The organism is Paractinoplanes polyasparticus (assembly GCF_019710575.1).
In the GTDB taxonomy this organism is placed as follows: domain Bacteria; phylum Actinomycetota; class Actinomycetes; order Mycobacteriales; family Micromonosporaceae; genus Actinoplanes; species Actinoplanes polyasparticus.
The window spans coordinates 1-113,051 of record NZ_JAHWFK010000015.1; the positions used below are offsets into that span (position 1 = coordinate 1).

A 113,051-nucleotide genomic window follows, 5' to 3' on the forward strand; every position below is an offset into this window, starting at 1 on the left:
GTCACCGCCCGGCATTGGTCCGGTTGCGGGCCGTACGCGGTCATCGGGATGTTCGTCACCGCCCGGCATTGGTCCGGTTGCGGGCCGTACGCGGTCATCGGGATGTTCGTCACCGCCCGGCATTGGTCCGGCTGCGCGCCGCACGCGGTCGCCGGGATGTTCGCCACCATCCGGCACCGGACTGCCGGTCAGCCGTACGCGATCACCGGGGTTTACGCCGTCGGGTACCGGGTTGGTCGTGGGATGTGCGCGTTCGGGGTCGTTTACGCCCCCGCCAGGCATCGAGCCGGTCGTGGGACGTGCGCGTTCATGGTGGTCCAGGCTGCCGCCGGTCATCGGGTCGTTCGCTGGGCGTGCGCGTTCGTGGCGGTTTCCGTCGCTGCCGGGTGCCGGGTCGGCTGTTCGTCCGAGGGCGGTCGCCGACAAGGAAGCCGGCACGCCGAGCTGGGTGTGACCGCCCAGGATCGGGATTCCGTAGGCCTCGGCGGCGCGCTTGAGGCCACCGATGATCCGGGCGGCGTGGGCGGCGTCGCGGGCCCCGATCGCGTTGAGCAGGCCGACCGGCGTCGCGCCCATGGCCGCCAGGTCGTTCACGTTGACCAGCACGGCACACCAGCCCGCCCAGTCCGGGTCGCGCTCCACCATGGACGGCAGAATCGCGTCGCACGCCGCGATCAGATCGGTTCCCGGTACGGGGGCTCCGTCGTCCCCGACAAACCCGCCGCCGCCCGGGTTGAGCCCGTCCAGCAGTCCGCCCAGCGGATTCTTGGTCGCCGCGGCCAGGGCAGCGATCCGCCCGATCGGCCAGCGCATCAGGTGGTGCGGCTGCCCCGCGACGGTCAGGGACCGCACGGATTCCCAGCCGAGCCGTTCGAACATGCGCCGGAACCGGGCCTGCACGCTCGCGTCGAAACGCAGCGCACCGGCTTCCTCGGCCGCAGCACACGCGGCCCGCACGAGCGCGGGCCCGATCCCCTGAGCGCCGCGCACAGCCGGGTCGACGACCAACCGACCGCCCTGCCACCAGCCGATGTCCGGACCGTCCGTGGCCGGCCCCAACCGCACGCCACCGAGCAGCGCACCGCTCGGATCGCGCGCCTCCAGCACGATCGTGCGCGGATCGTCGTCCCGGTCGTCCAAATCGCTCGCCGCGAACAGTTTTTGTTCGTCGACGAACACCCGCCGCCGCAACCGGTAGTAGTCGGTGCGCGTTCGCGCAGGCTCGATCAGAAAGCGCGGCGATCCGAGCAGCGCGGGAACCAAATCCGTCATTCAGCACCTCCACCGGTCGATCGCAATCGCTCGGACGAACAGGATCCGCCGACCCACGCGCGATCGCTCCTCCACGCGCGATCGGTCAACCCCGTGCGATCGCTCAACCGCGTGCGCCCGGTCAACCGCCTGTCATCGCTCATCCGCGCGTGGTCGCTCATCCGCGCGTGGTCGCTCATCCGCGCGTGGTCGCTCATCCGCGCGTGCTCGCTCATCCGCGCGTGCTCGCTCATCCATGTGCGATCGGTAGTCCACGTGCGATCGGTCGTCCGCGCGTGATCGGTCAATTGCGTGCGAGCCTTCATCCACGTGCGAGCGCTCAACCAAGTTTGATCAATCAACCGCGCGTGATCGGTTAACTGCGTGCGATCGGTCAACCGTGCGGGCTTACTCATCCACGCCGGATCGGTCAGCCACGCGTGATCGCTCAGCCACGTGCGGTTGGTCGTCCGCGCGTGATCGGTCGACTGCCTGCGATCAGTCGACCGCGCGTGATCGGTCATCCGCGCGTGATCGGTCATCCGCGCGTGATCGGTCATCCGCGCGCGATCGGTCGTCCGCGTGCGAGCGTTCATCCACCTGCGATCGCTCATCCGCGCGTGATCGCTCATCCGCGCGTGATCGGTCAATTGCCTGCGAGCGTTCATCCACGGGCGAGCGCTCAACCACGTTTGATCGATCAACCGCGCGTGATCGGTTAACTGCGTGCGATCGGTCAACCGTGCGGGCTCACTCATCCACGCCGAATCGGTCAGGCAAGCGTGATCGGTCAATTGCGTGCGAGCGTTCATCCACGTGCGATCGGTCATCCGCGCGTGATCGGTTGTCCGCGTGTGATGGCTCATCCATGCGTGATCGGTCGTCCGCGGGCGATCGCTGTCTTGCGCGCAATCGCTCATCCACGTGAGGCCGGTTCCCCACAGGTGACCGCTTAGTTGTGTGGGGCCGGTCATCCGCCGGCCGCCTGGAGCACTCCGCAGGCGCCGCACGCGGCGCAGCCTGCCTTCTGGTCGCCGCCCAGCATTCCTGCTTCGCGCAGCAGTGCGGCTACGCGAGACGAGACGTCCCGTACCAATGAGGGCGGTGGGCCGGCGATGCCGTCGCGGCGGGCCAGCGTGCCGGTCATCGGGCGGAACGGGACGACGAACGGGTAGACGCCGCGCGCGATCAGTCTTCGGCAGCCCTCGACAAGCTCGTCGGGGTTCTCGCCGAGGCCGATCAGCAGGTAGGTCGAGACCTGATTGCGGCCGAACACCTCGACGGCGTGGTCCCAGGCGGCCTCGTAGTCGGCCATCGGCACCGAACCCTTGCCGGGCATCCACTTCAGACGGATCTCGTCGTCCAGTGCCTCGGCGTGGATGCCGATCGATACCGCGCCCGCGTCGTGCAGGTCGTTGATGGCGGTCAGGTCGCCGGGTGGCTCGATCTGCACCTGGATCGGCAGACCGGGCACAGCGTCCAGGACCGCGCGGACCGACCGCACCAGGTTGCGCGCGCCGCGGTCGGGGCCGGTCGTGGTGCCGGTGGTCATGACCATCTGGGTCACGCCGTCGAGTCGTACGGCCGCCTCGGCGACCTCAGCCAGTTGGGCCGGGGTCTTGGCGGCTACGGTCGCTCCCGCGCGCAGCGACTCCTCGATCGTGCAGAAACGGCAGCGCTGCTCCTCGGCGTACCGGATGCAGGTCTGCACCACGGTTGTTGCGAGCACGTCCTTGCCGTGCAGGCGCGCGATCTTCTCGTACGGGATGCCTTCGGCCGTCTGCAGGTCGTAGAACTTCGGGCGGTGCACGACCGACAGCGACAGGCCCGTGTCGGATTCGCCCAGCCAGAGCTTGTTGTCCCGTACCTCGTACGGGCTCTGGGGGTTGATCGGCAGTGCGGCGTTGCCCCCGTCGATCACCAGGTGGCCGTCGTCGCTGGGACCGGCCCCCGCCGGGCGGCGCACGGGTGTGGGCACCCGCACGCCGCGCACGGCGAGGTCGGCTCGAACGTCGATAGACACGAGGATCAGAGCTGGTAGGTCGAGTTGATGATCGCGCCCTTGCGGGCGTAGTGGATCAGCGCGTCCTGCACGTCGAGCGGGTGGGTCGGGATGACGCCCTCGATCAGGTCCTCCTCGCGGGCGCCGTGCAGCGAGAGGCCGAACCGGCAGCAGTAGACCTTGCCGCCCTCGGCCATGAACGTCTTGAGCGAATTGTTGATGTTGTGTTCGCCCGGGAACGCGCTCGTGCCGGTGGTCGGGAAGCCGCGGGTGGCCAGGCAGTTGAGCGAGCCCGGGCCGTAGAAGTAGATGGCCGCCTCGAAGCCTTTGCGCAGCGCTCGGGTGGCCTGCAGGACGGCGACGAAGCTGACCGACGACTCGTGCGCGATGCCGTGCACGAGCGTGAAGTAGCTCTGGCCCTCCTCGGCCTTGTAGTCGGGGAAGACCTTGGTGCCGCCGTAGATGCTGGAACCCTCGGCCAGGGCCGGGTGGGGGATCTCGTTGAGGCTCTTCTGCTCGAGGTCGGTCAGGTCGGTCACGGTGATCTCCTTCTGGGCGGAATCGACGAGCTGGGCGGAATCGACGAGCTGGGCGGAATCGACGAGCTGGGCGGAATCGACGAGCTGGGCGGAATCGACGAACTGGGCGGAATCGACGAACTGGGCGTACAAGGCGAACTAGGCGTACAAGTTGTTGAAGTTGGTCCGGAAGACGGCGTCGCTGAGCTCGCGCCCGGCCGCCGCTGCTTGGAGGCGGGCCAGTTCGCCCGCGTGGTCGCCCCAGGGCTCGTCGCTGGCGAACAGCACGCGGTCGGCGCCCAGGCCGCGATGGTCGATCTCCTGGGCCAGCCAGCGCGGGGCGAAACCGATCGCCCACGACAGGTCGGTGTAGACCTGCTTGCCGGCGGCGATCCAGTCGAAGAAGCGGCCGCCGATCAGCTTGATGTGGCCGCTCATCCCGCCGCCGAAGTGGACGAGGTGGATCTTCACGTCGTCGCCGTGACGGTCGACCAGCTGTCCGACCCGGTCGATGTCGGACGCGGCGCCGGGGGAGGTGTGCACGTGGACGACCAGGTCGTGCTCGCGGGCGGCGGCGAAGATCGGCTCGAGTCCGGGGTCGTCGATGCTGCCGCCGAGCAGGAAGCTGATCTTCAGGGCCCGGACGCCGGGCTCACCCGCGAGTTTCAGGGCCTTCGTCGTACGGGCCCGGTCGTCGGCCTTCGCGCTGACCCACAGGCCGCACCGGATCCGGTCGTCCCGGGCGGCGGCCTCGACCACCAGGTCGTTGAAGCCGAACGCGACGTCGGGATCGGGCACGCCGTAGTTCGGCAGGATCAGCGCGCGCTCGGTCTTCTCGCGGTCGAGATCCCGGATCAGTTCGTCGATCGTGCCCCGGGCGGTGACGTCCGGGCTGACCGGGGGCCCGCCGTAGAACGGGAACGCCGGCAGTACGCCGAGATGGCGGTGGGCGTCGTTGGTCATGCCGCCCACTCCAGGTCCGGGTAGGTCTCCGTCGGGGTGCCGGCCAGCCAGCTGACGTCCTCGGTCACGCGCCGGCGTCGCGCGCGGGCGATCTGACCGGCCAGGTGCTCGGCGTCGCGGGCCACCCCGGCGAACCGGCCCGAACCCCAGGTGTGCTGCCACGGCAGGCCCAGGAAGTACAGCCCGGGGCAACTGGTGACGCCGCGGTCGTGGGTCGGATAGCCGCGGCCGTCGAAGACCGGCACCTCGATCCACCGGTGGTCGCGGTGGAAACCGGTCGCCCAGACGACGCCGGCCACGTCGGCCAGATCGAGTGCGGGCGACGGCACGCCGGGCGTCCACACCGGCTCGTACCGCGTCTCCGCCGGCGCGTCGAGGCCCGCTCGTTCGACGTACGCGTCAATGGCGTCCTTGATGCCCTCGGCCACCGCGTCTGCGTTGTCCAGGTTGCGGGCCAGGTCGTCGCCGAACGTCGCCGTTGTGTCGTCGACGCTCAGCAAACGGCCGTGAAGCTGCATTCCTTGCTGAGCGAACAGGCGCAGGTCGATGTCGCGCCCGCCGTCCCGCCCGGTCATGTAGTGGTTGGCGCGCAGCCGCACCTCGTCGGCGTCGCCGAACTCGTGCACGCTCTTGTCGTAGTGACCCATCTCCTCGAGCCAGGCGAGGGTGTCCCGCCCGCGGTAGCGCCGGGCGGCCCGGGGCGCGCTGCCCACCGCCAGATGGACGCGCCGCCCGGCCAGATGCAGGTCCTCGGCGATCTGACAGCCGGACTGTCCGGTGCCGACGACCAGCACATCCCCGTCGGGCAACTGCTCCGGGTTCCGATACTGCGACGAATGCAGCTGCACCACACCGGACGGGAACTTCTCGGCCAGCCGCGGCATCGCCGGCCGGTGGTAGCCGCCGGTGGCGATCACCACTTGGTCCGCGGTGACCCGGCCGTCGCTCGTGAGCAGTTCAAAGGCGTTCCCCGTACGGCGGAGCCGGCTCACCCGGACGCCCTCGCGCAGCGGCGGATCGAAACTGGCCGCGTACTTCTCCAGGAAGGTGACCACCTCGGAGCCGGCCATGAACCCGTCCGGGTCGTCCCCGCTGTAGGCATAGCCGGGCAGCCGGCACTGCCAGTTCGGCGTGACCAGGCAGAACGAGTCCCACCGGCGGTCGCGCCACTCGTGCCCGATCCGGTCCCGCTCGAACACCACGTGGTCGGCGCCGCTCTGCCGCAGGTGCCAGCTCATGGCCAGACCGGCCTGCCCGCCGCCGATCACGGCGACGCTGACGTGCCCGTCGCTCACGGCTCGATCCCTTCGACGAGGACGTCACCGGCGGGCTGAGCGGCGGCCCGAGCCTCCACCGAGGCCAGGCTGCGGGCCGCGTTGCCGCACGGGAAGCCGTACGCCCGGCGCACCCGCTCGCTGGCCTCGGTCAGCGCGGCCCGGCTCGTCGCGACGAAGTCGCCGACCGCCATCCGTTGCCCCGCGGAGAAGAAGTCCTCGACCACCGTCGAGGGCGAGTAGATCCTCTGCGCTTCGCCGTCCGGCCAGCGCACCAACACATAGCGTTCCGGCATCGTGAACCCCTAACCGGCCCGTCCGCCCAGGTAGAGCGGCTGGTGATGGGTCACAGTCAAGGAATCGGGGGTTTCGCCGAGGTTTCCTCCGGAACAATCCGCCGTTAGAAACGCCTCACTTCGACCGCGGATGACGACGCTGTTTCGGGCGTGCTGCGCCCACTACATTGACCGGATGAAGGAAGCCTCCTCGTTCGGCACGGCGGCTTCGGCGTACGCCGAGCACCGCCCCGACTACGCGCAGGCCGCAGTCCGCTGGGCCCTCGACCCCGCACCCGGTCCGCGGGTGCTCGACCTCGGCGCCGGCACCGGGAAGCTCTCGGCCACCCTGATCACCCTGGGCGCCGAAGTGACCGCGGTCGAGCCCGACCCGGCCATGCTGAGCGAGCTGCGCCGCACCGTGCCCGCCGTCCAGGCCCGGTCCGGCAACGCCGAGGCCATCCCGCTGCCCGACGCGTCGGTCGACGCCGTGGTGGCCGGCAACGCGATGCACTGGTTCGACATGACGGTCGCCGGTCCCGAGATCGCCCGGGTGCTGACCCCTGGCGGCGTCCTGGCCGGCCTGTGGAACGTCCTGGACGACAGCGTCGATTGGGTCGCCGGCCTGGCCCGGGTCGCGGGCAGCGCCGTCATCGGCCCCCGCGACACCCCCGCGGCCTGGCGCGCCGCCACATCCGGCCTTCCCGGGCAACCGGCCGAGTTCCCCCACGTCCAGACCCGCACCGCCGACTCCCTGGTGGCCACGCTGGCGACCCGGGCCGGCCTGCTGGTCATGCCCGAGCGGGAACGGGAGGCCACGCTCGACCGCATCCGCGCCTACCTCGCCGCCCGCCCCGAAACCGCCGACGGCGAGTTCCCGCTGCCCATGCTGACCTGCGTCCGGCGCTCCCGCCCGGCCTAGGGTCTGTTTCGCAGCGGGGCCGGGGCTGCGGCGAGGCCCAGATCCCGCCTGGCGGCGCCCCGCGAAAACCCGGTTCCAACACCGGGAGCCGGGCTTCCGCGAGCCACCACCAGACGAAATCTGGACCGCGCCTCGCTCCCACCCCCACTACGAAACAGCTAGGTGCGGTCCGGTGTGACCAGTCCCGACTCGTAGGCGAAGATCACGAGCTGGGCCCGGTCGCGGGCGTGCAGTTTGGTCATGGCCCGGTTGAGGTGGGTCTTCGCGGTCACCGGGCTGATCACCATGCGGGCCGCTATCTCGGTGTTGGACAGGCCCCGCGCGGCCAGTGCCACTGCCTCGCGTTCGCGGTTGGTGAGGTTGCGCAGGGCGGCGCCGGGTTTGCGGGGTGGGTCGGCGACGTAGCGGTCGATCAGGCGGCGGGTGATCGAGGGGGCCAGCAGGGCGTCGCCGCGGGCGGCCACGCGGACGGCGTGCAGGAAGTCCTCCGGCTCGATGTCCTTGACCAGGAAGCCCGCGGCGCCGGCCCGGAGCGCGTGGAACACGTACTCGTCGAGACCGTAGTTCGTCAGGATCACCACGTGGACGCCGGCCAGGCTCTCGTCGGCGGCGATGCGCCGGGTCGCCTCGATGCCGTCGGTGACCGGCATCCGGATGTCGACCAGCGCGATGTCGGGGTGATGCTGCCGGGCCAGCGCCACTCCGTCGTCGCCGTTGCCGGCCTCGGCCACCACCTCGACGTCGGGCTCGGCGTCGAGCAGGGCCCGGAATCCGCTGCGGATCAGCGGCTGGTCGTCGACGAGCAGGACCCGGATCATGGCGTACGGTCCACCGGCAGCTCGGCGTGGACGGTGAACCCGCCCTCCGCGCGGGGCTCGGCGCGCAGCCGGCCACCGAGGGCGGTCACCCGCTCCCGCATGCCCAGCAGCCCGGTCCCCGGAACCGGCTTGTCGCCCGGAGCGGCCCGGCCGTCGTCGTCGACCTGAATGGACACGGCGCCCGGCCGGTAGCCGATCCGGACCGTCGCGGCGGCCGCCGCCGCGTGCCGGGTGACGTTGGTCAACGATTCCTGGACGATCCGGTACGCGGTGCGGTCCACCGCTTCCGGCAGATCGGGGCGGTGGCCGTCGACCGTCAGCGTCGCCTCGAGGCCGGTTGACCGCGCCTGCCGTACGAGGTCCGGAACGTCCCCGAGACCGCGCGGCACGGCACTGTCGTCGTCGCGCAACGCCTCCAGGGTCGCCCGCAGCTCGCGCGACGCCTCCCGCCCGGCCTCGCGGATGGCCGCCAGCGCCTCGGGCACCTGCTCGCCGCGCCGCTGGGCCAGGTGGACGGCCGCCTCGGCCTGCACCTTGATGACCGAGATCTGGTGGGTGAGCGAGTCGTGCAGTTCCCGCGCCAGGTGCAGTCGCTCCTCGCCGGCGCGGCGCAGGGCGATCTCCTCACGGGTGCGTTCGGCCTCGTCGGCCCGGCGCTCGGCCTGCCGCAACGCCTCGCCGGCCGCGCCTGCGGCGATCAGCCAGGCCAGCTCGAGAACACCGCGCGCCTGGTCGACTGCCGCACCGGCACCGTCCGAACCGGACAACACGGCCGCGAAGGGCAGGGCGACCAGCACCGCGACGCTGATGACCACCGTGGCGAGCCGCCGCCCGGCCCGTACGGCCGAATACACCGCGACCAGATAGGCGACCGCGAAGACCTCGAATCCGGCCGCCCGGTAGGCCACCGCGCACAACCCCGTGACCACAAGAACGGCGACGGGCCAATTGCGCCGTACGACCAGCGCCAGACCGCCCGCCGCCAGTAGCACCCAGCCGACCACGGCGGAACCCGGCCGCGACCCCGGCAAGCCGTCGAACAGCAGGATCGCCGCCACCCCGACGGCGACGGCCGCGTCCCGCAGGTCGATGCGCATCCCGCCCATGCGGGCACCATAACCGGACAACCGCCCGGTGCGAATCATCCGAGCGAAGCAGACGACTACTGCGCCGGCAGCAGCCCAAGTGTCCACAGCTGCACGACGCGCCCACCCGGTGCCGGCCGCCACCATCGGACCCATGACCGATTACTCCCTGACCAGCGGCCGCCTGTTCGCGACGGCCGCCGCGCTGATCGCGCTCGCCGCGGTCCTCCTCGGTTGGTACGCCTTGGTCCGCCCCGGCCCCCGAGGCCGTCCCCTCGCCGCCGTGATCGTGGGCGCGGCCGGCCTGCTGGCCGGCGGCTTTGTGATCGCCGTGGCCGACGGCGGCCCGGGCAGCGGAAGCGGCGTCGTCGGCGGCTACGTCGCCGTGGCGTTCGGGCTCATCGGCGGCGGGCTGGGCCGGCTGGCCCTCGGCCGCGCGGGCCGGACGACACGAACGCCACGCTGACCCGGCGCACCGACGGCCCGGCACCGCTTCCCGGGTCAGGTGTCCCGGTTCGGTCGGAGACGGTCGGCGTGGCGACGCTGATCGGCCAGGGCGACGCCCAGGAACCGCTCGATCACACCGAGCTGGGCCGGGGTGAATCCCGCCAGTTCGGTGTGCGCGTCGGCCACGATGGGAACCCAGATCTGTTCGCTGAGCCGTTCCGCCTGCTGAGTGCCTGCGGCGTCTCATGCTGGACTATCGTGCAGCCGTGGACCTGTCGAGCCCCGCTTCTCGCCGGGAGGCGCTCCGGATGGTGGACGTCGGCGACCCTCGTCCCCACCACGCGATGCTGCGGGAGATCTTCGACCTCGAGCGGGTTTGGCGCGAGGGTCCGGACAATGGCGAGAGCGACGAGTTCGAGCAGATCTACGTGACGGCGTTCCTGCTGTTTCTGATCGGTGACCCGGCGGACTCGTGCCGCCTGTACGACGCGAAATTCCGTACGGGTGACATGGACCTGGGTATCGGCTTCGACGCTCAGGCGATCTTCGGCGCCGGCCGGCACGAGACGTTGCGGTGGCTCTCGGAAAACGGGTACACCGAAGAGCACGCGGCTCTCTCCGAGTGGTTGTCGCATGCGGGAGCCGGGACGGTCGAGGATTGGGCTCGCGACGTGCGCGACTACTTCTACTCGCCGGACGGCGTCCTGCTGATGGACGAGCTCTGATCCGGCGCCGACGGCCGCCGACAGTGGTCAGACGCGGGTTCGATCGGTGCTGCGCGGGTCGTTGACCCGGTGAGCGGTGTAGATGTGACCGGCGCGGGCGGTTTCCCGCCAGGGCCGGGCCTTGTTCAGTGCGACGTCCAGCACGGGATCGCCCCGGTCGAGGTCGACGCAGATCACCTCGGAGCCGTCCGGCCGAGCCCGCTGCAGGACATACCCGTGCGGGCCGACCACAGCCGACGGCATGGCCGGCGCGCACGGGGTGGGCACCGCGATGCTGACCCAGAAGCCGTTCGTGGCGGCGTGGCCGCGGGCGATGACTTCGAAGATCGGATCTTCGGAGTAGGTGGAGAAGAGCACGCAGTCCACGCCGAGTGCTTGCTGCTCCATCCACAACTCGGGAAAGTTCACCTCGATGCAGAGCAGGCAGCCGAATCGGAAACCGTCCACCTCGAAGGCGCAGACGTGGTCGCCGGGTGTGTAGAAGCCGGTGATCTCGGAGTGCGATACCCACCGTTTGTCGTAGCGGTCGGCGAGCCGGCCACGATCGTCGATCACCCAGAGCGAGTTGTGGGGCCGATGCTCGCCGGACAACCGGTGATTGCCACCCACGACCACCCAGACGCCGAGCTCCGCGGCCAGGGCCATCGTGGCGTGCAATTCTTCGGTGACCGGCGCCCAGTCGATGCGCCAACCGGAGTAGTACGCCTTCGCGGGACCGACGTAGCCCGACAGTGCGCCCTCGCCGAAATGAACGAGGCGTGCTCCCTGCTCGGCGGCTCGGCGCAGGGCCGCACGGATCGCCGTACCGTTCACGCCGGGATCCGTAGTGACCTCAGTCTGCGCGACGGCAATCCGAATCTTCCCCGCTCGTGCCACCACAGCACCGTACCGAAAGCGTCGCGGCTGACGCCTGCTCAGCGAAGCGGCAGGCAAGGACCGAAACGAATCGCGCCCGGCCGCGTGGCTCATGCTCGCCCGCGCTAGGGCGGGCGGAACCGCGCACCCCGACAGTGCCGAAGGTGATCGACCCTGACGCGGGTGCGTCGCCGCGCGCACCAATGCCTGTTCGTTCGACGACACACCCGCTTACCTCGACGGGGCCGCCCGGGCCGGCATCGCCACGATCTACTACCGCGACAACAATCAACTCCTCGCCGAGCTGGCTGTGCGGGGTGTGCTCCCGCCCCGGGTGGGGTAGCGGATGACGGCGGATGCTGGCCGGTGGAGGGTGAGACAGTGATCTGCGTCGCTGGGGGTGGGGCGTGATCTTGGTCGCAATGTGGGTGTTTTCTGGGTATTGATGGCGAGCCGTCGGGCGAGCGCACCTAATCGGGGGATCCTGCTCGGGCTTTTGTCGGTCGAGACTGCTCCCCTATGACTGGGGAGGGGTGGGCGACAGCGGGCGTCACGCGGCTGGGCATCAGTGTCGGCAGCGTCAACACGGTCGCCATCCTGGATGAGCCGGGCCGAGGGGCGCGGCCGCTGTTGTTCGACGGGTCGCCTCTGCTGCCCTCGGCGGCGCTGGGCTCGGACGGGCTGGTTGCCGTCTTCGACGGCGTTGCGGCCGAAATGCGCCGGATGGGTGGGATCTCGGCCGTTGAGACTGTGGTCAGCTGTCCGTTGGGCTGGGACCCGGCTGAGCGGGACGCGCTCGCGTCGGCGGCGATGCTGGCGGGGCTGGGCCGCGTCGACGTTGTCGAGGAGCCGTTGGCCGCAGCCTCGTTGGTGACGGACACCGACTGCGTGCTGGTTGTCGACGTGGGCGCGGTCACGGCGGACGTGACCCTGGTGCGGCGGACTGCGGGCGGGCTCGCGGTGGCGGCGGCCGAGACGCTGGCCGACGCGGCGGGGGACGCGCTCGATGCGGGCCTCACCGAGCTGATCCGGTCGTGGGTGGCCGCGTCGGGCGGGCTGCCGGCCTGGGAGCGGCTGGACCGGGCGGAGACTCCGGACGACGAGGACGCGAGCAGCAAGCTCATGCTGCAGATCGTCGGCGCCAAGGAGGCGTTGTCGCGGCAGCCGAGCGCCGCGTTGCTCGTGCCGCTGGCCGAGGTGGGCGTCACCGTGCCGCGCGTGCAGTTCGAGGCGGTGGCCACGCGGGTGCTCGAACCGGTGGTGCGTACGGTCGGGGCCGCGCTCGCCGGGGCAGCGGAGCCGGTTACCGTACTGCTGATCGGCGGCACCAGCCGCGTTCCGGTGTTCACTCAGCTCGTCGCCGCCGTAGCCGGGCCGTACGCCGTCATTCCGCCCGTGCCTGATCCGGAGCTCGTGATCGCGCAGGGTTGCGCGGCCTGGCCCGGTCGGGCCGCACCGGAGTTCAGCGCCGGGCCGAGTCTCGAACCGGGACGCGGCGACGGCGGCGTCGCCCATCGCGAGCCGGACTGGGCCGGGCGGCACAGCGCGCCGATGCCGCAGATCGAGCCGGCCGTCGGCAGCAGCGGCCGGCACACCCGGCCCGACGAGGGATCGCCGAGTGGCGGGCCGAACACGAGCGTCGGCCGACGCCGCCGTGACGAGTTGGAGGACTCCGGCGTCTTCCGGCCGGGCGCCGGGGTGGGGCGCCGTCGTGCGGAGCCTGACGACCTGGACGATTCCGGCGTGTCCCGGTCGGGTGCCGTGGGCGGCCGCCGTCGTGCGGAGCCGGCGGGCATTGAGGATTCCGGCGTGTTCCGCCCGGGAACCGGGGGTGGACGCCGCAGGGCTGATGGCCTGGAAGACTCCGGTGTGTTCCGCTCGGGGGCCGTCAACGGGCATCGCGGTGCTGAGCCGGCGCGGGTCGACGATTCTGGTGTGTTCCGCTCGGGGGCCGTGGGTGGGCATCGCGGTCCTGAGCCGGTGCGGGTGGAAGACTCCGGTGTATTCCGGTCGGCGGCGGCCGGCGGGCATCGCGGCGCGGAGCCGGAGAGGGTCGAAGACTCCGGCGTTTTCCGGTCTGGGGCGGTGGGTGGCTACCGCAGTGCCGGCCCGGAGGCGGCTGGTGAATATCAGCCTGAGCCCGCTGGCCGGCCGCGCAACGCTGAGCCCGCGAACGATCTGGAACTCTCCGGCGGGTTCCGGGCGTTCTCGCGGCCCGTCTCCCGGCGTGCCGAGAACCGGACCGGGCCGGTGGGGGAGACCGGCGAAGCTGTTCCCGAGGAGGAGAACCGGCTGATGGTGGCCGGGTTGGGACTCCTGTTGGCGGGCTTGGCGTGGTTCCCCGTGCTCGTCGTGGCCGGCGGGGTCGGGCTCGCCCGGTTCGTGCCGGGAGTGGTCGCCGCGCTGGTCGGCCTCGTGCTGCTCATCGCCGGGTCGGGCCGTTCGAAACGCTGAGCGTGGTTCGGCCCGTCACGGTGGTTGCCTACCACCGTGACGGGCGAACGACCCTAGGGGAGCAGGGGCTGGAACCGCTGGGGCGCCGACCTGTTCGCGGAGGGGGCTGTCGACACCGACGGCGTCGTGGCGGACGGAGCCGGGAGCCGGCCGACGAGCGGCAGCTGCAGCGAACTGCCACGCAGGTCGAGGCGGATCGTGGCCCCGGTGGACTGCGGCGTCGAGTACTCGTTGTCGCTGGCCTGGAGGATCAGGCCCAGCACGTGACCGGCGGCGATGCGCTGGTCGGTGGCCTGCATCGGGACGGTCACCGTGTACCAGCGGCCGGGCTGCAGCGGCGTGACGAAGCGCAGCGAGACGCGGTGGGCGGCGTCCTGCCAGCCGCGGGCGAGGATGGCGTGGTCGCTGGTGACCACGTTCTCGGCCGTGTCGCGGTAGCAGGCGTCGTCGGCCGTGGTCGAGGCGCCCCAGCACGACTCGGTGGTCAGCGTGGTGATGCCCTCGCCCCGGGCCTGGTAGTTGACCCTCGTCGCGGTGCCGTAGTCGACGAGCCGGGCGGTCAGTTCGGTGGTCGGTCGATCGACCTGCACGCGCAGCGACACGGACGGGGTGCCGGAGATCCGTACGCCCTGAGCCAGCGGCCCGGACAGGAAGGCCACCCGGCCGGGAACGGCGCCGGCCGGATTCGCGACGGCGGCCGCCTCGCTGAGATCGGGGGCGTCGGTCCACGTACGGAAACCGCTGCCCGGCCGGCCACCCAGCGTGCCCGTCGTCCCGTTGCCGTTGCCGAGCGCCACCTTCGTCGTTCGCGCGGCCGCGGCGGGCCAGGTCCGCTCGTTCACCCACGTGCCCGGCGCCGTTTCGATGGTCGCCTGCGGTTCCCGCTCGATGCCGTTGCGCAGGCCCTGGAGCCAGCGGTCGAACCACTTGTGCAGCGTCTCCACCCACTCGGCGCGGCGGATGTCGAACGGGTCGACGTGGCCCTGCTGGGGCAGCCAGATCTTCTTGGGGACGTTCAGCCTGTCCCACCATTCGGCGAACTGGGTGGTCGTCACGTTGGTGTCGTTGAGCCCGTGGGCGACCAGCACGCTGGCGTGGACCTTGTGGGCGTCCCGGCGGAAATCGCGTTCGGCCCAGTAGCCGTTGTAGTTGCCGGTGGCGTCGTCGCTGCCCTCGTCGAGCTCCTTCAGCGTCGCGGCGCACACGCCCTCGGGGCGCCCGTTGACCACCTCGTGCAGGTATCCGGGGTAGTCCTCGGCACGCAGCACACCGTTGTAGCGCTGGTAGTCGTACCAGCTGGAGATGGCCGAGATCGGCACGATCGTCTCCAGACCCTCGACGCCGGTCGCTGCCACCCCGTTGGCCACCGAGCCGTCCCACGACTTGCCGATCATCCCGGTTCGGCCGTTGGTCCAGCCGGTGGCGACGGCGGGGGTTCCGTCCGCGTACGTGGCCCGGCCGCGCCCGTTCAACCAGTCGACGACGGCCTTGGCGCTCAGCACCTCCTCGCGCCCGCCGACGTCCATGCAACCGGTGGAGCGGCCCGTGCCGGCCAGGTCGGCCGCGACGAACGCGTACCCGCGGGGCACGAAGAAGTTGTCGTAGAACAGCGGCTGCTTGGTGATCGTGCCGTTGGCGTCGTACTCCTTGAGCTCGCTCTCGTTGCCGCGACCGCAGCACGAGTAGTACGGCGACGCCTCGAGGACGACCGGCACCTTGATCCGCCGGTCGGCCGCCTCCCGGGGCCGCACGATGTCGACCGCGACCCGGTCGGGCACGCCGTCGAGGTCGTTGTCCAGAGTGGTCTGCACCCAGACGCTTTCCCGCACGGCGTTCTCGTAGGAATAGACCGGCACTGTCTCCCCGGCCCGGATGTGTGGTGTCCCGGCGGCCGCGGCCGGCGTCACCGCGATGGTCAGTGTGGCCCCGACCCCCGCGGCGACGGCGACGGCAAGCGCGCGCATTCGTAGCCCTGACATCGACGCATCGTATTACGTCGATGGCGAGAACCGCGCCACGAGCCCCGGGTCGAAGAACACTGTGACGGCGGCGATGCCGTCGAGCCGGCAGTCGAGCACAGCCACCCCCATCGGCTCGCCCTTGAGATGCACCACGGCCGCCGGCTGCCCGTTCACGACGACCGGTTCCATCCGCCAGTCGCCGGGTTCGCCGACCGCGCCGGCGAAGACGGGCAGGCAGTTCTCGACGCCGTCGAACCACTCGCGGCCCGGGACCAGCTCGAGCCGGGCGTCCCGGCGCAGCATCGCCGTCAGCCCGGTGATGTCGGCCGTACGAAAGGCAGTCATGTACGCGTCGAGCTGGCGCCGGGCGGCCGGGCTGGTCGGCTCGGCCACGTCGTCGGGACGGTGGGCGGCGTCGCCGAGCCGGGCCCGGGCCCGTTGCAGGGCGCTCTTCACCGCGGCCGGGGTGAGGCCGAGCATCTGCCCGACCTCGGCCGCCGGGAACGCCAGCACGTCCCGCAGCAGCAGGACCGCGCGCTGGCCGGGCGTCAGCGTCTGCAGCCCGGCGATCAGCGCCAGCCGCAGGTCGTCCCGGTCGTCGGCGTAGGGCTGGATCCACAACTCGTCGTCCTCGACGTTCGACGGCAGGGCACGCCGGCCGCGACCCTCCAGCGCCGTCAGCGTGACGTTCGTGGCGATCCGGTAGAGCCACGTCCGTACGGAGGAACGGTGCTGGAACTGCTCCCAGGACCGCCAGGCCCGCAGGTACGTCTCCTGGACGGCGTCCTCGGCCTCGTCCCACGAGCCCAGCATCCGGTAGCAGTGCGCGGCCAGCCCCCGCCGCAGTCCGCCGGTCTCCGCCTCGAAGCTCGGTGCGGTCATCAGGCCATTGTGCGGCTCAGCCACGATCCCGCCTTCGCGATGGCGCCGGTGGCGACCGCCGAGTTCCCGGCGGCCATCTGAAAGGTGTGCAGCTGCCCCGGGAACACGTCCAGTTCGACCGCCGCCGACTTCGAGGCCAGCAACCGCGCGTCGTCGAGCAACGCCTCGTCCCCGCCCACCTGCACGTACGTCGGAGGCAGCCCGCCGAGGTCGAGCTCGGCCGGCTCGGCACCCGCCAGGTAGGCCTTGGCGAGCCCGCGCACCAGCTCCGGCGTGAAGAACGGGTCGCTCCCGCTGTCGTAGCCCGCCCCTTCCGCCGCGAGGTCGACCCACGGCGAAAAGAGCACGAGCGCTTCCGGTACGGCTTCCCGCCCTGCCACCTCGAGGGCCAGAGTTCCGCCGCACGAGTCCCCGGCCAGCGCCACCCGCCGGCCCGCCAACCGCCGGTAGATCGCGGCGACCTGCTCGATCTGCGCCGGACAGACATGGTCGGGCACGAGCCCGTAGTCCACCACGAGCGTCGTCAGTCCCGAGGCCAGTGCCAGGTGCCCGAACATCCGCCGGTGCGTGGCGATCGACCCGCTCACGAACCCGCCACCGTGAATGGCCAGCACCACACGGTCGTCCCCGGCCCCGGGTGGCCGCAGCCACAGTCCGTCGTCGCCGGCTTCCTCCCGCAGACCCACCGGCTCGGCGGTCAGCGACTCCCAGGCCCGGCTGTCGTCGCCCGCGGCCCGCTCCTCCCAGAGCAGCCGATTGAGATCAGTTGTCGTCGTCATACCGATACAGACCGCACCGGCCCGCCAAAGGAATCGGCCTCCGAGGCCTTGATGACGTAGTAGGCGGCAACGATCCCGAAGCTGGGCGCGCGCGACCGCGCCCAGTTCGTCGTCGCCTACCGCACCGGGCTCGTCAGGCCGGAGGGCAGCCGGCGCCGGGCGGGGGCACCACCAGGTCGATCAGGTAGCGGTCGACGGCCGCGGTGGTGCACGGCGTGGTGCCGTACGCGCCGTGGCCCGAGCCCTCGTAGGTGACCAGCCGCCCGTGCCGGCCGAGCTGGCGGGCCACGTCGGTCGCCCACGCGTAGCCGGTGCGGACGTCGTGCCGCGAGTTGAGCAGCAGCAACGGGCGTTCGGTGGTCACGTGCAGGCGAGACGGCGGGTTGGCGACCGGCGACGGCCAGCCGAGGCAGGCTCGCACGGCCAGCAGCCCGCCGCCGTACCGCACATCGGGCGCCACGGCCCGGGCGGCGCGCACCAGCCCGGCGTACGCGGGGAAATCGCGGACCTCGGCCGGCCAGTCGGCGCAGAAGACGGAGGAGACCAGCGGCGGGAGTTTGATCGTCGGCACCTTGCCGTCGCGCAGGTCGGCGATGTCGCGCGACAGGCCGGCGCGGTCGGGGGAGGCCAGCCGGGCGATCGGCAGGGTCGAGATGTCGAACGCCGTGACGCCCTGGTACTCGCCGCGGTCGGCCCGGTCGAGCACCTCCCGCCACTCCGCCCGCACGTCGGAGCCGCGCAGCGCGCACTCCACCCGGGTGGGGGAGCACCAGGTCACGAACTCGTCGAAAGCGTCCTGCGCCGCCAACGCCTGGGTCCGGACGAACGCGCGTACGCCGAGGCTGTGGTTGAAGACGCTCTCGAGCACGATCGCCCGCACCCGGTCCGGGTAGCGCTCGGCGTACTGCTGGCCGAGCAACGTGCCGTAGGAGCTGCCGTGGAACGTGAGCCGCCGTTCCCCGAGGGCCGATCGCAGCGCGTCGAGGTCGCGGACGGCGCTGAGCGTGTCGGCGTGGTTCCACACCGGGCTGGTCGCCCGGCAGGCCGTCCACGCGGCTCGGTTGCCGTCGACCGCTTGGTCGAAATCGGCCTGGCTGGTGAGCAATCCGGGCGGTGCGACGGCGAGCGAGCACGACGGGCCGCCGCTGCGGGCGACCCCGCGCGGGTCGAAGCTGACCGTGTCGAACTTGTCGAGAATCTCGGGGCTGAACCGGTTGCCGCGGCGGATGCGCTCGACGCCGGAGTCACCCGGCCCGCCCGGGCCGAACACCAGCGTCCCGACCCGCTGATCCTGCTTGAGCGCGGGCCGCCACGCGATCGACAGCTCGAACGTCGCTCCGTGCGGCCGCGCCCAGTCGACCGGTAATCGCAGCTTGCCGCAGCGCACGACGTCGTCGACGGGCAGTTTGGGGATGTCGTCGGCGCACTGCGTCCAGACGATGCGCGGTTGGGGTCGGTCGGCGCCCGAGGCCGGCGGCGTGGCGGCCAGCGCCAGGCCGGTCACGATGGCGGTCACGGACGCGACGATGCTGCGGCGACGGATCATGCCGTCCATCCTCGACAGTGCGCGCACCGAGACAACATCAGGTGATGCCCTGAGGCCACCCTGGTCTTGCGGCGGGCTGGCACTGTGGGCTGATGCGTCTCCTGCTGGTGTCGCTGCTGGTCGTCCTCACGGCAGCCGGCTGCTGGGTTCCGGTCGAGGCCGACCCGCCCACGCTGGCCGACGAGCCGCTGGTCGAGGTGTACCGGATTCCCTCGCCGGTGCCCGCGCCGGGTGAGGGGCGGCGGCAGTGGGCCTTCGTCGACCCCGGGAGCGGCGTCATCGCCGAGGGGACCGGGCTGGCCGCCGTCGACTTCGAGACCGGCCTGGTGCGCTGGACGCAGACCCTGCCCGGCACGTACGCGGCGAGCAGCGCGAACCGGCCGATGGTGCTCGACGACTATCTCGTCGTGCCGGGCCGGGGCGGGGCCGTCAGGGTGCTCTCGCGATGGTCGGGTGACCTGCTGTGGGAAAGGAAGTCGCCCGGCGGTCGCATGGTGGTCGCGGGCAGTGGCCTCGAGGCGGCCGTCGTCCTCAACCACTGCGATGCCCGGGGCTGCGACCTCACCGCCCTGCTGCTCGAGACGGGCAAGCGGGCCTGGAAGGTTCGTACCGCGGAACGGGTGACGCTCACCGACGGCCTCCACACAGTGGGCCGCACGACGATCTCGGCCCTGTCGCCCCTCGACGGCCGCCGCCTCTGGACCGTGCCGACGCCGCCCGGCCCGCTGCCCGTGCTCAAGCCGAGTCTCTACCGCCTGGCCGTGATCACGCCGCCCACCCGCCCCGGCTGCCGCATCGTTCTGCGAGGAATCGACTTCGGTAAGCAGGTGTGGAAACGGGAGGCCCGCACGTGCGACTTCGACGTCACGCTGGACGGCCTCCTCCTGCCCGAGCCGGGCCGGGTGACCGTTCTCGACGACTATCACGGGACCGCCCGCACCGTGCCCATCCGGCCCGGTGAGCAGCTGGTCACCGGCGAGCTGGCCTGGTCGGAGGCCGGCGGCTACCGGATCTGGCGCGAGTTCCCAGCCGCGCTGGGTGTCCCCGATCCGGATTCGGGCCGCCCGTGGGGCGTGCGGGCCGGGGCGGGCTGGCTGCTCGCGTCGGGTCCCGGGGTGGTCTTCTACGACCAGTCGCGGGGGCTGCGCCGCAGCTTCCCCGCCGCCACCGCGTTCGTCGTCCACGGCAGCAACCGCCTGATCTATCAGGTCGGCGACCAGTTGGTCGGGCTGGGCTCGACCAGGCAGCCTTAGCGGCGGCGGACGACCGCTGCGTCAGCGGCGGTGGACGACCGCCAGGCCGCCCTTGGCGGGGGCCACGGCGATGCCCCGGCTGTGCGGGCGCTCGGACGGCTCGGCGGTCGGTTCCAGGGTGAAGTCGCGCAGGACGGTGCGCAGCACGACGTTCATCTCGAGGGTGGCGAAGGCAGCGCCGATGCAGCGGCGGACGCCGCCGCCGAACGGGATCCAGGCCGAGGTGTCGGCCCGCGCGCCGGCGAAGCGCCCGGGGTCGAAGACGTACGGGTTCTCGAAGAGGGCCGGGTCGTCGTGCAGCAGGGCGATGCAGGCCGTGACGACTGTGCCCCGCGGCAGCGTCCAGCGGCCCAGCGTCAGCTCGTCGCAGCGCACCTGCCGTGAGGTGATCTCGACGACCGGGCGCACCCGTTGCACCTCGGTCAGGGTGGCCGCACGGAACTCGTCGTCGTCGAGTCGTTCGAGCACGGCCGGGTGCCGGCGCAGACGTTCGACCGCCCAGGCCAGGGTGGTCGCCGTCGTCTCGTGCCCGGCGGCCAGCAGGGTCAGCAGCTGGTCGGCGATCTCGCCGCGGCTCATCGGGGCGCCGTCGTCGTAGCGGGACTGCACCAGCATGGCCAGCACGTCGTCGCGTTCGTCGAGGGCCGGGTCGGTGCGCCCGCGGTCGATCAGCCGGTCGATGATCGCGTCGTACTGCCGCCGGTAGCGGGTGAAGCGGGCGCCCGGACCGTAGCCGCCGAGGTCGCGCCGGACCACGGGCAGCACGGCCAGGATCGAGCCGAGCCGGACCATCCGCGGGAGCAGCGCGCGCAACTCGTCGAGCTCGGCGCCCTCGGCCCCGAAGACCGCGCCGAGGATCACGTTGAGGGTGATGCGCATGGTCGACGGCATCACCGGGAACGGCGTTCCCTGCGGCCAGGCGGCTGTCTCACGCCGCGTCTCGCGTTCGATCAGGCCCTCGTACGCCCGGAGCCTGCGCCCGTGGAAGGGCGGGGTGAGCAGCTTGCGTTGCCGCCGGTGCTCGTCGCCCTTGATGGCGAAGAAGGAGCCCGGCCCGAGCACGGAGCCGAGGTTGGCGTCCGGGGTGTCGGCCTCGTCGGGGCTCGCCTGGAACATCTCGCGCACCTCGCCCGGGTCGGCGAGCATCACCATCCGGCCCAGGTTGAGCGACTGCACGGTGAACGCGGACCCGTAGCGGGCGCGCAGCCGTTCCATGGTGCGCCGCCGCGAGAGCGCGAAGCTCAGCGACTGGACCAGACGCGGGCTGGTGGGACCGTCCGGCAGCAGCACTGTCATAGCGACCTCCTCGCGCGGTACGCCGACGTACCGGGCCGACGGTACGCCGACGTACCGGTGCCGGGCAAGGGGTAGCGTGTGCCAGGTGACGACCCTCGACGCGCCGGCCGGCGCCGACACCGGGCACCGCCGCCGCCTGCTCGACGGTCTCGCCGCCGGCATCCGCGAGCGCGGCTATCGGGACACGACGGTGGCCGACATCGTCCGGGCCGCGCGCACCTCGAGGCGCACGTTCTACGCGCAGTTCGCCGACCGCCAGGAGTGCCTGGTAGCGCTGCTGCACGAGAGCAACCAGCGCACCATCGCGCGCATCACGTCCGCCGTCGACCCGGCGGCGCCGTGGGAGGCTCAGGTGCGCCAGGCCATCGAGGGCTGGATCGCCGCCGTGCAGGCCGACCCGCCGATCACGCTGAGCTGGATCCGTGACGTCCCTGCCCTGGGCGAAGATCGAGCCCGGCAGCTGCAGCGCGAGACGATGAGCAACTTCGTGGCCCTGATCCGCCGCCTCACCGACACGCCGCAACTGGCCGCCGCCGGCGTGCGCCCGGCCTCCGACCAGACCGCGACGATCCTGCTCGGCGGCCTGCGCGAGCTGATCGCCGTGACGGTCGAGGAGGGCCGCGACGTCGCCACGATCACCGGCGTCGCCGTCGACGCTACGGCGCGCCTGCTCGGCCCGCGCTGACAGCCGATCCCGGACCGCTTGCCGCTGTCGCGGTCCGGACGGCGTAGCGGTGCATGGTGGCGCCCTGCTGGAACGAACGCTGCTCCAGCAGGTCGAGCTCGACCGGCACGTCGTGGTCGTCGAACAACGGCCGTCCGGAGCCCAGGATCGCCGGGTGGGTGAAGAGCAGCAGCTCGTCCAGGAGCCCGGCCCGCAGCAGCTGCGTGGCGAGGGTCGCGCCGCCCACGCCGATGGTGCCGTCGGTCTCGGACCGCAGGGCGGCGAGCTGCTCGACAGCGTCGTCGCCGCCGATGACCCGGGTGTGGTGACCGGCGCTGTCGCGGGTGCGCGAGACGAGCACCTTGGGGGCGGCGGTCCAGATCTCGCCGTACTCGCGCATGTAGTCCGGCAAGGAGGCGTCGGCCCGCGCGCCGGGCCAGAAACCCTCCATCGTCTCGTACATGACCCGGCCCTGGACCAGGGCCGCGAGCGCCCGCGCCCGCTCGTTGAACTCGCGGTGCACTTCCTCGTCGATGCGCATCCAGTCGCCCCCTCCGTCGTCGCCGGGGGCCTGTTCGATCCGCAGGTCGAGAGACACGTTCATCCAGTACGAGAAGCGGCCCATCGGTCCCTCTTCCAGAAGTGGTTGCGATTTGCAACCACTATAGGGACGTGGCCCAGACGGCGGTGTCCCCGGACAGGGTCAGGCGGCCACCCGAGGGACCCGGCTGGTCCGGCGCCGACGCCAGCAGCACGTGGCCGGCCGGGACCGTGACCGGGGCCGCGCCCATGTTGATCCAGCACGTGATCGGGCCGGGGTCGCCGGTGCGGGCGACCAGGTCGACGCGGATCACGTTGCCGTCGAGGGTGACCGCGGCCAGGCCGGAGCCGAGCGCCGGGTGCAGCTTCCGCAGCATGATCGCCTGCCGGTAGAGGGTGAGGGTGGCGGTGAGGTCGGATTCCTGCTGGTCGACGGCGTACGCCGGCCAGTCGGCGGGCTGCGGCAGCCACGGGGTGGCGGTCGAGAAGCCGGCGTTCGGGTCGGTGGCCTCCCACGGCATCGGGATGCGGCAGCCGTCCCGGCCGGGACGCCGGCCGTGGGAGCGGAAGAAGATCGGGTCGCGGCGGGCGGCGTCGGGGACGTCGGCCTCGGGCAGGCCCAGCTCCTCGCCGGCGTACAGGTAGGCCGAGCCCGGCAGGGCCAGCATGAGCAGGGCGGCGGCGCGGGCGCGGCGCTCGCTGCCGTAGCGGGTGACCTGGCGGGCCTTGTCGTGGTTGCCCAGCACCCACGGGGCGGGGGCGCCGACCGTCTCGAACGCGGTCAGCGCCTCGGCGATGGTGTCGGCGAACGACGAGGCGTCCCAGTCGCTCTTGAGCAGGCGGAACTGGAAGGCGTGGTGCAGCTCGTCGGGACGGGCGTACCGGCCCACCTCGTCCAGGTCGGCCAGGGAGACCTCGCCGACCAGCATCTTCGGCTCGTCGTAGGAGTCGCACAGGGCCCGCCAGCGGCGCCAGATCTCGTGCACCTGCGGCTGGTTGGTGGTCATGGCCTGCTCGGGCCCGTGCCCGAACAGGGTGGGCGAGTAGATGCCCGGGTTGTCGCGGTACGAAGGGTCCTTGAACAGGCCGTACGCGACGTCCACGCGGAAGCCGTCGACGCCCAGATCGAACCAGAACCGCAGCGTACGGTCGAAATCCGCGACCACCGAGGCATCGTCCCAGTTCAGGTCGGGCTGCTGCGGCGTGAACAGGTGCAGGTACCAGCGGCCGTCCGGGGTGCGCGACCAGGCCGGCCCGCCGAACATGCTCTGCCAGTTGTTCGGCGGCTCCTCGCTCGCCGGCCGGAAGTGGTAGCGGGCCGCCTCGGGGCTGTCCGGGTCGGCCAGGGCGGCCTGGAACCACGGGTGCTGGTCGCTGGTGTGGTTGGGCACGATGTCCAGCAGCACCCGCAGGCCGAGGGCGTGGGCGTCCTCGATCAGGCCCCGCACGTCCTCGACGGTGCCGTACTCGGGGTCGACCGCCGTGTAGTCGATGACGTCGTAGCCGCCGTCGGCGCCGCCCGACACGTAGTGCGGGGTCACCCAGACCGCGTCCACGCCCAGCTCAGCCAGGTAGGGCAGCCGCGCCCGCAACCCGGCGAAGTCGCCCACGCCGTCGCCGTTGCCGTCCGCGAACGAGCGCAGATACACCTGGTAGACGACGGCGTCGCGCCACCACGGGGCGCGGGCGACGTGCTCGACGGGGCGCGTGTCCTGCATCGGCTCTGCTGACATGCCGCACCGATCGGCGGGTCGAACGGCGCCTCGCGCGAACGCAACGAACGGCAACCCGTGTGCGCCCGTGTCACTCTGGAGAGGTCGACACCGCTGGGAGGAACAAATGTCCGGAACGCGGCCACGAGGTGAGACCTTCGAGTACGCCGGGGCGACCGTCGAGCTGATCGACGCGCCGACCGTGCTGGCCGCGGCCAGGGTCAACCCGGTCGAACTGCTGCGCCGGGCGGATTGGCCGTCACCGGTGCAGCGCGTTGACCTGACCGTGGCGAGCGCCGACCGCCCGGACGGCCCGGTGCACACGTTCGCGGCGGCGATCAGCACCGCGGAGGAGCCGCTCTCCAAGGAACGCATCCGCAAGCTGGTGCTCGGCACCGACCCGGTCGGGCTGCTGCTGGCCAAGCGCATCGAAGCCGGCGACCCGATCGCCACCCGGATCGTCGACAACATCGGGGCGGCGGCCGCGGCGGCGTACAAGAAACTCGGTCTTGACCGCCCGAACGCGCCGGTCGCCCAGCGCGAGCCGGGCACCCTGGCCGACGCCGTGGTCGGGCTGCAGGCCGAACTGACCTACGACCCGACCGGCACGGTGGTGCGGCTGCACGCCGAGGTGCCGCGCGACGAAGTCACCCCGGCCCACCTGCAGGCCTTCGTGGGGCTGACGCTGCAGGCCGTCATCGAGCTGGCTGGGCCCGAGTCGCTGGCCGGCCGGCGGTACTCGGTGAGTCGCGAGGCGGTGTCCAAGGTGCCGGCCACGACGCAGACCGTCACGCTCGACATGGTGGGCGGGCTGGCCGAGGTGGTCGCCGAGCTGCGCGAGATCGCGGTGTCGTTCCGCCACCCCGAGGCGATGGCCCGGTGGGGCGCCCGCCGCCCGCAGGGCCTTCTCATGTACGGGCCGCCCGGCACCGGCAAGACCATGCTGTCGCGGGCGCTGGCCAACGAGATCGGCGCCGACTTCCGCGAGATCCGCACCCCTGAGATCCTCGACAAGTGGCTCGGCGGCTCGGAACGCAACATCAAGCAGATCTTCCGCGACGCCCGCCGCTACCGGGTGCCCACCCTCATGCTGTTCGACGAGTTCGACTCGATCATCAGCTACGCCGGCTCCGGCGGCGACGCGGCCAGCCAGGCCATCAACGCGGTGGCCGGCATCTTCAAGCAGGAGATGAACGACCTCATCGAGGCCAACCCCAACGTCATCGTGGTCGCCACGACCAACTTCCCGCACCGCGTCGACGACTCCCTGATCCGCTCCGGCCGCTTCGACGTCAAGATCAGCGTCCCCAAGCCCGACGAGGCCTCCCGGGCCGAGATCTTCCGCAAGATGATCCACGGACTGATCGCCGCCCATGAGGCCCCGGGCTTCCAGATGTTCACCGACGACCTCGACCTGACCGCCCTGGCCGCCGCCAGCCACGGCATGACCGGCGCCGACATCAAGGAGATCCTGCGCCGGGTCCAGCTCTCCAAGGCCATGCAGGACGCGCGCTCGGGTGGCCGGGTCGCCCCCATCACCACCGACGAACTGCTGGCCAGCGTCAGGGAGCTGACGGAGCCGACAGGGCCGCGCTAGGCGTGTCCAGGTGGCGGGAACTGCGCCAGGGCAGCAGCGCCGAGCTGGCCAGGACGCCGAGGCCGCAGATCAGCAGGGCCGTGCGGACGCTGGTGACCGCGGCCAGCAGGCCGCCGAGGGCGATGCAGACCGGCTGCACCGTGCGGGACGTGATGGCCCAGCAGGCGATCACCCGGGAAAGGTAGCCGTCCTCGGTCTCGGTCATGCGGTAGGTGGCGAACGCCGGGTTGAACACGCCCGAGCCGAACAGGGCCAGGAACTCGACCACGATCACCAGGATGATGCCGGCCACGCCGGCCGGCAGGAACGCCAGCGCCCACAGCCACAGGGCGCGGCCCACGCCGGAGACCAGCAGCACGCGCCGGCGGCCGAAGCGTGTGGTGAGGCGGCCGATGGTCAGCGCGCCCAGCACGCCGCCGAGGCAGGCGATGCCCCAGGCCAGGCCGTACTGCCACGGCGTGAAGCCCAGGTCGCGCAGCATCAGCACGGTGAGCAGGGGAGAGGCGGCCATCATGGCGCCGGCGAACAGCTGGGCGTTGATGAACAGCGCCCGCAGCCCGCGGTGGGCGGCGATGTAGCGCCAGCCGGCGGTGATCTCCTTGAGCTTGGAGGCGGTCGGGTGGCGTACGGGTGGGGGCGGCTCGGGCGTACGCAGGGAGCGCACGCCCACGGCGGAGAGCAGGAAGCTCAGGGCGTCGACCGTGATCGTCCAGGCGACACCCAGCGCCGACGTCAGGGCGCCGCCGAGGGCCGGGCCGGCGCTGTACGCCGTCCAGAAGGTCGCCTCGAAACGGCCGTTGGCCAGGTCGCGGTCGTCCGCGCCGACGAGGGCCTTGAGGTGGGCGCCGCTGGCCGTCGCGAAGATGATCGTGCCGATGGCCTGCACGACGGCGACCACGCAGAGCTGCGCGTAGGTCAGCACGCCGGCCAGCATCGCCACCGGGATGCTGACGATCGCCCCGAAGCGGACCAGGTCGGCCGCGATCATCACGGGGCGTTTACGGCGGAACTCGATCCACGGGCCGGCGGGCAACGCGAGCGCGGCCGCGGCCAGCCCGCCCAGCGCGGCCAGGAGCGACACCTGAAACTCGGGAGCGTCGAGGACGAGCACCGCGACCAGCGGCAACGCGCCGAAGCCGACGCCCGTGCCGAATTCACTGATCGCGTACGCCGACCACAGCCGGCGGAAGTCGGAGCCGAGCGCCACCCGGGCACCCTACCGGCATCGCCGATTGCTACGCGGGTGCGGCGCGCTCCACGATCGCGGCAGTGTCGGCGCTCGCGGGCAGGGTGCCGAAGGTGTGCCCCCACTCGCCGGCCAGGCGGCTCGCGCAGAACGCGTCGGCCACGGCCGCCGGGGCGTACCGGACCATCAGCGAGGCCTGAAGGACGAGCGCCATCCGCTCGGCCGTGCGGCGGGCGCCCTGTTCGTCCGGTGTGTCCTTCAGCCCGCTGACTGCTTCGGCCAGCCGGCGGTCGGCCTGAGCGGCCGGGGCGACCTCAGCCAGGAAGGCCTCGAGGCTGTCGGGCTCGCGGTGCAGCGTACGCAGGATGTCGAGGGCCTGGACGTTGCCCGAGCCCTCCCAGATCGAGTTGAGCGGCGCGTCCCGGTAGAGGCGCGGCAGGCCCGAGTCCTCGACGTAACCGTTGCCGCCCAGGCACTCGAGCGCCTCGCCGACCACGGCGGGCTGCCGCTTGCACACCCAGAACTTGCCGGCCGCCACCGCCAGCCGCTGGAACGCCTGCTCACCACGGTCGACCGCGCCGGCCAGCCGCATCGCCAGCAAAGTGGCGGCCTCGCTCTCGAGCGCCAGATCGGCCAGCACGTTGCGCATCACGGGCTTGTCGGCCAGCAACCCGCCGAACGCGGACCGGTGCCGCGTGTGGTGAACGGCCTGGTTGAGCGCGGCCCGCATGCCCGACGCCGATCCTGTCACGCAGTCGAGCCGGGTCATCGCGACCATCTCGATGATCGTGCGGACGCCCTGACCCTCCGCGCCGACCAGCCAGGCCACCGTGTCGTCGAACTCGGGCTCGCTGCTGGCGTTGCTGCGGTTGCCCAGCTTGTCCTTGAGGCGCTGAATGCGGAACGTGTTCCTGGTGCCGTCGGGCAGGACACGGGGCACGAGGAAACACGACAGCCCTCGGGGAGCCTGGGCAAGCACCAGGAAGAGGTCGCACATGGGCGCGCTGGTGAACCACTTGTGCCCGCGCAGCCGCCACGTGCCGTCACCCGCCTCCGTGGCGCGGGTGGTGTTGGCCCGGACGTCCGAGCCCCCCTGCTTCTCGGTCATCCCCATGCCGGCCAGCAGGCCATTTTTCGCCGTCGGCGTCCGCAACCCGAAGTCGTACGTCCTGGCCGTGAGCAGCGGCTCGTAGGCGGCGGCCAGCTCGGGCGCGTGCCGCAGCGCCGGGACGACGGCGTACGTCATCGAGACCGGGCACGAGTGACCCGCTTCCACCTGCGACCAGACGTAGAGCCCCGCGGCCCGGGCGACGTGCGCCCCTTCGCGGGCGTCGGCCCAGGGCGCCCCGGCCAGCCCTTCCCCGACGGCGACTTCCATGAGCCGGTGCCACGACGGGTGGAACTCGACCTCGTCGACGCGATGCCCGTACCGGTCGTGCGTGAGCAGCCGCGGCTCGTACCGATTGGCCTCCTCCGCCCACCGCTGCGCCTCAGCCGTCCCCGCCAGCTTCCCCAGCCGGTGCAGGTCGCCGACCGCCCAGGCCGCGCCTTCGCGCTCGACCGCCCCCAGCAACCCAGCGTCAGCCGCGACGTCACAGTCCACCAGCGGCGGCGCCTGGTTGAAGACCTCATGCGTCATCCGGCCAATCTACCGCCGGGTAACTTCCCGGCACCAGGTCCCGGCCCCGGTACGCCCGCCCGGTTGTTTCAAGATCGCGGCACTCGACGCCATGACCTCCGGTGAAGATACGGCGGCGGCTGCGGCCTGCAGAGTAGACGCGGCGGTGTCCGGTCAAGGACGCACGAAGACCGACATACGTCCCGCCAACCTGAAGCCGTTCTTGCTGTAAAACCGTGACGCCTCACTGTCTCGAGCGGTCAACAGGTACCAACGACGTACGTCGGGCATCCGGGCTGCCAGGCCCTCGAGCAGCGCGGTGCCATGTCCCTGCCGCTGCCAAGCAGGCCGTACACACATCTCTTGCAACAGGAAGTGGTCCTCGCCTTCCGAGCGCTCCAGATGCCCAACAGCAAAGCCCAGCAAGGCGCCGTCGGCGGCGCTCAAGAGGACACCGTATGCACGCGGCGTCGCGAGAAAGTCCGCCAGGCGCTGACTCGCGTCCTCAACACGCCAACATTCGTTCCATGGCGGCGCGTTGAACGTCTCGACGTAGAGTGCAGCGCACGCGTCGACATCCTGTTTCGTCAGAGAGCCGATCATCAGCCGAGAATGCCACGAGCGGTTCGGGCGGGGCGTGTGCTCGTCGGCAGGGGCCGAGCGTCGGGCGGACCTCGACCTGCGTGAAATCTCGGGACGGGTCACCGCTGGCCGCCGCGCGCGCTCGGCGGCAGATGAGGATCTCACTCAAAAGGCCTCGCCCTCCGGTCGCCGCATGGGTTACCTTCCTCCCGCGCGTCGGGCAAAGGCACATGGGAAGGGTGCGTCACGTTCAGTCGTGTTGCCGCAAGGCATGAGCCGGTTCGAGTCCGGTAGCCCGGCGCGCGCGTCGCGGCCGCATGTCCGGTGTGCGGCGACCTTGTCGGGTCGCCATGGCCCAATAGGCTCGCGGCAAGCAAATCGTGATAGCGGAAGCCAATTCTGACTTCCTCCGTCACCCCTGCCGCGTCGTCCCCGCCGATCGGGGACGATGATCGTGCGGTGAGCGATCAGGTGTTCCCCGATGTGGTGCTGCGGACTCGGCGACTCGTGCTGCGAGCGCTGCTCGACGAGGATGTCGATGCCATCGTGGCGGCCGTATCCGATCCGCTGACCCAGCGCTGGCTCCCGCTGCCGGATCCGTACTCCCGCGAGGATGCGATGTCCTGGGTGCGCGAACAGGCGCCGGCCGTGCGGACGGGCGGTCGCGGGCTGATCCGGGCCATCGACTGGGACGGCGCCCTCGCCGGTGTGATCGATCTGAAGCGCACTGATTGGCGTCATCGGGAAACCGAGATCGGCTACTGGGCGGCACCGACTTTCCGCGGCCAGGGCGTGATGAGCGAGGCGACCGTGGCACTGTCCCGCTGGGTGCTCACCGAGGCGGCATTCGAACGAGTCGTCCTGCGCATAGCTACGGGCAACCAGGCATCGACCAGGGTCGCCGAGAAGGCCGGCTTCACCTACGAGGGCACCGCCCGCAACGCCGGCATCGTCCACGCCGGCCGCCTGGACCTGACCATCTACTCGCTGATCCCTGACGACCTACGGTCATGACCACGCTCAGCGGCTACGAGAGTGTTCCTAGCCGGCCTTCCACCACCGGCATTGCGACAGCCAAAAAACCACCTGTTCTTCGGCCCCTCCAGCGAAAGCGCGGACGGTCGGCGGAACCCCGTCCGGGCACGGGTCTCGCGGGACCGGTGGTGTCAGGACACTGAACCGCCCGGACGCCATGCGGTCGCTCCCCGGCCGCCAGCGTCATTGGCGCATCGCCGTCATGTGTTCTGCCCACCGTCAGCCGGAGCAATTTCGAGAGTGCTCGTCCTTGGGCACCCGTCGAGCACTCACGGAACCTTTGATTTACTCCTGGCCATATTTCGAGTGGCCAACCGGGGGAGGTCTCTGCAGCTTGCGACTCGTGAGCGCTGCAGGTCCCGGCCGAACACCGTGCCAGTTCTCCAACCCTCGACAATGGACGACGGGAATGCCGGTGATGGCAGGCTGCCGTGGTCCGCCGGCCGGATTGGCACAGCCGGGTTTCCGTCAGAACGTTGCCTCGGGCATCGATGAAGTCGGATGCTGGGCCCCGTTGTGTGAACCGGCACCGATCAGCCACCGGGGGATTCCATGGCACATCGTGTTCGCCTCAGCAGACTGCTCGGCGCGGCGGCCGTGGCCGCGCTCGCGTCGACCGTCCTGACGCCCGCCGCGGCTCCGGCACAGTCGCCTGCCCGGCCCAACGTCGTGCTCGTCTGGAACGTCCACGCCCAGACTGCCATCTACGAGGTCGCACGCCAGTCGCCCACTGCGGGCGTCCGCAGCTTCGCCATGGTGCAGGGCGCCGTGTATGACGCGGTCAACGCGATCGCCGGCACCCCGTACGAGCCGTATCTGGTCGCTCCACCTGCCCGCCGCGGCGATTCCACTCCCGCGGCCGTGGCGACCGCGGCTCACCGCGTACTCCTCTCGCTCCTCCCGGCTCAGGCCGACGCGCTCCGTGCGCAGCATGACGAAGCGCTCGCCGCGGTCCCCGACGGCAGCGCGAAGCGCAATGGCATCAGGGTCGGCGAGGCCGCGGCGGCGGCCATGATCGCGGCCCGCCGCGACGACGGCGCGTTCTCCGACGCGACCTGGCCGGTCGGCACCGCCCCCGGGGCATACCGCCTCACCCCGCCGGGATTCGTCCAGGCCGGCGCCTGGTACGCCTTCCTCAAGCCGTTCGTCCTTGACACCGCCGCCTACCGCGTGCCCGGACCACCGGCCCTGACCAGCGCCGCCTACGCGCGCCAGCTCAACGAGGTCAAGTCGCTCGGCGCGGCCGCCAGCACCACCCGCACGCAGGACCAGACCGAAGCGGCGACGTGGTGGGACGACTACCGTCAGGTGGAGTGGTACATCAAGCGTGGCCTGGCCGCGGAGCACCGGCTGAGCCCGCTGCAGACGGCGCGCATGCTGGCGATGGTCGACGTGTCCACGGCCGACACGATGATCTCCTGCTACCAGCAGAAGCGGCACTGGAGCTTCTGGCGTCCGGTGACGGCAATCCCGCTGGCGGACATCGACGGTAACCCGGGCACCACCGCCGATCCGGCCTGGACGCCGCTCCGCGCCACTGCGCCATCGCCGGAGTGGCCCTCCGGGCACGCCTGCTACACGTCATCGATCATGACCGCGCTGCGGGAGTTCTTCGGCCGCGACGATCTGTCGTTCAGCGCCTACAGTGCCGACTCGGGCACAACCCGGCATTACGACAGCCTGTCCTCGGCTCGGGCCGAGCTGATCGGGGCGCGGGTCTGGGCTGGGGTCCACTACCGTGGCGCGGCTGTGCAGGGTGACCGGCTCGGCGAGGCTGTCACGCGCGGGGTTCTCGCCAACGAGTTCGGCCGCCGCTGACCGCTTCCTGGCCGGCGACATCCTGGCCGTGGTGTCGTCCGGGAGTGGGGTCAGATCGTCATGCCCGGGTCGTCCCACGCGCCGTCCGGTATCCAATCGTCGTACCCGGTTGCCCTCGGACCGGTAGGGGCGGGACTTTGTCCCGTCGCCGCAGGACAACGGCCGGTTATGGTCACCCGGTGGCGGGTCGGCGGGCGGTGTGGGTTGCGTGGGTGCTGTGCGCCGTCACCCTGCTCGGCGGGGTGGGCGCGATCGTGCTCGGCGTGCACAACGGCGCGGCGGCGTACGGGGCCGCGAAGAGCCACCTGCTGTTCGTGGGGACGTGCGCGGTGGCCGGGGCGCTGGTGGCCGGGTCGCGGCCGGGGAATGCGCTCGGGTGGGCGCTGCTGGTCAGCGCCTCGTCGTTCGGTCTGCTCGAGTTCTTCGGGGAGTACGCGATCGCCGGGAGCGGACCGGGGGCCCGGCTGGCGGGGTGGCCGGAGAACTGGCTGTGGGTCCCCGCGAACCTGGGGATGGCCCTGGTGCCGCTGCTGTTCCCCGACGGACTTCTGCCGCGCGCGAAGCTCTGGTGGGCGTTGCTGGGACCGCTGTTCGCGGTGGCCCTGACCGCCGTGGTGCTCGGTGCGTTGCGGCCGGGGCCGTCCGGGCAGGTACGGGACGGCGCGGGGGTCGACAACCCGTTCGGAGTGGCCGGTCTTGCACCCGCCGCGGACGCCGTGGGCGCCGCCTTCACCGTCCTGGCCGGGCTTGCCTTCGTCGTGGGCGGCGGCGCCGTGCTGTGGCGAGCCCGCCGCGCCGACGAGGTGCGGCGCCGCCAGATCAAGTGGGTGGCCTGGGCCTCGGCCGTCGCCGCGGTCGTCGTGGTGGCTCGGCTCGTCGCCGGGCTCGCCGATGCCGACACCGGCTCGGTGTGGCCTCGGGCCAGCCTGGTCTGGGAGGCCGCCGGGGCGGTCGCGCTGAGCCTGCTGCCGGCCGCGGTGACCGTGGCTGTGCTGCGGCACCGGCTCTATGACATCGACGTCCTCATCACCCGGACGCTGCTCTACGGCACCCTGTCGGCCTGCCTGCTCGGCGGCTATGCGCTGATCGCGGGCTACCTGGGCGCGCTGCTCGGCCGCTCCACCAGCCTGAGCGTGTCGGCGCCGGCCGCGGCGGCCGTGGCGGTGGCGTTCGCGCCGCTGCGCGACCGCATCCAGCGGGGGATCACGATCCTCATGCACGGCCGGCGCGAGGAGCCGTACGTGGTGCTGGCTCGCCTGGGCCAGCGCCTGGACGCCGCGGTGGCGCCCGCCGCGGTTCTGCCGCTGATCGCCGAGACGGTGGCCGAGACGCTGAGGGCGTCGTATGTCGCCGTGACGGTGGCGGACGACCCGGCCACCGTGGGCGCCCTGCCCGCCGATGCCGTTCCCGCCGACCTCCCGCTCACCTATCAGGGCGCCCCGGTCGGCACGCTCAGCATCTGGCCGCGGCCTCCGTTCGACGAAGCCGTCCTGACCGACCTCGCCCGCCAGGTGGGCGCCGCCGTGCACTCGGCGCGGCTCGCGGCCGACCTGCAGCGCTCGCGTGAACGCCTCGTCATGGCTCGCGAGGAGGAGCGCAGGCGGCTGCGGCGCGACCTCCACGACGGGCTGGGCCCCACGCTCGCGGCCCTCACCATGCGGGCCGAGGCCGCTCAGGACGCCCGCCCCGACGCCCTCAAGACCCTGCTCGCCAAGGTCGTGGACGACGCGGAGGCGGCGGTCGCGGACGTACGGCGGCTGGTCGACGGACTGCGCCCCGCTGCCCTCGACAGTCTCGGCCTGACCGGCGCCCTCGCCGCCCATCTGGCCGGGCTTCCCGCGGGCTCGCCCGCCGTACACCTCTCCGCGCCTGACGAGCTGCCCGTTCTCCCGGCCGCCACCGAGGTCGCGGCGTACCGGATCGCGGTTGAGGCAGTCACCAACGTGTGCCGTCACGCGAGGGCGGCCACGGCCTCGGTACGGCTCTCGGTCGTCGCGGACCGCCTGGTGGTCGAGGTCAGCGACGACGGTCGCGGCCCGGACGACGTACGGCCGGGGGTCGGCCTCACGTCCATGCGGGAGCGGGCCGATGAGCTCGGTGGCTCGTTGACCTTCGAGACCGGGACGGCCGGCACCCGGATCCGCGCGGAGTTGCCGGCGACCGCACCGGAAGGAAGCTAGTGGAGATCATCCGTACGCTCGTCGTGGACGACCACGCGGCGTTCCGGGAAGGGCTGCGGGCGCTGCTCGAGGCGACCGACGACATCGAGGTGGCCGACGAGGCCGCGACCGGGGAGCAGGCGCTCGCGCTGGCGCCCGTCGTGCAGCCGGACGTGGTGCTCCTCGATCTGGCCATGCCGGGCATGGGGGGAATCGCCACGACCGAGCGGCTGATCCGGGCCATGCCGCACATCCGGGTGCTGATCCTGAGCATGGCCGATGACGACGACTCGGTGTTCGCGGCGATGCGGGCGGGAGCGCGCGGCTACGTGCTCAAGGGCGCGCGCAAGGCCGAACTGCTGCGCGCCGTACGGGCGGTGGCGGCGGGCGAGGCGATCTTCGGTGCGGCTCTCGCGGTACGGCTGATGGGGTATTTCTCCGGGCTGGACCGTCGGCAGGCAGCGTTCCCGGAGCTCAGCGAGCGGGAGCGGCAAATCCTCGGTCTCGTGGCTCAGCACCTGACGAACCCTCAGATCGCCGAGCGGCTGGGGTTGAGTCAGAAGACGGTACGCAACGTCGTGTCGAGCATCTTCACGAAGCTCAGCGTGGCCGACCGCGCGCAGGCGATCATGCGGGCGCGCGAGGCGGGGTTGTGATGCGGGCGGGTCACCGAGCCGCCACCCGGTGACCCGCCCATCCCCCCGGTTACGCCGTACGGCGCAGCATGCGCAGACCGAGCGGGTACAACGCCGCGCCGATGAACAGCGCGCCGCTCGCCTGCACGAGCATCGGACGGTCGGCGGTCAGGAAGGGCAGCGCCAGGCCGATCACGAGCAGCACCGGCTGCCACCACCAGGCCCGGCCGGCCTTGACCAGGCCGATCACCAGCGCGAGCAGCGCGGGGTGGAGCAGGAACGCGGGCAGCAGGAAGCCGAACGTGACGCCGGAATACCCGTACGCGAGTTCGGTGATCGCGGTGGCCTGCGCGTCCGGCAGCGACTGCGCCAGCGCGAGATCGTAGAAGTCGGCCATCAACAGGCCCGAGCCGTTGATCGCGCCGAGCGCGCCGAGCAGGCCGGCGATCGCGGCCAGGCGCGGCATCCGGTCGTGCAGGAGGTACGCGAGGGCCAGCATCACCGGCACGATGATGATCGCGTTCCAGTGCAGCAGGACCCCGCTGACCTGCACCTGGGTGGCGTGCGTACGGAAGATGGCGGGGGCGTGGTCGGACCCGGGCGGGCCGGTGACGAAGCCGGCGAAGTGCGTAACCGGCCAGGCGAGAAGGCCGACGGCGCCGATCCGTACCCAGAAGCGACGGGTGAAGGTCTCGGTGGCAGTGAGCGTTGTGGTCATGCCGCAGACCCAACCGGATCTTTGTCCCGGCTCGCCTGGGGCAGCGGCCGGGAAGAATGTCCCGGGGGCAGCCGACGCGAGAACTGATGGAAGGCGGTGCGCATCAAGTAAATGGTCAGTGCGCGGCCTTACGATCGGAGGATCCCTGACCGGAAGGAGATCCGGCGATGCTGACCAGCGTCAATCGAGAGACCGTCGACCTGTCGTCCTATCCCGACCTGGTGGTGGTCTATCTGGGAATGCGCGTCAACCGGCTGTACGGCCTGCGCACCCTGATGGCACGCGGCCCGCGGATCGACCCGTCGGACAAGCCGGAGGGGCTGCTCGCGCACGAGCCGCTCCTGTGGTCGTTGTTCCCCATGCACCTCGGCATCCGCCAGTACTGGCGGGACCTACCCACGCTGCTGGCCTGGGCCCGCTCCGAGCCGCACCGCCTGTGGTGGCGCGACTTCCTGCGCGACAGCGGCGGCACCGGGTTCTGGCACGAGACCTACCTGCTGCGCGGCGGCATGGAGGCGGTCTACGACGACATCCCGCAGCGCCGCGGCTTCGCAGCCTTCGCCCCGGTGCACCCGGCCCGTGGCGCGATGTTCGGCTCGGCCGCGCGGGTCGGCCGCCCGCAGGACGACGTCGCCCCGGTCGTCACCGAGGACGACCTCTACGCTCCCGGGACCGGGCATTAGATTCTGTCATCCTCGATGAAGACCCCCTTCGAACGGCGCCGGTTCCGGCCGAACCTGTCACGCCGGCAGAAGGCCGTCAACGCGCCACGCGAAGATCCGCGCCCGCGGCGAAACGGTGAGGAGCCGATGTGGGGCTCACCCGGTGGAGGGACACGACGGCCGCAGCGATAGGTGACGGCTGGAGTGGGCATCGTGTGCTGCTGGCCGTCGAACGCTGTTAACGGATCGTCGTGGCGCCTGGGAACTATTGGACTACGGCGACGGGGCATGAGGCGTGGTGGAGAACGGCGTGAGTTACTGACCCGAGGCGTCTGCCCGCAAGTTTTGCGTGTCCGCGGGCGCCGAGGACGACGAGTTGGGCGTTCGCGCCGGCCTGCAGGATGGCGTCGGCGGGGCGACCCGTGGTCGAGTGCTGGTGCGTCGTCACCGTCGGATACTTGCGGGACCAGTTCAGCACGGCGTCGGTCAGCAGTTGGGCCGGGGCGCTTTCTGTTGCCGTGTGGTGTTGAAGCAGCGACTCGGGGTTGCCGAGGTGTGACCGGTTTGCCGCATGCAGTACTCGCAGCTCGGTTCCGCGTAGCGCTGCCTCGTGGAAGGCGAAGCCGAGCACGGCGTCGTCGGCGGTGGATCCGTCCACGCCGACCAGGATGTCGCCGGTGGCTGGAGCGGTACCTCGGGTGATCAGCACGGGGCAGGTGGCGTGCGCGGCGACTTTGATCGCGACGGAGCCCAGTAGCAACTCGGGCAGGCCTCCACGGCCGCGGTGCCCCAGCACGAGGAGGTCGGCGTGGGCGGATTCGCGGATGAGGACAGCGGCGGGGTCACCGGCGAGGATCTCTGTGGTGATCGGGACCTGGGTGGCGCTTGCGCGGTCGGTGGCGTCGCGGATGGCTTGTTGCGGCTCGGACAGCAGGTCGGCGGCAACGTCACCGTCCGGGTCGTTGGTCGCCCAGGCGGGGTGGTCGGCCCAGCAGTCGCCGTAGACGATGCGGACCGTGCGTTCGCGTAGCGCGCCTTCGCGGATGGCCAGGTCCACGGCGGCGAGGCTGGGTTCGGATCCGTCGACGCCGACGAGGATGGGTGGGCCGGTCATGGAAGTCTCCTAGGCGGGTGTGGGTCGCTTGGCGGTGTGCACGCGGCGGTCGAGGCGGATCGCGGCGTAGCCGAGGCTTGCGACGGCGGTGACGATGAGCAGGTCGGTGATCGCCAGCGGTTGGGTGCCGAGCAGGGACTGCAGGGGTGGCAGGTAGATGCCGGCGAGTTGCAGGGCGAGTGCGGCGCCGACAGCGGCGAGCAGCATCGGGTTGGCGCGGGTGCCGGGCCGGGCCCGGGAGCCCAGCGCGACGGCGAGTTGGGTGACGCCGAGGGCGAGGAAGGTCAGGGTCTGCCACGGGCGGTCGGTGGCGTGCGCCCAGATGCCGACGCCGATGGTGACCGCGGCGATGACCGCGCCGACGCGCAGGATGCGTTGCCACAGCCCGGCGCCGAGGATCGTTTCGGACGGCGGCCGCGGTGGCCGGTCCATGACGTCGGCGTTGACGGGTTCGCTGCCCAGGGCGAGTCCTGGCAGGCCGTGGGTGATCAGGTTGATCCAGAGGATCTGCGCGGGCAGCAGCGGCAGTGCGAGGCCGGCGAACGGTCCGGCGAGCATGACGGCTATCTCCGCTGCGCCACCGGACAGGGCATAGAGCAGGAATCGGCGGATGTTGGCGTAGACCCGGCGGCCTTCCTCGGCGGCGGCGACGACGGTGCGAAGTTCGTCGTCGGCCAGTACCAGGTCGGCGGCCTGGCGGGCGACTTCGGTGCCGCGTTTGCCCATGGCGACGCCGATGTCGGCGCGGTGCAGGGCGGGCCCGTCGTTGACGCCGTCACCGGTCATCGCAACGACCTGCCCGGCAGCACGGAGCGCGTCGATGATGGCGACCTTCTGCTGCGGGGTGGCCCGGGCAAAGACACGTGCGCCCTGTCCGGCGCGGGGGCCGGGTTCGGCGGTACGGCAGTCGACCACATCGTCACCGGCACCGATGATGCCGAGTTCGACGGCGACCGCGCCGGCGGTGGCCGGATGGTCACCGGTGATCAGCACCGGGGTGATACCCGCGCGTTGGCACGCGGCGATGGTCGCGCCGGCCGACGGTCGGGGCGGGTCGAGGATCGCGACCAGACCGAGCAGGCTCAGGCCCTGCTCCGGGGCACCGGGATCGGTGGACGGTGCGTGGTCGGCTTGGGCCACCGCGAGGACCCGGTAGCCGGCGCCGGCGAGGCCGTCGGCACGGGCCGCTGCCCGGTCGATCAGCTCGGCGGGATCGGCAAGGACCGCCGGTTGCAGAACGGCTTCCGGTGCGCCCTTGCAGACAGTCCGGGTCCCGCCGTCGGGGAGCTGGTGGGTGGTCGACATGCGTTTGCGGACGCTGTCGAACGATTCCTCGCCGATGCGGGGCAGCTGGGTGTGGAGGGTCTCGCGGACGATGCCGAGTTTCGCGGCGGCGGTGAGCAGGGCGACCTCGGTGGGGTCACCGATCGGCAACCACTCAGGGTTGTCGCCGTCCGGCGGGTGCAGGGAGCCGTCGTTGCACAACACGGCCGCTCGGAGCAGCTGCGACAGGTCGGGCACGTCGCCGTCGACCACGACCGTGCCGTCGCGTCGGATGTCACCGTGTGGTGCGTAGCCGGACCCTTCGACGAGGGCCTCTCCGGTCGGGGTCCACAGCTGTCGCAGGACCATCCGGCCCTCGGTGAGGGTGCCGGTCTTGTCGGTGGCCAGGACGGTGACCGAGCCGAGCGTCTCGACCGCGGGCAGGCGCCGGATGACGGCGTTGCGGGCGGTCATACGGCGGGCGCCGAGCGCGAGGCTGAGCGTGACGACAGCCGGCAGGGACTCGGGGACGGCCGCGACGACCAGGGTGATCGCGGTGACGATCATCAGTTGCAGTGGCTGGCCTCGGAACACTCCGAGGGCCAGGACGACGGCGCACAGCACCAGGGCGGCGGCGGCGAGGAGCCGGCCCACCCCGGCCAGGCGGCGCTGCAGGGGAGTCATGGCGGGCGCGGTCGTCATCATCGCGGCGATGCGGCCCATGGCGCTGGCCGCGCCGGTGGCGGTGATGAGAGCCTGCCCGCGCCCGCGGACGACTACCGTTCCCGCGGACACGTCCGCCGTCGACCCGTCCGGGCCGGCGGCCTTGTCGACCGGCGCCGACTCACCCGTCAGTGCCGCTTCGTCGATCAGCAGAGCGCTGGCCTCGACGACGTGGCCGTCGGCGGGCACGATGTCGCCTTCGGCGAGAACAAGCAGATCACCGACGACCAGTTCCGCTGCGGGCACTTCTCGCTGCGCGCCGTCACGCACCACCCGGGCGGCAGGTGCGGTCAGCGCGGACAGTGCGGAGATCGCCCGTTCCGCTTTGACCTCCTGGATCACCCCGACCGTGGTGTTCACGACGATCACGAACAGGATGACCGACGCGTCGGTGAAGTCCGCGGTGGCCAGCGTGAAGCCGGCTGCGGCCAGCAGCACCAGCACGAGCGGATCACGCAGCTGCGACACGATACGGCGCCACAACGGCGGCGGCCGGCGGGCCGGCAGCACGTTGCCGCCGTCGCGGGCCAGCCGCTGCGCGGCGTCACCCGACGACAGGCCGCCCGCACCCGGCGCGGCGTGGCGCGTGTCGTCCCCTCCGGGTGGCCGGGTGACACCCGACGGATCCGCAGCGACCTGAAGGTTGGGTACGGTCATGTCGTTCCTGCCTCGCTGGATCGTGGTGAGAGCTCCGCATCCTCGCGTCAGAACCGTTCGATGACCTGCTCCGCGGGTAGCCGTGGGGTGTGCGGTGCGGCGGTGCCGGCCGGATCGCCCGTGGTGAGCCGCAGGACGAGGTGCGGGTGGCCGAGGCCGGAGAGCAGGTGTCGGATGCGTTCCCGGGTGATGGCGACTTCAATGGTGGCGCTGAGCGGCAGGACCGACAGGCCGAGCTCGGTGGCGGTGAGCCAGGCAGCCGACAGTGCCTCGCCGGCGCGGAGCCAGCCGGCCTCGTCGTCCTCGGGTCCGTAGAGGATCGCGAACGTCGCGGCGTTCTCGTGCGCTGCGGAGACGGGCAGGTCGCCGTGGTGGCCGAAGTCGCGGCCCGGCACGGTCGTCTGCGTGGCCCGGTCACCGATGGCGGCGTCCGGGATGCCGCTGCCCAAGGGCCGGGTGCCGCCGGTCCAGTAGTTGACCTCCGCCTGCCAGGCGGCGTCCGCATTGTCGGCGCGTTGTGCCTGGTCGGCGGCGCTGGCCAGCTCGAGGACCTGGTCGGGACGCAGGATGTGCAGGCCTGCGCCGGCGGATGCGGCGGCTTCGACGACCGCGTTCAGCTGCTCGGCGTCTGTCGGGGTGCTTGCGGTGGGCCGGCGGTCGGTGTGCCGCAGCCCGATGGTCTGCCGGTGGCGGCGCGCTTCGAAAGTGACCGGGATCCGGTGGTCGAGGCGTAGCCGCGCGAGGTGATGAGGGTGTTCGGGATCCGGCATGCGCTCGAGGATGGTGTGCCAGCCGTCGGCGGCGAGACTGACCAGGGCGTGGTGCAGTGCGGCCCCGCAGCTGAGGACGGCGAGCCGGGAGTCGGGGTCGGTGACCTCGGCCCTGCGGCTGTGAACCAGGTAGAGGCTGAGTTCGTTGCCGGTGAGACGCCAGCGCCAGGGTTGGGTGTTGTGGATCGACGGGGCGTGCCCGGCCGTGGTCGCGGCGGTCGACAATGCCCGGCCCTCGGCGCGGGTGTCAGCGGCCCGGATCGACGCTTCGGTGCTCATAGCGGGTTCCTTCCTGGTGTGCTGAAACGGGGGCCGGTCACGGCGTGTGCGGCCAGGTCCAGTCGCGGATCTCGGGCAGGTCCTCGCCGGTGCGTCGCACGTAGGCGCGGTGCTCGGCGCGTTTGTCGACCATCTGCTGGCGCAGGACGGCGGCGCGCCGGGCGAGGCCGGGTACCCGGTCGATGACGTCCATGACGAGATGGAAGCGGTCCATGTCGTTGACGACGAGCATGTCGAACGGCGTGGTCGTGGTGCCTTCCTCCTTGTAGCCGCGCACATGCAGGTTGTGGTGGTTGGTACGCCGGTAGGTCAGGCGGTGGATCAGCCACGGGTAGCCGTGGTAGGCCATGATGACCGGCCGGTCGGTGGTGAAGATGGCGTCGAATTCGGGGTCCGGCAGGCCGTGCGGGTGTTCGGAGACCGGCTGGAGACGCATCAGGTCGACGACGTTGACCACCCGCACCTTGAGGTCGGGCAGGTGCCGGCGCAGCAGGTCCGTCGCGGCGAGGACCTCCATGGTGGGTACGTCGCCGGCGGCGGTCAGGACGACGTCGGGGTTCCCGTCGTCGTTGCTCGCCCAGTCCCAGATGCCGAGGCCGCGGGCGCAGTGCAGGGTGGCTTCGTTCATGTCGAGCCAGGTCGGCGCGGGCTGTTTGCCTGCGACGATGACGTTGATGTAGTCGCGGCTGCGTAGGCAGTGGTCGGCGACCGAGAGCAGGGTGTTGGCGTCCGGCGGCAGGTAGACGCGGACGACTTCGGCTTTCTTGTTGACGACGTGGTCGATGAAGCCGGGGTCCTGGTGCGAGGTGCCGTTGTGGTCCTGCCGCCAGACGTGCGAGGTGAGCAGGTAGTTCAGCGATGGGACGGGTTTGCGCCAGCCGAGGTGCCGGGTGGTCTTGAGCCATTTGGCGTGCTGGTTGAACATCGAGTCGACGATGTGGATGAACGCCTCGTAGCAGGAGAACAGCCCGTGCCGGCCGGTCAGCAGGTATCCCTCGAGCCAGCCCTGGCAGGTGGTCTCGGACAGAATCTCCATGACCCGGCCGTGCCGGTCGAGGTGCTGATCCACGTCGTCGATGCGGGCCTGCCAGGCCTTGCCGCTGGTGTCGAGGACCGCGCCGAGCCGGTTCGACTCGGTCTCATCCGGCCCGACCAGCCGGAAGTTGCGGTAAGTGGCATTGGCGGTCATCACGTCGCGCAGCCAGCCGCCGAGCACCCGGGTGGCCTCTACGGTCTCGCCCGCCTTGACCGCGTGATCGCGAAAGTCGGGCAGCTCCAGGTCACGGGGGTAGCGACCGCCGTTGGTGTGCGGATTCGCCGACATCCGCAGGTCACCGCGCGGCAGCCAGTCGGTGACCCACGAATGTGGTGCACCGTCGGCATCGAACAGCTCATCGGGCCGGTAGGAAGTCATCCAGGCGTGCAGGGCTTCCAGATGCGCGGCGTCGTCACGAGCCGCGGTCAGCGGCACCTGGTGGGCGCGCCAGGTGCCCTCCACCGGCAGACCGTCGACGACCTTCGGCCCGGTCCATCCCTTCGGGGTACGCAGCACGATCATCGGCCACCGCGGACGGCCGGTGACCCCGTCCTCGCGGGCGGCCCGCTGGATCTCAGCAATCTCGTCGAACACCGCGTCCAGGGTCGCGGCGAGCAGCTGGTGGACCGTGTCCGGGTCGTCGCCGGCGACCAGGTACGGCTTGTGGCCGTACCCCTCGAGAAGCGCACTGAGTTCGGCGTCGCCGATGCGCGCCAGCACCGTCGGGTTGGCGATCTTGTAGCCGTTGAGGTGGAGGATCGGCAGGACCGCGCCGTCACCCACCGGGTCGAGGAACTTGTTCGAATGCCACGACGCGGCCAGCGGGCCGGTCTCGGCCTCCCCGTCACCGATCACGCACGCGACGACAAGATCGGGGTTGTCCAGGGCCGCACCATAGGCGTGCGACAGCGAGTAGCCCAGTTCCCCGCCCTCGTGAATCGACCCCGGCGTCTCCGGGGCGACGTGCGACGGGATGCCGCCGGGGAACGAGAACTGGGTGAACAAGCGCCGCATGCCGGTGAAGTCCTGCGAGATGCGCGGGTAGACCTCGGAGTAGGTGCCTTCCAGCCAGGTGTTGGCGACCAGTCCGGGACCGCCGTGGCCCGGCCCGGTCACGTAGATGACCTCCCGGCCGCGGGCCGCGACGATCCGCGACAGGTGGGCATAGAGCAGGTTCAAGCCGGGAGTGGTTCCCCAGTGCCCGAGCAGGCGTGGCTTGACCTGGTCCGGGTGCAGCGGCTCGCGCAGCAGCGGGTTGCCCATCAGATAGATCTGCCCGACCGACAGATAATTCGCGGCCCGCCAGTACGCGTCGATTCGGTGCAAATCATCGACGTTCAGCGGCTCACCCGCCGCCACATGCAGAGTGCCGGTGTCGTCCACGGGGGTCGTTCGGGTCGCGGTCATCGGACGATCGGCGTCATCGGTGTGCCGTTGACCGGCGGCGTCGTTGCAGGTGTGGTGGTGCTGGCCGCGGCGTTCTCGCGGGCGAGGAACGAGCCGAGTTCACCGATGGTGCTCATCAACGGGGCCGGGAACACGACGGTGCTGTTCTTGTCGACGCCCAGCTCGACCAGGGTTTGCAGGTTGCGCAGCTGCAACGCGAGCGGGTGCGCCATCATGATGTCCGCGGCCGCGCCGAGCGCGTCGGCGGCCAACGCCTCACCCTCGGCGGCGATGATCTTCGCGCGCTTCTCCCGCTCGGCCTCCGCCTGCCTGGCCATGGCCCGCTTCATGCTCTCCGGCAGCTGGATGTCCTTGAGCTCGACCAGCGTGACCTCGACACCCCACTCCTCGGTGGCGACATCCAGGATCGTCTTGATGTCGATGTTGATCCGGTCGGTCTCGGACAGCGTTTCGTCAAGGGTGTGCTGGCCGACCACCTTGCGCAGAGTGGTCTGGGCGATCTGGTTGATCGCCGCGCCGACGTTCTCGATCGCGACGACCGACTTCTCGGCATCGACGATCCGGTAGTAGGCGACGGCGGACACGTCGACGCTCACGTTGTCGCGGGTGATGATGCCCTGCGACTGGATCGGCATGGTCACGATCCGCAGGCTCACCCGGTTCAGCACGTCGACGAACGGGATGATCACGGTGAGGCCGGCCTTGCGGACGGCGATGACCTTGCCGAGCCGGAACAGGACACCCTGCTCGTACTGTTTGACGACCTTCACGGCGAGAAACGCCAGAGCAAGAAGCACCAGGATGATGAGAGCGATCCACAGGGACCACATGAGGAATCCTGACTTCGGCCGCAGCCGGATATTCGTGCCCGAGAACAGTCTGTATGCGAAACGCACCTGATCGCTGCGGTGGGCGAAGAAACGCCGAGACACACACAACAGCCAACTACCAGGCCACCGGGGTCCCGGGCGACACCTCAACCCTACGCCTGCCCACCGCGCCCGGCCGGGCGCCCGTCAGCCGGCTCGAAGAAATGCGCGTACGGTCATGGTGTCGCCTGGGCCCCCGGTGGCCGTTGAGCCCGTCGCTGCCGACATCGGGTTGACGCGCCTCAACCGGCCCGGCGGCTGCGCAGGAGCACGGCTGCCACCCTGAGTAGGTGGCACCGTCCTCCGAGTCATCCGTTGGTGCGCTGGACGCGCTGCGGAACATGTGTCACGAACACTTGAAGGAATGTGAGCGCGATGGTCAACATCGCCAACGATCACGAAACCTCACCCGTCACCACCACCGAACGGCGAGAGCAGGGCCCGAGGCGCCACGTCGGCACCGAACCCGCCTGGGAGAACGCGTTCCCGGTCACCGGCAGGACGGCTACCGCGACGCGGTACCTGCTGGCCGGCATCCGGATCGCGCTGGGCTGGGTGTTCCTGTGGGCGTTCCTCGACAAACTGTTCGGCCTCGGCCGCAGCACCCCCGCCGCGAACGCGTAGCTGGACGGCGGCAGTCCCACCGCCGGGTTCCTCGGCAAGGCCGCCACCGGCCCGTTCTCGGGCATCTACAACTCCATCGCCGGGAACGCCTTCGTCGACCTGCTGTTCATGGCGGCCCTGCTCGGCATCGGCGTGGCCCTGCTTCTGGGCATCGGCATGCGCATCGCCGCCGCAGCCGGGGCACTGCTGACCGTCCTGATGTGGACCGCGGTGCTGCCGCCGGCCACCAACCCGTTCATGGACGACCATCTCGTCTACGCCGCCGTGCTGGTCCTGCTCGCCCTGCTGGGCGCCGGAACCACGTGGGGCCTCGGCCGTCGATGGGCGGCGACCCCGCTCGTGCGACGCAACACCTGGCTGACGTAGAAGCGCACGGCGTGCGCGATCCGCCTGCCCGGATCGCGCACGCCGTCGGGGCCCCTTGAGGTCGGCGATGAGCACCGTAGCGGGAGCCGCAGAGCCGTGGGCGCGGAGGGATCCGGGTCGGTCAGCCAGCACTGTGTCCAGCACGCCACCTGCCCACCGTCGTCATCCCGAAATAGGCCCGACGGCCGACTGCCGCACAGAATCGAGGAATCCGTGACTGCGATCCGCGTTCGGTTCGCCCGGTGGCTGTATCAGCACGGCCGTCCCAATCGGCTGGCCCGCATCCTGAACCGGATATCAGCCCTCCAGTTCCGTAGTGGGAAGCTGGCGCCGCGCAACTGGGTGACGCTGGAGGTTCCCGGACGCCGCACCGGCAAGCCGGTGACCTTCCCCCTCGTCGTGGCGGACCACGAGGGCGAGCGCTATCTCGTGTCCATGCTGGGAGCCGCCTCGAACTGGGTGGCCAACGTGCGAGCCGCCGGCGGCCACGCCGTCATCCATCACGGGACCCGCGAGAACGTCCTGCTCACGGACGTCGACGCCGGTGCGCGTGCCCCGATTCTGCGCCGCTATCTCGCTGTCGCTCCCGGCGCCCGGCCACACATGGCCGTCGACCCGCGAGCGCCGCTGCCGGACTTCGATCAGATCGCCGTCCAATATCCGGTCTTCCGCGTCACCCACGATTCGTCGCAACACCCGGACGCCTCAGCCACCGTTGTCGCCGGGGCAACGCTGATGACCGCGCTGCTGGCTGCCGTGACCTGCTACCTCTACCGGCCGCTGATCATGCGGTGCCCGGCACGCTCAGGCGCGCCCGGTCCGGGCACCGGCCCACCCGCCCACCTGGAGGCGAGCACCGTATGACGCACCTGACGGACACTGCAACCATCCATCACCATGACCGTCGCGTAGAACCCGTTGCCCTCGATCGCGTCACTGTCGTGCCGATACGCCACGGGCGGCGAACCGTCGGCGCGTACGTGATGACGCCGCAAGGAGTCCGCTTCCAGCCCGCCACCGATGTCACCCGCATCGTGGTGACCGCCGTGACCACCGTGGCGCTCACCGTGGTCACGATTGCCATCGCTGTCGCGGTACGGCGGCCTCCCGCGATCCGGTCGGTCACGATGGGCCCCGGCGGCTGGGTCAGCCTCAAAGGGACGGCCTTGCCGCCGATGCGCGACTCTGTCGCGCCGTCCCGGCCATGGTGGGCCCGGTCGCTGCGGGCACGCCGGCTCGTCGTCGAGCGTTGACGATGTCACGGCCGGGGCACACCGGGGACACACCGGTGCTTGCGGGCTCTTCCCCATCCTCCTGCGCCGACGTGACGCTGTACTGGCTGCCGCTCGGCGCCGGCGGTCATTGCATCCGCCTCAACGGACGCATCTTCGAAGCCCTCCAAGCACGTCACGAGCACCGGCCGATCCGCGACCTCTACCACTCCGCACTGCAGGTACGCCGGGGCGCTGACCGATTCGTCATCGAGATGACCCCCGTAGTGGGCGGCGGACCCGCCGATCGCGGCGTCGTCCGCGAAGGCCCGGTCGGTTCCCGGCTCCTCGGACGTTCACCGCTGTTCCGGTACGAGATCAGGCGGTGGCGCGACGGCACCATCCTGGACGTGGCCGGAGCCGTCGCCGGTCCGTGCATCGTCAGCGCGGACGCCACCCGGGCACGTGAGGTGTTACGCCTGGTGGCGCTCGTCCCGGCGCTCGTCTGGGGCCGCGACGAAAGCCGTGCCGGCGAGATGTGGAACTCCAACTCACTGACCGCCTGGCTCCTCGCCGGCAGCGGCCATCGGATGGAAACCATCGGCCCACCCGCCCACGGCCGCGCTCCCGGATGGCAGGCCGGGCTGACCGTAGCCGCCCGGAGCAGCGATTCCGGCCGACACCACACGATGACACACGGGAGGTCGGCCCGGCGTGTCGGAAATCCGTCGGGATGAGGGAGCGGAACTGCTGGCGGTGGGGGTTATGGTTTGGCGTTGCGAGCGGAGGGGGAGCGGTTGAGCACGACAGCGGCCGGCCTGTCCGCGCAGCTGGCCGAGGCTCGGCAGTTCGCCGTCGACGCCGGGCGGGGCGACCTGGCGGAGCGGCTCGAGCGGGCTTCGGCGGCGCTCGCCGAGCGCAGCGACTCCGTCGTTGCCGTGGTCGGCGAGTTCAAGCAGGGCAAGAGCAGCCTCGTCAACGCCCTGCTGCACACCGACCTGTGCCCGGTCGACGCCGATGTGGTCACCGCGCTGCCGACGATTCTGCGGTTCGCCCGTCCGCCCGCGGCGTTCCTGATCTCGGACGGCGACCGGCGTGAGCCGATCGAGTTCGCCGAGCTGCCCAAGCACATCACCGGCAGTGACGCCGATCCGGCGCCCCGGGCGGTCGAGGCCGGCATCGACCGGCGGCTGCTCGGCGCGGGGCTGGCCGTCGTCGACACGCCGGGGGTGGGCGGGCTCGACTCGGCGCAGGGCAACCTCACCCTGGCCACGCTCACCACGGCGGGGGCGGCGCTGTTCGTCACCGACGCGGCGCAGGAGCTCACGGCCCCCGAGGTCGACTTCCTCCGCCGTACGCGGGAACGTTGCCCCCGCACCTTTCTCGTGCTCACCAAGACCGACCTGCACGTCGAGTGGCGTCGCATCGCGTCGATCAACGAGGCCCACCTCAAACGGGCCGGCCTCGACGTGCCGATCATCGGAGTGTCGTCGTTCCTGCGGGTGCGCGCCCACGCCCGCGACGACACCGCCCTCAACGAGGAATCCGGCTTCCCGCGCCTGGTCGAGCTGCTGCGTCGCGAGATCGTCGACGCCGACCGGAGCGAACGCATCGACAGCGCCCGCGCCGAGCTCGGCTTCGTCGTCGCGCAGCTCCGTGACCGCCTCGACGCCGAGGAGTCCGCGGCCGACCCGCGCCGCGCCGAGCGCTACGCCGAGCGGGCCCGGCGCAGCGCCCAGCTGGTGACCGGCACCTGGCAGACCGTGCTGGGCGACGGCATTCAGGACCTCGCGGCCGACGTCGACCACGACCTGCGCGAACGCCTCCGGCTGATCATCATCCGGGGCGAGCAGCTGCTGGCCGAGTCGGATCCGCGCAACACCTGGCAGGACTTCCAGGCCTGGGCCGCCCGCGAGGCCAGCCGGGCCGCGGCCGACAACCTGATGCTGCTGGTCGCCCGGGCCGAGCAGCTCGCGCGGGACGTCGCCGACCGTTTCGGGATGGAGGCGCACGACCTCAGCGCGACCCTGCCCGCCGTCGGCCCCGCGGTGCACAAGGCCCGCGACCTCGAGCTCGACTTCCAGAAGTCCACCATGCAGCAGTTCCTCGGCGCGTTCACGGCGGCCCGGGTCGCGTACGGCGGCTTCTTCGTGCTGGGCGGCGTCGGAGCGCTCGTCGGTGTCGCCTGGGCGGCGCCGCTGGGCCTGCTGGCCGGGGTCGCCTTCGGCCGCCGCCTGGTCAAGGCCGAGAAGGAACGGCAGGTGCAGCAGCGCCGCCATCAGGCCGGGCAGGAACTCCGCCGGTACGTCGACGAGGTCGGCTTCCACGTGGGCCGCGACAGCCGGGAGTCCGTCCGCCGCACCCAGCGGCACCTGCGCGACGAGTTCGCCACCCGGGCCCGCGAGCTGAGCCGTTCCGCCGCCGCGGCCGAGGCCGCCGTACGCGAGTCCGTGTCGCTGACCGGCGAGCAGCGCCGCACCCGGGCCGCCACCGTGGCCGAGCAGCGCCGCCGCCTCGAGAGGCTGGCCCCGTGAGCCTGCTCGACGACACCCGGACCCTGCTCGACCGGGCCGTGGCCGAGACCCGTGATCCCCGTCTGGCCCGGGCCCGCGGCCGCCTCGACGAGCCGCTGCGGGTGGCCATCGCGGGCAAGCTCAAGGCCGGCAAGTCCACGTTGCTCAACGCGCTGATCGGCGAGGAGCTGGCGCCGACCGACGCGGGGGAGTGCACCCGGGTCGTCACCTGGTACGCGGACGGGCCCACGTACGCCGTCACCTCGTACCTGACCGACGGCAACGCCGAGGCGCGCCCGTTCACGCGGCGCGACGGCGCCGTCCGGATCGACCTGGGCCGCCCGTCCTTCCAGGTCGAGCGGCTGGAGGTGCGGGTGCCGAGCGCGCGCCTGCGCCGCCACACCCTGATCGACACGCCCGGCATCGAGTCGCTGTCGGCGGACGTCTCCGCCCGCACGACAGCGTTCCTCGAGGCCGAGGGCGAGCACGCCACCCAGACCGACGCGGTGATCTACCTGCTGCGGCACCTGCACAGCGGCGACGTCCGCTTCCTGGAGGCGTTCCACGGCGACGACGGCGCGGGCACGCCGGTCAACGCGATCGGCGTGCTGTCGCGGGCCGACGAGATCGGCGGCTGCCGGCTCGACGCGATGACCGCCGCCGAGCGGGTCGCCGACCGCTACGCCACCGACGAACGGCTGCGGAAGCTGTGCCCGGTCGTCGTGCCGGTGGCGGGCCTGCTCGGGGCGGCCGGGGCGACCCTGCGCGAGGGCGAGTTCCGGGTGCTGGCCCAGGTGGCGGAGCTACCCATGGACGACATCGTCGAGCTGCTGCTGACCGCCGACCGGTTCGCCGCGACCGGCGACGAGCGGCGGCGGCTCGTCACGAGGCTGGGGCTGTTCGGCGTACGGCTGGGAACGCGGTTGATCCGCGAGGGCCACGTGACCGACGCGGCCGGGCTGGCCGCGGCCCTCACCGAGAACAGCGGCATCACCCGGCTGCGGGAGGTGCTGCGGACACACATCGAGGGCCGGGCCGAGGTGCTCAAGGCTCGCAGCGCCCTGGCCGCCCTCGACGACTGCCTGCCGCCCGGCTCACCGCTGGTGGCGGAGGCCGAGCGGATCCGCGCCGGGGCGCACGAGTTCGTCGAGCTGCGCCTGCTGCACCAGCTGCGGTCGGGCCGCCTGCCGGTGGCCGACGACCGCCGGGCCGAGCTCGACCGCCTGCTCGGCGGGGCCGGCAGCGCCCCGTCCGAGCGACTCGGTGTTCCCGCCGACGACGTGGTGGACGCGGCCCGGACGGCCCAGGCCCGCTGGCAGCGCCTGGCCGAGCACCCGCTCTCGGCTCGGGACTTCAAGGCCGCGGCCCGCGCCGCGGCCCGCACCTGCGAAGGCATTCTGGCCGGTCAGAACCAGCAGGGGTGACCCTCCCGCTCGCCGGGCTTCGTCAGCAGCGTCTGGCTGGTGCCGTCGGTCTTCATGACCACGACCGTGGGCTCCTCGTAGGTCCCGCGCACGAAGGCGATCCACTTGCCGTCCGGCGAGAACGTCGGGTCCATCTCCCGCTCGGGCGAGTCGGTGAGCCGGCGCGGCGGCGTGCTGCTGTCCTTGGCGATGATGTAGATGTCGGAGTCGTTCTTGCCGATCTGCTTGGTGTAGACGATCCAGTGGTCGTTCGGGTCGAGGGCCGGGTCGACGGCCGGCCCCATGCTCGCATCGGTGATGCGCCGCTCGACCTTGCGGGTCACGTGCATCGCGTACAGCAGCCGGGCGCCGTCACGCTCCTGCCAGTAGACGATCGCGTCGTTGTTGGAGGTCCAGACCGGGTCGTCCTTGGGGTCGTCCGAGGTGGTGAGCTGCTGGGGCTCGCCGCCCGCGGCCGGGACGGTGAAGAACTGGTTGACCTGGCCGACCTTCTTCACGAAGACGATCTGCTGGTCGTCACCCGACCAGGAGGCCCGCCCGTTGGTCGCGCCGGACGCCAGCTTGCGGCGGTTGCTGCCGTCCGCGTCCATGATCATGATGTCGCTGGTCGAGCCGGGGTTGAGGTGCGTGAGCACGACCTGCTTCCGGTCGTGCGACCAGCGCGGCAGCGTGTCGCCGTCGACGGTCCCGGCCAGCTGCTCGCGGGCCGTGCCGAGGCCCGGCTTGAAGAACGAGACGGTCGAGACGCGGTCGGTCTGCGAGACGGGCCCGGTGTCGACCCGGACGAGCAGCCGCGCATCGGTGGCCAGGCCGGGGATGGGGGTCCCGACCGGCGCCGACGAGGAGGCCGGCACGGAGGGGGGCGTCGAGCCCTGCGCCTTCTCGGCGCCTTCGCCCGCGCCCCAGTTGAGCGCCACGAGGGTACCGGCGGTGGCGGCGATGAGCACCGCGCCGGCTGCGCCCGCGATCGCGAGGCGGCGGTTCTTCCGGCGGGGGTGGGGCGGCTCGGGGTCTGTCGGCTTGCTGATTTCGTACGGGCGTAGGCGATCAGCCGGAGGCGGGGTTCCCGGTCCGGGGTCATACGGCCCTCCGACACCCGGTCCGTACGGGCGTGGTCGCTCAGCCGTAGGCGGTGTCCCCACTTGGGGTTCGTACGGGCGCTGGTCAGTCGCTGTCGGCGGCGTTCCCACCTCAGGGCTGGTCGGGAACGTGGCCGTTGGCGCCAGCGGTGGAGTCGGCGTCGAACCCGGAACGGACGCGGCCCCGCGGCTGAACGCGACCGGACTGCGCTGGTCGCCCTCCACCGCCTGCGTCGGCATGGCCTGAGTCGGCGTCGGGTGTACACCAGCTGCCGCGACCGCCGGCGCTGAACCCTGAACGTGCGGCGCGACCGATCCCGCCTCGAAGCTCCGCGACACCGGCTGGTTGTCCGGTTGCCACCCCGGCTCGACGTTCTGCTGGGCGGTTCGGGGCATCGCCCCCGTGGCCGACATCGGCGAGCCAGCCGGCGACTCCGCGTGGTCGGCCCACGGGTCCTGTGCCTCCGGGTGCTCGGGTGCGGCGAGCGGCGCCCCCGTGGCCACGGCCGCGCCCAGAGCGATGCTGTGCTCAGGATGCGGGTCGGCCACGACCGGCCGCCCGAACTCCTCGGACAGCATCTGCGCCACCAGCGGGATCCGCGACGACCCACCGGCCAGCAGCACCGCGCTGACCTGCCCCGCGTCGACCCCGGCCCCGCGCAGAGCCCGCCGCGTGGCCGCGATCGTGTCCTCCAGGGCGGGCGAGATCATCGACTCCAGCTCGGACCGGTTGAGCCGCACGCGCGTGTGCAGCCCCGGAAGCGCGACGGGAATCGAGGTCTCGGTGTCGAAGGACAGCGCCTCCTTGGCCTCCACGCAGTCGCGCCGCAGCCGGGCCAGCGCCTCGGTCACCGCGTCGTCGTCCGGGTCGAGCCCCTGCGCCCCGCTGCCGAGCGCCCCCACGACGTGCGCGAACACAGCCTCGTCGAAGTCGGCCCCACCCAGTTGCTCGACGCCTTCGGGCTCACCCACCAGCGAGAACCCGTCCGCATCGCGCCGCAGCAACGCCACATCGAACGTCCCGCCACCCAGGTCGTACACCAGGACGGTCTCACCCAGCGCGATCCGCCGAGCCGTCGCGTGCTGCAGCGCCGCCGCCTCCGGCTCGGTGATCAGCTTGACCGCGCCCGCGTCGGCCAGCCGCACGGCCTGCGAGAACTGCTCACGCTTGTACGGCCCCCAGTTGGCCGGATGCGTCAGCGTCAGAGAAGCCGGAGCCCCGTCCCGCAGCCGGGTGACTTCATCCAGCACATGCCGCAACAGCTTGGCCGTCAGAGCATGAGCCGAGAACGGCGTCCCACCCACCAGAATGGGAACCGGATCCCCGATACGCCGCTTGAACTCCCGGGCCAGCCGCCCCGGCTCCGCCAGCCCTCGCCGTTCAGCAGCCTCCCCCAGAAGCAGCCCACCGTCATCCTTGACAAACACCAACGACGGAATCTCGGCCCGCCGCCCACCCAGCCGAACAACCTCGACCCGCCCCGCGTCATCACGCAAAGCCGCCGCTGTCTGAGTAGTGCCCAGGTCGATGCCGAGCCCGTAGGTCCCCTTCACGCCGTAGATAGTCCCAGACCCGCACCATCCGCGACGCTGCCCGAATGGGTAAGTGAACCGTGCCCAAGGCCGGATGTCCGACAGAAAGGATCTTCGGTCAGTCGGCAAGCTCAGCGGCAAGCTGATGTGCCCGAGCGATCGCTTGGATCGGTCAGGTCCCTGCGCGCAGGACCGCAGCCTCGACCGCTGCGATGAAGCTGCGCTCGGCGGGGAGGTCGCGCAGTTCGGCGGTGTGGCCGATGAAGACCTGCGGCATGCGACTCCGTTCGGGGGATCAAGGATCCCGCACCCGGTCGCCGCCCGGAAGTCCGTGTCGAAGATCTGTCCCTCGGGCGGGTGGCCGGTCCATCATCTCCGGAGAGGCAGTCCCGTCCGCGAAGCATGTCTGACCTGGGGAGTTCACCTTGCCGAAACCTCCGTTCGCGCACTGCGAGTTAGGTTCCAGTCATTCTCGACAACGTTGATCCCTTCATCGGCACCGCGGCGACGGATCTGCCTCCCGCCCGCGGTCTGGCCGGCACGTGGTGGTTCCCGAAGCCGCAGGTGGGCAACACCCACCCCGGGGCCACCGCGCCCTTCGGCATGGTGTCGGCCTGCGCCTACTCGGGCGCCTATCCGACCGGGTACGGGCTCTACACCAAGAACACCGAGGGTGTTCCCGAGACGATGTTCGAGCGGGTGCAGGCGTCCGGCTTCACCCACTTCCAGCAGTCCGGCACCGGCGCCATCCGTAAGTACTACAACTATGTGCGGGTCACCCCGATGGTGCAGCCGCTCGACGAGCTCGGGCAGTCGTGGCCGTTGCACGACGAGGAGGCGTCGCCGGGCTATTACGCGGCCACGCTGGGCACCGGCATTCGCAGTGAGATCACGGTGGGCGAAAAGGTCGCCGTGCACCGTTACACGTTTCCGGCGCACAGCAGCGCCCGCGTGGTCATCGACCTGTCGTGCGGGGGGCTGGCCACGGAGCTGGGCCGGACCGTTCCGCTGCGGGCCCAGATCGAAAGCATGGGGCACGGGCGCGCGCAGGGCACCGTCGTCATGGAAGGGGTGCCGCTCTCGGTGTACGCCGAGGTCGACAGCCCGGGGTGGCGGCAGATGCTGTGGTACGACCGGCGCCTGATCGACGGGGGCACCCGGCTCGACTTCGACAGCATCCGGCCCACCAACCTGCGCCCGTTCGGGCTGCTCTTCATGGGCTCGGCCCGCGCCGGGCAGACGATCGAGGTGCGGCTGGGTTTCTCGCTGCGCGGCAACGATCAGGCGCGGGCGAACCTCGAGCGGGAGTGCGGCTCGGATCGGCCGGCGTTCACCGCCGTACGCGCGAAGACCCGGGCCACATGGCGGGAGCATCTCGGCAAGGTGCAGGTCGAAGGGGGCACACCGGCCCGGCGTACGGTGCTGTCGACCGCGCTGTACCACGCGCTCATCAAGCCCTGCTTCGCCGACGACGAGAGCCCGTTCTGGCCCGACTCCGGCCCGTACGCGTTCGACGTCTGCACCATGTGGGACATCTACAAGACGCAGATCCCGCTGTTGTCCGCGCTCGTGCCCGACCGGGCGGCCGACCTGCTGGAATCGCTGATCCGGGTGTGCGAGGAGGAGGGCAATTTCCCGATCGGCTACCGGATGGCCCGGGGCGCCGACCGGTTCTTCCGGCAGGCGAGCGCGCTCGCCCACACCGCCCTGGCCGACGCGCACGCCCTGGGCACCTCGCGCATCGACTGGGCCTGGGCTCTCGTGCACATGGTCGACGACCTGCGCCGCATGTACGGCGAGGACTTCTACGAGCACGGCGTCGTGCACCCGATCACGCATACTCTCGACCTGGCGATCGGCTACCACTGCACGGCCCGGGTGGCCCGCGCGCTCAACGACCACCGGCTCGCCGCTGATCTCGAGGAGCGCAGCAAGGGCTGGGTCAACGCCTTCGACCCGGACAGCGGTCTGCTCCGGAACTCCGAGTTCTACGAGGGCGGCAAGTGGAACTACTCGTTCCGGCTGCTGCACGACATGCGCGCGCGCATCGAGCTGGCCGGCGGCGACGCCCGGTTCATCAAGAAGCTCGACCGGTTCTTCGGCTTCGGCGCCGAGATGGTCAAGCAGCCGGGCCGGCGGCCGCCCGCGGCCGAGATGGCGGCCGGCTACGCGCTCAAGCGTTTCGAGGGCCTGAACAACGAGCCGGACATGGAAGCCCCGTGGGCGTACCACTACGCGGGCCGGCCCGACCGCACCGCCGAGATCGTGCACTCCGCGCTGACCTGGCAGTTCGGCACCGGGCCGGGAGGGCTGCCGGGCAACGACGATTCGGGCGGGCTCAGCTCCTGGTACGTCTGGGCGTCGCTCGGCCTGTTCCCGGTGGCCGGCCAGCACCTGTTCCTGATCAACACGCCCGCCTTCGCCGGCGCCACCATCCAGGTGCCCGAGGGCGAGTTCCACATCGAGACGAGCGGCCACCGCGAGACCCCGATCGGCGTCGACGGCCTCGACCACGAGCCGCCGCCCCTGTACGTGCAGGAAGCGACCCTGAACGGCAAACCCCTGCCCGCGACCCACCTGAGCGCCGCCGATGTGCACCGCGGCGGCCGGTTGCACCTGCGGCTGGGTCCGGAGCCGTCGAGCTGGGGGAGTGGGAACCGCCCGCCTTCCCTGTCCGATCCGCTGGAGGACACGCGTTGAACGAACCCGACCGTCGTCTCGTCATCGTGGTCCGCGCGGACCCGGTGATCTGCGGCCATTCCGGCGAGGCCCGCAACCTCGCCGAGGTCGCGCTCACCCGGGGCTTCACGGACGTCCGCCTGCTCACCTGGCCCATCCCGGTGCTGCAGGCGGCCGGTCTGCCGCTCAAGCCGCTCGACCGGCTGCTGCCCTACAGCGAGGGCATCACGGTCGAACGCCCGGAGGCGGTGGGCGACTACCGCGTGCCCGACGGCCGCCACATGGCCGGCCTGACCGGGCGCCTGGTCGAGCTGCTGGCCGAGCCGATACCGACAGTCTGCCTGTCGATGTATCTCGTCCCGCACCAGACCGTGGTGGTGGACGCGGTCACCGCGGCCCGGGCGGCCGGCCTCGACCCGCAGGTGCACACCATCGCCAAGGCGGTCGGCTCGGATGTCACCAACGTCATCCGCCAGTGCCTGCGGGAGGGCCGCTTCGGCGCGGCGACGGTCCTGTTCACCACGTTCCTGGCCAACGACGAGGTGGTGGCGGTCTCGGAGTACACCAAGGACGAGATCATCTCGTCGGCGCTCGAGGTGGATGCCGCGTGCGGCACGACGTTCGCCGAGCAGTGCCGCGAGCGGGTGACGGTCAGCTACCCGCCGATCGACTCGTCGGCCTACCTGGACCTCGACCCCGAGGCGGTCGACGCCGCCCTGGCCAAGCGTGGTCTCGAGCGCGACGGCTACATCCTGTTCCTGTCCCGGGTCGCCCGGGCCAAGGGGATCTACGACCTGGTCATCGCGTACGGCCAGATGCGCAGCCGCGACACCGTGAAGCTGGTGGTGGCCGGCAACGGCCCGGCGCTCGAACACGTCCAGGCGATGTCGAAGGAGGACGACCGCATCATCTTCCTCACGGACGTCGACGACGAGGAGAAGCCCCTGCTCATGCGGGGCTGCGCGGCCTACGCCCTGCCCACCAAGCCCGAACCCGACTTCGTCGAGACCTTCGGCATAGCCCTGGCCGAGAAGATGCTCGCCGGCGGCGGACCGGTCGTCACGACGCTCACGGGCGGCACCGGCGAGGCCGTCGGCGACACCGCGATCATCGTCGAGCCCGGCGACATCAACGCCCTGGCCGAGGCCCTGGACCACGCCGTGCTCGAGATGCCCGCGTACGAGAAAGAGGAGATGGCCGGCCGCGCCTTGAAGAGGGCCATGACCTTCGATCGCGGTGCGGTGTTCGACGATCTCCTGCCCGGCTGAGCAGTCGCGCATCCACTACTGTGCTTCGCGTGCATGTGAAACCCGCTGATGACGAGGCGCCCCACCGGCGCCTCGTCGTCGATTTCGGAGCCTGGCTGGGTCAACCGCACATTGCGCTGGAAAGCTATTTTCGCCAGGCATTGGTTGTTCTCGATGCCAATGTGTTGCTCGACCTCTACCGAATGACCCCTGGCTCGCGCAATCAGGTTCTGGCGGCATTGAACGTGGTGGCCGGGAGGTTGTGGGTTCCGTACCAGGCGGCTCTCGAGTTCAGCCGGAACCGTAGGCGTGTCGTAGTCGATCGAGTGTCCTCCTTCAAGCATTCTCGTCAGTTGTTGCGTGCCGCGAGCGTCGACGCGCTGGAGGCGTTGGAGTCGGCCCTCACTCAGCTGGTCATGTTCCGGGAGCGAAACAACACAACGCGGTCATGGGCCCGGGGAGATCACGGTCTCGATCAGAAGAGTCTGGCGGCCCGCCTGGCGGGTGTCATGGATCCTGCGCTTGCCGAGCTGGACGCCTTGGAGGCAGAGCATGATCTGCATCCGCACGACCTGCAGCGGTCCGAAGCGCTCCTGATGGAAATCGATTCGCTTTTGACCGGACGTATCGGACCGCACTACCAGGCTGACGAGCTGCGAAGACTCGTCGAAGAAGCCCAGCATTTCCGGTATCCGAACCAGATTCCGCCCGGTTATCTGGATGCGGGTAAAGAGAACCCGCTGCGGGCGGCGGGTGACTATCTGCTCTGGCGGCAGACTCTCGACCGTGCCGCGCGGCTTCCGGATACCGCGCGGCAGATCCTGCTCATCACGAGTGACATGAAAGCCGACTGGTGGCAACTCGACGGCAAGGGCCGGCCGCAGGGACCGAGACCCGAACTTGTCCAGGAGATGCGTGACGCGGCTTCGGCCGATCTCCTTCTGATGTCGCTGAAGGACTTCGTGGCGGGCGCCGGTGTTCACCTCGACGCCAGTGTCTCGAAAGAGACGCTGGACCAGCTGGCGGGGGCGGAGAAGGCGGAAGAGGTCGACATCCCAGAGGTGGACGACGACTTGGCTGTCCTCACGGCGCGAGAGCGAGAGGTGCTGGCCGGGGTTGCCGAGGGTCTCACGAACAGGGAGATCGGAGAAAAGCTCTTCATCTCCGAGCGGACGGTAGGAGTGCACGTGGGCCACATCTTCGACAAATTGCAGGTACGGACGCGGGTGCAGGCCAGTCGTGTCTTCCTGACGAGCGCCTAGCGAGCAACGGTGGTGCTCGCCGCCCTGAGGAAGGCGATGACCTTCAACAGGGCGGCGGTGTTCGACTCGCTGTTTACGGGCTAGGCGGGTTCGATCCAGATGTTGCGGTAGCGGACGTTCGCTCCCGGGTCGCCGTGGTCCTGCAGGCGGATCGGGAGGGCGGACGGGCCTTCGGCGGCGCCGTTGCCGGTGGGGCCGTCGATCTCGATGTTGTTGTGGACGGTCACGCCGTTCCAGACGACCGTGACCCGGGCGTTCTCGGTCTTCGTGGTGCCGTTCCAGCGGGCGGCGCGGAACGTGACGTCGTAGCTCTGCCACGTCTCCGGCGCGGTGCCGGCGTTGGTCGAGGGCGCCCGCTTCTGATAGATGGCGGCGGAGTCGTCGTTGGCCAGGGTCGCCTTCCCGTACGTGTCGAGGACCTGGAGCTCATAGCGGTCCTGCAGATAGATGCCGCTGTTGGCCCGCTGCTGCCCGGTCACGTCGGCCGGCAGATTGGGCAGCCAGAACTCGGCGTGCAGCTTGAAGTCGCCGTACGACTGCTTGGTTCTGATGTCGCCGCCCAGCACCTCGGCCGAGCCGCCGGAGACCGGCCAGGTCACCGCGCTGCCGTCGCCGTTGCGGAAGGCGTTCAGGTTGCCGCCGTCGAACAGCGTCACGCGGCTGGTGCCGTTGTGGGTCCAGCGCTGCTGGGCGACATCGGTCCACTCGTAGATCTGGACCTGCGTGCCGTCGGCGGTAGCACCGCCGGCCACGTCGAGCACCTTGTTGGACGCCGGGTTGAGCAGCGAGCCGTTGGCCTGTGCCCGCCACACCTGAGCGGCGCTGTTGTTGCAGGTGTACAGCTGCACCTTCGTGCCGTTGGCGGTGCCGCCGTTGTCGATGTCGAGGCACTTGCCCAGCGCCCGCAGCGTGTCACCCTCGCGGGTCCAGCTCTGCGCGGTCGAGTTGTTGCAGGTGTACAGCTGCACCTTGGCCTTGTCGGCGATGCTCGCGTTGTCCACATCCAGGCACTTGCCACCGATGCCCGTCAGCGTGCCTGTCTTGTTGGTGGCGCCTGTGGACGACGATCCGACAGTCAGGCTGTCCAAGTTGACGTGGCCGATGTCGCCGGTGTCGACGCGGTACGAGACGGTGTTGCCGCCGGCTCGCAGTGTCGCCGTGTCGTTCAGGTTGGCCCAGGTGTCCCAGTTGCCGGTGTCGGCCAGGCTGACCTGTTTCACCTTGGCGCCGTTGACGTAGAGGCTGATCGTCTTGGCCCCGGCCGACGGGTTGGGGCCGTTGCTGAAGCGCAACGTCGTCGGGTAGGCGCCGGCCGTGGGCACGTTGACCGTGAAGGTGGTCGCCGCGCCGACCGCGTTGTGCCCGGCCGAGAAGCCGGTGCCGGTGTAGCCGGGGTGGTCGCTGGCCACTGACGTGCCGGGGCTGAGCCCCGAGAACTCGGCCTCCACCCGGTCCGACTTCAGCGTGGTGCCGTTGGCCAGGCTGTTCAGCGTGTACCAGGCCTCGGTGCTCCACAGCGAGTTGTTCGAGGCCGAGGTGAACGGGCGCGGCGAGCGGACATGAACGACCCGGCCCGGCTTGAGGCCGGCCAGCTTCAGTGTCACCTTCAGCTTGTCGGTCGACAGGGTGGCTGACGATACCGACAGCGTCTCCTCATCGACCTTCGGTCCGCCGTAGGCCGGTGTGGGCACGTACCGCCACTGCTTGGCGCGGTACCGGCCGGCCAGGTTGGCCGCGGTGGCGTCGGAGACGGGCTGCGTGTACTCGAACTCGAAGCCGTCGGCGATGGCGCGCATGGCCTTGATGTCGAAGACGCTCGCCGAGTTCGGCGCGAGCTTCTGCAGGCCGTACGTCAACTTGCCTTCCTGCCCCCAGTTGCCGCCCGCGCCGAGCCCGCCGACGTAGAGCGCGCCGTCCGGGCCCTGGTTCAGCCGCAGCACACCCATCTCGAGTCCCTGCGTCAGCCGGAACACCGCGCCCTGGTACTGGCCGTTGACCTTCTCCAGGTATGCGCGCTGGATGCCGCCGTACGTGACGTCGCCGAACAGCATCTGACCCGAGTAGGGGCCGGAGTTCAGCATCAGCGGCGTGCTCGGCGAGTTGGCGATCTCGTTCTGCGGCAGCCACAGCACGGGCTGGGTGACCGGCTGCTGGTCGAACGGGCCGTCCGGGTTGGTGTAGTGGCCGAAGAAGCGGTCCTGTTTGACCTGCAGCAGCTTCGACGAGGGCAGCCAGCCGCCCTGGTTGTCGAGCACGAAGATGTCGCCGTCGGGCCCGAAGGTGAGGCCGTTCGGAGTGCGCAGGCCGCCCGCGATGTACTGCACCGCCCCGGTCGTACGGTTGATCTTCAACGTGGTGCCGCGGTTCGGCGAGCCCTGCGGCTCGGTGGTCGCGCCGCCCAGGTTGATCGAGACGGACAGATTCAGATAGAAGAAGCCGTCCTGGTAGAGCAGGCCGAACGCGAACTCGTGGAAGTTGCCGTCGAACGGCCACGTCGCGACCCGGCGGTACTGGTCGATCGTGCCGTCGCCGTTGGTGTCGTTGAGCTCGGTCAGCTCGTGCTTCTGGGACACGTAGATCTTGCCGTCGACGATCTTCAGGCCCATCGGCTCCCGCAGCCCGGTGGCGATCTTCTTGTACGTCACCTGGCTCGGCGACGTGTTGCCGGTGACCCCGCTGAGGACGTAGACCTCGCCCGCCACCGTTTCGCTGCCACCCCAGGTGGCGATCGCGAGCCGCCCGTCGGGGAACCAGTCCATGGCGCTGACCTGCGGGTTGAACCCGGACGGGCGCAGGTTGGTGAGCGTGTAGCCGGGGTGGACTCCGGTCAGCGGCAGCCCGTCGCCCGGGCTGTCGCCGGCGGTCTCGCACTCCTTGCGGCCGGGCGCGGTCACCCGCACCACGCCGGCGTCGGTGCTCAGCACGTTCGCCGGCACCACCGTGTACGCGGTGGCGCCGGGCGGCCGCCACTCGAGGGTGAGCTGCTGGCCGCCGTCGCGCTCGAAGTAGTCGATGTTGAGGGCGTGGTAGCCGGTGGTGAGGCTGACCGAGCCCTCCTTGGCGGTTGCGCCGTGGGCGCCGTCGTGGTCAATGACAGTCGCGCTGTCGATCCGCAGCCGTGAGCCGTCGTCACTGGTCAGCCGGAAGCCGTACGTGCCGGCGGTCGTGATGTTGACGTTGCCGAGCACCTCGGACTGGAAGCGGTCCTCGAGGCCGAAGTCGGCCGCGGTCGTCCAGTTGATCGTCGAGAGCTTCTTGTCGATGTTGGGGGTCTGGCCGGATTTGAGCGTGCAGAGCGAGTCACGCGAGACCTGCAAGTCGAACGTCCGCAGGGTGATGCCGGGCTCCTGCGGCGGTGGAGCAGCTGCCGCGGCAGCGGGGAGGGCGGGCAACAGGCCCGCGAGAGTAGTGACGGTGAGCAGCGCCAGCTGTTTCTTCATCGGACCGTCCAGGCTTCGACAGGGATCGATGCCAGCACGCTAGGCCGACTTCTGCATCTAGGTCCATAACTTTGGCGCAATTATCGAAAAGTCTTGTTATTTGTTTTGAAACTTGCCTGTTACTTCCGCGTCAGCGTGCCCCAACGGCCGGTCACCGTCCGCAGTGGGCACACGCTCGCCGGGTTCGCAGGTGGTAATCGGTGCCGGCGATCAGCAGAGCCACACCCCAGATGACGTACGCGGACATGGCGGCGACCAGAAACGCGTCGGAGAACTCGCTGTCCGAGCCCGACGCCAGCTGCACGAAGCCCATCCCGAAGTAGGCGACGAGCCCCGCGCCCAGGCCGAAGCCGGGAACCAGCAGCAGGAGGCGGGGGATGGTGCGGCCGGCGAGGAACGGCACCCAGCGGGGCCAGATCCGGCCCCAGCCGTGCACGAGCGCCAGCGGCAGCAACCCGCCCGCTAGCAGCATCCCGACTTCGAGCGCGATGATCGCCGGATCCTGGATCAGGCCGTCGAACCCCACCACGGCTTGGGCGGCGAAGCGGGCGGCCAGGCCGGCGACCGCCAGGTAAGCGGCCCAGAAGGCGGTCCTTCTCGTTCGAGGGCCGGGCGTTCCGACCCGGCAGCACGACGGGCAGTCGCCTCGGGTGCGGCGCTGGTAGGCCGCCGTGGCCAGGCCCAGGAGCACCGCACCGCCGGCGCACGCGAGACGGCTGGCCAGGGCGAGCGGGTCGAAGTGCGGCCCCGGGCTGAGCAGCAGAAGCCCGACCAGTTCCGGGAGCAGGATAGCCGCCGCCGCGACCAGAGCCCCGGCCACGGCCCACGCCGCAGCGGCCAGCAATGGCTGCCAGGTGTCCGCCCGGTACAGCGCGACGGCCAGAACGCCGGCCGCCGCGCACAACGGAACGGACCACCAGCCGGTGAAGCCGACCAGATCCCAGCCGAACGGCGGAAACGAGGGCGCCGCGCCGGCCGCCCAGACCGCCCGGAGTCCGCCGTAGAGAATCGCCCACCCGGCCACCGCGTAGGTGAGAGTGCGGGTTCTCGAGATCGTGTCCATGGGTCGAGCCTCGTCGCCCGCCCCCGCGCACGGATCCCGCCGCGAGGGGAACCGCTCCCTCCCGCGAGGGAGCCGAGCGTGCCGAGCGAACTGGGCGTGCCGAGCGAGCTGACCGAACTGACCGAACTGAAGGGACTGAGCGAGCTGGACGGACTGAGCGAGCTGGACGGACTGAGCGAGCCGGGCGGACCGAGCGAGCCGGGCGGACTGAGCGAGCCGGGCGGACTGAGCGAGCCGGGCGGACTGAGCGAGCCGGGCGGACCGAGCGAGCCGGGCGAACTGAGCGAGCTGAGCGGGCACCGCGCAGTCAGTGGTTCAGGAAGTCGTCGCCTAGCAGGGAGCGCAGGCGGGACAGCGCGCGGGTGTCCCGCATTTTTGCCGCTGAGACTGAGATGCCCAGGATCGAGGCCACGGTGTCGACGCTGTGGTCCTCGGCGTGGCGCAGCACCAGTACGGCCCGGTCGTCGACGGTCAGCTGGGCGAGCGCGTCGACCAAGGTGAGGTGCAGGTCGGGGGCGCCGCCGCCGTCAGCTCCGTCCGGCTGGTCGGGCATCTCGGCCAGCACGATCTCGGAGCCGCTGCGTCGCTTCTGCTGGTCGAACACCAGGTTCATCAGCACCCGGCGGCTGTAGGCGTCCAGGTTCGTGCCTGTGCGGATCCGGTTCCAGACCACGTACATCTTGGTGAAGGTCTGCTGGGTCAGATCCTGGGCGAGGTGCCAGTCCCGGCACATCAGGTACGCGCTGCGCCGCAGGCGGGTGGCCGCCGACTCCACAAAAGCCGTGAACTCCCGATCCCGGGTTGTTCTGGTCGACTGCTGTTCCGCCGGTCGGGACGCCGTCACGGTGTCCGTCACTGGACGCCCCCGATCGCTGCGCCGACCAAGCAGATGCGACCGACGATGTCCTGCACGCCGTCCATCGCGGCGTAGTCGGACTGGAGGGCCGTGAATTGTGCGGCGTCCACCAGGCGTACGCGGAACGACTCGGGCAGGTCCTTGGGGCTGACCGCGTCTACGAAATCCGGATTGTCCGCCCACAGCCGCCGGAATTTCTCGTACGCCGATGATCGGCTCTCGAAGACGACGGTGCCGACCCGCGGATCGTTGCCGAGAGCCGACGCCAATGCCGCCTGCTGCGGGCCGCTCGTGTCCGACTTCAGGAAGATGGCCACGTCGGTGGCGTCCCTCTGCACCGGATCGACCGAGCACGACGGCGCAGCCGGAGGCCGCATGGCCGCCGCGACGGTCACCGCCGGCTCCGCCTGGGACGGCAGGTTCAGCCCCGCCACGATTCCCAGCACAGCCAGGACGCCCCCGGCCGCCCCCGCCACCTGCCGGCGCCGCCGTCGCACCTGCCCGCCCCGCGCGATGGCCGCGTGCGCCATCACCGCCGGATCAGCCCCCGGATCGTCGTCGACCGCCCGCTCGAAGTGCTCCCGCAGATCCACAGCCCGCTCTCCCGTCCACCCGATCAGTCCTTCAGCAGATAGGACCGGTCAGCCTCCCGATCCGGTCACATCGTTGCCGCGCGCACGGACCAGCGCTCGCAAAACGCGTCCCGGACCACCGATCAGGCGGGGGCATGCCGGCTGACGTGTCCGTGGAAGGGGTCGAGCCCGACCTCGGACCGGCGCTCGTCCGTCATGTCGATCAATTCCTGCGCCGGCCCGTCATCGGTCATGGCCGGGACGCTGGCGGTGCCGGCGACCTCGGCGACCCGGCGTTTCCATCCCATCGGCAATTGTCAATAAGGACCGGCGAAGCCCGCGGTGGCGAGCAATCCGCGGCCGGTCATGGATGACGTTGCAGCGGTGACGTGTCACCGACGAGCCAGAGGTGCCCGAAGGGGTCGAAGAACCCGCCCTGCCGATGCGGGCCCCACGGCATGGCGTGATTCCGCACCGGATCGTGATACTCCGCCCCCGCCGCGGCCGCCCGCTCGGCGAACTGATCCGGATTGTCGACGAAGACCTCGACCCGGGCGGTCGTGGTGCCGGCCGAAACGGGCGTGGCCCACCGATTCTTCGCCGGCTCGGCCAGGAAGAACGGCGCGCCCTCGATCTCCAGCCCGATCACCGACCCTAGGTTCCACAGCTCCACGGCGCCTAGAGCCCGCTGATACCAGGCCGACGCCGCCGCGGCATCCGGCACCGCGACCATGACTGAAATAGTGGTCATCGGCCGCACGATACGCGCCTTCGGTTCGCCTGCCGGTCCGTTCCTTTGCGATCAGTGGCAGGCAGTGAGTCCGGGTTTCAGTCTGCGAACAGCCGCTCATGAAATTCCGGTAGACGATCGACAAGACCGCGAAGCTCCGTCGCGAACACGTCAATCTGCGGCCGGATCGCCGCTGCGCCTCGTTGCCGGGTGATGCTGCGCAATCTCGCGGCTGTCGCCCGGTCCTGCGCATCCCCGTCGTCCAGTGCGAGCGTCAAGATCACGCGCATCCGCCGGCCGTCATGCCGGTAGTAGCCGGGCGGCCGCTTGCCGTTCACGGTCCGGCCCGGCAGCACAAGGGCACCCTGATCCCACCAGTCGAGTTCCACCTCGACGGTGGTCGATCCAATGACGTAGATGAGGACGCTGCGCCACGGTCTGTCGTCCACGATCGCCGCTCGTCCTGCGAGAGGTTCGATGAACTTGAATGATTCCCGAGCGTACTCCAGTAGTGATGATCGATAATCTTCCATGCCGTGCGCCCTTTCCGGACGAGTTCGGGTAACGCAAGGCGTCAGGGCGAATCTCGGGCCAGCAGGCCGTCGACGAGGAGCTGGAGCATGCGGGAGGCCTGGTCGACGTCGGCGGCGGCGAGCATGATGCCGGCCATGCTGGCCGAGACGTCGGGTGGGTGGATGTCGGTGCGCAGGGTGCCGTCGGCTCGGCCGGCCTCGAGGAGGGTGGCGATGGCGCCGTTCAGGTGTTCGCGGGTGTTGCCGGAGGTGATGGCGCCGCTGGCTATTACGGCTCGCAGGGCTTCGGCCATGCCGTGCTTGGTGGCTACGAACTCCTGGTAGCGGCGCATCCATTCGCGCAGCGCCTCGGGTGGGGAATGGTCGGCCAGCAGCGTCGGGGCCAGGGCGGAGAGGCGGGTCAGTTCGCTGCGGTAGACCTCTTCGACCAGAGCTTCCCGTGAGGGGAAGTTCCGGTAGAGCGTGCCGACGCCGACGCCGGCCTCGTGCGCGATGGTCTCGATCTTCACGGGGTCGGGGCCCGTGGTGAAGGCGCGCGTCGCTGCCTCGATGATGCGCTCGCGGTTGCGCCGGGCGTCTTTGCGCGCGCCGGGACGCCGCTCGGTGTCGGAAACCGGAATCACCACCCCTGGAGTGAAGCGGAATCGATTCCGCTTCTGTTATGGTCGGGTCGAGGTAAGCGGAATCGGTTCCGCTTGCGGCCATCCTAGGGGGTCATCATGAGCATGCGCGGGAAGCTCGGCCAGTACGACGTGCTGCGCGTCGGTTACGGCGCCATGCAACTGGAACACGCCGACCGGGGCGACGCCGTCACGATTCTGCGCCGGGCGGTCGAGCTCGGCGTCGACCACCTCGACACAGCCCAGTTCTACGGGCCGGGCACGGTCAACGAGCTGATCCGGGAGGCCCTGCACCCGTATGGCGAGGGACTGCGGATCGCCACCAAGGTCGGGGCGGTCATCCATCCGACCGAGCGGCTGGCCGCCGCCCAGAAGCCGGCCGAGCTGCGGGCCGCGGTCGAGCAGAACCTGCGCACCCTGGGCGTCGATCAGGTCGCTGTCGTCAATCTGCGCCGGGCCGACGTGTCGCCGGGAATCATCGCTTCCGGTGATCAGTCCGTCGACCTCGACAGCCAGCTGGCCGAGCTGATTGCGCTGCGCGACGAGGGCAAAATTGGCGGGATCGGGTTGAGCCATGTCAGCCTGGACCAACTGCGGCAGGCGCTTCCGGCCGGCATCGTCTGCGTGCAGAATCTCTACAATGTGCTCACCCGCGAGCACGAGGACGTGCTTGTCGAGTGCGCCGCACGGGGCATCGCCTGGGTGCCGTACTTCCCGCTGGGATCGGCCTTCGACCGCATCCCCAGCGTCACCGCGCACCCGGTGGTCGTCGCTCAGGCGGAGCGCCTCGGCATCACCCCGGCTCAGGTGGGGCTGGCCTGGCTGCTCGGGCACAGCCCGGCCACGCTGCTGATCCCGGGCACCCGCGACCTCGGCCACCTGGCCGACAACGTCGCCGTCACCCGCATCGAACTCGACCGCGAAGCCACGGAGGCACTGGACGCATTGGCATGAAGATGCGCGCCGCGTGAGGATGCGCGCCGCGTGAGGATGCGCGCCGCGTGAGGATGCGCGCCGCGTGAGGATGCGCGCCGCGTTACGGCGGGCGGGTTGTGCGTGAAGGCCTCGCGTCGCGTTGCGGCGGGCGGATGGGTATCTCGCGCCGCGTTGCTGCGAGCAGGCGGCGCGTGAGGAGCCCGTGCCCTGTTGCGGCGAACAGGGGCGGGCGAGGACCCCGTGCCGTGTTGCGGCGGGTGGGCGGCGGATGAGGACCCGCGCAGCATCACGGCAGGCGGGCGGCGGGCGGTCAGACCTCGGTGAACTCGCCGAGCGGGCCGTGGAGGCGGTCGGCGTGGACGGTCAGGAACGGCTTGCGGGTCATGCCGAGGGCCTTCATGCGGGTGGCCATCGGGTGATCGTCGTCCAGGCGTACGCGGAAAGCGCCCCGCCCCAGACGCGCCCCCGACAGCTGCATCGGCACCTGGCCGCGCAGCAGGCGCCCGGCCTGGGCACCATGGTCGAGATAGGACCAGGCCGGCAACGCGGCCTGCACGGCGAACGGCAGCCGCACCCGGCCGTGGCGGAAGGACGCGCGCACGACCTCGGTGACGCGGTCGCGCACCACGACGTCGGTCTCCATCTTCGAGAAGCGCAGGTCGGCGTCCATCAACCACTTCGGCAGGGCCCAGAAGTTCTGGCCGGCCTCGCGGGTGAAGGCGCCCGTGACCGGCAGGTCGACCAGGTGCAGGCCGGGCGGGCCGGACGGGCCGCGCACGAGCAGGCCCACGCCCACCTCGTCGTACGACTTGAGGGCGAACTCGTCGTAGTGGATGCACATGATCATGGTGATGGCGCGGCCGAACACCGAGAACGGGCGCAGCGGGGTGCCGGCCAGCACCGAACGGGCCTGTTCGGACCGGGTCGTGAAGACGGCGGCGGTGAACCGGGCCGACGTGATCTGCACCGGGAGGGTGACTTTCTCGCCCTGCAGGGTCCACACACCGTCGCCGATCCGTTCCGCCATGCGGCGACCCTACCGTCCGGCGGGTGGCCGGGCCGAGCCTGAAGTGGTAGGGCTTCGGTATGTCGATGACGACAGTGGGAGTCCTGCGCGAGACCGCCGGCCGCGAACGCCGCGTGGCGCTGACCCCGGACGGCGTCGCCCGCCTGCGGCGCGGCGGCGAGTTCCGGGTGCTGGTCGAGACGGGCGCGGGCCGCCCGGCCTGGTTCGACGACCGGGCGTACGCCGAGGCGGGCGCCGAGATCGGGTCGAGACAACAGGTGTACGACGAGAGCGAGGTGCTGCTGGTCGTGCGGCCGCCCGACGATGTGGCCGCGGTCCCGCCCGGCCGCATCCTGATCGGGTTGCTCGATCCGCTCGGCGACCCCGCGCTGGCCGAGATGCTGGCCGACCAGGGAGTCACCGCGATCAGCCTCGACCTGCTGCCGCGCACGCTGAGCCGGGCCCAGCCGATGGACGCGCTCACCTCTCAGGCCAATGTGGCCGGTTACAAGGCCGCGCTGCTGGCCGCCGAGGCGTACGGCGGGTTCTTCCCCATGCTGGTCACGGCGGCCGGCACGACGCGGCCGGCCCAGGTGCTCGTGCTGGGCGCGGGCGTCGCCGGGCTGCAGGCCCTGGCGACCGCGCGGCGGCTGGGGGCGCAGGTCACCGGGTACGACGTCCGCGAGGCAGCCCGGGCCGACATCGCCTCCACCGGCGCCGCCGTGCTCGAGCTCGGCAGCGGCCAGAACACCGACGACGGGTACGCCCGGCAGCTCGGCGACGACGAGGCGGCGCGGCAGCTGTCGGCGCTGACCGCGGCCGTGCCCCGGTTCGACGTGGTGATCACGACCGCGAAGGTGCCGGGCGGCCGCTCGCCGTTGCTGGTCTCCGACGAGGCCCTGGCCGCGATGAAGCCGGGCTCGGTGGTGATCGACCTCGGCGGCAATGTGGCCGGGGCGGCGGCCGACACCCGGGCCGTGACCGACCACGGCGTCACGGTGATCGGCGCGCCCAATCTGGCCTCGACCGTGCCGGTGGCGGCTTCCACCGCGTACGCGCGAAATGTCGTGGCCCTTCTCGGCAGTCTCCTGCCCGACGGCCGTCTGCCCAGCGACAGCACCGACGAGGTCCTCGCAGCGGTGCTGGTCACGCACGACGGCGAGGTCGTGCACCCCCGCCTGCGCGACGTCCAAGTGGGCGGCGTTGATGAGCGCGACGCTCAAGTGCGCGGCGTTCATGAGCGCGACTTCCAAGAGAGCGACGTTCAGAAGAAGGAGACCCGATGAGCCCGCTGCTGCTGGCCGACCTGACCGTCTTCACGCTCGGACTGCTCGTCGGCTTCGAGGTGATCAGCAAGGTGCCGGCCACCCTGCACACGCCGCTGATGTCCGGGGCCAACGCCATCCACGGGGTGGTGCTGGTCGGCGTCATGCTGCTGGCCGCCACCATCTCGACCCCGGCCGGCTACGCGCTGCTGACCGTGGCCGCCTTCTTCGCCGCCATGAACGTGGCCGGCGGCTACGTCGTCACCGACCGCATGCTCGCCATGTTCCGGAGCCGGTCGTGAGCGCCTTCGACACGATCGTCCACCTGGTCTACTTGGCCTGCGCCACAGCCTTCGTGATCGGCCTGCACCTGATGAACGCGCCCGCCACGGCCCGGCGCGGCAACCAGGTGTCGGCGGCCGGCATGGGCCTGGCCATCGTGACCACGGTCGTGGTGCTGGCCGAGGGCGGGCGAATCAACGCGTACGCGGCCTGGGCACTCGGCCTCGGCACGGCCGGCGGCGCGGTGGCCGGGCTGGTCGCGGCCCGCCGGGTGCGGATGACCGCCATGCCACAGCTGGTGTCGCTGTTCAATGCGGTCGGCGGCGGCGCCGCGGCGCTGATCGCGCTCGGCGAGCACCCGGCGTCCACCCAGGCCGAAGTGACCGGCGTGCTAGACGTCCTGATCGGCGCGCTCACCTTCAGCGGCTCGCTGATCGCCTCGGGCAAACTGGCCGGGCGCGTGCCGGGGCGGCCCATCGTCGTTCGCTACGGCCGGTTGATCTCGTTCGGCCTCGCGGTCGTCGCCGCGGTCATGGCGGTGCTGGTCGTCGGGTTCGACGGCGGGGCGCCGGCGCTGTGGGGAGCGGCCGCCGCCGCGTTGGCCGCCGGTGTGCTGCTGACGCTGCCCATCGGCGGGGCCGACATGCCGGTGGTGATCTCGCTGCTCAACGCGTGCACGGGCACGGCGGTGGCGATGGCCGGGTTCGTGCTCGGCAGCACCCCGCTGATCATCGCGGGCGCGCTGGTCGGCGCGGCCGGGGCGATCCTGACCAAGCTGATGGCCGACGCGATGAACCGGCCGATCGGCGCGATCATCGCGGGCGGTTACGGCACGGGCGACGCGGTCGCGGTGGCGGCGGGGTCCGGCTCGTCGTCCGTACGCGAGATCACCGCCGACGACGCGGCCATCCAACTCGCGTACGCCGGAAGGGTCGTCATCGTGCCGGGCTACGGACTCGCGGCGGCTCAGGCGCAGCACGAGGCCGTCGCCCTCGCGCAGGCGCTGACCGAGCGGGGGGTCGAGGTGTCGTACGCGATCCACCCGGTCGCCGGGCGCATGCCGGGCCACATGAACGTGCTGCTGGCCGAGGCCAACGCGCCCTACGAGCAGCTGGCCGATCTCGAGGAGAGCAACCCCGGCTTCCCGCGTACGGACGTGGCGCTGGTCATCGGGGCCAACGACGTGACCAACCCGGCGGCGCGGCGGCCCGGCAACCCGGTGTCGGGCATGCCCATCCTGGACGTCGACCGGGCCAAGAGCGTGATCGTCATCAAGCGCTCGCTGGGCCACGGCTACGCCGGCATCGACAATGAGCTCTACGGTGATCCGCGTACGGCGATGCTGTTCGCGGACGCCAAGGCGGGGCTCGGCGCGTTGCTGGCCGGGCTCTCGGCGTACGCGAAATAGATCGTTTCCTTGACATCGATAGATCGTGTTGGAACTCTCAGTGGCGGATCGCTCACCCTCCGCCTTTCTCGGGAGTGCCCCCGTGCAGAGTCCGCAAATCGACGCGTTGCTCGACGACCCTGCCTCGCTCGACGAGTTCTGGCAGCGGGTGACGGCGGCCGGCACCCCGCTGGTCGAGCCCTGGCGCGACGATTCCCGCCTGGTCACGTTCCTGTGGCGGGGGCCGGCCCGCAGCACACGGGTGTGGTGGGGGCTCGACGTCGAACTCGAGCAGATGCCCGGCACGGATCTCTGGTACGCGACCCGGGTGCTGCCCGCCGACCTGCGCACCATCTACTGCATCACGCACGACGGCGAGAAGGGCCTGCCGAGCGACGACCGCGGGCGGGGCCGGAGTCACATCGACGTCCTCAACCCGCATCGGGAGTTCTTCCCGGGCGAGCCCGGCGACCCGGACGACCCCGACGCCTGGCTGTCGCTGCTGTCGCTGCCCGACGCCCCCGGCGAGCCGTGGCTCGAACCGCGCCCCGGCGTGCCGGCGGGGACGATCGTCGACGCGCCGCTGTCGCCGCCGGTCGCGGTCTACCGGCCCGCCGGCGTCCCGACCGAGGGCCTGCCGGTGCTGGTCGTCTTCGACGGCTGGATCTCGCGGACCGTCCAGCGCATCCCCACCATCCTCGACAACCTGATCGCGGCGGGCGAGATCCCACCCGTCGTCGCCCTGTTCGTCAGCAACTACGCGGCCACCCGCGACGCCGAGCTGACCCCCGGCTCCGAGCACGCCCGTTTCATCACCGACGAGCTGCTGCCGTGGGCGCGCGCCGAGCTGGGCGCCGGGGCCGACGGCCGGGCCAACGTCATCGCCGGGGTGTCCCGGGGCGGCCTCGCCGCGGCTGGGATAGCGCTCCGCTCGCCCGACTGCTTCGGCGCGGTCATCGCGCAGTCGGGCAGTTTCTGGTGGCCGAGCGACAACCCGGGCGGCCTGATCCGCGAGGTGGATCAGCGGCCGCCGGCCGACATCCGGTTCTATCTGGACGTCGGCATCCTCGAGACCGTCTCCGCGCCCGGCGGGGGCCCGAGCCAGATCGACGTCAACCGGTCCATGCGGGACGCGCTGCGCCGGCGGGGCTACTCGGTCTCGTACGCCGAGTACACCGGCGGGCACGACTACGTGAACTGGCGGCGCACCTTCGCCGACGGCCTGATCGCGGTGGCCGGCGTCCACGCGTCATGAACCGGGCCGACACGCTCGGGTCGCTGTGGCAGGCCTGGGCGGCGCAGGGCGAGGCGCTCACCGCAAAGCAGTGGGCCACGCCGACCCGGCTGCCCCCGTGGGACGTCCGCGCCCTGTTCGCCCATGCCTCGGCGTGGCCGCGCTGGCTGGCGTACATCGTGACCCAGGAGCGTGAGACGCCACCGACCCATCCGACGGCGGCGGCGCTGTTGCTCGACTTCAACGCGCCCGACGGGTTGGCCACGCGGATGCGGCAGTCGACCGCCGACAAGGCGGTGGACGACGGCCGGAAGCACACGACGGAGCAGATGATCGCGGCGTGCGCCGAGGTCGGGCCGCAGGCGCTCGACGAGGCGCGCGCTCTCGGCGACGTGGTGGTCGACTACCTCGGCCTGGCCCGGCTGCGGCTCGACGAGGTGCTGAGCATCGGCATCCTCGAGGCGACCGTGCACCTGCTCGACCTGCAGCGGGCTTTGGGCGTACGGCCGTCGGCGCCGCCCGGCGGACTCGCGCTCACGGCGTCCGTGCTGACCGCCATGGCCGACCCGGTCGACCTCATCGAGGCTGCCACCGGCCGTACCGGCGCCGAGGTCTTCCCCGTCCTCAGGTGACCGCCAGAATGACGACGCCCGCGAAGATGACTCCGGCTCCGAGCGCGGCCGTTCTGATCGGCTTGCGGGCCGTGAACCAGGTGAGGGCGATCACGAAGAGGATGCCGGTCTCGCGCAGGGCGGCGACGGCCGCGACCTGGGCCGCGGAGACCAGCGAGATCGCGGCCAGGGCCAGCCCGTGGGCCGCGAACGAGCCGAGGCCGATCACCAGGGGCGCCGGCTGGAAGCGGGACCGGATGGCTCCCGGCCGGGCCAGGGAGGTCACGACAACGAGCGGCGCCATCGTCAGCCAGAAGTAGGTGGCCGGGTCGGCATGCCGCAGACCCAGCGAGGCCACGTACGTGTAGCAGGTCAGCGAGACCGCGACCGGCGCCGCCGCCAGCACCGACCGCCGGTCCGCCCCGGCCGCGGTCAGGAAGATCCCGCCGCTGATGACCAGGACGCCCAGCGCCGCCCCGGCGTGAAAGCCGCCGGTCGGCAGGGTCAGAAGCAGCAGCAGTACGGGGGCCAGACCGCGCGCGATCGGATAGGCGGCATGCACCGGGGCGCGGGCGTAGGCCACGTTGAGCAACAGGGAATAGGTGACCGAGAAGCAGGCCGAGAGGGCCAGGTAGCCCCAGGCCGCGTCCTCCACCCGCCACCGGGCGAGGGCGAGCGGCGTCCATGCGAGGAACCCGTACGCGTTACTGGCGATGGTGACGTCGAAGCCCCTGCCCGCCCCGGCGCCCTTGTCAGCCGCCGCTCCCGCCAGCAGCACGTTCCACAGTGCATGCAGAAGCGCGGACGAGAGCACCAGCCCCAGCGCGAGCGGCGGAAGCCCCATGCCGCCAGTCTGTGCCGCCCGCCGCGCCGGGACTGTCGCCAATCGGCCAGAGCCGTACAGTGACCGGGGTGGAGATCCTTCCCGGCGGCATCAACGAGGTCGTCCGCCTCGGTGACACCGTGCGCCGCCCGACCGGTCCGTGGTCCCCGAACGTGCACGCGCTGCTGCGCCACCTCGAGGCCGAGGGTTTCACCGGCGCCCCGCGTGTGGTCGCTGAGCCCGCCGACGGTTTCGAATACCTGTCGTACCTGCCCGGCGACGTGTCGAACTATCCGGCCACTCCGGCCGCGGCCTCCCGGACGGCCCTGACCACCGCGGCGACGCTGCTCCGGGCCTACCACGACGCGACGGCCGGGTTCGCCGGGTCGGCCCCGCGCGACGGCTGGCAGGTCCCCGCCCGGCACCCGGTCGAGGTCATCTGCCACGCCGACTACGCCCCGCACAACTGCGTCCTGACCGGCGCCGAGGTGACCGGCATGTTCGACTTCGACTTCGCCCACCCCGGGCCCCGCCGGTGGGACGTGGCGTACGCGGTCTACCGCTGGGTGCCCCTGACCGCCCCCACCAACGCCGACGGCTTCGGCACCACGACGGAGCAGGCGACCCGCCTGGGGTTGTTCTGTGACGCGTACGGCTTGGACGCTCCCACCCGGGCCACCCTCATCCCCGAGGTCGCCGCCCGCCTGCACGCGCTGGTGTCCCTGATGCGCACCGGGGCCGAAGCCGGCAACAAGGCGTTCGCCTCCCACCTGGCCGAGGGCCACCACCGTCAGTATCTGACCGACGCCGACTACGTCCTGGCCGAGCGCCGGACGCTGGAGCGGCATCTGGCTTGAGCCGCCGAGCTCGGCAGCCCGCAGCACCGTCGGCGCCGCGGAAGTGCGGCGGGTGCGCACCGCGGTGCCGGCCCGGGCCAGATCGGCGAGCACGCTGCTCGTAGGCCGCCGGGTCCTGCCGAGCCGACCTTCAATCGGTGGATCGAGGCTCAGGTTCCCCCGATCCCGATAGTCAGCGGCATCACGACGACACCGGTGAACCGTCCGTCGCCGTCCTGCATGGTCAGCACCAGGTACCCGCGGAACGGGTTCGCGTCCCTCGTGAAGTTGGCGTTCGCCTGCCAGTCCTCGTCCGCGTCGATCCGCTCCGACCAGCTGGTCAACTCCTCGGAGTTGCGGGCGTCCAGCAGGCGTACCCGCGCTGTGCCGTCGGTATCGGTCCGGAAGTTGACCGACAGCGGCGGGTTGACCGCACCGTTCGGCTCGGGGTTGCGCACGGTGATGCGCGGCGACTGCATTGCCTGCACGCCCCACGCCCCGCCGCCATCGTCCCGACGCAGGCTCACCGTGCCGAGCACGCTCCCGTTCCGGGTCGTGACCTCGACCAGCCGTGCCTCGCCCCCGCTGTCCTGCTCGACCGAGAAGGACAAGTCGGACGTCGCGATGCCGAGTTCGTTGAGGAACTGCTGGGCGGTCGGTCCCGGATCATCGTTCGCCGGCCCCGGTCCGGTCTTCCCGCCCACCAGAGCCCGCGGCCAGATGATCGGATAGCCGGCGGTCGTGCTCTGCTGCGGCGCGGCCGTGGGTATGTCGCTGTCCGAGCGACGGTTCACCGTCACCGCGGCGACCACCACGAGGATCACTCCCAGCGCCGTGGCCGATATCAGGAAACGCTTCCGCATGACTGCCTTCCGCCCTTGGGTCGTCATACCGATGCACCCGATTGATTCCGGAGTTCTCAGAGCAGGTGGGCGTTGGCGGCGCGTGCCTGTTCCGCGAAGGCCGGCAGCTCGACGACCTCGATGCCGGCCGCGGTCAGCAAGGCCACGCCCTCGCAGGTCACGAACAGGTCCGGCTCGCGCCAGGCCAGCACCACGCGGGGGATGCCGGCCGCGATGATCAGGCTCGTGCAGGTGGCGCCGGGTCGGCTGGCGCGCTTGGAGCACGGTTCCAGGCTGCTGTAGAGCGTCGCCTGCCGCAGCCCCGTGCCCGCCCTGAGCAGCGCGGACTCCTCGGCGTGGACCATCGGGTCGACATCGCGCGACCAGCCGCACGCGATCTCGTCGCCGTCGGCGCCGACGATGACGGCCCCCACCGCGAACGCCGTCGACGAGCGCGGCGACCGATGAGCCAGCTCCACCGCGCGGCTCATCCAGCGGTCGTCATCCATGCGGTTCCCATCGGCGTGCCTACCGGACGTGCGGCCGCTCAGGCGAGCCGCACCAGCTCGCAACTTACGCGATAGCCCACGCTCGATCGGCCGCGGTGGCGGCCCGCACGGTCGGCGCCCGGTCAGAGCGGCGAAGCGAAGTTCTGCGTCCAGTACTGGGTGCCCTTGCCGGACTTGGCCAGGCCGACGCCGATGTGCTTGTAACCGCAGTTCAGGATGTTGGCCTTGTGGCCGGGGCTGTTCATCCAGCCGTCCATGACGTCGGCCGGGGTGCGGTAGCCGGCCGCGACGTTCTCGGCGACGCCGCCCCACCGGTATCCCTCGGCGGTGACGCGGTCGCCCATCGAGGCCTCACCGGGCAGCTGGTGCGACATGGAGTCCTGGTCGGCCTGCCGTTCGGAGTGCTTCTGTGCCGCCCGGTGCAGCCGCGACTCGCCGGCCAGGGAGCCGCATCCGGCCGCCTTGCGCTCCACGTTGACCAGGCGGATCACCTCGGTGACCGTGGACGTGCTGCCGCCGGAGGCGGGGCGCTGGGTCGTCCGGGTCGGTGCCGGGGCCTCGGTCTTCGTCGGCGCCTTCGTCTTCGTCTTGGCCGGGCGCCTGGTGGCGGTGCTGGTCGGCCGGGCCGTGGTGGGCTTGGCGCTGGGCGTGGCTCGGCTCGGCGACGGGCTCGCTGTGCCCGGAGACGCCGTCGGCAGCGGATCGGCGGCCGGCTCCGTGCCGAGGCTCGACCCGGTCGAGGCGTCGGCGGGCGGCGCGTCGAGGGGCGCTGTCGCGGTCAGGCGGGCCCCGCCGTCGTCGGATGAGGACCGTGCCACGGCGATGCCGGCGAAGCTGACACCGATCACCCCGACCGCGAGGGCGGCTGTCAGGACAGGGCGGAAACGGCGGGCGGCATGCGCGGGCACGGTGAATCTCCTCGGATGGGGGACGGCGGATCAAACTATCCACATCCGTACCGAGCCCGGCCGATCCTAAGGAACCCTTAAAGATCCGCTCAGCGGGCTTTAACGGTGGGCCCGTCGGGTGAGCTGGGTGTCCAGGTAGCGGAGGGCCTGGAACAAACCTTCCGAGAAGGCCGGGAACGGTTGCCGCCCAGTCCGCTGAACGGACTGGCCATGGTCGCCACGTGGCGCGGCGACTCGAGACAGCGGCCCGGCTGACCGCCGAGCACGACGCGGTCAAGGAGGCGACGGGAACCAGGATCGCGCCGTACGGAGCCATGCTGCTCGCCGCCTATCAGGGACAGACGGCGAACGCGTCCGCCTTCATTGCGGCGGACACGGACGACTCGATCAGCCGCGGGGAAGGGCTCGGCGTGGACCACGCACGGTGGTGCACCGCGATCCTGAACAACAGCGTGGGACGGTACCCGGAGGCGATGGCGGCGGCCCGTCCCGCCGACCCGAAGGCGCCGGCGCTGCTCATCTCCACCTGGATGCTGCCCGAGCGCATCGAGGCGGCGGTTCGCTGCGGGGAACGGGACGTGGCCGCCGCCGCACTGGCCGAGTTAGAGTCCACCGCGAACCCCGGGCAGCACGGGTGGGGCCGGGGCATCGCGGCACGCTCGCGGGCCCTGCTCAGCGACGGCGATGAGGCAGACGGGTTCTTCCGGGAGGCGATCGAGCAGCTGGGCCGGGCTCGGGTCCGGGGCGAGCTGGCCCGGGCCGAGCTGCTGTACGGGGAATGGCTGCGCCGTGAGAACCGTCGCGGCGAGGCCCGGGAACACCTGCGCACAGCCCATGACATGTTCGCGGCGATGTCGGCCGACGGCTTCGCCGAGCGGGCCCGCCTCGAGCTGCTGGCGACCGGCGAACACGTACGTCGCCGGCAGGCGGGCAGCCGGGCCGAGCTGACGCCTCAGGAGTTGCACATCGCGCGCCTGGCCCGGGACGGTCGTACCAACACCGAGATCGCGGGGGAGCTCTATCTCAGCGCGCGGACGGTGGAGTGGCATCTGCGCAAGGTGTTCACCAAGTTGGGGATCAGCTTGCGGCGCGGCCTCAAGGGCGCCCTGCCGAGCATGGGCCCGGCCGCGTGAGGGGAATCATGCCGGGCGTACGCCGGATCGTTGTGCTCCTGATGCTCATCACCCTGCCGTCGATCGCCGGGTGTGGCGGTTCCGATGCCGCCACCGCTGTTTCCTACGGAGGCGTCCGGGACCAGAGCACCACCGGATACGCCGTGGCCGAGTTGCAGGGCTTGTACGCGCAACAGGGGCTGACGTTCTCGCCCACCTGGGCGACGTCCGGAACGGTGCTGCTGCAAGGAGTGGTGAGCGGGGATTTCGACGTGGCCAACCTCGGTCCGGCGCAACTCTACGGAGCCATCGCGAACGGCGCCTGCGCCCGGGTGCTCCGCCCGACCCAGGGCGCGGCCTACAGCGTGATCGCCCAGCCCGGCCTCGGCCTCGACACCACGCGGCCCTACCCGCAAACCCTTACCCAGCTGCGCGGACGGTCGGTGGGTGTCCCCGTTCGCGGCGCCGCCCAGGAGCTCGTGCTCCGGTCGTTGCTGGCGGACGCCGGCCTCGACCCGGACACCGACGTCACGTGGGTGGCGATCGGCGCCGGCGCCGCCGCCGCGTCGACCTTCGCTTCGGGCAAGGTGGACGCGGCGATGTCCTACCCGCAGCTCGAGGTGAACCTCGGGGCCGGAGGCGCCGGCTATGACAAGCTGGTCGACCTGGCCGGCCCGGACACGCCGCTGGGCGCGTTCTGGCAGTCGGTCGCCGTCGCGAACTGCGACTGGGCCGATGAGCATCCCGACACGGTGCTGAAGTTCTGCCACGCGCTCAATGAGGGATTCCGGGCCCTCGAGCAGGAGCCGGACGCGGGGCCGCGGGCGTTCGCCTGGCTCGGCCTCGGATCGGATCCCGGCCCGGTCCGGAACCTGTGGGAGAAGTACGGGACTCCGGTCGCGAACATCCCCCCGCTCACCGAGGAGAACTGGAATCATCAGGCGAAATTCGCTGCCGGCGCCACCGCGCCGGACTTCTCCGAGCATGTGGTCGACGGCTGCTCGACGGCCTGATCGAGGCGCTCGCCGACCGGGGGTGGCGGGATGGGCGGGATCGGACCGGCTGATGCTTCCGCGTGTCGCGGACGGCTGCGCGTGTGGCTGTGGCGCGTCGCCGTGCCGCCCGTCGTGGTGGGGCTCTGGCAACTCGCGTACCAGCTCGACCTGGCCGGCCGCGTCCTGCTGCCGAGCCCGCGTGCCGTCTGGGATGCCGGGCTGCGGTTGCACAGTTCGGGCGTGCTCTGGCCGAACCTGTGGTCGACCGTCAGCGCTGCGACTCTCCGCAGCCGCCGACAAGTACCCGTCCCAGCTGTCGCAGGGCATGCGTCAGCGGGTGGCCCTGGCCCGGACCCTGGCGCCGGACCCCGAGCTGCTGCTGATGGACGAACCGTTCGCCGCTCTGGACGCCCTCACACGCTCATCCGTCCGCGACCTGGTGCTCGACATCTGGGCCGGTGAGGCGCGCCGCAAGACCGTCCTGTTCGTGACCCACGACCTCACCGAGGCGCTCGTGCTCGCCGACCGGGTGATCACGCTCGCCGACGGCGGTGTCCGGACCGACCTGGAAGTGCCCTACGGACGTCCCCGCGATCAGCGAGCGCTACCGGCTCGAGCCGACTACCAAGCTCTCTACGACCGGCTCCGGGTGGACCTCACCGTTGCCGACTGACCCTTCGCGCTGCCGGGTCACGTGACGAACAGGACCACGGCAACGGTGACGGCGAAGACGACGATGGTCCAGCGCAGTACCTCGGCGGGCAGGTGGCGGGCGACCTTGGCCCCGGCGAAGCCGCCGATCACGGTGGCCGGGGCCAGGACGCCGACCACGGCCCAGTTCACCGGACCGAAGACGCTGTAGGTCAGCACCGTGGTGACGCCCACGACCGCGGAGAAGACGTTCTTGAGGGCGCCGATCCGGCGGAGCGGCTCGTCGAGCACCAGGCTCAGCGCCGCGATCAGCAGCAGGCCCATCGCGGCGTTGAAGTAGCCGCCGTACAGCCCGCACAGGAACACCGCGAACTGCACCTGCACGGTCACGGCCCGCGGCGACTTGTCGCGCGGGTGGCCGGCCAGCGCCCGCAGCCGGCCCTGGAAGGCCATCATCGCGGCCGCCAGCAGCAGCAGAAACGGCACCACCACGTCGAAGACGCCGCGCGGGGTGAACAGCAGCAGGGAACTGCCGCCCAGCGCGCCGACGACGATCGTGGGGGTGATCGACAGGATGCGGCGGCCCTGGCCGGCGAGGTCGGGACGGCTGCCGACGGCGCCGGCCGCGTAGCCGGGGGCCACCGACAGCGCGTTGCTCACGTTGGCCGCCACGCCGGGCAGCCCGAGGGCGACCAGCAGCGGGAAGGTGATGAGCGACCCGCCGCCGGCGATCGAGTTGACCGCGCCGGCGGTCAGGCCGCCGCCCAGCAGGGCGAGGATCTCGCCGAGGGTCAATTGTCGTCGTTCTTGTCGCGCTCGCGGTCCAGGGCCAGGTCGAGGGCGAGCACGCTGCCGATGACGAGCAACGGCTCGATGCCGGCGGCGACCTGGACGGCGTACGTGTCGCGGATCGTCAGCCAGCGCTTGGAGACGGCGGCCACCTGTTCGCCACCGCGCTCGATCACGTACTCGTGGTCGAGCAGGTCACCCTTCATCTCCAGGTCGTCGGGCCCCGGCACGTCGATGGTGAACTTCTCGCGGAACGGCGTGAACAGCTTCTTGCGGACCTCGGCCGCCTTCTCACCGCCGATCCGGATCTCGTACGTCGGCCGCAGTGACACGAGATGCCGGTGCAGCGAGGCGACCTCCTGCCCGGACGGATCCTCGATCACCACTTTGTCGCGGACGCTCAGCACCTTGCCGTCGACGTGGAAGACCTTGGCGCCGTGCTCGTCCAGCACGTCGAAGTCGTCGCCGATCGAGAAGAACCGTTCCCGGATGACATACATGGGCCGATTCTTCATGATTCGCGGACCAGTCGCAGCGTGGTGATCTGGAACGGGCCGAGGACGAGCCGATCGACGGGCACGGGATCCCGCTCCAGCAGGTCGGTCTCGGCGACAGTGGCCGGGAAGCTGGGCTTCAGCCGGGCGACGGCGCGCCCGCCGCGCGTCTCGTAAAGGCGGACGATCACGTCACCGCTCCGGTCGTCGGCCAGCTTGACCCAGTCGATGACCGCCGCGCCCGATGCGACGTCGAGGGTCACCAACGGTTCGATGCCGGCGAGCGCGTCCAGGCGCGGCGCGTTGAGGTCGTCGGCCTCTTTTCGGGTCTGCGTCTCGTCGCCGGCCACCACGGCGAAGCGCAGCGTGTGCCGGCCGCGGTCGGTGTGCGGGTCGGGGTAGCGGGGCGCGCGCAGCAACGTCGGCCGGATGTCAGTGCCTCCGGGAATCCGGCGCACGTCACACCCGTACGTCGAATCGTTGATCACCCCGACGCCGAGCCCGGGTTCGGCGACGTGCACCCAGCGGTGCGAACAGACCTCGTACTGGGCCTCGTCGGCCAGCGTGTTCTCGTGGGTGGGCCGCTCGATCGAGCCGTACTGCGTCTCGTAGCGCGCCCGCAAGCTGTGCACAGCCACCGGCAACGACAGCTTGAGCAGGTGCTCCCGCTCCTGCCAGTCGACGTCGACGGTGATCTCCAGCCGCGGCCGGCCCACTTCCATCGCGTACGTCGTGACAAACGTCGAAGCCCCGCGCCGGTGTGTCACGACAATCGCGTCACCGGTGACCTCCACGCCGGCGAGGTCGAGCGGCACCGGGCGTCGCAGCACGTGCCGGTCGACATCCCAGGCGTCCCACTGCACCGGCTCGTCGCGGAACAGGCGCAGCCCACCGAGCGGCCCGGCCGCGATCTCCCGTCCGTCGCGCAGGTCGACGAGCGATTGCACGTTTCCGTTCGCATCGAGCGAAGCGCGCAGAATCCCGTTGTCCAAAGCGACATCCACGCTCAGCTCAGTTCCGTCCCGGTCGCTCACAAACCGATCTGCTTCGCTCATAGCGACAGCCTTGGTCGGCGCCACCCTGTTCGCGTCGCGCACGACCTGCCAGCCCACGATCCGGCCGGGGTCGCCGGGGCCTTCGACGAGCGCCCGCAATTGCTTCTCGAGGCGGGCGTATGTGTCACGGGCCTCGCGGTGCACCCACGAGATCGACGAGCCGGGCAGGATGTCGTGGAACTGGTGCAGCAGCACGGTTCGCCACGCCTCGTCGAGCTCGGCGTGGGGGTACGGCACGTCATCGCGTACGGCGGAGACCGCTCTCAGATATTCGACCGTGCGCAGCAGAGCCTCGGCCCGCCGGTTGCCCTGCTTCATCGCGATCTGGGAGGTCAGCGTGCCCCGGTGCAGCTCGAGATACAGCTCGCCGGCCCACACCGGCGCGTTGTCGCCCAGCTCGGCCTCGGCGGTCGCGAAGAACCGCTCGGGCGCTCCCAGTTCGACCCGGGCCGCGCCTTCCAGATCGCGGAAGCGGTGCGCGCGGGCCACCATCTCGCGGGTCGGGCCGCCGCCCCCGTCGCCATAGCCGAACAGCAGCAGCGAGTGGTCCGAGACAACCTTGTCGCGGAAGTTGCTCACCGCGTGCCGCAACTCGCCCGCGGTCACCTCGGCCGAGTACGTGTCAGCCGGCGGAAAATGCGTGAGGATGCGGCTGCCGTCGATGCCCTCCCACGCGAACGTGTGGTGCGGGAAGACGGTGGTGTCGTTCCACGACAGTTTCTGCGTGAGAAACCACCGGTACCCGGCCCGGCGCGCGATCTGTGGCCACGCCCCCGAATAGCCGAAGCTGTCCGGCAGCCACACCACCTCCGACTCGTGCCCGAACGTCTCGGCGAAGTACCGCTTGCCGAAGCTGATCTGCCGCACGAGCGACTCGCCGCCCGGCATCACCGCGTCCGACTCGACCCACATGCCGCCGACCGGAACGATGCGCCCCTCCGCGACACGCTGCCGCACACGCTCGAACAGCTCGGGATGGTCCTCCTGCACCCAGGCGTACTGCTGGGCGGACGACATCGCGTACACCAGTCCCGGCTCGGTCTCCATCAGCGTGAGGACGTTGGCGAGCGTCCGCGCCACCTTGCGCCGCGTCTCGCGCAGCGGCCACAGCCACGCCGAGTCGATGTGCGCGTGCCCGACCGCCGTCATCCGGTGCGCGCTGGCGTTCGCCGGTTGCGAGAGCGCCTCGGCCAGCGCCTCCCGCGCCTCGGCGTCGGAGCCGGCGTCCAGGGCCGCCTCGACGGCGCGCAGGATCTTCCAGTAGCGCGGCTCGTCCGGACTGAGCTGCGGCATCAGGTCGCCGGTGGCCTCGAGGTCGCGCAGCAGCTCGAACACCTCGGCGTCGAACGCGCACAGCTTCGCGGAAATCAGCCGGTAGGGCTCGGGCTCGTCCGGGCCGGGCTTCTCGCCGTACGTCGTCTCGCCGAACGGGGGAAAATCGAGCACCAGCGGATTGGCCGCCGCCTCGACGTACACGGTGAAGCGGCCGTCCGCCGCGACGACACCCTCGGCCGCGCCCGGCCCGGTCAGCCGGAACCAGCCGTTGCGGGGGTGAAGGGCCTTCAGCGGTACGCCGTCAGCCCGATACACGAGCGCCTCGCCCTGCCCACCGACGAAGCGCCCGGACCACCCCGGATCAAGCACGAGCTCCACCGGCCGCTCGCTCGCGGGCGCCTGCCCCTCGACCCGCAACCAGGTCGTACCCCACCGTGGCCCCCACGTCGCGCCCACCGCGAGTGGCTCATAGGTGGCGCCGAGGGCTTGCGCGGGCGGTACGGGCTCGCCGTCCCCGCCGACCCGCCAGGCCGCCACCTCGACATCGCCGACGGGTTCGTGGAGCCGGGGTTGAAGACGCTCCCGCACAACCCTTTCGAGCCGAGCGGCGACGTGAGCCGGATTCGTATGCACCACAACATCCTCAGCCGTCGCCCGTCACCGCGCCAGCGCAGTGAAGCGGGCGTCCAGATCATCGACCCATTGCGCCGGCGTGCGACGGTCCGGCAGCGCGACCCCGGCCTCGGCCCGCCACAACGCGTCTCCCAGAACTGTGCGCAGGTGCCAAGCCATGATCCGGTCCATGTCCAACGTCGTGCCGGACATCCGCTCGTACGCGGCCACCGTCGCGGTGAACAGCTCCATACCGCAATCCCCGGGCAGGCACCGCAGGTCGAACTCTGGCTCGCCGGTACCCGCGGTCTCCCAATCGACGACAAGACGCAGCCGCAACGACTCGCGGTCCCAGAGGTGGTTGTCGCCGTGGAAGTCGCCGTGCACCAGAACGGTCCGGCCGGGCGCCGCAAGGGCAAGGTCGGCCCAGTCGCACCAGGACAGCACCCGGTCGCGCTGATCGGAACGGATCAGCGCGCCGAAGCGGGCACGGATGTCATTCGTCGAGGCGTGCGCCATCGGCCTGGGCAGAGGGCCCATGGCCTCGGACGCTGCCGTCAGCACATCGGGATCGTGCAGGCGAACCAGGGCCGCAGCAAGATCACCCGCGACCGTCGGGCGAGCAGCCGGCGTGATCAGGTGCCGTACGTCGAAGAACGGCATCGCTGCGGCTCGCTGCGTAATGAGCAGCGCCGGATCGCTGGACGCTGCCACGACGACAGGCAGTGGCAACTGTGGTGCGGTCGCGCGCAGCACGTCCAACAGCTCCGCCTGATGGCAGATCCGCCGTGCGGGTGGTTCGGCCCAGGCGAACTTCACGACGAACCGGCCATCGACTACGGCACTGGCCGCACACCACTGCGGATCGTCGCTCGGCTCCAAACCTCGAGGGACGATCGTGCCGTCGGCCAGCTCCGGCGCCACCTTGCGCAGCGCCACACGTAACGCATCCACCGCCGGCTCGTCCAGCCACGTCAACGACATGCGGTCAGCATGAATGACAGATCTATATAGGGGTGTGATGTATCCGACTTGCCGAGGCCGGAACAGGGGCGCACCGATATTGTTGCGAACGCAAGTAAACGGTGGTCGAGGAAGAGGGAACGCGTCGTGAGTGAGCTCAATCTGCTGGTGGTTGTCGGGAGCACGCGGCCCGGACGGGTCGGCCCGAAGGTCGCCGACTGGTTCGTCGACGCGGCCAAGGCGCACGGCGGGTTCCAGGTGAGCGTGGCCGACCTGGCCGACGAGAACCTGCCGCTGCTCGACGAGCCGCACCACCCACGCCTGCGGAACTACCAGTACGACCACACCAAGCGCTGGAGCGAGAAGGTCGCCGCGGCTGACGCCATCGTCTTCGTGATCCCGGAATACAACTACGGGCTGGGCGCCGCTTTCAAGAACGCCCTCGACTACCTGCACGCCGAGTGGAACTACAAGGCCGCCAGCGTGGTCAGCTACGGCGGCGTCTCGGCGGGCACGCGGTCGGCCCTGCAGCTGCAGAGTTCCGCGTACGCGCTGAAGCTTTTCATGATCCCCGAGTCGGTGAACATCCCGTTCGTGCACAGCCTGGTGCAGGAGGGCGAGCTCCGGCCCACCGAGATCATGACGACGGCCGCCACCGCCGTGCTCAACGAGCTGGCCAAGGTCTCCACCGCCCTCAAGCCCCTGCGCGACGCGAAGTAGGCACCGGGCCGGCACTCAGCACGCCGCTGCCCGCCGCGATCTGACCGGCGGCCGGGAGGAGTGCGTCCCGGGCTCGTGCGGCTGTCTCTGGCTCGCCGAGCGCCTCAGCCGCGCGAGCGGTCAGGCACCACAGTGCCTCGGCGAGCAGGTCGGCCGGTGGGTCCGGGACGATGCGAAGCGCGTCCCGGGCCTCTCCGGTACGGCCCTGGGCCAGCAGGACATGCGGCCGCGCCCACGGCCGGTACGGTCCGTAATCGAGCGTGTGGTCGGGTTTCCCCAGGCACAGCAGGGCCAGGGCGAGCAGCCCGTGTTCGAGGCCGGGCATGCCGGCGCCGGTGAGGTGGGCTGCGGCGACCCGGTAGGCGGCGGCGGTCGACTGGCGCATCGCGCGGTACCACTCGGTGAAGACTCCCACCAGCGGCAGCTCGTGGTCGGCGGCCAGGCGATCGGCGGCACGGGCGTGAGCGTCGGCGGTGGCGAAGTCGGCCCGGGCCGATCGGGACTGCACGCGGATCAGGTGACCCAGAACCTCGTATGTCGGCAGGTTGTGCCGCGCCGACAGGGCGATCAGCTCGGCGCCGATCTCGTCGCGAACCGGTGCCAGGCCGCACCGGTGGAAGGTCTGCATGTAAAGGGCGTTCAGGGCGAACGCCAGCAGGGCCGGGTCGTCCAGCCGCCGAGCCAGGGCGACCGCCCCCTCCGCGGGTTCGCGGTCGGGAACGCCCCGAGACTCGACGGCGATCGTGGCCAGCAGGCGAGCCCGCGCCGCACCCGTGGCGAACGGCAGGGTGCGACGTGCCGCCGCCACGATGAGCGCCGCCCGTTCCGGGTCGTCGGAGCGGGTCCAGATCGCCGGGACGTCGTACGCGCCGATCACCCGGGCGGTCAGCGCCGGATCGCCCAGTTCCTCCGCGGCGGCGATCGTGGCCAGGCGGTGCCGCCCGGCCGCCTCCAGCCCGCCCCCGCCTCCGGTGACCGCCAGGTTGCGCAGCAGACCCACGGTCGAGCCCAGCCGAGCGCGGGCGCTGACCGTTCGCTCGTAGTCTGCCGCCGCCTCAGCCCAGATCGAGCCTGTCTGCTCGGCCTGGATCAAGCCAGCCTGGTCGGCCTGGATCGAGCGTGTTTGCTCGGCCTGGACCGAGGCTCCCGGCTTGGCCTGGATCGAGCGTGTCTGCTCGGCCTGGATCGAGCGTGTCTGCTCGGCCTGGATCGAGCCTGTCTGATCGGCCTGGATCGAGGCCACCGCCTGGGCCCGGATGGGGGACGACGGCCCAGCCTGCACCGAGGCCGGCGGCTCGGCCTGCATCAGGGCCGGCGTCATCGAGACGTCCTGCCGCAGGATGCTCGTCTCCAGCTCGCGCAGCGCCGGGCCGGGGTCGAGGCCGAGCCGGTCGATCAGTTGCTCGCGGGCGCGGCGCAGCACCGCGAGGGCGTCGCCCTGTCGGCCAGTCCGGTAAAGGGCCAGCGCCAGCAGCCGCCACCCCTCCTCGCGCCACGGGTGTTCGGTGACATGGGCTTCCAGGTCGGGCACGGCCTCGGCCGGCGGGCGGGCCTCGGCCAACAGCTCGACGGCGTGCAGGCGCAATTCGGCCAGGCGGGCGCGCTCGGCCCGAGCCCATGGGGCTGAGGGGAAGTCGGCGTAGGCCGGGCCGCGCCACCAGCTCAGGGCCTCGGACAGCGCGGCCGGGGTGGCCAGCGCCTGCTCGAAACACCAGGCGTCCACCGCGTCGGGCGCGAGGGTCAGGGCGTATCCGGGGCCCTCGGTTACCAGCAGCGCCGGGGGAGTGCGGGGGCGGCGATCGGGCTCGAGCGCGCGGCGCAGCGCCGCGACAAAGGTTCGTACGGCGGGAATCGCACCCTCGGGCGGCGCGACCCACAGATCATCGACCAGATGACCGACCGGCACGACGCGACCGCGCGCGACGATCAGGCGGGCCAGCACGGCCCGGTGCATCGGGCCCTTGAGCGGGACGAGCTCGCCGGTGGCACGCCATGCCGTAACCGGCCCCAGCACCCCGAACCGCACCGCCACCCGGCCACCGTACAACTCGCTCATCCAGCGCTCATTCGCGCGCCGAACAATCGGGAGCATGTTCGAAGAGCGCAAAGTACGAGTTGACGACGACGTGGAACTGTTCGTGCGGGTGAGCGGCAGTGGCAACCCGATCGTCCTGCTGCACGGTTTCCCGCAGACCCACCTGATGTGGCGGCACGTCGCCGCCGACCTCGCCCGGGATCACACCGTGATCTGCCCCGACCTGCGCGGGTACGGCGCCAGCGACAAGCCCGCCGAGGCCGGGCCGGACACGTACTCGAAGCGGACCATGGCCCGCGACGTCGTGCGGCTGGCCGCCGAGCTCGGGTTCGACCGGTTCGCGCTGGCCGGGCACGACCGGGGCGCCCTGGTGGCGATCCGGGCCGGGCTCGACCATCCACAGCACGTCACCCACCTGGCCTCGCTGGACGTGCTGCCGACCCTGGACATGTGGGACGTCATGCACGGCGTCTCGGCCGCCGTCGGGTTCCACCTCTACCTGATGGCGCAGCCGCCCGGCCTGCCCGAGAAGATGATCGCCGGCGCGGCCGACGACTTCTTCGGCTACTTCCTCGACCTGTGGATCCAGGACCCGGCGGCGATCCCGCCCGACGTGCGGGCCGCCTACCTGGACGCGTGCCGGGCCGCCGTGCCGTCGATCGTGGCCGACTACCGAGCGTCGGCCGGGATCGACGTGGAGCACGACCGGGCCGACCGTGACGCCGGCCGCGTCCTGGGCATGCCGGTGACCGTTCTGCAGCAGGACTGGGGTTCGATGCTCGGGTTCGACGCGGAGGCGTTGTGGCGGGCGTGGGCGCCAGATCTCGAGCACCTTCCAGTGAAGTGCGGGCACTTCATGGCCGAGGAGGCGCCGGAGGTCGTGGTCGGGGCCCTCCGCGGGCTGCTGCAGCGATAGGGACAAATCGGATAAAGTGGGCGCATGCTTCGCCGTGCGCTCGCCGTCATCGCCGCCCTCGTCCTCCTGCCGGCCGTCCCCGTCCAGGCCGCACCCGCCGCACCTGCCGCACCCGCCGCACCCGTGGCACCCGCCGCGCCCGCCCCGATCGACCTGGTCGGACTCGACTTCCAAGTGATCAACGCCGGCAGTGGGTGGTGCCTCACCTCAGGGCTGACCGAACTGCCGTGCGCGCGGACCGAGCCCTACCGGTGGCGGTTCCGCCCGGTCGACGTCACGGGCAAGCTGGAGATCCTCAACGTGCGGACCGGCCGGTGCCTGAGCATGCCGGGCGGTACGCGGACCACCGGCGCGCGGGCCGGTCTGGAGCCGTGCGCGGCCGTGCAGTCGCGCCGGTGGGAGCTGCGTGACTCGCTGGGCGAGACGGCCAAGATTGAGAACACGCTGACCGGCCAGTGCCTGCAGATCGGGAGCGGCGTCGCCGTGCAGGGCTCGTGCGCCGGCACGGCCGGGTCGCGCCGGTGGACCGTACGGGTGCTCAGCGTGCCGATTCCCGGGCTGATGTGACGCTTCCGTCGTGATGGGGATGGATGTCATCGTGGTGCATCGGCTGGGATGCGAACCCGGCCCCGATGCACCATCCCCGAACGGAGCGCGATGCGCCGCGCCTTTCTCGCCGTCGCCGCGGTCGGTGTGCTGCTGCTCGCCGCCGCGGTCGTCGTCTCCCGTCCCACGACGCGCACTGCGGTGGCTGCTCGCAGCAAGCCGGCCACACCGTACGAGCAAGCCGTCGCTGCTCTGAACGCGCAGTCCGCGGCGCTGCTGAGCGGCGACGAGCAGGGCTGGCTGGCCGCTGTCGACGCGCCGCTGAAGAAGCGGTACCGCAGCATGTTCCGCTCGCTGCGGGCCCTCGAAGTGACCCGCTTCGACTACCGGCCGGGCGTCGAACAGAAGGCCGGGACCAAGCTTTCCTTCCGTACGGAGATCTCGTACTGCCTCGGCCCCGACATGTGCCCCGGTTCGGCCGGCAGCCGGTGGCAGGAGCCGCCGCGCATCGAACAGCGGCTCACCCTGCGGCCGGTCGGGGGTCGCTACGTGATCAGCGCGGTCGCGCCGGGGCCGAGCGACGACCCGCGCCGGCCCGTTCCCTGGGAGAACGGCGAGCTGGTCGCCCTGCGCGGCACCCGGGTGACCCTGATCGCCGCGCCCGGGCAACGCCGCCACCTGGCCCAGGTGCTGCCGGTGGCCGAGACCGCGGCCAAGGTGGACGACCGGTTCGCGGCGCTGGCCGGCACGTCGCAGTCCCGCTACCGGATCTATCTGGCCGGTGAGGCGCAGTGGCGCAGCTGGTACGGCGGCGAGGGCGACAACTGGGCCATCGGCCTGGCCGTCCCGCTCAATATGCACGGCATCGACGTCATGCTGCGTATGAAGTCCCTGGCCGGCAACCCGGTCATGCTGCGCGTCGCCCTCCAGCACGAGCTCGGCCACGTCGTGACCCTCGCGGGCGCCTACCGTGCCGACGCGGCCGAGGACACGTGGCTCAGCGAGGGCATCGCCGAATACATCGGGTGGTCACCGATGAGAGCCGCCGAGACGCTGCGCCGGCACAGCGTGCGGTGGGCGTTGAACGGCGGCGCCCGGCCCCGGTCGATGATCCCGTCGCAGCCGGGGCGGGACGCGCCCTCGCGGGCCGGGGACGCCTTCTACGGGCTGAGCCACCTCGCCGTCGACTGCATGGCCCGCAAGTACGGCGACGAGAAGCTCTTCACCTTCGTACGCCTGGTTCTGACTCAGGACAACGAGTACGACCAGGCCGCACGGGACGCGTACGGGGTGCCCTTCCCGGCGGTCGACCGGGCGTGCGTGAAGTGGATCCGGCAGCAGGTGCTATAGCTGTTCCATGCTGGTTGACTTCGCCGCCGACGTCGCGGCCACGCCGATCCAGGTCGAGGCGGCCGCCGTCGCCGCCGAGAAGGACGGGTACGACGGTTTCGGCGCCGCCGAGACGAAGCACGACGTCTTCCCGGCCCTCGCCCTGGCCGCCCGGGCCACCTCGCGCATCACCGTGCAGTCGGCGATCGCGGTGGCCTTCGCGCGCAACCCGATGAGCGTGGCCGTCCTGGCCAACGACCTTCAGCTGATCAGCGAGGGCCGCTTCCAGCTGGGCCTCGGCTCCCAGGTGCAGCCGCACATCGAGCGGCGGTTCGCGATGCCCTGGAGCAAACCGGCGGCCCGCATGGAGGAGTTCATCCGCGCGATCCGGGCCGTCTGGGCGGCCTGGGGCGGCGGCGAGCGGCTGGCGTTCCGCGGCGAGTTCTACCGGCACACGTTGATGACCGATTTTTTCAACCCCGGTCCCCATCCGTACGGGAATCCGCCCGTCCTGCTGGCGGCGGTGGGGGAGCGGATGACGCAGACGGCGGGCCGGGTCGCCGACGGTCTGCTGGCGCACCCGCTGACCAGCGCGGCCTACCTCGGCGAGCGTACCCGGCCGGCCCTGCGCGAGGCGCGTGGCGGCGACCTCGGCGATTTCACCGTGTGCCTGTCGGCCATGGTCGTGCTGGGAGCCGACGAGGCCGCGCGGTCGCGGGCCGAGCAGGCGGTCAAGGGGCAGATCGCGTTCTACGCCTCCACCCCGGCGTACCGGCCGGTGCTGGAACTGCACGGCTGGGGCGGCCTGGCCGACCAGCTGAACGCGTTGTCGCGGCGGCAGGCCTGGGCCGAGATGACCGCGCTGATCAGCGACGAGGTGCTCGACACGTTCGCGGTCACCGGTGACGTGGCCGCCGGCGTGCGCTCCCGGTTCGGTGGCCTGGTCGACCGGATCTCGCTCTACACGCCGTACGACGTCGATCCGGCCCTCATCGCGCGGGTGCGACAGCAGCTGTGAGCTCGTTGTCGAGCGTGGCCACGCCGCCCCGGCCGGCGAGTCCGGGTTCGCCGCCGTAGAAGCTCCAGCGCAGGAAGGCGGTCGTGGTGTCGGCGACAACCGGGAGGTCGCTGACCTGGTGGCCGCCCTCCGTGATGCTCAGCATGGCTCGCGACCAGGGCACGGCCTCGTAGACGGTGCGGGCGGCGTCGTATGTGACCGAGGTGTCCTCGCGGCCGTGCACCAGGAGCACGGCCGCGGGCGGACCGCTGAACGGCGTACCCAGGAAATCGGTGCCCGCGATCAGGATGCCCGCCTTGAGACGGTCGTCGCGATGCTTGCTGAGCAGGCCGGCCGTGGTGATGCCGCCGCCCGAGTGCCCCGCCGCCGCGACTCGGGAGGTGTCGATGTTCTCCTTCTCCAGCATGCGGGAGATCACCTCGGACGCGTCCGAGGGCTGGTTCACCAGGTCGTACGCGGTGAACTTGGAGGTGCCCAGCGCGGTGTGCGGATAGCGCGGCGCGGCCACGACGAAGCCGGCCAGGGCCCACCGGATCAGCAGCGACGCGGAGTCGTCGGGCTGCGAGTGCAGTCCGTGACTGAACAGGACGAGCGGGTGAGGCCCCGGTCCCACCGGAGCCCACACCTGCGTCCGCAATGCCCGGCCGTCGCGGGCGAACGAGTAGTCGCGCCGCGCCACCGAACGCACCCCGCCCGGGGCTCGGCCCTCGATCGGCCGGTACGGCGTGACGGCGCGCGCCTCGAGGGTCGAGTTCTTGGTCGACGAGAGAACGGTGCGCTCGCTCGCCGACGCCTGCCCGGTCCTGACAGCCAGCCCGCCGGCCACAGCCGCCGACACGCTGAGCAACAATGTTCGTCTCCGCACGTGACCGACGGTGCCCGCGGACCCTGTGCGGAGCCTTTGCCTAGGCTGTGATCTCGATCGAGTCGACCCGGTCGGGATAGAACGCCACGTGGTCCTTGATCTGGGCCACGGCGTCCCGCGGGTTCTCGTAGACCCAGATCGCGTCGACCGACTTCTCGCCGCCGGCCGGGATCGAGTAGTAGGTCGCGTCGCCCTTGTAGGGGCAGTAGGTCGAGGTCGCGGTGCGCTCGAGCAGCGACTGGTCGACGTCGGCCAGCGGGATGTACGGCACCGCCGGGTAGGTCGACTCCTGCAGGGTGAGCGCGTTGCGGGAGTCCGCGACGACCTTGTCACCGACCTTGACCACGATGTGGCCGGCGTTCGGGGTGATCGTGATGGGGTGGTCGGGGCCGGGCACGAGCTCGGGACGGTTGTTCGACATGGTGCCTCCATCGGTAGGTCTCCAGCGGGAACAAGTCGCTCTCCGGCACCTCCATTCCCGGTGTGCTCGGCGCATACCGCTGCTGCGGCGTCAGCCACGCCACTGTTTTCAAGACGGATATACCCTCTTACCTCCACCGAACGGACTATTGCCCGCTATTGCCGCATGCCGGGCCGCTCCGCGTGGTGACCTGACAGGGCACAAATCGGCTCGAGGAAGGGTGAACCATGAAAGCGGCAACGCGGATTCTGACACTCGTCGGACTGAGCCTGATGACGGGCGCGACGCTCGGGGCTGCACCGGCCATGGCGTCGACATCCGCACCAGACACGGCGGCCCGGGCGGCCACGACCACGGCGGACTCGCCGCGTCGTGACCGCGAGTGGACCGAGGGCTACTACGACTCGCGGCGCGAGTGCGAGTGGGCCGGCAAGCGCGGCGAGTGGCGTGACCGGTGGGACGACTACGACTGCGACCGGGTCCGCTTCGGCCCCTACCGGGGCGAGTGGCGGCTGACGGTCGAGAAGTCGTGGGACTGGCGCGACCGCGGCCACGACCGTGACCGTGACGGCGACCACGACCGTGACCGTGACCGCGGTGGCGACGACGACTGATCTTGAAGTAAGAGAGCCAGGCCATACCCGATCGGGTATGGCCTGGCGCTATTTTCGTTTCCATGTCGACGAATCCGGCCGAGGCCGCGGTCACCGCCCTGGGCATCCCTTACCAACTCCTGCGCCACGGCCCGGTCAGCAGCGTCGCCGAGGCCGCCGAGGCGCAGGGCGTCGAGGTCCGCGACCTGGTGAAGACCCTCGTGGTGCGGCGGGCCGACGACGACTACGTGTTCGTGCTGGTGCCCGGCGACCGGTCGATCTCGTGGCCCAAGCTGCGGGCGCTGCTCGGGGTCAACCGGCTCTCGATGCCGGACGCGGCCACGGCCAAGGCGGCGACGGGCTACGAGCGCGGCACCATCACCCCGTTCGGCGCCAGCACGGCCTGGCCGGTCATCGCGGATTCGCGAACGGAAGGACGCACCATCAACCTCGGTGCCGGGGAACGCGGCGTGGGGCTGCAGGTGCCGGCCGACGAGGCCGTTGTCAAGCTGGGTGGCACCTTCGCCGATGTGACGGACGAGGCCGCCTGAGCCCGGGGTGGCTGGGGTAAATTCTCGGTCGTGACGAGCGAAAACGCGATCCAGCCCGACGTACCCCCTTCCGGCACCGGCTGCGTCGAGTGCCTCGACGCCGGCGGTTGGTGGTTCCACCTGCGGCGCTGCGCCCAGTGCGGCCACGTCGGCTGCTGCGACACCTCACCCGCGCAGCACGCCACCGCCCACTTCCGCGAGACGGGCCACCCGATCATTCAGTCGTTCGAGCCCGGCGAGGACTGGTTCTGGGACTTCACCACCGAAGAGGCCGGCTCCGGCCCGACGCTGGCGCCCGCCGACAGCCGCCCGGCCGACCAGCCCGTGCCCGGCCCGGCCGGCGCCGTGCCGAGCGACTGGCGCACCAAGCTCAACCGCTAGGGTCCGGCGGCCCATGCGGATCCTGCACCTGTCGGACACGCATCTGACTCGCGCGGCCGGTCCCAACACCGACGGGATCGACCCGCGCGAGTCGCTGGCCCGCATCCTGAACGACTGCGGCGAACTGGCCGGGCTCGACGCCGTGCTGGTGACGGGCGACGTGGCCGACGACGGGTCGGCCGAGGCCTACGCCGCAGTCCGCTCGCTGGTCGGGGCGTTCGCCGCCGAGCGGGGCATCCCGGCCCTCTACACCACCGGCAACCACGACGAGCGCAAGGCGTTCACGGCCGGCCTCGGCGCAGAGCTGACATCGGTGACCGTCATCGGGGGCCACCGCATCATCACGCTCGACTCGCTGGTGCCCGGCCGGGTGTACGGCCATCTCGACGACGAGCAGTTGCTGTGGCTCCGCTCGGTGCTGGCCACCCCGGCTCCGCAGGGCACGGTGCTGGCGTTCCACCACCCGCCGATCGGCCTGGACAACGCGGTGCAGCGCACCCTCGGCCTGACCAACCCGGACGACCTGGCCGAGGTGATCCACGGCACCGACGTGCGGCTCGTTCTCACCGGTCACTTCCACCTGCAGCTGTTCGGCCTGCTCGCCGGGGTGCCGGTCTGGGTCACGCCCGGCGTCGTCAACCGGATCGACCTGACCGGGCCGCCCGGCGGTGAACGAGCCGTCCGGGGCGCCTCGGCCACCCTGGTCGAGCTGGGCCGACCGGGGTCTCCGCTGCTGCATGTGTTGCACGCACGCGATCCCCACGCCGGCCGGACGGCTCACGAGCACGACGCCGAGACCATGGCGGCCCTCATCGCCCAGTGGCGTCCCGAAGTTCCAGATCGTAGATGAACTCCAGGCCGTCCTCGTCGTCGTCCTGCTCGCCGACCTTGACGAAGCCGTAGGGCAGGGCCAGGTTGGCCGAGGCGACGTTGTCGGGGCGGATCGAGACGCGTACGCGGTGGACGGACGGCTCCGCGCGGGCGCGGGCGAGCAGCGCCTCGAAGGCCGCCCGCGCATAACCCTGCCGGCGGAACTGCGGGTCGACGGCGTAACCGATCTCCACCGTGCCGGACTCGTCGGGCGGCCCGTGGAAACCGGCACGCCCGACCGCCACGCCGGCCCGGTCGTCCCAGATGATGCCGGTCGTCCAAGCCGCACTGGCCGGATCCTCCAAGGCCTGGCCGAGCCGGCGAAGCCAGGTGCCGCGAGGCTCGGGGCCGACCAGATAGGCCGAGACAGGCACGGGCGTCACCCGGTTCGCCGCGACGAGGTCGCCCTCGCTCAGGGCGCGGAACGAGTCGGCGTCCAGGTGGATGATGCGGATGGGCTTGGTCACCGGCGCATCATAGTGGCGCCGTCGTGGTAGATAACGCCTATGCGAATCATGGTCGTCGCCGCGCCGCTCCAGGGACATCTGCTGCCGCTGGTGCCGCTGGCCGCGGCCTGCCGGGACGCCGGCCACGACGTCGTACTGGCCGGCGGCAACTTCCCGCCGGACCTGCTCGGGCTGCGCACTGTGGACATCGGAGGCCGCTTCAGCCTGCCGCGCAGCGCGATGCGGGCGGCTCTGCGGCACCCCAGGGTCGCCCGGGCCGAGATGAAGGGCACCGCGGGGCACGGCTTCGTGGGCGAGCTGTTCGGCCGGGCCAACCTGTCCCTGGTCGAGCCGCTGATGCGACTGGCCGTGGGGGAACGGCCCGATCTGATCGTCTTCGAGTCGCTGAGCGAGGCGGGCGCGATCGTGGGCGGCAAGTTGTCGATCCCGTCGGTGCTGCAGGAGAACACGTTGTGGCCCGCGGACGACCTGTTCGAGGCGGTGACCACCAGCTCGCCGCTGCGCGGGCAGCGGATCCCCAGGCCGGCGCTGACCATCACGGTGATCCCGCCCAGCGTCCGCGAAGGCTCGCCGGTCGGTGCGGTGCCGATGCGGCCCGTGCCGTACTCGGGTGGTGGCGAGATCCCCGACTGGCTGCGCGCGCCCGGCGACCGGCCGCGGGTGCTCGTCAGCCGCAGCACCATCGAGGGCCCCAACGACGGCAACCCCGGGCCGGCGGTGATCGCCGCAGCGGCCGAGGTCGACGCCGAGTTCGTGCTGGTGCGGCCCGCGTCCGCTGCCCGCGGTCTGCCGCCGAACGTCCGGACGGTCGGGCGGGTGCCTCTCAACGAGCTTCTTCCGTACGCGGCGGCCTTCGTCCACCACTCCGGGGCGGGCAGCATCCTCGGCGGGCTGGCCGCGGGCGTTCCCCAACTGGCCACACCGGGCGCCGGCGACCGTCGCCACAACGCCGAGCTGCTCGCCCGGCGGGGAGCCGGGCTGGCGGTCGAGGCCAAGGCGATCACCGCGGCCGACCTGACCCGCCTGCTGACCGACGAGTCGCTCCGCGCCGCGGCTCAGCAGGTGGCGGCCGAGATCGCCGCCATGCCCGCGCCGGAGTCGGTCGTGGCCGAGCTCGGAAGGCTGGCCCGCGCTTGAGGCCTGTCCGGGCGACCGGCCTTGCCCGGGCGGTGTTTCGGGCGGGGAAAAGGCGGCCGGACCAGGCGCTCTGCGGCTGAGGCCCGTATCGGCGCTCTCACCCCTCCTCCTCGGGCTCCCGCAGCGAACGGATCATGCTCCGCAGAGTGGTCCGCGCAGCCGACTGCTCGGCCTCGGTCAGACCGCTCAGCATCCTGACCTCGACACTGCGGACCGCGGCGGACGCCTTCGCGAGGCTTCGCCGTCCGCGTGGCGTGAGCCGCGTCGGTAGAGCCTTCCCCACGGGCGCCTCCGCCGGCCGGGTCACGTACCCGTCCCGTTCCAATGCCTGCAGCAGGACGTTCATCGACTGCCTGGTCACGAACGTGCCCCGCGCCAGCTCGGAGTTCGACAAGCCCGGGCGTTGCGCCAGCAGCTCGAGGCAGGAGTAGTGCGTCACGGTCATGCCCAGCGGCCGCAGCACCGCCTCCATGGCTGCACGGAGAACGCTGGACGTCTCTTTCAGCAGGTAGCCGAGTGAAGTTCCCAGGTCGACGCCCGCGTCGTCTTGACTCATGTCAGCATTCTGACATAGCCTTGCACATGTCAGTAAACTGACACGTAGCGAAGGAGCACCATCATGCCGGTCACCGGCCCCGACTTCATCTCCCTGCAGGCTCGCGACCTCGACGCCTCACGCGCGTTCTACGAGAGGTACCTCGGCCTCGTACGTTCTCCGGCCGGCCCTCCGCACGCCGTCGTCTTCGAGACGAAGCCGATCGCTTTCGCCCTCCGCGACATCGTCCCCGGCACCGATCTCGCGTCCGTCCCGCAGCCCGGCATCGGCGCGGCGATCTGGCTCCACGCCACAGACGTCCAGGACATCCACGACGCCCTCGTCGCCGACGGCCACACGATCGTGGCCGCACCGATCGACGGACCCTTCGGCCGGACGTTCACCTTCGCCGACCCCGACGGCTACCACGTCACCCTCCACGACCGCGCCTGACCGGCCGGCGCCGTCGCGCAGCAACGACGGCCGGGTGTTGTCCGGCCGGACGCTCAACGGCGGACCCGGCCGGCTGACCGACATGCTTGACCGCGATGACGTCGCCCGCCGCCAGATCGGTACGGCCACCGCCGCCACCGGCTGCCTGGATCGGTGTGGCCAGATGCCCGGCGCTGGCACGAGCCGGAGTCATTGCTGTGCGACGATGCGGCCGTGGACTCGCTGACCGCGATGGGGCTGGGGCTCGACTACGGGGATCTTCGGCTCGGCCGGACGACTCAGGCCTGGCTGGATGCCGGCGGCGATCTGCGGACGCGAGTGGTGGAAGGCCTGCATGGTTCGGCAGCGCAGGTAGAGCTGGTCGGATCGTCGTCCGTTCCCGGTCTCCTTGCCAAGCCGATCATCGACCTGGCGGTCGGCCTCGCTGTGAAGCAGCCGATCTCGCCCGTGACGGCAAGGCTGGAGGCCGATGGATGGATCTACCGGGGCGACGCAGGTGACCAGGGAGGGCATGTTTTTGTTCTCGAGTGCCGACCATGGCATCGAGTCGCCCATCTGCACGTGGTTGATCGTGACGGCGACCAATGGCGCGCGTACCTGCGCTTGCGCGAGATTCTCAGGCGCAGCGCACGGGCACGGGAACGATATGAAGCGGTGAAGCTGAGGCTGGCCGAGCAGAGGCCCGTCGACCGGAAGGCATACACCGACGGCAAGTCCGCGGTCGTGGCGTCGATCATCGAAGAAGCGTCCTGATCGGTCTCCTTCCCCTGAGGAATCAGCCGGATCCGCTCGGGGAAACATGAAACCGGCCGGACCCGTTCGACAGCGATCCTGGGTCCGACAAAGGCGGTCCGCAGCATGCCGGCGTTCGGTTGTGTCGCGGTCGATGAGGTTGCCCAGGTGCCAGCACATCGGGGCGTCGTCGGCAGCACGCGAGCTTGTCGTGTAGGCACCGCGCCGGGCCGGACCGAGATCAATTGTTGCGTGCGGTGGCGAGCTCGTTCTGGATCGGGTGCTGGGCGGGGCTCGTGCGGGTGCGTTGGGTCAGGATCACGCACAGCAGCACCAGTAGGGCCACGGCCAGCGCGGCCGGTGGGACTGTCTCGCCCAGGAGCAGGGCCGACCAGAGCAGGGTCAGGACGGGCTGACCCAATTGGATCTGGCCGACCCGGGCCACGCCGCCGCGGGCCAAGCCGGCGTACCAGGCGAAGAAGCCCAGAAACATCGAGACGACGGTCAGGTAGGCGAAGGCCGTCCAGGACTGTGCGGTGCCGTGCGGCGGATGGACAGTCGCGCTGACCAACGTGACCGGCAGGGTGGCGGGCAGAGCGAGCAGCAGCGCCCAGCAGATGGTCCGGGCGCCGCCCAGTTCGCGGGACAGGGCGCCGCCCTCGGCGTAGCCCAGTCCGCACAGGACGACGGCGGCCAGCAGGAACAGGTCGGCGGGGGAGAGGGCGCCGCTGGTGGCGCCGGTGGCCGCGACGAAAGCCAGCACCGAGAGCAGGCCCGTGACGGCGGCCAGCCAGAAGGCTCGCGGTGGGCGTTCGCCGGCGCGCAGGACGGCGAAGACGGCGGTCATCGCGGGCAGCACGGTGATGACCACGGCGCCGTGCGCGGACGTCTGGGTGGTCAGGGCCAGGGAGGTGAACAGCGGAAAGCCGACGACCACGCCCAGCGCGGCGACCGACAGGCGGCGCCACTGTCGCGGGGTGGGCCGGGGCGCGCGGGTGAGCCACAGGTAGGCCGCAGCCAGTCCGGCCGCTCCCACGGCGCGGCCGAACGCCACGAACCACGGGTCGAGCTCGTGCACGGCCAGGCGGGTGGCCGGCAGCGACAGGCTGAACGCCAGCACGCCCAGTGCGCCCAGGGCCAGGCCGCCGGGCGGCGTTATCGTTCGCGGCTCGATAGCGCTACTCTGTGCTTTCATGAATGACGGTAACGCAGCCGCGCGTGTTATCCAAGATCTGCGCGGTGCGGTGAGCTCGGCCGCGGCCGGGTCGCGGCTTCCTTCCGTACGGGAATTGACCGCACGCCATCAGGCGTCGCCCGTCACCGTGGCCGCCGCGATTCGCGCCCTGGTCAAGGAGGGCCTGGTCGAGACGCGTCCGGGGCAGGGCACGTTCGTGGCCCGGCGAGCGGCCGCGACCGGGCCGGCGCCCGACCTGTCGTGGCAGACCGTGGCGCTGGGCGCGCGGCGGCCGGGCGAGGACGAGCTGCAGGCGTTACTGGCTACGCCGCCGGCCGGGGCGATTCCGCTGTCCGGGGGCTATCTGGAACCGGAACTTCAACCGGCGGTGGCGCTCGGGGCGGCGCTGGCGCGGGTGGCGCGGCAACCGGCGGCCTGGCAGCGCGGACCGGCGGAAGGGCGAGCTGACCTGCGGGCCTGGTTCGCCGCCGCGATCGGCCTGCGGGCAGACGACATGGTGATCTGCCCCGGCGGGCAGGCGGCGCTTTCGTCGGCGTTCCGAGCGCTGGCCGCGCCGGGCGACACGCTGCTGGTGGAGTCCCCGACCTATCTGGGCGCGCTCGCGTCAGCCCGGGCGGCGGGTCTGCGCGTCGTGCCGGTGCCCGCCGACGCCGACGGCGTGCTGCCGGACCAGTTGGCGGCGGCGTTCGCGAGGACGGGCTCGCGGCTGTTCTATTGCCAGCCGCTGCACGCCAACCCGACCGGCGCGAGCTTGGCGGCGGACCGCAGGAGCGTGGTGCTGTCGGCCGTACGGGAAGCCGGGGCCTTCTTGATCGAGGACGACTATGCCCGCGACCTGACGATCGACGGGGATCCGCCACCGCCGCTGGCTCGGGAGGAGGCCGACGGGCATGTGATCTATCTGCGGTCGCTGACCAAGTCGGCCGCTCCCGGGCTGCGGATCGCTGCCGTCGGCGCGCGCGGGCCGGCCGGTGCGCGCTTGCGGGCGGTGCGGTTGGTCGACGAGTTGTTCGTGGCCGGGCCATTGCAGCAGGCCGCGCTCGAGTTCGTCACCTCGCCGGTCTGGGACCGGCATCGCCGGCAGCTACGGACGGCGTTGTCGGCGCGGCGCGACGCGTTGCTGTCGGCGCTGCACCGTCACCTGCCGGCGATCGCCGCGCCGAGACCCAGGGGCGGACTGCACCTCTGGGTACGCCTGGACGAGGGCCTCGACGACGTCCGGGTGGCCGCCGCGGCCGCGACCGAGGGCGTGATCGTCTTTCCGGGACGCCCCTGGTTCGCGGCCGAGGCGCCCGCGTCCCACCTGCGGCTGACCTACGCGGCGGCCCCGCCCGATCTGATGGACGAGGCCGTCCGCCGGCTCAGCGCAGCGATCGCAGCGTCGCGTCCAACGTCGTGAAGATGGTGTCCGAGCCCTCGTCGTCCCAGTGCGGCACCGGATCCGGCCGGCCGGGCGCCGGCGCGTACAACCACCAGAGGTTCTGCCAGGGATCGAGCATGCGGCCGAGCGTCGTCCCGCCGTAGAAGGGCGTCGCCGGGGTGACCACGGTGGCGCCGTGGCCGGTCGCGCGCTCGAGCAGGGCGCTGACGTCCTCGACCCACACTTGCAGCAGCCCGGGCCGCAGCGGCCAGCCCTGCTGCCGGTCGACGATCATCAGGTCGACCGCCCCCAGCCGGACCTCGGAGTGGATCAGCGTCCCGTCCGGCATCTCCGTGTGCGCCGCCTCGGTCTCGGCCACCTCGAAGACCTCGGACACGAAGGTGATCAGACCGGCGGCGTTCTCCACCATGACGAACGGGTTCAGAACGGCGCCCTCGGCCGGCGTGTGCAGAATGCTCATACCCACCAGCGAAGCAGCCGTTCCGGTCAGTTCCTGACCGTTTGTGTACGTGCGCGTTCGTGGTCGCTCTGGCGGGGCCCGGAGGGAGTCCGGTGTGGTCCGGTGTCGCCTGGCCCTCGGAGACCTCGTAGGCCCGCTCGCGCAGGGCGCGCGTCATCTCGGACTGCTTCTCCGGAAGCACGATGGTTCCGATGTCCGGGCGGGTTGCGGCGTACGCCAGTTCCTGGAGCCGTTCGACGACCGGCCAGGACGTCTCGCCGCCCAGGTCCGGGGCTGAGCCAGAGCTCGTCGATGTGCCGGCCCCGCAGGGACTCGAAAAGGCCGATCCCCGCGGCGCTGGACGGAGCGCGTGCCGGCCGTCGACGAACTCACGATCGGGGTCGACCAGAACGATCAACCGGCGGAACCGTGACGCCTGACCGACGGCCAAGAAGGTCAGCCAGAGGCTGATACCGACGAGAAGAAGGCCGGCAAACCCCAGAAATCCTCGCGGCATGCCGCGATCGCTGCTCAGCTCGCCGAAGTCGGTGACGAAGCCGAGCGGGTCGGCCGGGTTGTACCAGATTCCCGGTGTGGCTCCCGCCGGAATGCACGCCGGTTGCAGCGCACCACTTCCTCGTGAGTGTCACGGACAAGATCGTGACAGGCGTTCTCAACTCAGGTGCCGGCGGTACAGGTCGACCAGGCGCTCAAGATAGACCGACGGAGGATAGGCAGCGGTCGCCTGCAACCCATTGTGGATAACTCTCGTACGCAAGGCACTGTCATCGAGCATCCGGCGCAGCGCGGCGGCCAGCTCCCGAGGGCCGGCCCCGCAGGTGAACCGAGGCGGCCCGCCGCCCGGCCGGTCGGCGAGCCCCGGATCGGCCACGACAGCAGGCAGGCCGTGCGCCTCGGCCTCGGCCAGCACGAGGCTCTGCGTGTCGCTTGTGGAGCAGAAAGCCAGCACATCGGCCGCGCTGAAGAAGGCGGCCACGTCCGCATGCGGCACGGGCGGAACGACGTCGACACTCCTGGACAGCCCGAGCGTCGCCAAGCGCCGCAGCAGGTTGGCCCGGCCGAGGCGAACCCCGAGCAGAACGAGGCGTGCCTCCGGCTTCTCGTCGAGCAGCAGGGCAAATGCTCGAAGCAGCAACTCCGGATTCTTCTCCGCCGTCACCCGCCCCACCGACAAGATGACGCCGCCCGCGCGACTGGGTCGCCCCGAGCCACGGGCCGCACCGACCGACCCGGTCTGTGCGACGCCGTCCGCGAAAGTCGGCCGCTCCGATTCGTCCCCGGCGTCGTGCGGTCGGTTTTGCGCGTTGTGGGCTGCGGTGCTTGGGCGTTGCGGTTTGTCGTCGGCGTCGTGCTGTCCGCTCTGCGCGATGTGGAGCGCGGTGCATGACCGCTGCGGTCTGTTGGCGGCATCGTGCGCTCCGATGTGTGGAACGCGCACGGCGTCGGGGGACGGGTCCGACACGCCAACTGTGCGATCCGGCTCGCTCGTCGCGACGCACGGTTCGAGCGGCGTGGGGGTGTGAACAACGGACGAGCGCAGGGAGCCGACCGGGGTCGGGAGTACGCAGATCTCCGGGCCGGGGCCGAAGACCGAGAAACCGGCGGCTGTCTTGGCGGAAGGGGCGATTGCTGCGGTGGCGCGGGCGAACATGCCTTGGCCGAGGGCGGCCAGTCGGCGCTGACGTGCGGCGCCGGGCTGGGCCAGCTCCAGGTACTCCCGGAGCGACCAGCGCAAGCGCAGCTGCGCCGCGCACCAGGCGGCGCCGATCGGGACCTCCGGATAGATGTCGGCGTAGGCCAGCAGGTCGGTGTGCCAGGTGACGATCAGTGGCACCTTCCAGCGGGCCGCCATGCGGAAGCCGGCCATTCCCAGTGGGCCGGTTGTGTGCGCGTGGACAAGATCGGCTGGACGGCAGCGCGGCCACGGTGACGCAAGGCGTACCTGCCGGCCAGGCACGGGCAGCGAGCGGACGTGGCCCGGCGCCGGCCGGAACGACCAGAACGGGCCGGGCTGATAGAAGTCGACGGTGTGGCCGGCCGCGCGCAGCAGCGCCACCGTCAATGCGGCCGAGCGGGAGACACCGTCCGGGCGGCCGGCATGGCTGTCGCAGAAATGCGCGATCCTCACGGGCCGTCATCGTAGAGATGATCGTCGAAGTTCACCCGAACGCCGAGGCGGCATGCTGGCCATCGCGCTGACCGCGACGACGGCGACCGTGCTGATCGCGACGACGGCGGGGCTCTCATGTTGACTTGACTTGACGTGTTGATTCAGTCGTCAACATTGAATCCATGTTGATTGGCGTGTCGTCAGTCCTGTTGCAGGGCGTTGGCGATGGCCTGGCGAGCTGCTTCTCGGAGCGACTCAATGTCGGGGAAGTCTGCGGGATCGAGGGGCGGCAGGACCTCGACGCGGGCGGACACGTGCTCGCGCAGGATGACGCCGTGGCGGGGGAGGGCTGCTCGCGTTCCGTGCACGGCTATGGGGTAGACGGGCACCTGGTGTCGTACGGAAAGGTCGAAAGCCCCGTTCTTGAACGTCTGCAACGAACCGTCGGGGGTGCGGCGGCCCTCGGGGAACAGCAGGACGGGGGAACCGGCGGCCAGCAGGCGGTCGCAGTGGTCCATCATCGTGCGCACCGAGGCGCTGCTGCCGCGGACCAGGGGGACGTAGTCGTTGAGGCGCATGTTCCAGCCGATCAGGGGGACCTTGAAGATCTCTTGCTTGGACACCCACTTGTACGGGCGGAACAGGGCGAACAACACCAGGATGTCGATGAGCGACGCGTGGTTGGCCACCAGCACCGCAGCGCCGTGCCAGGGCAGCCGGGTGCGGCCGGTGACTCGCAGGCGCCACAGCGGGTTGACGTAGACGTAGAACGACGCCCACGCCGATGAGTACAGGTGGAGCACCAGTCGCCGCCGGTCGAAGGGCAGCGTCACCAGCCAGACGACGACCGCACCGGCGAAGAACACCACGCAGGTGATCCCGATGAACGCCCAGTACGCCACCGAGAACACCCGCAGCATGCGGTCATCCTAGTCAGCCAGCATCACCCGGATGCGGTCGACGGCCTTGGCGAAGTAGCGGTGCTCGACCGGGCGGGTGAGGAAGTCGGCCAGCGCGAACAGGTCGAGCGCCTGGCTGAGGCGCCGCCAGTTGGGCGGCAGGGCGCCGCCGCCGTCTCGGAAGCCGGCCAGGAACCCGGCGGTGAAGGCCTCGGAACGGGGGAAGCGCAGCATGTTCCCGATGTCGACGAGCGGACTGCTGCTGAACGCGAACTCCCAGTCCAGAACGGCGGCCACCCGCCAGCGGCCGTCGTCCGTGCGGGTGGCGAGCAGGTTCTTGGGGTTGTAGTCGGAGTGGACCAGCCGGCGGGAGCCCTTGAGCTCGGCCAGCTGCGGAGCCGCCTCGCGGGCCCATCGGCGCAGCGCGTCCTGCTCCGCGGTGGTCAGATGGCCGGCGGCGTTGCCCTCGGTCAGGCAGCGGTCGACCCACTGGTCGAGGCCCTCGGCGGGCTCGGCGCCGTCGGGCTCGAGGCGGCCCCCGCTGAAAAAGCCGGGGGCCGCGAATTCGACGGCGCCGATGCGGGCCAGCGTGCCGCCCACGTCGTGAGCGACGGCGACGAACGCGTCCTCGTCCAGCTCGTTGACGGGGGTGCCGGGCACGAAGGCGGACAGCAGGACGGGCTCGCCCGCGGCGTCACCGGCCGGGTCGGCCGCGACCACCTCGGCGACCGGCACGACCCCGGTCAGTCGGTGTGCCAGCGCCGCCTCCAGGGCGCACTTGTTGCCCCGGAGGTAGCGCCGCAGCACGTACTGACCGCCGCCGGTCATGGTGAGGACGGTGTTGTCGTTGCTGTATCCGCCGGTCAGCTGCCGGGTTTCGGCGATTCGCTGACCGGGCAGCGCGGTTTCTTCGACCCAGGCCGTGATTGCTGGCTTCACGAGGCGCGACCCTACGCTCCCGCGGGCTCGAAGGTCAGCCGGGCCCGGACCGGCCGGAAACCGGCCCGTTTCAGGTCGGCCAGCACGTCCGACCGGTCGGCGTCGGCGTCGGCCACCACCTCCTCGGCGCCGGCGGCCACGAGCACCGTCAGCGCGGCGCCGATCAGCGCCGCCCGGGCCGTCGTCGACCGCGGGCCGGGAAGGACACCCAGATAGCCGAGCATGGGCCAGCACGCCTGCCCGGCCGTGCCCAGCAGCCCGAGGAGCTCGTCACCGTCGTGGGCGACATGCCAGGCGGTGGCTTCCCCGGTGAGCCAGGGGCGGGGCTGCCGGGCGAGGTCGAGGGCCGCCACGGCGCGGGCCGTCTCGCTCCCGGTCAGCACGTCGGGGACGACGATCCGGTCCACCAGCTCGTCGATCTCGGCCGGACCCGAAGCCGGCCGTACGGACGGATCAGCCGCCGACCGGTCGTCCGCAGCGCCGGGGGTCCAGCGCAGACGGAGCCGTTCGCCGTGGGGAACGAGGCCGGCTGACTCGGCCGCCACGAGAGCCGGGGCGATCGCCGAGACGACCGACGGCGACGTGTGCCACCCGGCCGGCAACGCCGGGTAGTAGGGACGCGGGCCGCCGAGGGCCTCATGGGCTGCCGACAGCAGCGAGGCGCCCACCCGCGGCGTGTCGATCAGGTCGAACCGCTCGAGCCAGGGCCCACCCACGGCGCCGGGCGGCAGCACCCAGGCGGCCCGGCCCACGACCCGGCCGTCGCGCACGGCGACCCACGTTCGAGACGGGTGGAAGCCTCCGCCGGCCAGACCCTCGGCGTACGAGATCTGGCGCAGCGGCAGAGGATCGGGCAGGGAATCGAAGAGCTGCTCTTCGCCGTCGACGAGCGGACGGAAGATGACGGAACTCATGGGAACCTCCAGGGCGCGTGACGCGTGCGCCCCGGATCAGAACCGCGGGGACGCCGGGCCGCGGAAGGGGCGCGATACGTGGGACACGATGCGACCTCCTTCCGGGCTCGTAGGCGTACCGAGAACCTATCACCCGCGGTCCATGGCGGCGGCGGCGAGCGTTCCTTGCGGCCGGCTCAATCCAGCAGGCCGGCCTTGCGGCCCTGCTGCACCGCCTCGGCTCGCCCGGACGCGCTCAGCTTCCGGTACACCGCCGCGACCTGCGTCTTCACCGTGTTGCGGGACACGCGCATCTCGCCGGCGATCTGGCTGAGCGTGAGGTGGGTGGGCAGAAGTTGCAACACCCGCAGTTCGGCCGCGGTCAGGCCGAAGGCGTCCCCGGCCTCCGTCCCCTGGCCGTGGGCATCCAGGTCGCCCAGGACGGCCCGGAACCGCTCGCCGAGCACGCCGGCCGTGGTGAGCTCGGTCAGCGCGAGCCGGGCGCCGGCGGCGGCCTCCCGGGCCTCGTCCGTCTCATCGGCGTCCAGCAGCAGCCGGGCCAGCCGGATCGAGGCCGCGGCGACCAGCCACGGGAACGCCCGGGCGCCCTCGATCGCGCGGCGGGCCTGGCTGGTCGTGCTCTCCCAGGCCGGACCGTCGGCGGACAGCAGCGCGACCCGGGCACAGATCACGTGGGTGAGGGCCGACCAGCCGCCGGGGTGTCGTTCCGCGGCGAGCAGGGCGGCGGATTCCTTCGCGTACGCGGCGGCGGTCGCGTCGTCGCCGGCGTCGGCGGCCTGCCAGGCCAGGCCGGCCAGCGCAAGGGCCGCCGCCGTGCGGTTCTCGCCACCGGCGCGTGCTACCCGTGCGTAGCGGGTCATCGCCATCACCGTGTTGCCGGTCAGCTCCTCGGCCACGCCCAGCAGAACGGTCGTGACCGGGTACCAGTCGGAGCCGGGCCGCTCGGGCCGCGCGGCCCGCCGGGCGTATCCGAGCATGTTGTCCACCCCGCCCGGCGCGAGTGCGGCTCGCAGCCGGTCGACGGCGGCCATCGTCCGCGCCGTTGCCGGACTACCGCCCGCAACAGCAGCCGCGAGGCAGGCGGCCGGCTGGGTACGCCGTCCGGCGAAGGCGTAGACCCATCCGGCCTGGGCCGACAGGTGCGGGACACTCTTGATCACGTCGCGGCCGAGCGTGTCCAGATCGGCGGCGACCGACTCGGCCCGGCCGTCGTCGATCAATTGCCGGCTGTGCCGGCCGAGGAGACGTTCGACCATTCCGGCGTCGCCCGCCGCCACGGCGTGCCGTATCGCGGACTCGGGCTGTCGTCGCCTCTCGTACCACGCAGCGGCTCGCCGGTGGATGGCCTGCTCGACGGCCGGTTCCCGGCGGCGCAACTCGGCCAGCAGCATCTCCCGGAAAACTGGATGACAGCGGTACGAACGGACGGCCGGGCTGACGGGAGCGATGAACACATTGCGGGCGGCCAGTCCGGCGAGGGTCTGGCCCGACCCGTGCCGGCGCAGGGCCGCGTCGCACAGGCCGGCCGACATGGGGTCGAGCAGTGCGGTGCGCATCAGGAACCGCACCGTGTCGGCCGACTCGCCGGCCAGCACCACGTCCCAGAAGTACTCCGACAGGTACGGGTCGGCGCCGGAGAGGTGGTCGGCGACGCATGTCACGGCGGTCCGGCTCCGCAGGGTCAGTGCGGAGAGATAGACCCCGGCCGGCCAGCCGTCGAGACGCCGGGCCAGCGCCCGCGCCTGATCGGTGGTGACCTGTGCGCCGCTGTTGTGGATGACCTCGACCGATTCGGTTGCGGACAGTCGCAGCTCGTCGGGGCCGAACTCGGCGCAGCGGCCCTCGGCCCGCAGGCCGCCGATGTGCAGGCCGATCCGGGTGCGGGCGGCGACCACGAGGTGGCACCCGGGCGGCAGCCGCTGGGCGAGGGCGAGAACCGCCTGCTGCCCCGGGCTGTTGCGGATCACGTGGAGGTTGTCGATGACCAGCAGCCACGGCCGCCTGTGCGGGCCGGTGGCGAGCCGGCGCACGGCGTCGGCCACAACGTCGTCGGCGGCCTGCGACTGCGTCGGCCGGGGGGCGTCGCCGACCGGCAGGACGGGATGCAGGGCGTCGGCGATCCGGCGCACCATCCGGGCCGGGTCGGCGTCGCCGGGCTCGGCATCGAGCCAGGCGAAGGGGCGCGGGTCGACGGCCGCCCACTGCCGCAGAGTGATCGTCTTCCCGTATCCCGGCGCGGCGATCAGCAGGATCAAGGGCACGTTGTCACGCACCGCGGCCAGATCCTTGATCAGCCTGCGGCGTGGCACGTGTTCGTCGCGCAACATCCGGCCGAATGCCCCGTTTCGCGGTCGCGCCCGTCGATTTTCGACAGGTCGGCGGCCGATCGAGTAATTACTCAATCGCACTCTGTGCAGCCGATGCAATGCCGGGTCGGACATCTTTCGCCCGTCAGGACCCTCCATGACCTGCTCATAGCCGTCCTGAGTGTCCACATTCGGATATCACCCAGCATGGGTGATGAGACATTCGAAGATCGGTAGAAAACTCTGCGTTGATACTGAAGCCTCGTTGAGTGACGAGACGCGGGTCGCGGGTGGGCGATCGCGCCGCCGGCGAGGCGGGCGGTGTGGGGGTAGGAATCTTGATGACCGAGGAGACCGCTACCGATTCGACAACGACACCCGACGGCGATCCGATCATGACCGTCAAGCTCGTGCCACCGGGGCTTCCACCCTGGTGGGTGGTTCGCGAACGCCTTCGTGACCGGCTCGATGCGGGGCCGGCCCGGCGCCTCACCATGGTGATCGGGCCGGCCGGATCGGGCAAGACCACGCTGGTCGCGGACTGGGTGGCCACCGGAGGCGGGGGCGCCCGGACGGCCTGGCTCAGCCTGGAGCCGGCCGACGACCATCCCGGCGTCTTCTGGTCGTACGTGGTGGCTGCCCTCGACCGGGCCGGGGCCAAGGTGCCGCTGCACCGCACGCACGCCACGGCCGATGCCGTCGACCGTTCGTTCCTGGTTCGGCTGGCTGTCGGTCTCGCCGCCCGGCCCGAACCCGTGGTGCTGGTCCTCGACAACGTCCACGTGCTGGCCCGCGAGTCCGTGGTCGACGGGCTGCAGTTCCTCATCGAGCACGCCGGTCCGCAGCTGCGTGTCGTTCTCGTCGGGCGCACCGACCCGCCGCTGCCGCTGAACCGTCACCGGCTCGCCGGCTCGGTCGCCGAGATCCGGCACGGGGAACTCGCCTTCAGCCCCGCCGAGGCGGAGGCGCTGCTCGCTGCGCACGGCACCCGGCTGGAGGCGGGGGCGGTGGCGGAGCTCACCGAACGGACCAACGGCTGGGCGGCCGCGCTCCGGCTCGAGGCGCGGGCCTGGTCCGACCGGGACGGCGACGGGGCGCCGGCCGAGCTGGCCGAGTACATCCGGACCGAACTGCTCGCCGAGCAGACTGCCGCGACTCGTGAGCTGCTGCTGCGGACGTGCGTCGCCGAGCAGCTGCCGGCCGGCCTGGCGGTCGAACTGACCGGCCGGCGCGACGCCGCGCAGGTGCTCGACGGGCTGGCCCGGGAAGGGATCTTCGTGACCGCGGCGGCGGGCGACGAACGGTCCTACGTGCATCACCCGCGGGTGCGCCGCGTTCTGCTGGATGTTCTCGCCGCCGGCCCGGCACACCAGATCACCGATCTGCACCGCCGCGCCGCCCGCTGGTACGCCGGGTCCCGCCGGTGGTTGGAGGCGCTGCCGCACGCCGTCCGGGCGGGGGAGTGGGAACTCGCGGCGACGTCGGTCGTGCGCAGCATGGTCATCGCCTGCTTCCTCGACGGGCCGGATGCCGCCAAGTGCGCCCGAGCCTTCGCTGCGCTACCGCTCGACCTCGACCTCGCCGAAGCCGCCGTCGTGCACGCCGCCGTCGCGTACCACCTCGGCGACGCCGAGGCCTACGACAAGCACCTGTTACGGGCGACCGAGATGTCCGGGACCACCCAGGACCCCGCGTTGCCGCTCTGCCTGGCCACTGTGGAGCTGGCCCGGGCAATGCCGGAGGAGCGGAACGTGGCCGCCGAGCGCGCCTGGCACCTCCTCGGCGTGGCGCTCGCCGACGGTCTCGCAGTGCCGGCGAAGTTGTCCGCGCGGATTCGTCTCGCCCGGGCCGAGAGCCTGTTGCACCAGCATGATCTGGCCGGCGCACGTCAGGTTTTGCGGGTTGTCGTGGACGACCCGGAGGCATTCCCGGCCGGTGCGGCTCGCGACCTGCTGGGTCGTCTCGCGCTGGCCGAGGCGCTGGCGGGCCGGCTGCGGCGGGCGGCCGAGCACGCACGCCGGGCGCTGAGCCTCCCCGACAGCCACGGCGAACCCCCGTCGGCCGCCCCCGAGGTCGCTCTGGCGTGGGTCTGCACCGACGAGTACGACCTGTCTGCCGCCGGCTCGCACGGCGAGCAAGCCGGAATGCGGCTGAGCGCGTGCCCGGACGCGTTGCTGTCCGGTCTGCTGGCCCTCGTGCGTGCCCGGGTCCATCGCGCGCGGGGCGACGTCGCCCGCGCGGCCGGGATTCTGGAACAGCCGCACGAGGGGCTGCCGGCGTGGCTGGCCGAGGTCGTCGACCTGACCCGTACGGCACTGCTGGCGCCCGGCAGCCGGCCGGCGGGCGGCGGCACGACTGCTCACCACTCGATCGCCGAGGCGGCGGCCGCGCTTGCGGACGGCGACACCGGCCGCGCCCGGTCGGCGGTGGCCGTCCTGGGCGACTGCCCGAGCCTCCCGATGGACGTCCGGGTCGACAGCTGGTTGATCCGGGCCGGCGCCGAGCTGGCCGACGGGCACCGCGACCGCGCCCGGCGGATGCTGACGAGGGCGCTGAATCTGGCCGAAAGGGAGCGTCTGCGGCGCCCGCTGCTCGAGGCCCCGATGCCGGTGCGGCGTTTCCTGCGCGAAGAACGGGACCTCAGCATCCGCCATGGCTGGCTCGGGGTGACGCTCCCGGCGGCTCCGGCCGCGCGTCCCCTCGCCGCGCCGATCGTCGTCGAGCCCCTCACCAAGAGGGAGAACGAGGTGCTCGCCTACCTGGCTCAACTGCTCTCCACCGAGGAGATCGCCCGCACGATGTACGTCTCGATCAACACCGTCAAGACGCACGTACGCGGAGTGTTGCGCAAGCTCGCCGCGACCCGCCGCAACGAGGCGGTGCGCCGGGCCCGGGAACTGGGTCTGCTCTGACCGAGGAGTCATCCGATGCGGATGACGACCGGCGGACCGCATCGCGCCGATGCTCGATCCCATGACCGAGATCATGAGCCCGCCGCTCACCGGCATGGTGTGGATCCCCGGTGGCCGCTTCGGATGGGCTCCGACGAGCACTATCCGGAAGAGGCGCCCGCCCATCCGGCGAGTGTCGACGGCTTCTGGATGGATCCGCACACGGTGACCAACGCCGAGTTCGCCGTGTTCGTCCGCCGGACCGGGCATGTCACCGTCGCGGAACGGCCGGCCGATCCGGCGAGCTACCCGGGCCTGCACGACATGATCGGCAACGTCTGGGAGTGGACTGCCGACTGGTACGGCGAGCACCGCCCGGCCGAGCACGCCTGCTGCGCGGTGGCGAATCCCCGCGGCGGTGACCGCGACACCAGCCATGACCGTGCAGTCCGGGGGGCTGCGCATCCCGCGCAAGGTGACGAAGGGCGGCTCGCACCTCTGCTCACCGAACCACTGCCGTCGCTACCGGCCTGCGGCGCGGATGCCGCAGGCCGTCGACACGTCCACCTCCCACCTGGGTTTCCGCAGCATCGTCCGGCCCTGAAGCCGCACCGCCCGGCCCCGAATCGGAGGAGCACGGCATGACCGCACAGCGCAACATCCTGGTGACCTGGGGCGACGACATCGGCATCACCGGTCTGAGCTGTTACAGCGACGCCCACCAAACCGGAAAGCCTCGCCGGGCCGGCAAGTGGCAGTCCCCCTACCGCCGGGTGATCGGCAACTCCGTGGCCCTCGAATACCGCGACGGCCGCCTCGTGCACACCGCGGAACGGGACATCTTCGACGACGGCCCGGCCGCCGCGACCCGCTCCGCCTGCTGATCGTGCACGACGACACCGACAGCGAGTTCGCCCACATCGACCGCGCCACCGACGCGATCGCGACCGCCGGCGAGGAGGACGGGACAACGGTCAGCATGGCTGCCGGCTGGGCGCACGTCTTCTGAGCCAGGCCACACCGCTTCAGTCGAGCAGCGGGCCGAGACGCGCCGCTGCCTCGGTCAGGTCGGCCGGGGACAGGTGCGAGAAGCTCAGCCGGACGCGGTCGGAACCACCCCGGCCGCCGGCGTAGAAGGCGGTGCCGGGCACGAACGAGACGCCGTGACGTTCCGCGACCGGCAGCAGGGTCGCCGCGTCGAGGTGAGGTGGTAGCGGCAGCCAGACGAACCAGCCGCCGTCCGGTGGGGGCGTTCCGAGGGCGCCGGTCAGCGCGTCCCGTTGCTCCCGGTACCGCTCGCGCAGGGTGGCCACGTGCTTCGCGTACGCCCCGGACGAGCCGTACGCGGCCATCGTCATCGCCACCGAGTGGTTGACGCCGCCGCCGCTGTGCACGTAGCCCAGCCGGGTCAGGCGGTCGACCAGGAAGGGGGACGCGTTGATCCAGCCCAGCCGCAGCCCGGGCGCCACGGTCTTGGCGAACGACCCGAGGCGGATGACGCCGTCCTGTTCGGCCAGATGCCACAGCGCGGGCGGTGCGGCGTCGCCGTAGTACAACTCGCGGTACGTGTCGTCCTCGATGACGGTCAGGCCCTGGCAGACCAGTTCGCGCCGGCGTTCGGGCGGCAGGCTGCGCCCGGTCGGGTTGCCGAACGTGGGCACCAGGTAGAGGAAGACGGCGTCGAGCGACCGGGCCAGCGC

At 71.2% G+C, this 113,051-nt stretch carries 104 protein-coding genes and 4 pseudogenes (1 of these 108 running past the window's edge); 50 read left to right on the forward strand and 58 right to left on the reverse strand.

From position 1 onward, the window contains the following. The 7 genes from KXC43_RS17535 to KXC43_RS17565 form a co-directional block, all read right to left on the reverse strand. A partial coding sequence (locus KXC43_RS17535) for an MSMEG_0567/Sll0786 family nitrogen starvation N-acetyltransferase (RefSeq protein ID WP_221377144.1) occupies positions 1–1,272 on the reverse strand: 1,272 nt, incomplete at its 3' end. Further along, positions 1,269–2,081: a hypothetical protein gene (locus tag KXC43_RS17540; protein ID WP_221377145.1), complete on the reverse strand. Its 813-nt coding sequence runs from the start codon at positions 2,079–2,081 to the stop codon at positions 1,269–1,271. The genes KXC43_RS17535 and KXC43_RS17540, both read right to left, overlap by 4 nt. Before the next feature lie 140 nt (positions 2,082–2,221). Further along, a complete protein-coding gene (locus tag KXC43_RS17545; protein ID WP_221377146.1) occupies positions 2,222–3,274 on the reverse strand; it encodes an MSMEG_0568 family radical SAM protein in 1,053 nt (350 codons plus the stop codon). A 5-nt stretch (positions 3,275–3,279) separates the two neighbouring features. Beyond that, positions 3,280–3,924, reverse strand: a complete 645-nt coding sequence (locus KXC43_RS17550; RefSeq protein WP_255644273.1) for an MSMEG_0572/Sll0783 family nitrogen starvation response protein — start codon at positions 3,922–3,924, stop codon at positions 3,280–3,282. Positions 3,925–3,930: 6 nt separating this feature from the next. After that, positions 3,931–4,734, reverse strand: coding sequence for an amidohydrolase family protein (locus tag KXC43_RS17555; RefSeq protein WP_221377147.1), 804 nt, complete (start codon positions 4,732–4,734; stop codon positions 3,931–3,933). Next, entirely contained in the window at positions 4,731–6,029 is a 1,299-nt protein-coding gene (locus KXC43_RS17560) for an MSMEG_0569 family flavin-dependent oxidoreductase (RefSeq protein ID WP_308129128.1), read from the reverse strand. Before KXC43_RS17560 ends, KXC43_RS17555 begins: the two co-directional genes overlap by 4 nt. After that, complete coding sequence (locus tag KXC43_RS17565) at positions 6,026–6,304, reverse strand: MSMEG_0570 family nitrogen starvation response protein (RefSeq protein ID WP_221377148.1); 279 nt, start codon at positions 6,302–6,304, stop codon at positions 6,026–6,028. Before KXC43_RS17565 ends, KXC43_RS17560 begins: the two co-directional genes overlap by 4 nt. A 175-nt stretch (positions 6,305–6,479) precedes the next feature. On the opposite strand from KXC43_RS17565, the gene KXC43_RS17570 reads away from it, so the two are divergent. Further along, complete coding sequence (locus KXC43_RS17570) at positions 6,480–7,205, forward strand: class I SAM-dependent methyltransferase (RefSeq protein ID WP_221377149.1); 726 nt, start codon at positions 6,480–6,482, stop codon at positions 7,203–7,205. Positions 7,206–7,363: 158 nt separating this feature from the next. On the opposite strand, the gene KXC43_RS17575 is transcribed toward KXC43_RS17570, so the two are convergent. Next, positions 7,364–8,023: a response regulator gene (locus tag KXC43_RS17575; protein WP_221377150.1), complete on the reverse strand. Its 660-nt coding sequence runs from the start codon at positions 8,021–8,023 to the stop codon at positions 7,364–7,366. Beyond that, a complete protein-coding gene (locus KXC43_RS17580; RefSeq protein WP_255644274.1) occupies positions 8,020–9,129 on the reverse strand; it encodes a sensor histidine kinase in 1,110 nt (369 codons plus the stop codon). The genes KXC43_RS17575 and KXC43_RS17580 overlap by 4 nt, the downstream gene beginning before the upstream one ends. A gap of 133 nt (positions 9,130–9,262) precedes the next feature. On the opposite strand from KXC43_RS17580, the gene KXC43_RS17585 reads away from it, so the two are divergent. Continuing rightward, positions 9,263–9,574, forward strand: coding sequence for a DUF6223 family protein (locus tag KXC43_RS17585; RefSeq protein WP_221377151.1), 312 nt, complete (start codon positions 9,263–9,265; stop codon positions 9,572–9,574). Between the two features lie 35 nt (positions 9,575–9,609). Here KXC43_RS17585 and KXC43_RS50915 read toward each other — a convergent pair whose 3' ends face one another. Beyond that, entirely contained in the window at positions 9,610–9,741 is a 132-nt protein-coding gene (locus KXC43_RS50915) for a hypothetical protein (RefSeq protein WP_255644275.1), read from the reverse strand. Between the two features lie 80 nt (positions 9,742–9,821). On the opposite strand from KXC43_RS50915, the gene KXC43_RS17590 reads away from it, so the two are divergent. Further along, positions 9,822–10,280 carry a hypothetical protein gene (locus KXC43_RS17590; protein ID WP_308129129.1) on the forward strand — a complete coding sequence of 153 codons (459 nt, stop codon included), beginning with the start codon at positions 9,822–9,824 and terminating at the stop codon, positions 10,278–10,280. 27 nt (positions 10,281–10,307) lie between these two features. Here the strand turns inward: KXC43_RS17590 and KXC43_RS17595 are convergent, their stop codons facing one another. Then, positions 10,308–11,249: a carbon-nitrogen hydrolase family protein gene (locus tag KXC43_RS17595; RefSeq protein ID WP_255644276.1), complete on the reverse strand. Its 942-nt coding sequence runs from the start codon at positions 11,247–11,249 to the stop codon at positions 10,308–10,310. A 405-nt stretch (positions 11,250–11,654) separates the two neighbouring features. Between KXC43_RS17595 and KXC43_RS17600 the strand changes: the two genes are divergently transcribed. Next, positions 11,655–13,589: an Hsp70 family protein gene (locus KXC43_RS17600; protein ID WP_221377153.1), complete on the forward strand. Its 1,935-nt coding sequence runs from the start codon at positions 11,655–11,657 to the stop codon at positions 13,587–13,589. A 53-nt stretch (positions 13,590–13,642) separates the two neighbouring features. Here the strand turns inward: KXC43_RS17600 and KXC43_RS17605 are convergent, their stop codons facing one another. The 4 genes from KXC43_RS17605 to KXC43_RS17620 form a co-directional block, all read right to left on the reverse strand. Beyond that, a complete protein-coding gene (locus KXC43_RS17605; RefSeq protein WP_255644277.1) occupies positions 13,643–15,568 on the reverse strand; it encodes a Xaa-Pro dipeptidyl-peptidase in 1,926 nt (641 codons plus the stop codon). Between the two features lie 12 nt (positions 15,569–15,580). Beyond that, a complete protein-coding gene (locus KXC43_RS17610) occupies positions 15,581–16,432 on the reverse strand; it encodes an RNA polymerase subunit sigma-70 (RefSeq protein WP_221377154.1) in 852 nt (283 codons plus the stop codon). After that, positions 16,432–17,211, reverse strand: coding sequence for an alpha/beta hydrolase (locus KXC43_RS17615; protein ID WP_221377155.1), 780 nt, complete (start codon positions 17,209–17,211; stop codon positions 16,432–16,434). The genes KXC43_RS17610 and KXC43_RS17615 overlap by 1 nt, the downstream gene beginning before the upstream one ends. 133 nt (positions 17,212–17,344) lie before the next feature. After that, positions 17,345–18,757 (reverse strand): alpha/beta hydrolase, encoded by a 1,413-nt coding sequence (locus KXC43_RS17620; protein WP_221377156.1) that lies wholly within the window; start codon positions 18,755–18,757, stop codon positions 17,345–17,347. Between the two features lie 92 nt (positions 18,758–18,849). On the opposite strand from KXC43_RS17620, the gene KXC43_RS17625 reads away from it, so the two are divergent. Next, complete coding sequence (locus KXC43_RS17625; protein ID WP_221377157.1) at positions 18,850–20,010, forward strand: outer membrane protein assembly factor BamB family protein; 1,161 nt, start codon at positions 18,850–18,852, stop codon at positions 20,008–20,010. Between the two features lie 21 nt (positions 20,011–20,031). Here KXC43_RS17625 and KXC43_RS17630 read toward each other — a convergent pair whose 3' ends face one another. Further along, complete coding sequence (locus KXC43_RS17630) at positions 20,032–21,306, reverse strand: cytochrome P450 (protein ID WP_221377158.1); 1,275 nt, start codon at positions 21,304–21,306, stop codon at positions 20,032–20,034. A gap of 85 nt (positions 21,307–21,391) precedes the next feature. Here KXC43_RS17630 and KXC43_RS17635 point away from each other — a divergent pair, with 85 nt between their 5' ends. Then, positions 21,392–21,991 (forward strand): TetR/AcrR family transcriptional regulator, encoded by a 600-nt coding sequence (locus KXC43_RS17635; protein WP_221377159.1) that lies wholly within the window; start codon positions 21,392–21,394, stop codon positions 21,989–21,991. On the opposite strand, the gene KXC43_RS17640 is transcribed toward KXC43_RS17635, so the two are convergent. Further along, on the reverse strand, positions 21,963–22,595 hold the full coding sequence (locus tag KXC43_RS17640) for a dihydrofolate reductase family protein (protein WP_221377160.1): 633 nt from the start codon (positions 22,593–22,595) through the stop codon (positions 21,963–21,965). The two genes, KXC43_RS17635 and KXC43_RS17640, sit on opposite strands and share 29 nt — an antisense overlap. Positions 22,596–22,632: 37 nt before the next feature. Then, a complete protein-coding gene (locus KXC43_RS17645; protein ID WP_221377161.1) occupies positions 22,633–24,228 on the reverse strand; it encodes a glycoside hydrolase family 13 protein in 1,596 nt (531 codons plus the stop codon). A 121-nt stretch (positions 24,229–24,349) separates the two neighbouring features. On the opposite strand from KXC43_RS17645, the gene KXC43_RS17650 reads away from it, so the two are divergent. Next, complete coding sequence (locus KXC43_RS17650; RefSeq protein WP_221377162.1) at positions 24,350–25,819, forward strand: ATP-binding protein; 1,470 nt, start codon at positions 24,350–24,352, stop codon at positions 25,817–25,819. Here KXC43_RS17650 and KXC43_RS17655 read toward each other — a convergent pair. From KXC43_RS17655 to KXC43_RS17665, 3 genes are all read right to left on the reverse strand, one after another. Next, positions 25,785–27,026: an MFS transporter gene (locus KXC43_RS17655; protein ID WP_308129130.1), complete on the reverse strand. Its 1,242-nt coding sequence runs from the start codon at positions 27,024–27,026 to the stop codon at positions 25,785–25,787. The genes KXC43_RS17650 and KXC43_RS17655 overlap by 35 nt on opposite strands. Positions 27,027–27,054: 28 nt before the next feature. Beyond that, positions 27,055–28,644, reverse strand: coding sequence for an acyl-CoA dehydrogenase family protein (locus KXC43_RS17660; protein WP_221377163.1), 1,590 nt, complete (start codon positions 28,642–28,644; stop codon positions 27,055–27,057). 153 nt (positions 28,645–28,797) lie between these two features. Next, on the reverse strand, positions 28,798–29,226 hold the full coding sequence (locus KXC43_RS17665) for a GNAT family N-acetyltransferase (protein WP_221377164.1): 429 nt from the start codon (positions 29,224–29,226) through the stop codon (positions 28,798–28,800). A gap of 438 nt (positions 29,227–29,664) precedes the next feature. Here KXC43_RS17665 and KXC43_RS17670 point away from each other — a divergent pair, with 438 nt between their 5' ends. The 4 genes from KXC43_RS17670 (at position 29,665) to KXC43_RS52735 (ending at position 34,873) form a co-directional block, all read left to right on the forward strand. Continuing rightward, a complete protein-coding gene (locus KXC43_RS17670) occupies positions 29,665–30,219 on the forward strand; it encodes a GNAT family N-acetyltransferase (protein WP_221377165.1) in 555 nt (184 codons plus the stop codon). Positions 30,220–30,792: 573 nt separating this feature from the next. Beyond that, positions 30,793–32,058 (forward strand): vanadium-dependent haloperoxidase, encoded by a 1,266-nt coding sequence (locus KXC43_RS17675; RefSeq protein WP_221377166.1) that lies wholly within the window; start codon positions 30,793–30,795, stop codon positions 32,056–32,058. Positions 32,059–32,237: 179 nt separating this feature from the next. Then, positions 32,238–34,238: a sensor histidine kinase gene (locus KXC43_RS52730; RefSeq protein ID WP_221377167.1), complete on the forward strand. Its 2,001-nt coding sequence runs from the start codon at positions 32,238–32,240 to the stop codon at positions 34,236–34,238. Beyond that, on the forward strand, positions 34,238–34,873 hold the full coding sequence (locus KXC43_RS52735; RefSeq protein ID WP_221377168.1) for a response regulator transcription factor: 636 nt from the start codon (positions 34,238–34,240) through the stop codon (positions 34,871–34,873). The genes KXC43_RS52730 and KXC43_RS52735 overlap by 1 nt, the downstream gene beginning before the upstream one ends. Positions 34,874–34,922: 49 nt before the next feature. Here KXC43_RS52735 and KXC43_RS17690 read toward each other — a convergent pair whose 3' ends face one another. Beyond that, positions 34,923–35,570 carry a hypothetical protein gene (locus tag KXC43_RS17690; RefSeq protein WP_221377169.1) on the reverse strand — a complete coding sequence of 216 codons (648 nt, stop codon included), beginning with the start codon at positions 35,568–35,570 and terminating at the stop codon, positions 34,923–34,925. 167 nt (positions 35,571–35,737) lie between these two features. Between KXC43_RS17690 and KXC43_RS17695 the strand changes: the two genes are divergently transcribed. Together KXC43_RS17695 and KXC43_RS17700 are read left to right on the forward strand one after the other, a co-directional pair. Continuing rightward, positions 35,738–36,253 (forward strand): monooxygenase family protein, encoded by a 516-nt coding sequence (locus KXC43_RS17695; RefSeq protein ID WP_221377170.1) that lies wholly within the window; start codon positions 35,738–35,740, stop codon positions 36,251–36,253. A gap of 12 nt (positions 36,254–36,265) precedes the next feature. Then, positions 36,266–36,365: pseudogene (locus KXC43_RS17700) on the forward strand (IS5/IS1182 family transposase); the annotation flags it as partial. A gap of 132 nt (positions 36,366–36,497) precedes the next feature. On the opposite strand, the gene KXC43_RS17705 reads toward KXC43_RS17700, so the two are convergent. Genes KXC43_RS17705 through KXC43_RS17725 form a run of 5 tightly spaced genes read right to left on the reverse strand, consistent with a single transcriptional unit; the run spans position 36,498 to position 44,311 of the window. Then, complete coding sequence (locus tag KXC43_RS17705; RefSeq protein WP_221377171.1) at positions 36,498–37,346, reverse strand: universal stress protein; 849 nt, start codon at positions 37,344–37,346, stop codon at positions 36,498–36,500. A gap of 9 nt (positions 37,347–37,355) precedes the next feature. Then, a complete protein-coding gene (locus KXC43_RS17710; protein WP_221377172.1) occupies positions 37,356–39,989 on the reverse strand; it encodes a cation-translocating P-type ATPase in 2,634 nt (877 codons plus the stop codon). Positions 39,990–40,036: 47 nt separating this feature from the next. Further along, positions 40,037–41,038 (reverse strand): Acg family FMN-binding oxidoreductase, encoded by a 1,002-nt coding sequence (locus KXC43_RS17715; protein ID WP_221377173.1) that lies wholly within the window; start codon positions 41,036–41,038, stop codon positions 40,037–40,039. A gap of 37 nt (positions 41,039–41,075) precedes the next feature. Beyond that, a complete protein-coding gene (locus tag KXC43_RS17720; protein WP_221377174.1) occupies positions 41,076–43,481 on the reverse strand; it encodes a phosphoketolase family protein in 2,406 nt (801 codons plus the stop codon). Next, positions 43,478–44,311, reverse strand: a complete 834-nt coding sequence (locus tag KXC43_RS17725) for a slipin family protein (RefSeq protein ID WP_221377175.1) — start codon at positions 44,309–44,311, stop codon at positions 43,478–43,480. The genes KXC43_RS17720 and KXC43_RS17725 overlap by 4 nt, the downstream gene beginning before the upstream one ends. A gap of 414 nt (positions 44,312–44,725) precedes the next feature. On the opposite strand from KXC43_RS17725, the pseudogene KXC43_RS17730 reads away from it, so the two are divergent. From KXC43_RS17730 to KXC43_RS17755, 6 genes and pseudogenes are all read left to right on the forward strand, one after another. Continuing rightward, positions 44,726–45,340 (forward strand): annotated as a pseudogene (locus KXC43_RS17730) (hypothetical protein). A gap of 213 nt (positions 45,341–45,553) precedes the next feature. Further along, complete coding sequence (locus KXC43_RS17735; protein ID WP_308129131.1) at positions 45,554–46,204, forward strand: nitroreductase/quinone reductase family protein; 651 nt, start codon at positions 45,554–45,556, stop codon at positions 46,202–46,204. A gap of 77 nt (positions 46,205–46,281) precedes the next feature. Further along, positions 46,282–46,593 (forward strand): hypothetical protein, encoded by a 312-nt coding sequence (locus tag KXC43_RS17740; protein WP_221377176.1) that lies wholly within the window; start codon positions 46,282–46,284, stop codon positions 46,591–46,593. Between the two features lie 71 nt (positions 46,594–46,664). Further along, positions 46,665–47,288, forward strand: coding sequence for a hypothetical protein (locus KXC43_RS17745; RefSeq protein ID WP_221377177.1), 624 nt, complete (start codon positions 46,665–46,667; stop codon positions 47,286–47,288). A 39-nt stretch (positions 47,289–47,327) separates the two neighbouring features. Continuing rightward, positions 47,328–49,085: a dynamin family protein gene (locus tag KXC43_RS17750; protein ID WP_221377178.1), complete on the forward strand. Its 1,758-nt coding sequence runs from the start codon at positions 47,328–47,330 to the stop codon at positions 49,083–49,085. Next, positions 49,082–50,488: a dynamin family protein gene (locus KXC43_RS17755; RefSeq protein WP_221377179.1), complete on the forward strand. Its 1,407-nt coding sequence runs from the start codon at positions 49,082–49,084 to the stop codon at positions 50,486–50,488. Before KXC43_RS17750 ends, KXC43_RS17755 begins: the two co-directional genes overlap by 4 nt. On the opposite strand, the gene KXC43_RS17760 is transcribed toward KXC43_RS17755, so the two are convergent. Beyond that, positions 50,470–53,121 carry an Hsp70 family protein gene (locus tag KXC43_RS17760; RefSeq protein ID WP_221377180.1) on the reverse strand — a complete coding sequence of 884 codons (2,652 nt, stop codon included), beginning with the start codon at positions 53,119–53,121 and terminating at the stop codon, positions 50,470–50,472. The two genes, KXC43_RS17755 and KXC43_RS17760, sit on opposite strands and share 19 nt — an antisense overlap. A gap of 471 nt (positions 53,122–53,592) precedes the next feature. Between KXC43_RS17760 and KXC43_RS52740 the strand changes: the two genes are divergently transcribed. From KXC43_RS52740 to KXC43_RS50945, 4 genes and pseudogenes are all read left to right on the forward strand, one after another. Further along, on the forward strand, positions 53,593–55,800 hold the full coding sequence (locus tag KXC43_RS52740) for a glycoside hydrolase domain-containing protein (protein WP_308129136.1): 2,208 nt from the start codon (positions 53,593–53,595) through the stop codon (positions 55,798–55,800). Next, the gene (locus KXC43_RS17770) at positions 55,797–57,047 is read left to right on the forward strand and encodes a glycosyltransferase (protein ID WP_221377182.1); all 1,251 of its coding nucleotides are present in this window, start codon (positions 55,797–55,799) and stop codon (positions 57,045–57,047) included. Before KXC43_RS52740 ends, KXC43_RS17770 begins: the two co-directional genes overlap by 4 nt. A gap of 35 nt (positions 57,048–57,082) precedes the next feature. Then, positions 57,083–57,916, forward strand: a pseudogene (locus KXC43_RS50940) (PIN-like domain-containing protein); the annotation flags it as partial. A gap of 180 nt (positions 57,917–58,096) precedes the next feature. Next, positions 58,097–58,288, forward strand: a pseudogene (locus tag KXC43_RS50945) (response regulator transcription factor); the annotation flags it as partial. An 80-nt stretch (positions 58,289–58,368) separates the two neighbouring features. Here the strand turns inward: KXC43_RS50945 and KXC43_RS17780 are convergent. The 8 genes from KXC43_RS17780 to KXC43_RS17815 all read right to left on the reverse strand — a co-directional run bounded on the left by KXC43_RS17780 (position 58,369) and on the right by KXC43_RS17815 (position 66,108). Next, the gene (locus KXC43_RS17780; RefSeq protein ID WP_221377184.1) at positions 58,369–61,728 is read right to left on the reverse strand and encodes a 3-keto-alpha-glucoside-1,2-lyase-like domain-containing protein; all 3,360 of its coding nucleotides are present in this window, start codon (positions 61,726–61,728) and stop codon (positions 58,369–58,371) included. A 151-nt stretch (positions 61,729–61,879) separates the two neighbouring features. Beyond that, positions 61,880–62,791, reverse strand: coding sequence for a hypothetical protein (locus KXC43_RS17785; RefSeq protein WP_221377185.1), 912 nt, complete (start codon positions 62,789–62,791; stop codon positions 61,880–61,882). Between the two features lie 307 nt (positions 62,792–63,098). Continuing rightward, positions 63,099–63,647 (reverse strand): SigE family RNA polymerase sigma factor, encoded by a 549-nt coding sequence (locus KXC43_RS17790; RefSeq protein WP_221377186.1) that lies wholly within the window; start codon positions 63,645–63,647, stop codon positions 63,099–63,101. Beyond that, positions 63,644–64,240, reverse strand: a complete 597-nt coding sequence (locus tag KXC43_RS17795) for a permease-like cell division protein FtsX (protein WP_221377187.1) — start codon at positions 64,238–64,240, stop codon at positions 63,644–63,646. The genes KXC43_RS17790 and KXC43_RS17795 overlap by 4 nt, the downstream gene beginning before the upstream one ends. A gap of 122 nt (positions 64,241–64,362) precedes the next feature. After that, a complete protein-coding gene (locus KXC43_RS17800; protein ID WP_221377188.1) occupies positions 64,363–64,527 on the reverse strand; it encodes a hypothetical protein in 165 nt (54 codons plus the stop codon). 56 nt (positions 64,528–64,583) lie between these two features. Beyond that, entirely contained in the window at positions 64,584–64,970 is a 387-nt protein-coding gene (locus tag KXC43_RS17805; protein ID WP_221377189.1) for a VOC family protein, read from the reverse strand. A 77-nt stretch (positions 64,971–65,047) separates the two neighbouring features. After that, a complete protein-coding gene (locus tag KXC43_RS17810) occupies positions 65,048–65,482 on the reverse strand; it encodes a hypothetical protein (RefSeq protein ID WP_221377190.1) in 435 nt (144 codons plus the stop codon). A 41-nt stretch (positions 65,483–65,523) separates the two neighbouring features. After that, on the reverse strand, positions 65,524–66,108 hold the full coding sequence (locus KXC43_RS17815) for a TetR/AcrR family transcriptional regulator (RefSeq protein ID WP_308129132.1): 585 nt from the start codon (positions 66,106–66,108) through the stop codon (positions 65,524–65,526). A 93-nt stretch (positions 66,109–66,201) separates the two neighbouring features. Here KXC43_RS17815 and KXC43_RS17820 point away from each other — a divergent pair, with 93 nt between their 5' ends. Further along, complete coding sequence (locus KXC43_RS17820; RefSeq protein ID WP_221377191.1) at positions 66,202–67,056, forward strand: aldo/keto reductase; 855 nt, start codon at positions 66,202–66,204, stop codon at positions 67,054–67,056. A 292-nt stretch (positions 67,057–67,348) separates the two neighbouring features. On the opposite strand, the gene KXC43_RS17825 is transcribed toward KXC43_RS17820, so the two are convergent. Beyond that, on the reverse strand, positions 67,349–68,065 hold the full coding sequence (locus tag KXC43_RS17825; RefSeq protein ID WP_221377192.1) for an acetoacetate decarboxylase family protein: 717 nt from the start codon (positions 68,063–68,065) through the stop codon (positions 67,349–67,351). Between the two features lie 65 nt (positions 68,066–68,130). Between KXC43_RS17825 and KXC43_RS17830 the strand changes: the two genes are divergently transcribed. The 5 genes from KXC43_RS17830 (at position 68,131) to KXC43_RS17850 (ending at position 72,844) form a co-directional block, all read left to right on the forward strand. Beyond that, positions 68,131–69,330 carry an NAD(P) transhydrogenase subunit alpha gene (locus KXC43_RS17830; protein WP_221377193.1) on the forward strand — a complete coding sequence of 400 codons (1,200 nt, stop codon included), beginning with the start codon at positions 68,131–68,133 and terminating at the stop codon, positions 69,328–69,330. Next, complete coding sequence (locus KXC43_RS17835; protein ID WP_221377194.1) at positions 69,327–69,611, forward strand: NAD(P) transhydrogenase subunit alpha part 2; 285 nt, start codon at positions 69,327–69,329, stop codon at positions 69,609–69,611. The genes KXC43_RS17830 and KXC43_RS17835 overlap by 4 nt, the downstream gene beginning before the upstream one ends. After that, positions 69,608–70,999: an NAD(P)(+) transhydrogenase (Re/Si-specific) subunit beta gene (locus KXC43_RS17840; RefSeq protein WP_221377195.1), complete on the forward strand. Its 1,392-nt coding sequence runs from the start codon at positions 69,608–69,610 to the stop codon at positions 70,997–70,999. The genes KXC43_RS17835 and KXC43_RS17840 overlap by 4 nt, the downstream gene beginning before the upstream one ends. Positions 71,000–71,081: 82 nt before the next feature. Continuing rightward, the gene (locus KXC43_RS17845) at positions 71,082–72,233 is read left to right on the forward strand and encodes an alpha/beta hydrolase-fold protein (RefSeq protein ID WP_308129133.1); all 1,152 of its coding nucleotides are present in this window, start codon (positions 71,082–71,084) and stop codon (positions 72,231–72,233) included. Further along, entirely contained in the window at positions 72,230–72,844 is a 615-nt protein-coding gene (locus KXC43_RS17850) for a maleylpyruvate isomerase N-terminal domain-containing protein (RefSeq protein WP_221377196.1), read from the forward strand. Before KXC43_RS17845 ends, KXC43_RS17850 begins: the two co-directional genes overlap by 4 nt. On the opposite strand, the gene KXC43_RS17855 is transcribed toward KXC43_RS17850, so the two are convergent. Next, a complete protein-coding gene (locus KXC43_RS17855; RefSeq protein WP_221377197.1) occupies positions 72,837–73,667 on the reverse strand; it encodes a hypothetical protein in 831 nt (276 codons plus the stop codon). The genes KXC43_RS17850 and KXC43_RS17855 overlap by 8 nt on opposite strands. 68 nt (positions 73,668–73,735) lie before the next feature. Here KXC43_RS17855 and KXC43_RS17860 point away from each other — a divergent pair, with 68 nt between their 5' ends. Next, positions 73,736–74,503: an aminoglycoside phosphotransferase family protein gene (locus tag KXC43_RS17860; RefSeq protein ID WP_221377198.1), complete on the forward strand. Its 768-nt coding sequence runs from the start codon at positions 73,736–73,738 to the stop codon at positions 74,501–74,503. 149 nt (positions 74,504–74,652) lie between these two features. On the opposite strand, the gene KXC43_RS17865 is transcribed toward KXC43_RS17860, so the two are convergent. The 3 genes from KXC43_RS17865 to KXC43_RS52745 form a co-directional block, all read right to left on the reverse strand. Further along, complete coding sequence (locus KXC43_RS17865; protein ID WP_221377199.1) at positions 74,653–75,345, reverse strand: hypothetical protein; 693 nt, start codon at positions 75,343–75,345, stop codon at positions 74,653–74,655. A 56-nt stretch (positions 75,346–75,401) separates the two neighbouring features. After that, positions 75,402–75,833 carry a deaminase gene (locus KXC43_RS17870; protein WP_221377200.1) on the reverse strand — a complete coding sequence of 144 codons (432 nt, stop codon included), beginning with the start codon at positions 75,831–75,833 and terminating at the stop codon, positions 75,402–75,404. Positions 75,834–75,955: 122 nt separating this feature from the next. Continuing rightward, positions 75,956–76,741, reverse strand: coding sequence for a CAP domain-containing protein (locus KXC43_RS52745; RefSeq protein ID WP_221377201.1), 786 nt, complete (start codon positions 76,739–76,741; stop codon positions 75,956–75,958). A 221-nt stretch (positions 76,742–76,962) separates the two neighbouring features. Here KXC43_RS52745 and KXC43_RS52750 point away from each other — a divergent pair, with 221 nt between their 5' ends. From KXC43_RS52750 to KXC43_RS52355, 3 genes are all read left to right on the forward strand, one after another. Continuing rightward, complete coding sequence (locus tag KXC43_RS52750; protein WP_221377202.1) at positions 76,963–77,874, forward strand: helix-turn-helix transcriptional regulator; 912 nt, start codon at positions 76,963–76,965, stop codon at positions 77,872–77,874. Next, positions 77,871–78,866, forward strand: coding sequence for an ABC transporter substrate-binding protein (locus KXC43_RS17885; protein ID WP_221377203.1), 996 nt, complete (start codon positions 77,871–77,873; stop codon positions 78,864–78,866). The genes KXC43_RS52750 and KXC43_RS17885 overlap by 4 nt, the downstream gene beginning before the upstream one ends. 193 nt (positions 78,867–79,059) lie before the next feature. Beyond that, complete coding sequence (locus KXC43_RS52355; RefSeq protein WP_304522901.1) at positions 79,060–79,521, forward strand: ATP-binding cassette domain-containing protein; 462 nt, start codon at positions 79,060–79,062, stop codon at positions 79,519–79,521. A gap of 17 nt (positions 79,522–79,538) precedes the next feature. On the opposite strand, the gene KXC43_RS17895 is transcribed toward KXC43_RS52355, so the two are convergent. Genes KXC43_RS17895 through KXC43_RS17910 form a run of 4 tightly spaced genes read right to left on the reverse strand, consistent with a single transcriptional unit; the run spans position 79,539 to position 84,708 of the window. Continuing rightward, the gene (locus tag KXC43_RS17895) at positions 79,539–80,294 is read right to left on the reverse strand and encodes a sulfite exporter TauE/SafE family protein (protein ID WP_221377205.1); all 756 of its coding nucleotides are present in this window, start codon (positions 80,292–80,294) and stop codon (positions 79,539–79,541) included. Next, positions 80,291–80,788 (reverse strand): LURP-one-related/scramblase family protein, encoded by a 498-nt coding sequence (locus tag KXC43_RS17900; RefSeq protein WP_221377206.1) that lies wholly within the window; start codon positions 80,786–80,788, stop codon positions 80,291–80,293. The genes KXC43_RS17895 and KXC43_RS17900 overlap by 4 nt, the downstream gene beginning before the upstream one ends. Positions 80,789–80,799: 11 nt before the next feature. Beyond that, complete coding sequence (locus KXC43_RS17905) at positions 80,800–83,745, reverse strand: alpha-mannosidase (RefSeq protein WP_221377207.1); 2,946 nt, start codon at positions 83,743–83,745, stop codon at positions 80,800–80,802. A gap of 24 nt (positions 83,746–83,769) precedes the next feature. Further along, complete coding sequence (locus tag KXC43_RS17910) at positions 83,770–84,708, reverse strand: phosphotransferase family protein (RefSeq protein WP_221377208.1); 939 nt, start codon at positions 84,706–84,708, stop codon at positions 83,770–83,772. Positions 84,709–84,834: 126 nt separating this feature from the next. Here KXC43_RS17910 and KXC43_RS17915 point away from each other — a divergent pair, with 126 nt between their 5' ends. Then, complete coding sequence (locus KXC43_RS17915; RefSeq protein WP_221377209.1) at positions 84,835–85,407, forward strand: NADPH-dependent FMN reductase; 573 nt, start codon at positions 84,835–84,837, stop codon at positions 85,405–85,407. On the opposite strand, the gene KXC43_RS17920 is transcribed toward KXC43_RS17915, so the two are convergent. Then, entirely contained in the window at positions 85,382–87,463 is a 2,082-nt protein-coding gene (locus KXC43_RS17920; RefSeq protein WP_255644278.1) for an AfsR/SARP family transcriptional regulator, read from the reverse strand. The two genes, KXC43_RS17915 and KXC43_RS17920, sit on opposite strands and share 26 nt — an antisense overlap. 34 nt (positions 87,464–87,497) lie before the next feature. On the opposite strand from KXC43_RS17920, the gene KXC43_RS17925 reads away from it, so the two are divergent. The 4 genes from KXC43_RS17925 to KXC43_RS17940 all read left to right on the forward strand — a co-directional run bounded on the left by KXC43_RS17925 (position 87,498) and on the right by KXC43_RS17940 (position 91,251). Further along, the gene (locus KXC43_RS17925) at positions 87,498–88,358 is read left to right on the forward strand and encodes an alpha/beta fold hydrolase (protein WP_221377210.1); all 861 of its coding nucleotides are present in this window, start codon (positions 87,498–87,500) and stop codon (positions 88,356–88,358) included. Between the two features lie 24 nt (positions 88,359–88,382). Beyond that, positions 88,383–88,925, forward strand: a complete 543-nt coding sequence (locus KXC43_RS17930) for an RICIN domain-containing protein (protein WP_221377211.1) — start codon at positions 88,383–88,385, stop codon at positions 88,923–88,925. Between the two features lie 90 nt (positions 88,926–89,015). Next, complete coding sequence (locus tag KXC43_RS17935) at positions 89,016–90,254, forward strand: hypothetical protein (protein ID WP_221377212.1); 1,239 nt, start codon at positions 89,016–89,018, stop codon at positions 90,252–90,254. Positions 90,255–90,261: 7 nt separating this feature from the next. Next, positions 90,262–91,251, forward strand: a complete 990-nt coding sequence (locus tag KXC43_RS17940) for a TIGR03617 family F420-dependent LLM class oxidoreductase (RefSeq protein WP_221377213.1) — start codon at positions 90,262–90,264, stop codon at positions 91,249–91,251. Here KXC43_RS17940 and KXC43_RS17945 read toward each other — a convergent pair. Next, positions 91,223–92,116, reverse strand: a complete 894-nt coding sequence (locus KXC43_RS17945) for an alpha/beta hydrolase family protein (RefSeq protein WP_221377214.1) — start codon at positions 92,114–92,116, stop codon at positions 91,223–91,225. The two genes, KXC43_RS17940 and KXC43_RS17945, sit on opposite strands and share 29 nt — an antisense overlap. A 40-nt stretch (positions 92,117–92,156) precedes the next feature. Next, positions 92,157–92,537, reverse strand: coding sequence for a DUF427 domain-containing protein (locus KXC43_RS17950; RefSeq protein WP_221377215.1), 381 nt, complete (start codon positions 92,535–92,537; stop codon positions 92,157–92,159). Between the two features lie 227 nt (positions 92,538–92,764). On the opposite strand from KXC43_RS17950, the gene KXC43_RS17955 reads away from it, so the two are divergent. The 4 genes from KXC43_RS17955 to KXC43_RS17970 all read left to right on the forward strand — a co-directional run bounded on the left by KXC43_RS17955 (position 92,765) and on the right by KXC43_RS17970 (position 94,912). Further along, positions 92,765–93,151, forward strand: coding sequence for a hypothetical protein (locus tag KXC43_RS17955; protein ID WP_221377216.1), 387 nt, complete (start codon positions 92,765–92,767; stop codon positions 93,149–93,151). A gap of 62 nt (positions 93,152–93,213) precedes the next feature. Then, a complete protein-coding gene (locus KXC43_RS17960) occupies positions 93,214–93,681 on the forward strand; it encodes an aminoacyl-tRNA deacylase (protein WP_221377217.1) in 468 nt (155 codons plus the stop codon). A gap of 30 nt (positions 93,682–93,711) precedes the next feature. After that, positions 93,712–94,062, forward strand: a complete 351-nt coding sequence (locus KXC43_RS52360) for a UBP-type zinc finger domain-containing protein (RefSeq protein ID WP_221377218.1) — start codon at positions 93,712–93,714, stop codon at positions 94,060–94,062. Positions 94,063–94,075: 13 nt separating this feature from the next. Continuing rightward, positions 94,076–94,912 (forward strand): metallophosphoesterase, encoded by an 837-nt coding sequence (locus KXC43_RS17970; RefSeq protein ID WP_221377219.1) that lies wholly within the window; start codon positions 94,076–94,078, stop codon positions 94,910–94,912. Here KXC43_RS17970 and KXC43_RS17975 read toward each other — a convergent pair. Beyond that, positions 94,872–95,399, reverse strand: a complete 528-nt coding sequence (locus KXC43_RS17975) for a GNAT family N-acetyltransferase (protein WP_308129134.1) — start codon at positions 95,397–95,399, stop codon at positions 94,872–94,874. The two genes, KXC43_RS17970 and KXC43_RS17975, sit on opposite strands and share 41 nt — an antisense overlap. A gap of 39 nt (positions 95,400–95,438) precedes the next feature. On the opposite strand from KXC43_RS17975, the gene KXC43_RS17980 reads away from it, so the two are divergent. Continuing rightward, the gene (locus KXC43_RS17980) at positions 95,439–96,536 is read left to right on the forward strand and encodes a nucleotide disphospho-sugar-binding domain-containing protein (protein WP_221377221.1); all 1,098 of its coding nucleotides are present in this window, start codon (positions 95,439–95,441) and stop codon (positions 96,534–96,536) included. 97 nt (positions 96,537–96,633) lie between these two features. On the opposite strand, the gene KXC43_RS17985 is transcribed toward KXC43_RS17980, so the two are convergent. Next, the gene (locus KXC43_RS17985) at positions 96,634–97,092 is read right to left on the reverse strand and encodes a MarR family winged helix-turn-helix transcriptional regulator (protein ID WP_221377222.1); all 459 of its coding nucleotides are present in this window, start codon (positions 97,090–97,092) and stop codon (positions 96,634–96,636) included. A gap of 63 nt (positions 97,093–97,155) precedes the next feature. Between KXC43_RS17985 and KXC43_RS17990 the strand changes: the two genes are divergently transcribed. After that, positions 97,156–97,524: a VOC family protein gene (locus KXC43_RS17990; protein ID WP_221377223.1), complete on the forward strand. Its 369-nt coding sequence runs from the start codon at positions 97,156–97,158 to the stop codon at positions 97,522–97,524. Between the two features lie 213 nt (positions 97,525–97,737). Next, positions 97,738–98,277, forward strand: coding sequence for a GrpB family protein (locus KXC43_RS17995; protein WP_221377224.1), 540 nt, complete (start codon positions 97,738–97,740; stop codon positions 98,275–98,277). Positions 98,278–98,497: 220 nt separating this feature from the next. On the opposite strand, the gene KXC43_RS18000 is transcribed toward KXC43_RS17995, so the two are convergent. Continuing rightward, on the reverse strand, positions 98,498–99,451 hold the full coding sequence (locus KXC43_RS18000; protein ID WP_221377225.1) for a DMT family transporter: 954 nt from the start codon (positions 99,449–99,451) through the stop codon (positions 98,498–98,500). Here KXC43_RS18000 and KXC43_RS18005 point away from each other — a divergent pair. Further along, positions 99,450–100,850, forward strand: coding sequence for an aminotransferase-like domain-containing protein (locus tag KXC43_RS18005; protein WP_221377226.1), 1,401 nt, complete (start codon positions 99,450–99,452; stop codon positions 100,848–100,850). The two genes, KXC43_RS18000 and KXC43_RS18005, sit on opposite strands and share 2 nt — an antisense overlap. Here KXC43_RS18005 and KXC43_RS18010 read toward each other — a convergent pair. The 6 genes from KXC43_RS18010 to KXC43_RS18035 all read right to left on the reverse strand — a co-directional run bounded on the left by KXC43_RS18010 (position 100,813) and on the right by KXC43_RS18035 (position 108,481). Continuing rightward, complete coding sequence (locus KXC43_RS18010; RefSeq protein ID WP_221377227.1) at positions 100,813–101,292, reverse strand: VOC family protein; 480 nt, start codon at positions 101,290–101,292, stop codon at positions 100,813–100,815. The two genes, KXC43_RS18005 and KXC43_RS18010, sit on opposite strands and share 38 nt — an antisense overlap. Positions 101,293–101,944: 652 nt before the next feature. Further along, a complete protein-coding gene (locus tag KXC43_RS52755; protein WP_221377228.1) occupies positions 101,945–103,420 on the reverse strand; it encodes a glycosyltransferase in 1,476 nt (491 codons plus the stop codon). Between the two features lie 182 nt (positions 103,421–103,602). Beyond that, positions 103,603–104,322 carry a lysophospholipid acyltransferase family protein gene (locus tag KXC43_RS18020; RefSeq protein ID WP_221377229.1) on the reverse strand — a complete coding sequence of 240 codons (720 nt, stop codon included), beginning with the start codon at positions 104,320–104,322 and terminating at the stop codon, positions 103,603–103,605. A 9-nt stretch (positions 104,323–104,331) separates the two neighbouring features. Then, positions 104,332–105,240, reverse strand: coding sequence for a phosphotransferase family protein (locus tag KXC43_RS18025; protein ID WP_221377230.1), 909 nt, complete (start codon positions 105,238–105,240; stop codon positions 104,332–104,334). 11 nt (positions 105,241–105,251) lie between these two features. Continuing rightward, positions 105,252–106,154 (reverse strand): acetyltransferase, encoded by a 903-nt coding sequence (locus tag KXC43_RS18030; RefSeq protein ID WP_221377231.1) that lies wholly within the window; start codon positions 106,152–106,154, stop codon positions 105,252–105,254. 176 nt (positions 106,155–106,330) lie between these two features. Then, on the reverse strand, positions 106,331–108,481 hold the full coding sequence (locus KXC43_RS18035; RefSeq protein WP_221377232.1) for a LuxR family transcriptional regulator: 2,151 nt from the start codon (positions 108,479–108,481) through the stop codon (positions 106,331–106,333). A gap of 320 nt (positions 108,482–108,801) precedes the next feature. Here KXC43_RS18035 and KXC43_RS18040 point away from each other — a divergent pair, with 320 nt between their 5' ends. The 4 genes from KXC43_RS18040 to KXC43_RS50990 all read left to right on the forward strand — a co-directional run bounded on the left by KXC43_RS18040 (position 108,802) and on the right by KXC43_RS50990 (position 112,360). Beyond that, positions 108,802–111,372, forward strand: a complete 2,571-nt coding sequence (locus KXC43_RS18040) for a winged helix-turn-helix domain-containing protein (protein WP_221377233.1) — start codon at positions 108,802–108,804, stop codon at positions 111,370–111,372. 123 nt (positions 111,373–111,495) lie between these two features. Then, positions 111,496–111,996, forward strand: coding sequence for a formylglycine-generating enzyme family protein (locus KXC43_RS53560; protein ID WP_438870900.1), 501 nt, complete (start codon positions 111,496–111,498; stop codon positions 111,994–111,996). Continuing rightward, positions 111,993–112,235, forward strand: a complete 243-nt coding sequence (locus tag KXC43_RS18050) for a hypothetical protein (protein ID WP_221377234.1) — start codon at positions 111,993–111,995, stop codon at positions 112,233–112,235. Before KXC43_RS53560 ends, KXC43_RS18050 begins: the two co-directional genes overlap by 4 nt. Before the next feature lie 2 nt (positions 112,236–112,237). Then, the gene (locus KXC43_RS50990; RefSeq protein ID WP_255644279.1) at positions 112,238–112,360 is read left to right on the forward strand and encodes a hypothetical protein; all 123 of its coding nucleotides are present in this window, start codon (positions 112,238–112,240) and stop codon (positions 112,358–112,360) included. A gap of 16 nt (positions 112,361–112,376) precedes the next feature. On the opposite strand, the gene KXC43_RS18055 is transcribed toward KXC43_RS50990, so the two are convergent. Next, a protein-coding gene (locus KXC43_RS18055; protein ID WP_221377235.1) for an aminotransferase-like domain-containing protein crosses the window boundary here: on the reverse strand, positions 112,377–113,051 show its 3' portion. Its footprint extends 402 nt past the window's final position; only the last 675 of its 1,077 coding nucleotides appear in the window; its start codon lies beyond the right edge, outside the window; its stop codon occupies positions 112,377–112,379.

What these genes read in the sequence shown, in the direction of transcription:
- KXC43_RS17540 (WP_221377145.1), bottom strand. Translation starts at nt 2,081, where the DNA reads ATGACCGATCGCACGTGGATGAACGCTCGCACGCAATTGACCGATCAC.
- KXC43_RS17555 (WP_221377147.1), bottom strand. Translation starts at nt 4,734, where the DNA reads ATGACCAACGACGCCCACCGCCATCTCGGCGTACTGCCGGCGTTCCCG.
- KXC43_RS17565 (WP_221377148.1), bottom strand. Translation starts at nt 6,304, where the DNA reads ATGCCGGAACGCTATGTGTTGGTGCGCTGGCCGGACGGCGAAGCGCAG.
- KXC43_RS17570 (WP_221377149.1), top strand. Translation starts at nt 6,480, where the DNA reads ATGAAGGAAGCCTCCTCGTTCGGCACGGCGGCTTCGGCGTACGCCGAG.
- KXC43_RS17575 (WP_221377150.1), bottom strand. Translation starts at nt 8,023, where the DNA reads ATGATCCGGGTCCTGCTCGTCGACGACCAGCCGCTGATCCGCAGCGGA.
- KXC43_RS17580 (WP_255644274.1), bottom strand. Translation starts at nt 9,129, where the DNA reads ATGGGCGGGATGCGCATCGACCTGCGGGACGCGGCCGTCGCCGTCGGG.
- KXC43_RS17585 (WP_221377151.1), top strand. Translation starts at nt 9,263, where the DNA reads ATGACCGATTACTCCCTGACCAGCGGCCGCCTGTTCGCGACGGCCGCC.
- KXC43_RS17595 (WP_255644276.1), bottom strand. Translation starts at nt 11,249, where the DNA reads ATGAGCCACGCGGCCGGGCGCGATTCGTTTCGGTCCTTGCCTGCCGCT.
- KXC43_RS17600 (WP_221377153.1), top strand. Translation starts at nt 11,655, where the DNA reads ATGACTGGGGAGGGGTGGGCGACAGCGGGCGTCACGCGGCTGGGCATC.
- KXC43_RS17605 (WP_255644277.1), bottom strand. Translation starts at nt 15,568, where the DNA reads ATGTCAGGGCTACGAATGCGCGCGCTTGCCGTCGCCGTCGCCGCGGGG.
- KXC43_RS17610 (WP_221377154.1), bottom strand. Translation starts at nt 16,432, where the DNA reads ATGACCGCACCGAGCTTCGAGGCGGAGACCGGCGGACTGCGGCGGGGG.
- KXC43_RS17615 (WP_221377155.1), bottom strand. Translation starts at nt 17,211, where the DNA reads ATGACGACGACAACTGATCTCAATCGGCTGCTCTGGGAGGAGCGGGCC.
- KXC43_RS17620 (WP_221377156.1), bottom strand. Translation starts at nt 18,757, where the DNA reads ATGATCCGTCGCCGCAGCATCGTCGCGTCCGTGACCGCCATCGTGACC.
- KXC43_RS17625 (WP_221377157.1), top strand. Translation starts at nt 18,850, where the DNA reads ATGCGTCTCCTGCTGGTGTCGCTGCTGGTCGTCCTCACGGCAGCCGGC.
- KXC43_RS17630 (WP_221377158.1), bottom strand. Translation starts at nt 21,306, where the DNA reads ATGACAGTGCTGCTGCCGGACGGTCCCACCAGCCCGCGTCTGGTCCAG.
- KXC43_RS17640 (WP_221377160.1), bottom strand. Translation starts at nt 22,595, where the DNA reads ATGGGCCGCTTCTCGTACTGGATGAACGTGTCTCTCGACCTGCGGATC.
- KXC43_RS17645 (WP_221377161.1), bottom strand. Translation starts at nt 24,228, where the DNA reads ATGCAGGACACGCGCCCCGTCGAGCACGTCGCCCGCGCCCCGTGGTGG.
- KXC43_RS17650 (WP_221377162.1), top strand. Translation starts at nt 24,350, where the DNA reads ATGTCCGGAACGCGGCCACGAGGTGAGACCTTCGAGTACGCCGGGGCG.
- KXC43_RS17660 (WP_221377163.1), bottom strand. Translation starts at nt 28,644, where the DNA reads ATGACGCATGAGGTCTTCAACCAGGCGCCGCCGCTGGTGGACTGTGAC.
- KXC43_RS17665 (WP_221377164.1), bottom strand. Translation starts at nt 29,226, where the DNA reads ATGATCGGCTCTCTGACGAAACAGGATGTCGACGCGTGCGCTGCACTC.
- KXC43_RS17675 (WP_221377166.1), top strand. Translation starts at nt 30,793, where the DNA reads ATGGCACATCGTGTTCGCCTCAGCAGACTGCTCGGCGCGGCGGCCGTG.
- KXC43_RS17690 (WP_221377169.1), bottom strand. Translation starts at nt 35,570, where the DNA reads ATGACCACAACGCTCACTGCCACCGAGACCTTCACCCGTCGCTTCTGG.
- KXC43_RS17695 (WP_221377170.1), top strand. Translation starts at nt 35,738, where the DNA reads ATGCTGACCAGCGTCAATCGAGAGACCGTCGACCTGTCGTCCTATCCC.
- KXC43_RS17705 (WP_221377171.1), bottom strand. Translation starts at nt 37,346, where the DNA reads ATGACCGGCCCACCCATCCTCGTCGGCGTCGACGGATCCGAACCCAGC.
- KXC43_RS17710 (WP_221377172.1), bottom strand. Translation starts at nt 39,989, where the DNA reads ATGACCGTACCCAACCTTCAGGTCGCTGCGGATCCGTCGGGTGTCACC.
- KXC43_RS17715 (WP_221377173.1), bottom strand. Translation starts at nt 41,038, where the DNA reads ATGAGCACCGAAGCGTCGATCCGGGCCGCTGACACCCGCGCCGAGGGC.
- KXC43_RS17720 (WP_221377174.1), bottom strand. Translation starts at nt 43,481, where the DNA reads ATGACCGCGACCCGAACGACCCCCGTGGACGACACCGGCACTCTGCAT.
- KXC43_RS17725 (WP_221377175.1), bottom strand. Translation starts at nt 44,311, where the DNA reads ATGTGGTCCCTGTGGATCGCTCTCATCATCCTGGTGCTTCTTGCTCTG.
- KXC43_RS17780 (WP_221377184.1), bottom strand. Translation starts at nt 61,728, where the DNA reads ATGAAGAAACAGCTGGCGCTGCTCACCGTCACTACTCTCGCGGGCCTG.
- KXC43_RS17785 (WP_221377185.1), bottom strand. Translation starts at nt 62,791, where the DNA reads ATGGACACGATCTCGAGAACCCGCACTCTCACCTACGCGGTGGCCGGG.
- KXC43_RS17800 (WP_221377188.1), bottom strand. Translation starts at nt 64,527, where the DNA reads ATGGGATGGAAACGCCGGGTCGCCGAGGTCGCCGGCACCGCCAGCGTC.
- KXC43_RS17805 (WP_221377189.1), bottom strand. Translation starts at nt 64,970, where the DNA reads ATGACCACTATTTCAGTCATGGTCGCGGTGCCGGATGCCGCGGCGGCG.
- KXC43_RS17810 (WP_221377190.1), bottom strand. Translation starts at nt 65,482, where the DNA reads ATGGAAGATTATCGATCATCACTACTGGAGTACGCTCGGGAATCATTC.
- KXC43_RS17820 (WP_221377191.1), top strand. Translation starts at nt 66,202, where the DNA reads ATGAGCATGCGCGGGAAGCTCGGCCAGTACGACGTGCTGCGCGTCGGT.
- KXC43_RS17825 (WP_221377192.1), bottom strand. Translation starts at nt 68,065, where the DNA reads ATGGCGGAACGGATCGGCGACGGTGTGTGGACCCTGCAGGGCGAGAAA.
- KXC43_RS17830 (WP_221377193.1), top strand. Translation starts at nt 68,131, where the DNA reads ATGACGACAGTGGGAGTCCTGCGCGAGACCGCCGGCCGCGAACGCCGC.
- KXC43_RS17835 (WP_221377194.1), top strand. Translation starts at nt 69,327, where the DNA reads ATGAGCCCGCTGCTGCTGGCCGACCTGACCGTCTTCACGCTCGGACTG.
- KXC43_RS17850 (WP_221377196.1), top strand. Translation starts at nt 72,230, where the DNA reads ATGAACCGGGCCGACACGCTCGGGTCGCTGTGGCAGGCCTGGGCGGCG.
- KXC43_RS17855 (WP_221377197.1), bottom strand. Translation starts at nt 73,667, where the DNA reads ATGGGGCTTCCGCCGCTCGCGCTGGGGCTGGTGCTCTCGTCCGCGCTT.
- KXC43_RS17865 (WP_221377199.1), bottom strand. Translation starts at nt 75,345, where the DNA reads ATGCGGAAGCGTTTCCTGATATCGGCCACGGCGCTGGGAGTGATCCTC.
- KXC43_RS17870 (WP_221377200.1), bottom strand. Translation starts at nt 75,833, where the DNA reads ATGGATGACGACCGCTGGATGAGCCGCGCGGTGGAGCTGGCTCATCGG.
- KXC43_RS52355 (WP_304522901.1), top strand. Translation starts at nt 79,060, where the DNA reads ATGCCGGGCTGCGGTTGCACAGTTCGGGCGTGCTCTGGCCGAACCTGT.
- KXC43_RS17900 (WP_221377206.1), bottom strand. Translation starts at nt 80,788, where the DNA reads ATGTATGTCATCCGGGAACGGTTCTTCTCGATCGGCGACGACTTCGAC.
- KXC43_RS17910 (WP_221377208.1), bottom strand. Translation starts at nt 84,708, where the DNA reads ATGTCGTTGACGTGGCTGGACGAGCCGGCGGTGGATGCGTTACGTGTG.
- KXC43_RS17920 (WP_255644278.1), bottom strand. Translation starts at nt 87,463, where the DNA reads ATGAGCGAGTTGTACGGTGGCCGGGTGGCGGTGCGGTTCGGGGTGCTG.
- KXC43_RS17925 (WP_221377210.1), top strand. Translation starts at nt 87,498, where the DNA reads ATGTTCGAAGAGCGCAAAGTACGAGTTGACGACGACGTGGAACTGTTC.
- KXC43_RS17930 (WP_221377211.1), top strand. Translation starts at nt 88,383, where the DNA reads ATGCTTCGCCGTGCGCTCGCCGTCATCGCCGCCCTCGTCCTCCTGCCG.
- KXC43_RS17935 (WP_221377212.1), top strand. Translation starts at nt 89,016, where the DNA reads ATGCGCCGCGCCTTTCTCGCCGTCGCCGCGGTCGGTGTGCTGCTGCTC.
- KXC43_RS17940 (WP_221377213.1), top strand. Translation starts at nt 90,262, where the DNA reads ATGCTGGTTGACTTCGCCGCCGACGTCGCGGCCACGCCGATCCAGGTC.
- KXC43_RS17950 (WP_221377215.1), bottom strand. Translation starts at nt 92,537, where the DNA reads ATGTCGAACAACCGTCCCGAGCTCGTGCCCGGCCCCGACCACCCCATC.
- KXC43_RS17955 (WP_221377216.1), top strand. Translation starts at nt 92,765, where the DNA reads ATGAAAGCGGCAACGCGGATTCTGACACTCGTCGGACTGAGCCTGATG.
- KXC43_RS17960 (WP_221377217.1), top strand. Translation starts at nt 93,214, where the DNA reads ATGTCGACGAATCCGGCCGAGGCCGCGGTCACCGCCCTGGGCATCCCT.
- KXC43_RS17970 (WP_221377219.1), top strand. Translation starts at nt 94,076, where the DNA reads ATGCGGATCCTGCACCTGTCGGACACGCATCTGACTCGCGCGGCCGGT.
- KXC43_RS17980 (WP_221377221.1), top strand. Translation starts at nt 95,439, where the DNA reads ATGCGAATCATGGTCGTCGCCGCGCCGCTCCAGGGACATCTGCTGCCG.
- KXC43_RS17985 (WP_221377222.1), bottom strand. Translation starts at nt 97,092, where the DNA reads ATGAGTCAAGACGACGCGGGCGTCGACCTGGGAACTTCACTCGGCTAC.
- KXC43_RS17990 (WP_221377223.1), top strand. Translation starts at nt 97,156, where the DNA reads ATGCCGGTCACCGGCCCCGACTTCATCTCCCTGCAGGCTCGCGACCTC.
- KXC43_RS18005 (WP_221377226.1), top strand. Translation starts at nt 99,450, where the DNA reads ATGAATGACGGTAACGCAGCCGCGCGTGTTATCCAAGATCTGCGCGGT.
- KXC43_RS18000 (WP_221377225.1), bottom strand. Translation starts at nt 99,451, where the DNA reads ATGAAAGCACAGAGTAGCGCTATCGAGCCGCGAACGATAACGCCGCCC.
- KXC43_RS18010 (WP_221377227.1), bottom strand. Translation starts at nt 101,292, where the DNA reads ATGAGCATTCTGCACACGCCGGCCGAGGGCGCCGTTCTGAACCCGTTC.
- KXC43_RS18020 (WP_221377229.1), bottom strand. Translation starts at nt 104,322, where the DNA reads ATGCTGCGGGTGTTCTCGGTGGCGTACTGGGCGTTCATCGGGATCACC.
- KXC43_RS18030 (WP_221377231.1), bottom strand. Translation starts at nt 106,154, where the DNA reads ATGAGTTCCGTCATCTTCCGTCCGCTCGTCGACGGCGAAGAGCAGCTC.
- KXC43_RS18035 (WP_221377232.1), bottom strand. Translation starts at nt 108,481, where the DNA reads ATGTTGCGCGACGAACACGTGCCACGCCGCAGGCTGATCAAGGATCTG.
- KXC43_RS18040 (WP_221377233.1), top strand. Translation starts at nt 108,802, where the DNA reads ATGACCGAGGAGACCGCTACCGATTCGACAACGACACCCGACGGCGAT.
- KXC43_RS53560 (WP_438870900.1), top strand. Translation starts at nt 111,496, where the DNA reads ATGGGCTCCGACGAGCACTATCCGGAAGAGGCGCCCGCCCATCCGGCG.
- KXC43_RS18050 (WP_221377234.1), top strand. Translation starts at nt 111,993, where the DNA reads ATGACCGCACAGCGCAACATCCTGGTGACCTGGGGCGACGACATCGGC.